The organism is Streptomyces sp. MGP-P1, from assembly GCF_057766565.1.
The window spans coordinates 169,393-282,094 of record NZ_JBYMEM010000006.1 but is presented as its reverse complement, the minus strand read 5'-3'; the positions used below and the strand labels follow the sequence as shown (position 1 = coordinate 282,094).

Sequence of the window (112,702 nt, the reverse complement as noted above, 5' to 3'; positions counted from 1 at the left end):
CTGCCGTCCTGCGTCTTCGACTCGTTCTCCAGGGCGGAGGCGAGCACCAGCGGCTTGAAGGTGGAGGCGGGCTGGTAGTCCTGGCGGGTGGCGTTGCTGATGTAGTGCTTGATGTAGTCCTCGCCGCCGTACAGGGCGACGACCTTGCCGGTCTTCGGGTCGACGGAGGTGGCGCCGGCCTGGACGGTGGCGTCGATCTTGCTGCCCTCGCGGTCGAGCTTGGACTCCAGCTGGTCGTCCACCGCCTTCTCCAGCGCCTCCTGGCGCTTCTTGTCGACGGTGAGGGTGAAGGTCCAGCCGCCGGCGTCGCGGTCCTCGGCGGAGACGCCCTGCTTCTCCAGCTCCTTGTTGGCGGCCTCGACGAGGTAGCCGGCCTGCCCTTCCATGCCCTGGGCGGGCTTCGGCTTCTGGGGTACGGGGAACTCCAGGCCGGCCCTCTCGGACTCGGTCAGCCACTTCATCTCGACCATGTTGCGCAGGGTGTAGGCCCAGCGCTCCTTGACCAGCTTCTTGCCGGTGTCGGTGGCGGAGTTCCAGTCGTACTGGCTGGGGGCCTGGAGGACGGAGGCGAGGTAGGCGCCCTGGGAGGCGTCCAGGTCCTTGGCGTCGACGCCGTAGTACGCCTGGGCGGCGGCCTGGATGCCGCTGGCACCGCGCCCGTAGTAAGCGGTGTTGATGTACCCGGCGAGGATCTCGTCCTTGGACTTCTCCTGGTCGATCTTGAGCGAGATCACCAGTTCCTTGAGCTTGCGGCTCACGGTGGGGTCCTGCGTCAGGTAGAAGTTCTTGACGTACTGCTGGGTGATGGTCGAGCCACCCTGCTTGCCCTTGCCGCTGACGGTGTTGAGGAGGGCGCGCGTGGTGCCCTTGAGATCGACGCCCTCGTCGTCGTAGAACGTCTTGTTCTCGGCGGCGACGAAGGCGTGCTGGACCTTCTTGGGCACCTCGTCCAGGTCGACGATCTGGCGGTTGACGCCCTTGCCGGTCCGGGCGAGGACCGTGCCGTCGCTGTACTGGTAGATGTTGCTCTGCCGCTCCGCCGTGGCGTTGGCGGCGGGGATGTCGACGTAGACGTAGAGCGCCCCGAAGGCTCCCATGCCCAGCAGGACGATCCCGAAGAACGCGCCCAGCAGCTTCTTCCACGTGAAGAGTCTGCGTATGCCGCCGCTCTTCGGGGCCCGGCGCGTCTCCCGCGCCTGGGCTCGTCGCGCATCCGCTCGACCCATTGGTGTGTTGCTCCCGCTTCTCTGCTCGACCGGCTCGCTCGGTTTCCTCAGTTCGCTCAGACCTGCCAGCTAACACCGCCGACGGGGACAAAAGACAAGCGATCTGGTCTTTTACGGACGTGAGAATCAGCACCCGTTCCCTAGGAACCGACTCCCCAGAGGTGGACAAGGTTGCGAGAACCATTAATGTGTAATCACATTGATAGCGCGGCACGAGACCGCGCCGAACGGGGGATCCCATGACCGCACAGCACGACGACCACCGTCCGGGCGCACCGGCCGACGATCTCGCGATCGACGCCCCCGACATGCCCGCGCCCCAGGTCAGGGAGGTCACCGCGCACTCCATTCCGGGTGGCGTCGGTCTGCTCCTGACCGTCGTCGGGGTGTTCGCGGGAGTCGGCCTCGCCATCGTCGGCGGGGTGATCGGGGCCGGCGGGAACAACGCGGTCGGCGTCCCGCTCTTCATCCTCGGGGTGCTCCTGGTGATCACCTCGTTCTTCTGCATGAGCGGTGTGAAGATGGTCGCTCCGGGCGAGGCCCGGGTGATCCAGCTCTTCGGCCGGTACGTCGGCACCATCCGCGCCGACGGGCTCCGCTGGATCAACCCGCTGACCTCCAGCCGCAAGATCTCCACCCGCGTCCGCAACCACGAGACCGCCGTCCTCAAGGTCAACGACGCCTACGGCAACCCGATCGAGCTGGCCGCGATCGTCGTGTGGAAGGTCGAGGACACCGCCCAGGCGCTCTTCGAGGTCGACGACTTCCTGGAGTTCGTCGCCACCCAGACCGAGGCGGCCGTGCGGCACATCGCCATCGAGTACCCGTACGACGCCCACGAGGAGGACGGCCTCTCGCTGCGGGGCAACGCGGAGGAGATCACCGAGAAGCTGGCCGTCGAGCTGACCGCCCGGGTGAAGGCCGCGGGCGTCCTGATCATTGAGTCGCGCTTCAGCCACCTCGCGTACGCCCCCGAGATCGCCTCCGCCATGCTCCAGCGCCAGCAGGCCGGCGCGGTCGTCGCGGCCCGCCAGCAGATCGTGGAGGGCGCGGTGGGCATGGTCGAGATGGCCCTGGCCCGGATCGCCGAGCAGGACATCGTGGAGCTGGACTCCGAGCGGAAGGCGGCCATGGTCAGCAATCTGATGGTGGTGCTGTGCGGTGACCGCGCGGCCCAGCCGGTCCTCAACACGGGCTCCCTCTACCAGTGACCGACCAGACGCCTCCCCGGCGGACACCGGCGTCCCGGTCGCGGCAGCGCAAGCAGATGCTGCTGCGGCTGGACCCCGCGGTGCACGACGCGCTCGCCCGCTGGGCCTCCGACGAACTGCGCAGCGCCAACGCGCAGATCGAGTTCCTGCTGCGGCGGGCGCTCGCGGAGGCGGGCCGACTGCCGGGGGCGGCGCGTCCGATCGCCCGCCGGGGGCGGCCGCCCAAACAGCCGCCGGAGGGGCCGGAAACCCCGCCGGAGCCCGGGGCGGGCACACCGTAGCCCGGGGCCGGCAGGCCACAGCCCCCGCCCGGAGCGACCGCCCCGCGCGTCCCGTAACACCGTGACCCCGGTCCACTCCAAGGGCCGGGGTCGCTTTTCGGACGCGTATACACCGTAGGTATACACACCATGTAGAGTTCCGCTCATGTCTATCGGTCACACCCTCCTCGGGCTCCTGGAGTCCGGCCCCCGACACGGCTACGACCTGAAGCGGACCTTCGACGAGAAGTTCGGCCAGGACCGCCCGCTCCACTACGGCCAGGTCTATTCGACGATGTCCCGGCTCCTGAAGAACGGACTCGTCGAGGTCGACGGCGTCGAGAGCGAAGGAGGCCCGGAGCGCAAGCGGTACGCCATCACCGACGCCGGGATCACCGATGTCTCGCACTGGCTGGCCCAGCCGGAGAAGCCGGAGCCCTACCTCCAGTCGACGCTCTACACCAAGGTCGTCCTGGCGCTCCTGACCGGCCGCAGCGCGGCCGATCTGCTGGACACCCAGCGCTCGGCGCACCTGCGGATGATGCGCGTCCTCACCGACCGCAAACGCAAGGGCGACCTCGCCGACCAGTTGATCTGCGACCACGCCCTGTTCCACCTGGAAGCCGATCTGCGCTGGCTGGAACTGACCTCTGCCCGTCTCGACCAGCTCGCCAAGGTGGTGGCTCCGTGATTCCCGAAGGCTCCCTGCTCGCCGCGCATGATCTGCGCAAGACCTACGGTTCGACGCCCGCCCTGGACGGGGCGTCGTTCTCCGTGCACCCCGGCGAGGTCGTCGCCGTGATGGGCCCCTCCGGCTCCGGCAAGTCGACCCTGCTGCACTGCCTGGCCGGGATCATCACGCCCGACTCCGGCACCATCACCTACGCGGGCCGCGAGCTGTCCGCGATGTCGGACGCCGAGCGCAGCGCCCTGCGGCGCAGCGACTTCGGCTTCGTCTTCCAGTTCGGCCAGCTCGTCCCGGAGCTGACATGTGTGGAGAACGTCGCCCTGCCGCTCCGGCTCAACGGCGTCAGGCGCAAGTCCGCCGAGCGCACCGCCCTGGAGTGGATGGAGCGCCTGGAGGTCGACGACCTCGGGGCCAAGCGCCCCGGCGAGGTCTCCGGCGGACAGGGCCAGCGGGTCGCCGTGGCCCGTGCGCTGGCCGCGTCACCGAAGGTGATCTTCGCCGACGAGCCGACCGGTGCGCTGGACTCCCTCAACGGTGAGCGGGTGATGGAGCTGCTCACGGAGGCCGCCCGCTCCGCCAACGTCGCCGTGGTCCTGGTGACCCACGAGGCCCGCGTCGCCGCCTACTCGGACCGTGACATCACCGTGCGCGACGGCCGGGCCCGCGACATGGAGCACGCCGTATGACGCTGCTCGAAGAAAGGCGGCCCGTCGCGCCACCGCGTCCGGCGGCACCCTCGCGGGGTGCGGTCACCCTCCGCGACCTCGGCCTCGGCATCCGGTTCGCCGCCGCCGGGGGCCGCGAGGGCTGGATCCGTACGCTGCTGACCGCCGTGGGCGTCGGCCTCGGCGTCGCCCTCCTGCTGCTCGCCTCCTCCGTACCGCATCTGCTCGACGAGCGGAACGCGCGCGAGCAGGCCCGCAGCGAGTCCCGGATCTCCGACTTCCCCGACGCGAACGCCCCGAAGTCGGACAGCTCGGTGCTGCGGATCAACACGACCACCGAGTACCACGACCGGACCGTCGAGGGCCATCTCATGCGCCCCGACGGCTCGAAGCCCGTCCTGCCGCCGGGGATCGACCGCCTCCCCGCGCCGGACACGATGGTCGTCTCCCCCGCCCTGCGGGAGCTGCTCGACGATCCCGGCAACGAGCTGCTGCGGGAGCGGCTCCCGTACGAGATCACCGGCACGATCGGGGACGCCGGGCTGCGCTCCCCCGGTGAACTCCTCTACTACGCGGGCAGCGACACCCTGACGCCGGCCAACGGCGGCCACCGGATCGCGGGGTACGGCGACGAGCGCCAGGGCGATGCCCTCCCGCCCCTGCTGATCGTGCTCGTCATCATGGTCTGCGTCGTGCTGCTGGCCCCGGTCGCGATCTTCATCGCCACCGCCGTGCGCTTCGGCGGCGACCGGCGCGACCGGCGGCTGGCGGCGCTGCGCCTGGTCGGCGCGGACATCCGGACGACCCGGCGGATCGCCGCCGGGGAGGCGCTGTTCGGCGCGCTGCTGGGGCTGCTGTTCGGCCTGGCGTTCTTCCTGGTGGGCCGGCAGTTCGTCGGCGCGGTGGAGATCTGGGACGTCAGCGCGTTCCCGGCCGACCTGGCGCCGGACCTCCGGCTGGCGTCGCTGATCGCGGTGGCCGTGCCGCTGACGGCCGTCCTCGTCACCCTGGTGGCGATGCGGTCCGTGGTGATCGAGCCGCTCGGCGTCGTGCGCCGGGGTCGCGACCGGGGACGCCGCCTGTGGTGGCGGTTGCCGGTGCCGCTGGCGGGTCTCGTGGTGCTCGCGCTCTGGGGCCGGGTCGAGGAGTACGCCCCGGTGAACCCGTTCCCGATCACCGCGGGCGCCGTGCTGGTGCTGTTCGGGCTGGCCCTGCTGCTGCCCTGGCTGGTCGAGGCCTGTGTGAACCGGCTGCGCGGCGGCCCGGTGCCCTGGCAGCTCGCCACCCGCAGGCTCCAGTTGAGCAGCGGGGCCGCGTCCCGCGCGGTCAGCGGGGTCACCGTGGCGGTGGCGGGTGCGATCGCCCTGCAGATGCTGTTCGCCTCGATGAACGCCGACTTCAACCGGATGACGGGCCAGGACCCGACGCGGGCCCAGTTCGCGGGGTACTCCGAGAACGTCACGGGCGAGGGGGCCACCTCGGCCATCGAGCAGTTCCGCGCGACCAAGGGCGTGGAGGTGGTCATCGGCTCGGTGGAGGCGTACGCGTCCAAGCCCGGCGACTACGCGGAGGACGACGTCCAGCCCACCACCTCGCTGACCGTCGGCACCTGCGAGACCCTGCGCGAGCTGGCCCGGATCGGCGCCTGCGAGGACGGCGACACCTTTGTCGTCCACCCGAAGGACGACAAGGACATGACCGCGTGGGTCGACGAGACCGCACGCAAGGGCGAGGTGGTCGAGATCGGCTCCGGGAAGAAGCCGATGCGGTGGACGCTGCCCGCCGACTCCCGGACCGTGACGGGCCGCACCGACCCGATGGGCGACCCCCACTGGGGGATCATGGCCACGATCGGCGCGATCGACGCCGGCAAACTGCCTCACGCCGTGATCACCACCCAGATCCGGGTCGACCGGAGCGTGCCGGACGTCGCCGAGCACGTACGCAACACGGCGGCCAGGATCGATCCCGGAATGCGCTTCGTCACGATCCAGTCGGTGGAGCGCGACCGCCAGTACGCCAGCATCCAGATCGGGCTCCAGGTGGGCGCGAGCGCGGTGCTGCTGCTGATCGCCCTGTCGATGCTGGTCTCCCAGCTGGAGCAGTTGCGTGAGCGCAGGCGGCTGCTGTCGGTGCTGGTGGCCTTCGGCACCCGGCGCTCCACCCTCGGCTGGTCGGTGCTGTGGCAGACCGCCGTGCCGGTGGTGCTCGGTCTGGCAGTCGCGGTCGCGGGCGGCCTGGGCCTCGGGGCGATGCTCGTCCACCTGATCGAGAAGGAGGTCTCCGACTGGTGGCTGTTCCTGCCGATGGCGGGGGTCGGGGGCGCGCTGATCCTGCTGGTCACCCTGTTGTCGCTGCCGCCGCTGTGGCGCATGATGCGCCCGGACGGACTGCGCACCGAGTGACACCCGTGTCCGGTGGATCAGGGCCGGACACGCCCTGATCGGCCTACGGCCGGGGCTCCTGGAGAGGGGCCCCGGCCGTCCGTGTGCTCTCCCGAGGCGTGCGCTCTCAGGCGTCTTCCGCCACCAGCCGCACCGGCAGGGGCTCCATCGCCTCGCGCAGGGCGGCGGCGAACTCCTCGAACTCGCCGCCGCGCGCCGACCCGGTCCGCATCGCCAGCGCCACCCGCCGGGTGGGCGCCGGGTCCGCGAAGTACCCGGTGGCCAGGGCCTCGTTGCGGCCGGTCTCCACCGTCACCGCGGTCCGGGGCAGCAGCGTCACCCCGAGCCCGCCGGCCACCAGCTGGACCAGGGTGGAGAGCCCGGCGGCGGTCGTGGTCACCGGCGCGCCCTCGGTGCGGCCCGCCTCACGGCAGATGTCCAGGGCCTGGTCGCGCAGGCAGTGCCCCTCGTCCAGGAGCAGCAGCGGCAGTTCGCGCAGCGCGTCGCGCGGGATGTCCGCCCGGCCGCCGAGCCGGTGGTCCTGCTCCATGACCAGCACGAAGTCCTCGTCGAACAGCGGGATCTCGGTGACTCCCGGCACGCCGAGCGGCACCGCGAGCAGCAGCAGGTCCAGCCGCCCGGCGGCGAGACCCTCCAGCAGCGAGGAGGTCTGTTCCTCGTGGACCTGGAGGTCGAGGTCCACGTAACGCTCGTGGACGAGGCGGAGCACGGTGGGCAGCAGATACGGGGCGACGGTCGGGATCACTCCGAGCCGGAGCACTCCGGTGAACGGGGCCCGGACCGCCTCCGCCTCCTCCATCAGCGCGGCGACGGCCTCCAGCACCGCTCCGGCCCGCACCGCGAGCCGCTCCCCCGCGGGCGAGAGCAGCACCTTGCGCGTCGTACGCTCGATGAGCTGGACACCCAGTGCCTCCTCCAGGGTGGACACCGCTCCGGAGAGTGCGGGCTGACTCATCCCGATTGCTGCCGCCGCGTCCCGGAAGTGCAGATGCTCCGCCACCGCCGTGAAGGCACGCAGCTGCGACAGGCTGGGCTGCTTGGCTGCCGACTTACCGGACTGCTTGGGGCGGATGCCCTGATTACCCTGGCCCACTGATAGGCACCTCCGATCATATCGACCGAGTGTAGCTATTTCCGCGATCAATGCACTCTGTGCCAAGGTGGAGTTCGTCCAACCCTCAGGAACGCCCCCAAAAGGGGAATTCCAGACGTTGCAAGGAGAGCGCGTGCTCACTGTCGGTGACAAGTTCCCCGAGTTCGACCTGACTGCTTGTGTTTCGCTGGAGAGCGGCAAGGAGTTCGAGCAGATCAACCACAAGACCTACGAGGGCAAGTGGAAGATCGTCTTCGCGTGGCCGAAGGACTTCACCTTCGTGTGCCCCACCGAGATCGCCGCCTTCGGCAAGCTGAACGACGAGTTCGCCGACCGCGACGCCCAGGTCCTCGGCTTCTCCGGTGACTCCGAGTTCGTGCACCACGCCTGGCGCAAGGACCACCCGGACCTGACCGACCTGCCCTTCCCGATGCTGGCCGACTCGAAGCACGAGCTCATGCGTGACCTCGGCATCGAGGGCGAGGACGGCTTCGCGCAGCGCGCCGTCTTCATCGTCGACCAGAACAACGAGATCCAGTTCACCATGGTGACCGCCGGTTCCGTGGGCCGTAACCCCAAGGAGGTCCTGCGGGTCCTCGACGCCCTGCAGACCGACGAGCTGTGCCCGTGCAACTGGACCAAGGGCGAGAACACCCTCGACCCGGTCGCGCTCCTCTCGGGCGAGTGAGCTGATACCGACATGGCTCTCGACGAACTGAAGTCCGCCATACCGGACTTCGCCAAGGACCTGAAGCTGAACCTCGGCTCGGTCATCGGCAACAGCGACCTCCCGCAGCAGCAGCTGTGGGGCACCGTGCTGGCCTGCGCGATCGCCTCGCGTTCGCCGAAGGTGCTGCGCGAGCTGGAGCCCGAGGCGAAGGCCAACCTCTCCGCCGAGGCGTACACCGCGGCGAAGTCGGCGGCCGCGATCATGGCGATGAACAACGTCTTCTACCGGACCCGGCACCTGCTGTCGGACCCCGAGTACGGCACGCTCCGCGCGGGCCTGCGGATGAACGTGATCGGCAACCCGGGCGTGGAGAAGGTCGACTTCGAGCTGTGGTCGCTCGCCGTCTCCGCGATCAACGGCTGCGGCCAGTGCCTGGACTCCCACGAGCAGGTGCTGCGCAAGGCCGGCGTGGACCGTGAGACCATTCAGGAAGCCGTCAAGGTCGCTTCGGTGATCCAGGCGGTCGGTGTGACCCTCGACGCCGAGGCCGTACTCGCCGAGTAGTGACACCGCACCACCCCTGATACGAGAAGGGCCCCGAGGACGACCGACCGTCCCCGGGGCTCTTCTTTGCGTCTCCCTACTCCTGCGGAGGCTTGTTCTCCCGAGCGGGTTCGCCCGGCGGTTCCTGCGGCCCCGGGGGCGCGGGCGCGGCGTGCGCCGGGCTCATCGACAGGGCGGTGGCCCCGTGGTGGCCGCCCCGCTCGCCCGGTTGCCCGTACGAACGCAGATAGCCGACCACCGTGTTGACCACGGCGACCAGCGGTACGGCGACCACCGCACCGCCGATGCCCGCGACCAGACCCCCGGTCGCCACCGCGAGGACCACCGCGAGCGGATGCACCCGGACGGCGCGGCCGAGGATGAACGGCTGCAGGATGTGGCCCTCGATCTGCTGCACGGCCAGGACCACCACCAGCGCCCACAGCGCGGTCCACACTCCCTCGGTGACCAGGGCGACGACCACCGCGAGTGCCCCGGAGACCACGGCGCCGACGAGCGGGATGAAGGCGAACAGGAAGATGAAGACGGCCAGGGGCACGGCGAGCGGCACGTTGAGGACGTAGAGGCCGAACCCGATGAAGATGGCGTCGATCAGGGCGACCAGTACCGTGCCGCGCACATACGCGGTCAGGGTGCGCCAGGCGCGCGGCCCGGCGCCGGCGACCCCGGGGCGGGCCGCGGCGGGCACCAGCTTGAGCGACCACTCCCAGATGCGCCGGCCGTCGTAGAGCAGGAACAGCGTGGAGAACATCGCCAGCAGCAGCCCGGTGAGGAACTCCACCATCACGGTGACGCCCTGGAGCCCGGCCGAGGTGATCTCCTCGGTGTTGGTGCCGATGGTGTCGTTGAGGTTCTTGGCGATGTCGTTGATCTGCGACTCGGTGACGTGGAAGGGGCTGTCGAGCAGCCAGCGCTTCAACTCGTCGATGCCGTCGCGGACCCGGTCGGAGAGCGTGTCGAGGTTCTCCATCACCTGCCACACCACGAACCAGCCGACCAGGCCGATGACGACGAACCCGAGCACGGCGGTCACGGCGGTGGCGAACCCGTGGGGAAGCCCGAACCGTTTGAGGCGGACCACGGTCGGCTGGAGCATCGCGGTGACGAGCAGCGCGGCGGCGAAGGCCAGCACCACGAGCTGTACCGCGCTGATCACCTGCATCAGCACCCAGAGGGTCCCCGCGAGGACGAGGAGGCGCCAGCCGGCCTCGGCGGCGACCCGCATCCCCCACGGGATCGCCGCCACCGGATCCGGCTTGGCGGCGACCGAGGGGGCGTACGAGGGCGGCGCGGGCACCTGCCCGGCGTCGTCGTCCTCCGGGACGCCGGAGGATCGCACCGCGAGGGGGTCGTCGTCCTCGGCGGCGGCGCGCGCCCGCCGCTCGTCCAGTCGCGCGCCCAGCTCCGTCAGTTCGGACCCGAAGCGGCCCAGCCAGCCCGGTAGTTTCGACATGCCTGCTTTCCTTCCCCCATCTTCGCCGCCCAGCGCTCCGCAGCGTGTCCTCACGCCCACCGGCCCGCCAGGATGCGACCGTACACGCGCGAGGCCCCCCACCGTCCGGACGGTGGGGGGCCTCGCGAGGTCGAGAGGGCGGGTCCGTGGACTTCGCCCGCTCCCCTCTAATACCAGTTGTTGGCCTGCCAGAAGGACCAGGCGCCGCACGGGCTGCCGTAACGGCCGTCCATGTAGCTGAGGCCCCACTTGATCTGGGTGGCCGGGTTGGTCTGCCAGTCGGCGCCGGCGGACGACATCTTGTGACCCGGGAGCGCCTGCATCAGACCGTACGCCCCGGAGGACGGGTTGCTCGCACGGTAGTTCCAGGTCGACTCGTGGTCCACGATGTTGCTGAAGCACTGGAACTGGTCCGCGGGGACCATCTGACGGGCCATCGCCTTGACGTCGGCCACGCTGTAGGAGCCCTGCGAGGAGAACGAGGCGGCGTCGCGGACGGAAGAACGGCTGGCGCGCTCGGCGTCTTCCTTCTCCTTCTCCTTCGCCTTCGCCTTCTTCTCCGCCTCGCGCTCGGCCTCGAGCCGGTCCTCGGCCGCCTGCTTCTTGGACTTGGCGTCCTTGGCGGCCTGGATGCGGGCCGATTCCTCGGCCGACTTCTTCGCGGCGGCGTCGGCGGCGGATGCCTGGGCATCGGCCTGCTGCGTCAGCGAAGCGGTCTGGACCTGGGCCTGCTGGCCCGCGGGGATGTCTGCGAGCAGCGTGGTGTCGGCTGCGGCCGCCTCGAAGTTGTTGTTGTCGTCGGCGGCAGGTGCGCCGCCCGCAGCAACGCCTACGACGGCGCCAACGGTGGTGACCGCGGTGGCGGATGCCACGGCGAACCCCCGGACCGAGATCCGGCTCACATGGTGTCCTTCCAGCATCGCCCGCTTAGGTGACCTCGCGGGCGCGTTCGTGCCCCTGACACTGGCCTCCCTACTGCGTGGGTCACGGGAGGCGCGGGCCCGATGGGCAACCCCGGTGAGGGGCTGCCGCGTGGTGCTCGCGGGCGGCATACGGACGTCTCGTGTTGAGTTGTGTGGTGCGTGGCGCCTCTGGAGGTGCCCAAGTGCCGTATGCGGGGCCTGACGGAAGCAAGACTCTGCCGGACGGGAGCGCCGGGAGGCAATTCTGTCTCGCGTGGGAAAGGTCACACCCCGTTTGGCCCCTCGGTTTTTCGGAAATGACGGCACAACACCATGCCGCCCGGCTAAGCTCCTTGGCTCGCCGGGCGGCATCGAAAAGGACATGCGTTTCAGATGTGGCCTTCCTCCAGCATTTCGGTCACCAGCGCGGCGATCTGCGAACGCTCCGACCGCGTGAGCGTGACGTGGGCGAACAGCGGATGGCCCTTCAGCTTCTCGACGACGGCGACGACTCCGTCGTACCGGCCGACCCGGAGGTTGTCCCGCTGGGCCACGTCGTGGGTGAGCACGACACGCGAATTCGCCCCGATGCGGGACAACACGGTCAGCAGGACGTTCCGTTCGAGCGACTGCGCCTCGTCGACGATCACGAACGCGTCGTGCAGGGACCGGCCGCGGATGTGGGTGAGCGGCAGGACCTCCAGCATCCCGCGCCCGAGCACCTCCTCGATGACCTCGCGCCCGGCGACCGCCGAGAGCGTGTCGAAGACCGCCTGCGCCCAGGGGCTCATCTTCTCGGCCTCGCTGCCGGGGAGATAGCCGAGCTCCTGCCCGCCCACCGCGTACAGCGGGCGGAAGACCATCACCTTCTTGTGCTGCTGGCGCTCCAGCACCGCCTCCAGGCCCGCGCAGAGGGCCAGCGCCGACTTGCCGGTGCCGGCCCGGCCGCCCAGCGACACGATGCCGACGTCGGCGTCGAGGAGGAGGTCGAGGGCGATCCGCTGCTCGGCGCTGCGCCCGTGGATGCCGAAGGCCTCCCGGTCGCCCCGCACGAGCCGTACGTTGCCCTCGGCCGTCACCCGGCCGAGCGCCTTGCCGCGCTCGGACTGGAGGACCAGACCGGTGTGCACGGGCAGTTCGGCGGCCTCCGGGACGTACAGCGTCTCCTCGCTGAACAGCAGGTCGATCTGTTCCCCGGCGAGGGACAGCTCGCTCATGCCGGTCCAGCCGGAGTCCGTGATGGCGAGCTCCGCGCGGTACTCCTCGGCGAGGAGGCCCACGGAGGAGGCCTTGATGCGGAGCGGCAGGTCCTTGGAGACGACCGTGACGTCGTACCCCTCGGCCTGGAGGTTGCGTGCGACCGCGAGGATCCGTGAGTCGTTGTCCCCCAACCGGTAGCCGGCGGGCAGGACGCCGGGATCGGAGTGGTTGAGCTCGACGCGGAGCGTCCCGCCCAGATCCCCGAGCGGGATCGGGGCGTCCAGACGGCCGTACCGGACCCGGAAGTCGTCCAGCAAGCGCAGGGCCTGCCGGGCGAAGTATCCGAGCTCGGGGTGATGCCGTTTGGCCTCCAGTTCCGTGACCACCACGATCGGGAGCACGACTTCGTGCTCGTCGAAGCGGGCCATGGCACCGGGATCGGCCAGCAGGACGCTGGTGTCGAGAACGTATGTGCGCCGGTCGGGCATGCGGCGCTTGCTGCTGGTCATCACGGAAGGACGTACCCCCTCGGACGAGGTCGGGGAGTGCGACGGACGGTCGCGGAGCTTCCCGAAGGGAGAGGACGGACCGGGATCGGGCCTCTGTGCGCGGGCCTGACCACGGCCACCGCGTCGGCCGCAGACTGTCTACGGTCCTTCGTGTGCAAAGGGCCTCCCGGGCGAGCGGTCTTGGCACCGCTCACTTGGACGCGACATCCGCCTGGTTGATGACCGGACGTCGACCTGACAGGGGTATTCCCTTTTCGCGGCGAAGCCATGCCGCCGCATATGACACGGTGTGGAGAAGTCCCGGTGGACGCGCGGTGACCCCCGTACGTACGCGATGGCTCCCCTATATAGGGGAGCCATCGACGCAGGCGCGGGCGCGAGGGTGTTTCAGGACACCTCAGGCGCCGTAGCGGCGGTGGCGGGCGGCGTAGTCGCGCAGCGCCCGGAGGAAGTCGACCTTGCGGAAGGCCGGCCAGAACACCTCGCAGAAGTAGTACTCCGAGTGGGCGCTCTGCCAGAGCATGAAGCCCGAGAGTCGCTGCTCGCCGCTCGTCCGGATCACCAGGTCGGGGTCGGGCTGGCCCCGGGTGTAGAGGTGCTCGGAGATCAGGTCGGTGGAGACGACCTCGGCCAGCTCCTCGAAGGTCGTGCCCTTCTCCGAGTGCTCCAGGAGCAGGGAGCGCACCGCGTCCGCGATCTCCTGTCGGCCGCCGTAGCCGACCGCGACATTGACGATTATTCCGTCGATGTCGGACGTAGCCTCCTGCGCCTCCTTGAGCACCGACTGCGTCTCCGGCGGAAGCAGGTCGAGGGTGCCGACATGGTGGACGCGCCAGCGCCCGTCCGCGGCGAGGTTGCGCACGGTGTTCTCGATGATGCCGAGCAGCGGCTTCAGCTCGTGCTCGGGGCGGTCGAAGTTGTCCGTGGACAGCATCCAGAGGGTGACGACCTCGACATCGGTCTCGCTGCACCAGCCGAGCAGCTCGGAGATCTTGTCCGCACCGGCCTGGTGGCCCTGCACGGCCGATCCACCGGACGCCTTGGCCCAGCGCCGGTTGCCGTCGAGGATGACCCCGATGTGCTTCGGCACCTGGTCGTGGTCCAGGCGGCCTCCCACCCGGCGCGCGTAGAGCCTGTACACCAGGTCGCGGAAGTTCACTGCGTTCACCCTCTCGGTTCCGTACGGGCCCGGGGCCCGCCCTCCCCGTCGCCGGGGGTCCGGGGGCCGTCCCCCCGCAGGGGTTCGCCGCGCGGTCTGCGCCGCCCGCACGATCCCTCGGCGGTCCGCGCCCCTGGCACTGGCACGGCCGCGCGGGCCTTCGCCGCGCCGCACATCGGCGTTCCCCGAAGCCGCCACATTACTGCGATCGGGTCACGGGGGCCCAACCCGGTCTGTCACAACTCCGTGATAAGGAATGAAACGTGACTGATTACCTCTCCCCCGACCTGCACTACCGGGCCGCCGGTTCGCGCTACGACTCCATGGAATACCGCCGGACCGGGCGCAGCGGCCTCAAGCTGCCCGCCCTCTCGCTCGGCCTGTGGCACAACTTCGGCGACGACCGGGCCCTGGACTCCCAGCGGGCGATCCTGCGCCGCGCCTTCGATCTCGGGGTCACCCATTTCGACCTGGCCAACAACTACGGCCCGCCGCCCGGCTCGGCCGAGCTGAACTTCGGCAAGCTCTTCGCCCAGGATTTCGCGCCGTACCGCGACGAACTGGTCATTTCCACCAAGGCCGGTTATCTGATGCACCCCGGCCCGTACGGCGAGTGGGGCTCCCGGAAGTATCTGTTGTCCTCGCTCGACGCCTCCCTGAAGCGAATGGGCCTCGACTACGTCGACGTCTTCTACTCGCACCGCTTCGACCCGCACACCCCGCTGGAGGAGACGATGGGCGCCCTGGCGTCCGCCGTACGGCAGGGCAAGGCGCTGTACGTGGGCGTCTCCTCGTACAACGCGGAGCAGACCGCCGAGGCGGCCGGGCTGCTCGGGGAGATGGGCGTGCCGGCCCTGATCCACCAGCCCTCCTACTCCATGATCAACCGCTGGATCGAGGACGACGGGCTGCTCGACACCCTGGAGGCGGCCGGGATGGGCTGCATCTCCTTCGTGCCGCTCGCCCAGGGCCTGCTCACGAACAAGTACCTGAAGGGCATTCCGGAGGGCTCGCGCGCCACCCAGGGCAAGTCCCTCGACCCGGGCCTGCTCTCCGACGAGGTGGTCCGCCGGCTCAACGGGCTCAACGACATCGCGCGCGGCCGCGGCCAGTCGCTCGCCCAGCTCGCCATCGCGTGGGTGCTCCGCGACAGCCGGATGACGTCGGCACTGATCGGCGCGTCGAGCGTGAAGCAGCTGGAGGAGAACGTGGCGGCCCTCGCGGGCCCGCCGCTGACCGCCGACGAGCTGAAGGAGATCGACGCCTTCGCCGTGGACACGGCGGGCACGAACATCTGGGCCGGTCGCAGCTGACGTCGGTTCGACGGGGCCTGCGCGCCGGAAGGAACGGGAGCGCCCCGGGGCCGCGCGGCGCCGCCGTCGGCCCGTAAAAAAACGGGCCGGTCCGTGGGGGGGGATACGGACCGGCCCGAGGGGGGGTTTCCACCATAACCCTTCGTAAGTACTGTCGCGTGCCGCGCCACTCCACCATTACTCTCCGGATTCACCGGACTGCGCTCCGGGCAGGGCGACGGACGCCTGTCGGGCCCCGGAGCCGCCCGGTACGACCCCGGTATCGGCCCCGGTACCCACCCCGGTAACGACCCCTGTATCGACCCCGGTATCGAGGGGTCGCGGTACGGCGTCGGCTTGACGCCGCCGGGGCCGTAGAGGACGGAACCTGACCTTTGAGGGCTCTAGGTTCGACGGCATGACGACACGATCCCGCGCGACATCGACAGCGACAGCGACCGTGAGCTGGGCCGGGGCGAACGCCCGGAGGCTGGCCCGCCAGCACCTCCACCCGGATGCCGCCGCCACCGCGTCGCCCAGCGCCGCCACCCCCGGCGCGGCGGTGGCCTCGATGCTCGGCGCGCACGCCCAGGTGCTGTCGGCTGCCGAGCTGTCCGTGGGGCTGCGCGGGGACGGGCTGACGCGCACGGACGTCCGTACGGCCCTGTGGACCGACCGGACCCTGGTCAAGACGTTCGGACCGCGCGGCACGGTCCACCTGCTGCCCGCGGCGGACCTGCCGCTGTGGACCGGGGCCCTGTCCGCCGTGCCGGCGGGCAAGAACCCCTTCTCCAAGGACGCCCGGATGACCCCGGACCAGGTGGAGGCGGTCGTCGCGGCCGTCGCGGAGGCGCTGACCGGGGCGGAGCTCACGATCGACGAGCTCTCCGACGAGGTCGTCGCGCGGACCGGGCCGTGGGCCGGGGACCTGGTGATGCCCGGCTTCCAGACGATGTGGCCGCGCTGGCGGCAGGTGCTGCACCTGGCCGGCCACCGCGGCGCCCTCGTCTACGCCCCGAACCGGGGGCGGAAGGCGACCTACACCAACCCCGGGTGCACCCCGCTGCCCGGCCCCGGGGCGCCGGCCGCCCTCATCGAGCGGTACCTGCGCGCGTACGGGCCGGCCACCTCCGCCCACTTCGCCCGCTGGCTCGCCGCGCCGAAGCCCTGGGCGGCCGGCCAGTTCGCCGCCCTGGCGGCGGCGGGGGCCATCGAGGAGGTCGCCTTCGCGGGCGAGGGTCCGGCGTGGGTGGTCGCGGGCGACACGGAGTTCCCGGTGTCACCGGTGCGCGGCGTGCGCCTGCTCCCGTACTTCGACGCGTTCACCATCGCCTCCCAGCCCCGTGAGCGGCTGTTCCCGGGGGCGGCGTACGAGCGGGCCCTCGCGGGCGGGCAGGCGGGGAACTTCCCGGTGCTGCTCGTGGACGGCACGGTGGCCGGCGTCTGGCACCTGCGCCGCTCGGGCCGCCGGATCACGGTGACGGTGGAGCCGCTGGAGCCCCTGCCGCCGGCCGGGCTGCGCGCGCTGGAGGAGCAGGTGGAGCGGGTCGCGGCGATCATGGAGGGGACGGCGGAACTGACGGTCGGGCCGGTGACGGTGGGGCCGCACGCGTAGGCGCCGGGGGCGGGGTTTCACTCGGGTGTACGGGGGTGGGTTTCACTCGGGGTGTACCGGGGGTGGGTTTCACTCGGGGTGTACGGGGGTGCGTGGCACGTGCGGGTCAGGGGTGGGGCTTCTGGGTCAGGGCAGGGCTCGCGGGTCAAGGGCGCGGCTCGCGGCTCGCGGCTCAGGGAGGACTCCTGGGTCAGGGCAGGGCTCGCGGGTCAGAGGTGGGGCTCGAAGCGGATGGCCATCGTGTCCCCGGCGACCACCACGAAGTCCCCTTCCTCGCACCGGATGACGGCTTGGAGCACCTCCCCGCCGGCGTCCCTCAGCTCCTGGGTGCCGACGACCGTCCACGCTCCCTCGTGGGGCACCGGCGGGAGGAGGGCGGGCGGGGTGTGCTGCCACCGGCTCGCCGGTACGCACCAGTCGGGCAGGCTCGGCCAGGCGCCCGGGGTGACGTGCAGCGTCCGGTCGGAGGCGCAGGTCAGCAGGACGGACTGGTCGTCCGAGAGGACGAACTCGACGGCCTCCGGCTCGCCCGCCCGGCCCTCGGGCCGGTAGTAGATCCCGAGGACCGCGGTGATCCTTGCCCCCGTGAGCCAGTCGGCGTTGCCGTGCCGCGCGCGCCCGGCAGGCGGCGCGCAGTCTTCCCTCTCCAGGGTCATGACCGCTCCCCCTCCTTCGCTGTGCCCTTCGCTGTGCGTGCGTCCCGTCGAGTAGGACGCCCGCCCGCACGATCCCGTTGCCTCCGGGGTAAGGCTGAACTGGCGTACGGGGTAGGCGGGTTGACCGGAGGGCAGGTCCCTGACACCGTCACCGGGGCTTGCGTGCCTCGATCAGGAAGCGGGCGGTGCGGGCGCGGAACGGCCCGTCCGCCTCGATCTTCCGGTGCAGTGCGGCCAGTTGGGGCCGGTACCGCTCGACGGTGAATCCGGGGACCATCCAGATCACCTTGCGCAGGAAGTAGACCACCGCGCCGATGTCGTGGAACTCGGTGCGCAGCGTCTCGGAACGCAGGTCGACCACGTCGAGTCCGGCCGCCGTCGCGGCGGCCCGCGCGTCCTCCGGGTGCCGGCCACGGCGGACCTCGGGCGGCTGGGGGCCGAGGAAGTACTCGACGAGTTCGAAGACGCTGGCCGGGCCGACCTGTTGCGAGAAGTACGTGCCGCCGGGGGCGAGGACCCGCGCGATCTCCTCCCACCACGTGGTGACCGGGTGGCGGCTGACCACGAGGTCGAAGGCGGCGTCCCCGAAGGGCAGCGGCGGCTCGTCCGCGTCGGCGACGACGACCGCCCCGAGCGGGTGCAGGAGGGCGGTGGCGCGGGCGACGTTGGGCGGCCAGGCCTCCGTGGCCACGGTGACCCGAGGGAGCTTCGGCGCGGCGGCCAGGACCTCGCCGCCCCCGGTCTGGAGGTCGAGCGCGGCGTGGGCCCGGCCGAGGCGGTCGGCCATCGCGCGGGCGTACCCCCAGGAGGGGCGCTCCTCGGTGGCCCGGCCCTCCAGCCAGGAGAAGTCCCAGCCGTCCACGGACACGGCGTCGGCCTCGGCGACGAGGGCCTCGAACCGGTCGCGGGAGGCCGCGGAGTCGAAGGGGAGGGGGACGGAACCGGGAGCGGGGGCAGGGCCGGGGACGGCTTCGGATGGTTCGGGCATACGGGAATCGTGTCAGGCGGACCCGGAGCGCGCGAACGGATTCCGCGCCCGTGCGGGCACCCGCGCGAGGGGCCCCGTACTCACCCGGCCAGAGCCCCCAGCAGCAGGCCGGTCAGCGCCCCGGCGATCATGAACGGGCCGAACGGGATGCCGGTCCTGCGCCCCGCCCGGCGCAGGAGCACCAGGGCGAGTCCGTACACCGCCCCGAACAGGAACCCGACGAACCCGCCCACGAACAGCACGGTCCAGCCGTACCAGCCCAGCGCCACGCCCAGGGCGAGGGCGAGCTTCACATCACCGAAGCCCATGCCGTTCGGGTTGATCAGGAAGAGCAGGAAGTAGAAGCCGCCGAGCGCCAGACCGCCCAGCAGGCCGGAGGTCCAGGACCCCGCGTGCCCGGGAAGCAGCGCGGCGCCGCCGAGCAGCAGGACGGCCGCGGCCGCCAGGGGCAGGGTGAGCGGGTCGGGCAGCCGGTGGACCCGCCGGTCGACGACGGCGAGGAGCACGGCGACGGGGGTCAGCGCCAGCCATCCGACGAGCTCGGGCCTGCCCCCGGTCGCGGCGGCGAGCGCGACGCAGGCGGCCACGGTGACCAAGGGGGCGAGGACACCGGGCGCGTACGCGGCGGACGGGGCGGGAGTGGGGGCTCCTGTGTCGTTGCTCGCTTCGGCGGAGGCGGGGGGCCCGGTGTCGCGGCTCGCCTCCGCCGCATCAGGGGATCCGGTGTCGCGCCCCGCCTCGGCGGGGGCGGGAGGTCCAGTGCCGCCGCGGCTCGCCCCTGCGGAGGCCGCGCCCGGTTCGGCGCCCGGTCGGCCGATGGCGGGCAGGCCGGTCTCGGCGCCCGTGCCGGTATGGGCCCCGGGCGCGGCCGGCGTTCCCGGGGCGGCGGCGGCGCAGGGCGCGCACCGGGCCGGTCCCAGCCAGCCGCGGACCGGGCCGGTGAGCGGATGCCCCGAGGGGCACGCCGTACGCCAGGGCTCCTCCGGCTCGACGGCGAACCGGTACGCGGCACGCGGGATCAGCAGTCCGGTGACGGCACCCCAGACCGCGGCGAGGGCGAGCAGCACAGCGTCCACGGAACGACCCTAATGGGCCGTGGGAGCAGGGGTCTTGGGTCCGGGGGCCCAAGCGCGGGCGTATCGGACCCGGGCGGGTCCGCCGGGGGCTACGGTCGGTGCCCATGAGGACATGGCGCGATGGCGACGGGACACTCACGGTCGGCACGGGCCCCGGGGCCCGGGAGGTGCCGCTGCGGATAGCGGCCTCGTACCGGGCCCGTACCAAGGGGCTGCTCGGGCGGGACGGGATCGAGGGGGCGATGATGCTCACCCCGTGCGGGAGTGTGCACACCTTCCGGATGCGGTTCCCCATCGATGTGGCGTACCTGGACCGGAAGTTCACGGTCCTGGCCGTCCGCACGATGAAGCCCGGCCGCCTCGGACTGCCCCGGCTCCGGGCCCGGCACGTGGTGGAGGCGGAGGCCGGGGCGATGGAGCGGTGGGGGGTGCGGCCGGGCGTACGGGTGGAGCTGGGAGCGACGGCCCACGCCTCCGGGGCACCCGGGGCGTCAGGGGCACCCGAGGGTTCCGGAGCCTGAGAACGCGGCGCGAGGCCGTTGGGACGGGGCTACGGCGGGCCCGCGCCCAGCAGGGTCCAGGCCCCGTAGGCGGCGGACGCGCAGGCCAGTACGGCGAGGACGACGGCCGTACGCCCGGTCGTGCGCAGCCGCAGCAGGGCGACGGCGGGCGGCAGCAGCAGGGGGAACGCCGGCATCATCAGGCGCGGCCGGGAGCCGAAGTACCCGGCGCCGATCAGCGAGATGACGACGATCGTGAGGGCGTAGACGAGCACCGGGAGCGGTTGCCGCTGCCGTACACACAGCACCACCAGCCACCCCAGCAGCCCGAGCGCCGCGCAGAGGCCGAGGGCGGCGGGCCACGGAAGGCCGGCGATGAAGGCGGCGAGCGCGCGACCGCCGTCGATGTTGTTGCCCCACTGCGCCTGGACGTCGAAGTAGGCGAACGGGCTGCCCTCGCGGACGGCCACGAACACCACGTACGCCAGCCAGCCCAGCGGTGCGAGCGCCACGCCCGCGATCATCCGTGCGTTGCGGCGGAGCACCGGGCCGGCGCGGCGCTCGTCGCGGTACTCCCGTACGAGGGTGACGGCCGCGGTGATCGCCAGGGCCGCGATGAGCGCCGCCGCCGTGGGCCGGGTGAGCCCCGCCAGGACGCAGAGCGCGCCCGCCACGATCCAGCGGCCCTGGAGGACGGCGTACAGCGCCCAGGCGGCGAGCGCGGTGAACAGGGTCTCGGTGTACGCCATCGACTGGACGAACGCCGTCGGGTAGACCCCCCAGAGGGCGGCCAGCACCACGCCCGTACGCCGTCCTCGCAGCTGGGCGCCGACGGCGTAGATGCCCCAGGCGGCCAGCAACCCGGCCGTCCAGGCGACCAGGAGTCCGGCGCCGCCGAGGGTGAGTGGGGTCACCTCGGATACGGCTCGCTCCAGGGCCGGGAGCAGAGGGAAGAACGCCAGGTCGGAGTGGACGGAGCCGTCCGGGAGGGTGACGGTGTAGCGGTAGCCGTTCTCGGCGATGCGCTGGTACCAGACGGAGTCCCAGCGTCCGCTGAGCGGCCCCAGGGGGTCTTTCCCGGCGGCGGACGCTGCTGCCCAGAAGGCCAGGAGCCCCAGGGCCCGGGCGGCGGCGTAGACCGCGAGCGCGGGCACGGCGGCCCGGAGCGCGGCGGCGGCCCGGGTCCCGGGGGTGCGGGGGGTGCGGGGGCCCGGGGCCGGACCGGCGGGCGGCCGGGCGCGGAGCTGGTGATCGGACATACGGCCGATTATGACGTCGACGGCGGGCGTCGCTCCGCAGCGGGGGCCGGGGCCCGGGGGGGTGTCCGGGGGTTCGCGGCGGCCCGGCTCAGACGCCGAGCACCTCGTTCCCGTACACCTTCCACGGCGACATCTCCACCCCGTCCATGACGGCCAGCTGCGGGTGGCGGGCGGCCGTCTCGTCCCGTACGGCGACGGCGTCCGGCCAGGAGTGGAGGTGCGCGTCACCCTCGATGACGACGCCGTCCCAGTCGGTGGCGGCCGTCGCCCCGCTCCGGTCGACGACGAAGCCGATGCAGAGCACGGAGGCCCGTCCGACGGTCCGCCGGATGGCGCTCACCGCGTGTTCCCGCTCCGGCTCGGGCAGCTCCCCCACGGAGAACTCCACGACGACGACGCCGGCCCGGGCCTGCCGGATGCGCACCAGGAGGTCGCGGCCCCCGTCGGTCCACAACCGGAACCCGACCTCGCGGAGCCGCTGGAGTCCGGCGATGGACAGCAACTGCTCGCGGGTGACGGGCGAACGGGCGCCCAGGGACGCGGAGTCGAGACTGACGAGCACGGTGCGGCCGGACACCGGGTGCGTCGGGCGGAGCCCTTCGGCCTCCAGGTCGCCCAGCAGGGTCCGGGCGTCCAGCCGGGTCCAGCCCAGGTGGTACGAGTAGAAGAATCCGGCATCCATCGACGCCCCACCCCCATCGCGCTTCTTCGCGGCGTCGTGGTCGGCGACCACCGGCACATCCGAGGGTACTGAGCCGCGGCCGGGGCGGCGTGGGCCCACGGGCCCACGGGCGGCCCAAAGCGGAACGGCGGGCGCGCCACGGCGCAACACAGCTCGCGCCCTGCGCACTTGGGCCCGGGTTTGGGGCCGGGGGCCCGAGCCGGGGCCGCTTCTCGGCCGTACGCTCCCAGCCGTCGGGCAACACGCGCGGGGTCGAGAAGAGGTGAACCGTGAGCGGTGACGGGGGCTGGGGCTGGGGAGATCGGGGCGCGGGCGGCGCACCGTCGGGGCGCCACGACATCACGGGGTACGACGCCCCACCCCACGTCCACCGGGACAGCCGCTTCTTCGCGTTGACCCGGAGCTGGGTGACCGGCGGCCTCGTCCATCTCGCCCTCGGGTTCGTCATGAGCCGGGTCCTGGTCGATCTGCTGGCCACCGAGGAGCGCCTGGAGTCCTTCGGCTGGCGGCTGGCCCTGCTCCATCTGCCCGCCCTCGTCGTGACGCTCCTGACGGTCCTGGCCTCGGCCCGGATCCTCCCCGAGGAGTACCGCGAGTCCTCCCGCGTCCTGTACCTGCTCTCCGTCCTCGCCGTACCGCTGGCCGGGCTGCTGTACGGCCTCGCCGTCGCCGGGGACGTCGTCGGCATCGAGGGCGTCCTCATGCCCGGCGTCTCGCTGGCGGCCGGTGCGGCGTCGGGGGTGGCCGTCGATCGGCTCCTGGAGGAGCGCGCCACCCGGACCCCGGAGCCGCCCCGGTACACGTACGACTGGCGGGACGGCGGTGCGACCGCGGTGGAGTACCTGATTCTCGTCGTCTTCGTCGCCCTCGTCACCCTCGTCACCCTGCTGATCGGCGCGATGGCCGGGGCCGGGGCCGGGGTCGCGGCCAAAGTCGGGGCCGGGGCCAAGGTCGGGGTCGGGGTCGGGGTCGGGGTCGGTGGCAAGATCGGGGAGCGCCTGCGGTGCGCGATCAGCTCGCCGGCCGGTGGCGGCGGCTCGTGCTTGACCGGCGGCCAGGACGACACCCCGAACGGGGGAACGCCCATGACCGGGGTCCTGGATGCGGGGGTGGACGCGAAGAGCGTTCCGTTCGCGGTGCGCCTGAACGCGGGGAAGGACGCGGTCGACGCGGAAGACCTGGACGCGGTCGTGGGGTCGATCACGATCAAGTAGGGGATGCGCTGGGGGGGTTGTGGTGTTGTTCGGACCACCGCCCACCTTGGAGGAGACCCTCACCATGGCAGAGCTGGAGATCGACGCCGTCGTGTTCGACGTACTCGGCACGCTCGTCGACGAACCCGCCGGACTCCGCACCGGCATCCGCGCACTCGTCGACGGACCCGCAGGACTCCGCGCCGGCGTCCGCGCGCTCGACCGGTCCTCCGACGCCCCAGGCACTCCCGATACCCCGGGCCCCCCGGACGCCTCGGACACCCCGGGCACCCCGGATACCGCCGGGACCGAGCGGCTCCTGCTGCTGTGGCAGCGGTACATCGAGCGCGAGCAGCGCCGCGTCCTCGACGGCGACCGGCCCTACCTGCCCAGCGATCTCCTCGACCGGGAGGCCGCCGGGCTCGTCGCGGAGGCCGCCGGGGTCGACGATCCGGCAGCGGTGGAGGCGCTCGCCCGGTCGGCCCGGTGCCTCCCGCCGTGGCTCGACACCGTGGCGGGGCTCGCCCGGATCGGCGGGCGCTTCCCGCTGATCGGCCTCTCCAACGCGAGCCGGACGGCACTGCTGGAGCTGAACGCGTACGCGGGACTGCGCTGGCACCAGGCGCTGTCCGCCGAGGACGCCCGCGCCTACAAGCCGGACCCGGCGGTCTACCGGCTGGCCGTCACCGGCTCCGGGTCGCCGCCGGAGCGCCTGCTGATGGTCGCCGCCCACGCCTGGGACCTGCGCGGGGCGCAGGCGCTGGGCCTGCGCACGGCCTATGTGGCCCGCCCGGTCGGCGACCCGCCCTCCTCCTCGGACCGGTTCGACCTGTACGCGGAGGATCTGGCGGAGCTGGCGGATCAGCTCGGGGTGTCCTAGGGAGTGGCCGAAGCGTGGGGCAGCTTCCGCTTCTGCCCCGCTTCTGCTTCCGCTTCTCAGGGCAGCAGCGGGCAGGTGAGGGGGAGGACGCGTTCGGTCAGCCGCCCGGTGAGGACGGTGTCGGTGAGGACGGGGTCGGTGTCGGTGAGGACGGGGTCGGTGTCGGAGTCGGTGTCGACCGCCCCCGTCAGCCAGTCCGCCGCGGTCAGCCGGTCCACCACCTCCCGAAGGTCGCCGGGAGCGATGGCGCACCAGGAGGAGAGGGCTTCCACGCCGAGGCCCTCGCCCTCGGGCCCCAGTCGTCCATCGGGGGTGACACCGGTGGCCAGGGCCAGGGCGAGCAGACGGGCGTCGGCCGTGGTCTTGGCCTTGCGTAGCTTCTTCTCGCCGACGACTCGCTGGGCCCAGCCGCTGAGCTTGGGGCGCATCTTCCTGCCGAAGGTGAACGGGCCCGGGTCGCTCTCGTCGGGCGTCAGGGACGGCACGTCGATGCGGGTGGGGTTCTCCGGGCGGGAGGCGATCAGTTCCTCGACCGTACCGGCGATTTTCAGCCAGCCGCACTCCAGCAGTTGCTCCACCAGGTGTTCGGGTTCCGCCAGGGGCAGCCCTTTGAGGTCCTGCCCGACGAGGTTGCCGGTACCGGACTGCGCGGTGCGCAGCGTCAGCATCACCACCAGCAGGCGGGCCTCCGGCCCCGGCAGGGGCGCGTTATCGGCCACGTGGGCGAGGACGGCCCGTGCGTGATCCCACTGGGCGGACGCGGTCAGCAGCCGCGCCACGGCGGGGCCTTCGCCCTCCGGGGCTTCACCGATGCGGTGCAGATGCTGGAGACGGGCGGTGGCGGCGGCCTGTTCGGCTCGCTGGGCGTCGAGGCGGAGTCCGGTGTCGGCGGTGACTTCGGCCCAGGCGCTGAAGGCCTTCGCCTTGCGGGCGTGGAGGTCGGCGAGCATCGCGAGGTCGGGTTCGGCGCGCTGCTGGTAGGCGCGGAAGAGCTCTCCCAGTTCGGTCAGTTCGTCCCGCAGCGCGACGGGCCGCAGGTCGTGCGGGACGAACCGCTGCGCGATCCTCCCCCGCCGGGCGCGCTGCCGTGCCGGCCTCGGGGGCCGTGGAGGCCTTGCGGACCGTGGAGCCGGCACCTCGTGCGGGGCGGCTGCCCCGGCAGCCCCGGAAGTGCTGTGCGAGAAGTGGGGCCCGACGGCCGACACCGTCGGCGCGGGGACCGTCGAGGGCCGGGAGGCGGCGGCAGGAGCCGTCCGGTCGGGAGCCGGGGCGGTCGCGGCGATCTTCGCGGTCGGATGCGCGGCAGCACAGCGCGAGCAGCACTCCATCACCTGCCACCAGCGCCCTTCCCGGTCCGTGACGACGGCCAGGACGACCGCGCCGCCGCACCGCCAGGGCGCGGGGCGCTCACGCGGTCCGGCGGGGCGGATGTGGGTGTGGCATTCCGCGGCCCGGCAGGCGCAGTACGCCGACGGGCTGGGGGCAGGGCCCGCGCGCAGGTGGGCCTTGAGGTGCGCGACCGCCGCCGTACGGCCGACGGCCGCGGAGGGCAGCACCTGCGCGGCGCAGGCCGGGCGGCTGCACGAGACGCGTACGTCCGCCCGGCCGCGGCCGACAGGATCCAGCCGCACCGTCCATGTGCGTCCCGTCACCCGCTCGTTCGTCGCGTGGGCCTCCACACCCATCACACCCTCCTCGACGCCTGTTCGTCCGTGCACCCCGGCACCCCCGCTGACCCACGTCTCCGTGGCGCACGGCGTGTCGCATCCCGCCGCACTGCCGCCGGCCCTGATTCCGGCCCGGCCGCACGAGGGGCCCACCGTGTTCTTGTCCGTAGGGGATGTGTTTGATCCACAACGCAAACGACGGTCCGCCGTTCGGGTGACGGGCTCGGAGAGAATGTGGCCGGTTTACGGCCCTGACGGACCTCCGTGCCGGGCCGTCCGCCGCAACGACGAACGGTCCGGCACGCGATGGTCGTCGCGCGCCGGACCGGGCCGTCTCCCGTGGGGTGCGGAGGAGGTCAGGACCCCGCGCCGCGCGGGAAGGAGACCTCCACGCGGCGGTTCTTCTTGCGGCCCTCTTCGTTGCTGTTGCTGGCGATCGGGTACTGCTCGCCGTAGCCCCGGATCTCGTAGGTGATCGTGGCGCCGAGCTCCTTCGACAGGACCCCGTGCACGGCGTCGGCGCGCTGCTTGGACAGGACGTCGCCGTGGGCCGAGGAGCCGAGGTTGTCGGTGAAGCCGAAGACGCGGACCTTGGTCGCGTTCTGCTTCTTGATCTCGGCTGCGATCGCGGCGATGCGGGCGTTGGCCGCCGAACCGAGCTTCGCGCTGTCCTTGCCGAAGAGGACTTCGGCCTGCAGCGCGAACTTGATGTCGGCGTTGCTGTCCTCGCGGCGTTCCTCGCCGCCGAGGTCCTCCACGACCTGGACGATGTCCAGGACCCGGCCGGGGGCGAGGGTGCCGCCCTCCGGCATCTTCAGGTCCGGGTCGTTCGGGTCGACGGGAACGGGCGGCTCCGACGTCGCCTCCGTCCCGGGCGGGACGCTCGGCCCGTCGTCGGCGTACGAGGGCGAGGCTCCGAGCAGCGTGGTGCCGGCGATCAGGACGGCGACCGCGACGGCTTGGCCCATGCTGTGGGCCGCCCGGGGGCGCTTGGTCATCTTCATGGCCGCACTCACCCAGAAATCTTCAGCGAGGTGGTGGCGAAGGTCGGGAGAGTGAAGTCGACCTCGGTCGTGCCCTGCGGCGGGGCGGGGAACTGCATGAATACCGAGGCGGTCTCACCCGGTGCCAACGGGGCGATCGCCGTCGTGCACAGGCACCGGGCGTCGGTGTCCCGTAGAACGTAGTAACGCTTCTTGCCGACTTTGTCGACCAAGGTCGCACCGGCTACCGAGTTGGGGTTCTTCCGGACAACCGATTGTTCCTGCCCACCCCAGCTGGCACTGTTACGAGTCCCGTCACCGCCGTTCTTGATCGACGCCTGCACAGTGACGAAGCCGCCCGCGTCACGCTTGACCTGGTTGACGACGAGTGTCAGCCCCTCCTCGCCCCGTGCCTCGGCCAATTTGGCATCCGGGTCCACGTTCTCGCCCGCAGCCGTGTCCTCCTGCTGCGTCTCGCCCTTGTCCTCCGCGGAGGGGCTGGCCGGGTCGGACGGCGCGCTGGAACCCTCGTTGCCGGGCTCCCCGCCTCCGTCGTCGCCACAGCCGGCGAGCGCGAGGGCGAGAGCAGCCGTCACCGAGACAGCCGCCATCGCCTTTCTGGTCGTCGTGGTCCGCCGCATGCTCATGGTCCGATTCCTCTACTCGTCGTTCGCTTCGCTGTCACTGGTCGACCAGCCGCACGTCAAAGAGGGTTCTGCTCACGCTCTCCCACAGGCCGGGCCGCCCGATCTCGGCCGTCGCGATCTTGATGACATCGCCGCTCAGGCACGTGAAGATGAAGAGGTCCGGGGAGCCGTTGTTGTCGGCGTCGATGGCCGCCGGGTTGGGGCAGCGGAACTCGATGAGCGCGGTGGCCTTGGCCTTGGCGACCTTGTCCTCCGAGCCGGGAAGCACGGGCGAGTCCACCGGATCACGGCCCTCGACCTCGACCTTGATCAGGTCCCGCAGATAGCCGGACGAGGGCGTGCAGGAGGTCGTGTCGGCTTCGTTGGCGTTGGCCAGCCGTTGCGCCTCGGCGCAGGGCGGGGCGAAGCCTGCGCCAAGGAAGGCGTCCAGCGCGTTTTTGGGCAGCGAGCCGAGGAATCCAGGCCCGAAGTTGGCACGCGCCTTCTGAGCCGCGGCCAGCGCGGCTGCGTCCGCCGCGCCCTGGGAATCATTACGCAAGGCCGAGGCCTTGCCGACAGCGAAGAAGGCCAACGCAAGGAAGAGCAGGCCCGCCACCATCATGATGTAGATGGGGAAGGCCTGCCCTCCGTCCGACCGTGGCTGCTGGATCACTTCGAGGTGATGGAGGTCACCAGTCCGTCGATGCGGCCGGAGATGTTCCCGCCGATCCCGGAGGCCGCGATCGCACCGATGATCGCCACCACTACCAGGATGATGCCCAGGTACTCGAACGCCGTCTGTCCCCGGTCCTTCGCCGCGTAGCGCTTCTGGATGCTGCTGACGGCGGTGTTGGCCCAGCCGTTGACGCGGACGGCGGTCTTCAGGGTGATGTTCGACATGGTGTTCCCCTCCGGGTTCGGCCGACCGGTTGCCGGCCGACTCGCACGTTCCTGTTGCGCCGTCCTCGGTACCGGCTTCCTCCCGGCCGGTGCCGTTGGCGACGTGAGAAACATAAGGGAGAACCGCCGCTGCCGCAGAGGGCCCGTGGGCCCATCCCCGGGCCCAAAAAGCTCCCCTGTTTGCGTCGTTGTGCCATCGCCCGGTCATGGCTGCCGCCCGGTGGTCCGGGGCGCGGTGCCGAGCCAGTGGGCGATCGCCTCGCTGCGGCTGGCGCTGTGGAGCTTCGTGAAGATGCGGTTGATGTGGTTCTTCACGGTCTTCTCGCTGATGAAGCAGGTTGCGGCGATCTGCTGATTACTCATTCCGGACGCAATCAGGTCCATGACCTCCACCTCCCGCGAACTCAGCTTGTACTGCTGCCTGTTGGGGGTGGGCACCGATCCCCCGGACAGAGAAGACTGTCCCACAGAAGGTTGCAGTTGCGAAAGACTTTCCGAAGTTTCGAGGGGGCGTGGCTCCGGGTGCGCGGGCAGGGGCGCCGCCGTCAGGACCGCCCCGAGCCCGTCCGGCAGGGGGCCCCGGGGTGGAGCCGATCCCAGCCGCATGTGGGCCAGCAGAGCGTCAGCAGCCGTGGCGGTGAAGTTCGCGCGGCCGTCCTTCGTGTCGCGCACCGCCCTGACCAGTTGGTCCGCCGTGAACTCGCCGTGCACCAGGTAGCCACCCGCGCCCAGGCGCAGCGCCTCGTGGACGATCTCGCTCTCGCGGCTGTACGTCAGCATCAGCACGGGCGCGAGGCCGACCAGGTGCGGCAGGGCCGAGATCCCGTCCACGCCGGGCATCCGGACGTCGAGCAGGACCACGTCGGGGCGGTGCTGGAGCGTCCTCTCGTAGGCCTCGCGGCCGTCCGCCGCCTCTGCCACGACCTGGATGTCCGCCCGGCCCGAGAGCAGGACGCCCAGCCCCGCCCGGACCACCGGGTTGTCGTCCGCGACCACCACCCGGAGCCGGGCCGGTTCGGGAACCGCGGGAGCCGATGGGAAGGGGGACGCGGTGGGCCCTTGGAACGCGGGGGGCGGCGTCGGCACGGCCGGGTGCTGGATCGCAGTGTGCTGGTGCCTGGGCTGTCCGGCGGAACCGGGGGCCTGGGCGAGCGGGGTGTGCGACGACGTGTGCTGGGGGGTGTGGTGGTGAGCCGACGCCCCATCGCGGTTCGGCAGGGGGGAGACATCGTCCGGCATGCTGCGACCTCCTCTCAGGGTCGGGGTCATGGGTGGGGGGTCGTGACGTTCTCGGGCGCGAGCGACGGCCGGAGCGGTGGTGAGGTCTGCGGCGGGGAGGACGACGGGGCGTTCTCCCCGCAGGCCGGGCCCGTCAGCGCCGCCAGGGGGAGCTCCACCCGCACCTCCGTGCCCTTCTCCGCACTCCCGCGGCCGATCCGGATGCGGGCCCCGATGCAGGCGGCCCGCTCCACCATGCCGACGAGGCCGAAGTGGCCGGCCCTGCGGAGGGTGTCGAGCGTCGTTCCGGCGGGGAGGCCGCGCCCGTCGTCGTACACGCTGATGCGGAGCATGTCGCCCTGCACGCCCGCGAGGACGATCAGGTAGGAAGGGCCCGCGTGGCGGTGGGCGTTCTCCAGGGCCTCGGAGGCGACGGTGAGGAGTTGCCGGGCGACCGCCTGCGGTACGGGCGGGACCGGGGACTCCTCGGCAAGACGGCGGAAGGTGGCCGTGACCGGGTGGCGGTCGGTGAACTCCCGCGCCTGAGCCGCGAGTTCCGCGACCAGGTCGACGCCGCCCTCCAGGCCCTGTTCACGGCGCAGGTCGGTGAGCAGTTCCCGGGATTCGGCGGCGGCCCGGCGGGCGGCGCGGGCGACCAGTTCCGCCTGGAGCTTCACGGCGGGCGGGTCCATGCGCCCGGCCGAGCCCGCCAGGCCGTCGGCGGCCAGCGCCAGACCGTGCAGGGTCTTGGCGACCGAGTCGTGCATCTCCCGGGCCAGGCGGGTGCGCTCGCCCTCCACCGCCTCGTTCACGGCCAGCCGCGCCCGGGTCTCGGTGAGCGCCTGGGTGGCTGTCCCGAAGCGCAGGAGGAGGTTGCGCAGGGTGACCCCGACCGCCCCGGCGATCACGCAGAAGCCGGGCAGGAGCAGGGCCGGCGCCCCGCCCGGCTCCAGTTTCGGGACGCTCGCGTACACGCCGAAGACGATGACCACCTGGAGCGCCGCGAAGACCGCCGCACCGCGCCAGCCCTGAACCAGGCCGGCCAGCAGCGGGGTGCAGACGGTGACGTACGCGAGGGTCGACTCGGGGGTCGCCGTGATCAGCAGCAGCGCGCCGAAGAACACGTCGACGGCCAGGAGCCAGGGGTGCCGCAGGAGCACCGGGCCGAACCGCTCCCAGTCCCGGAACAGCAGGTACGAGCCCATGAAGGTGACCAGGATCGCCGAGCCGATGAACCAGGTGGGCAGGCCGGGAGCGGTACGGTCGATCGCGTACGGAGTCGCTATCGCGATCATCGCCAGGCGGAAGCCGAAGACCTGGCGGCACATCGCCTGGAGGGCGTTGACCTGGATGGCGAAGGCCGGGCGGGTCGGGACGCCGGTGTGGGCGCGGGTCAGTTCCGCCGTCAGTCCGGGCTGGGCTCCGCTGAGCTGGAATGCCATGTGCCTGTCACCTCCGTCTCATCCCCGTAACGCTCGTGCTCCGCAAGGCCGGTCGACAGCTTCAGCGCACGCTCCGGACGTAGGAGTTCCGTCCCCATCCGGCCCGTCGTTCATGTCATCCCGCCGTCCTTCATGTCATCCACCCGTGAGGGACGTGAGGTCGACGTCGGCTCCGTACACGAATCCGACGGTGAGGAGGAGCAGTGTCCCCGGGAGGAGGAACGTGGTCACCGCGAACGTGGCCTTCGGGACCGCCCTGGCCGCCTTGCGGCGGGCGTTCTGGGCGTCGGTGCGGCGCATGTCGTTGGCGATCTGGATGAGCGTCTCGACGATCGGCGCGCCCAGCTCCTCGCCCTGCTGAAGTGTCGTGACGAACATGGCGACCTGTTCGGAGTCGTTGCGTCTGCGGAGGTCCTCGAAGGCCTGGCGGCGGCTGACGCCCATGTCCATCTGCCGGAGCGTGATGCGCAGCTCGTCCGACCAGGGGCCCTCGTACTTCTCCGCGACTCTGTCCAGCGCCTGCCGGAAGCCGAGTCCGGCCGAGACGACGACGGCCAGGACGTCGAGGAAGTCCGGCAGCGTCCGCTCGATGTGTTCGCGGCGCACCCGGATCGCCGACCAGATCCCGGCCTCCACCCAGAACAGGCCGAAGGCGACCATCAGGAGGGCCAGGAACAGCTGGCCGCGCAGGAGCATCGAGAAAGCGCCGAGGACGCCCAGCGCGCCGTAGACCGCGCGGCGAGCGGCGTAGCGGTCGAGGGTGAGGCCGCCGGGGTTGCCCGCCAGGTCGATCTGGCGGCGCTTCTTGTTGACGGCCTTGGGGCCCATCATCCGCAGCACCATGGGGGCCCAGCGGATGCCGAGGCGGTCGATTCCGGAGCCGACCGCGCTGGTGCGGGAGGCCCCGGACTCCAGGGCGACGGCCAGGTCGCTGGGGAGTTTGGCATCGGCCCGGTACATCCGGATGCCGTGGATCGCCCCGTAGACGGCGAGTCCGACGACCAGGGCTAGCAGCAGGTCCATGTCCGTCCCCTCTCTTCCTGGTTCCTGGTCTCAGACATCGGTTCGGACATCGGTTCAGACGCCGGTTCGGACATCGGTTCAGACATCGATTCGGGAGAAGCGGCGGATGACGACGAACCCGATGGCGTAGAGGACGATCGACACGACCACCGCCACCTGGCCGAAGAACGCCCCCGTCATCCGGTCCAGCGCGCCGGGCATGACCGCGTTCATCAGCAGCATCGCGCCGATTCCGAAGAGGGGTACCGCGTAGGCGGTCACGGTGACCTGGGAGAGCTGGGTCTTGACCTCGCGGCGGGTCTCCTTGCGCTCCTCCAGGGTCTCGGTGAGGTTGCGCAGCGAGCTGACGACCGTACCGCCGGCCCGGTTGGAGAGGACCAACGTGGTGACGAGGACGACGAGTTCGCGGGAGGGTAGGCGGTCGGTCAGCTCGCTGAGGGCGTCCTCCAGGGGCTCGCCGACGGCCAGCCGTCTGGCGACCCGGGCCAGCTCCTCGCCGGCCGGGTCCTCCAGTTCCTCGGCCGCCATCGACAGCGAGGTGCGCAGCGCCAGGCCCGCCTGGGTGGCGTTGGCGAGGATCCGGGAGAGCTCGGGGAGCTGGTTGATGAAGCGCTCGGTGCGCTTGACCCGCTGCCAGTTGAGGAACGCGTTGGTGCCCCAGAGGCCGATCAGGGCGGCGACCGGGCCGAAGAACGCGGCGAGCAGGGAGGAGGCGATCATCCACAGCCCCGCCATCGCGACGACCGCGTAGACGAAGAACTCGCCGGGCGTGATGTCCATGCCGGTCGCCGCGAGCTTCAGCTCCAGTCTCCGCCCGAGCGCGGTGGCGCGCAGTCTGCGGTCGAACCTTTTGAAGCGGCGGGGGCGGCCCGTCTCGGGGATCTGCCCGACGTGGGAGAGCCGGTCGACGAGGGCGTCGCGGTCGGCCTTGCCGCCGGAGTAGGAGTGCAGGCCGATCACGCCGAGCACGCAGGCCAGCAGCGTGACGCCGACGGTGACCAGGGGGAGGTTGACGTTGTCCATGGCTCGGTACCTAGTTGGCCTCTCGGGTGGCGAGCTGCTCGGCGGACTGGGCGACGCCGAACGCCTGCGGGATGGGCTGACTGGCCAGGTAGAGGCGCTCGGCGAGCTTCCGGGGCAGCGGGAGGTACTGGAATTCGCCGTAGATGCGGCCGTCGGGGGCCATCGGCTGTGCGTTGAACCGCGCGACCGTGACGATGCGGTACGGGTCGCGGCCGTGCGAGTCCAGGACGGCGATCTCGGTGATCTTCCTGGTGCCGTCGGCGTGCCGGGTGAGCTGGACGATCACGTCGACAGCGCTGTTGATCTGGTCGTGCAGCGCCTCGAAGGGGATCTCGACCTCCGACATCGAGGCGAGGGTCTGGAGACGCATCAGCGCGTCCTCGGCGCTGTTGGCGTGGACGGTGGCCAGCGAACCGTCGTGACCGGTGGACATCGCCTGGAGCATGTCGAGCGACTCACCGCCTCGGACCTCACCGACGACGATGCGGTCGGGGCGCATACGCAGCGAGTTGCGGACCAGGTCGCGGATGGTGATCTGACCCTTGCCCTCGACGTTCGCCGGTCGGGTCTCCAGCCGGATCACGTGGCTCTGCTGGAGCTGGAGTTCGGCGGAGTCCTCGATGGTGACGATGCGCTCGATGTTCGGGATCAGTCCGGACAGCGCGTTGAGGAGGGTCGTCTTGCCGGTGCCGGTGGCCCCGGAAACGATGATGTTGAGTTTGGCCTGCACCAGTCCGGCGAGCAGGACCAGCATCTGTTCGTCCAGCGAACCGAAGCCGATCATCTCCTGGAGCGTGAAGGAGCGGGGGAACCGTCGGATCGTGAGCGTCGCGCCGGTCAGCGAGAGCGGCGGGATGATCACGTTGACACGTTCTCCGCTGGGCAGGCGGGCGTCGACCATCGGGTTGGACTCGTCGACGCGGCGGTTGACGGTCGACACGATCCGCTCGATGGTCTGCATCAGCTGTTCGTGGGAGCCGAAGCGCATCGGGAGCTGTTCGACCCTGCCGTTGCGCTCGACGAAGATCTGGTCGGGGCCGTTGACCATGATCTCGGTGATGGACGCGTCCTCCAGGAGCGGTTCCAGGATGCCGAGTCCGAGCGCCTCGTCCACGACGCGGCGGATCAGCTGCGAGCGCTCGACGGTGGAGAGGACCGGGCCCTCGCGGCTGATGATGTGGCCGAGGACGCGCTCCAGCCGGGCCCGCCGGTCGGCGGCGGCCAGCGAGGACATCTCCGCGAGGTCGATCTCCTCCAGCAGCTTGGCCCGGTAGGTGGCCACCATGTGGCCGTCCTCCCGTGCCCCGCCCTGTTCCTCAGGAGCGGTCATACGTGCCCGCAGGCTCATCGGCGTAGCTCTCCTCGGTGTTCGCGGACGGTGCTGGTCCGGCAGGTGCGGTCCGGTCCGGCCCCGGTCAGGGCCGTAGGTGGCGGTGGGGGGTCAGAAACGGATCCGGGACTTCTCGTTGGGCATGGTCGTGCTCCGCTCGGCCCACCAGTCGTCCAGTCCCGGCACCACGGAGGGCACCTTGACCCGGACGGTGACCGTGATGTCCTGGCCGCCGCTCCTGCGGTAGCGGAATCCCCCCTCCTCCACCCAGTCGCTCACCGCGTCACGGGCGTTGGACCGACCACTGCCCCGGGCGTCCACGCTGGCTTCCGTACGGGCTCCGGCGCGCGCGGCCGTGCCCGCCTGGTTGGCGGCGTACGCGGCCAGGCCCAGCTGGATGGCCGCCATCGCGACGAGGAGCAGCAGGGGGAGGAAGCCGAGGTACTCCATGGCGACCTGGCCCCGGTCGCCCCTCGCGCGTGCGACACGGGTGGGCCCGCTGTACGGATGTGTCGTCATCGCTGATCCTCCCTCGGGGATCCGGCCTCGCCGGTGATCTCGGTGTCGAGGTCGAACAGGCCCGGCACCAGCACCGGGACCTTCAGCTTCACCGTGGCCTGGTACAGGCTGCCGCCGCCCCGGCAGGTGACGACGACGTTCTCCGCCCAGGCGTCGGGGAGGTCCTTCTTCGCCCCCTGCTGACACGCCGCCCTCGCCCCGTACTCCGCCCCGCTGCCCTTGCGCGCGCCCACGTCGGCCGCGTTACCCGCGAGGCTGAAGGTGTAGCCGATCAGGGCGCACTCCCAGAGCACGAGCATGATCAGGATGATGAAGGGGGTCATGCCCAGGAACTCGATCGCGGTCTGTCCGCGGTCCCGATCCAGCTTCCGGTCCCGGTCCCGGTCCCGGTCCAGCTTTCGGTTCCCGGTCCCCAACCAGCGGTTCCCGTTCCCGGTCCCGTACCGGCGGTCACGTAGGGCGGTGATCCGCCCCCGTATGCCGCTTCGTGCCGTCGTCGTGGTGGTCATCGCTCAACGTGTCCCCTCGGAGTCTCCAGTCCACGGCCGGAGCCGTCGCGCCGGCGGCGCGGGCGTCCGATCGAGCCCCGGTCGTTCTTCGGAGCGCCGCTGTTCCGCTTGACCAGGGCGCCGCCGCTCTTCTTCGCCGTCGCGCTCTCCTTGACGATGCCCAGCTCTCCGGCCAGGCCCCAGAGCGCCTGCTTGACCGTGCTCTTGGCGTCCAGTTCGTGCAGGCGACCGGAGTCGATGGACGCCTGGAGTTCCTTGAAGTTCGCGGGGATCGCCGCCGAGGCGACCCGGGTGCCGGTGATCTTCTGGATCAGCGGCGGCTGGATCTCCGTGTTGCGGGTGAAGCGGTTGACGAGGGTGATCGTCTCCTCGGCCTTGCGGATCTGGAGCCGTTCCCACATCCGTACGATGCGTTTCGCGCCGCGCACCGCGATCACGTCCGGGGTCGTGACCAGCAGGGCCACGTCCGCCATCTCGATCGCCGCGGCGTTGGCCCCGTTCATCTGGCCGCCGCAGTCGATGACGACGATCTCGTAGCGGGTACGGAGCGCGCTGACGATCTGGCGGGCCGAGCGGTCGCTGACCTCCTCGCCGCGTTCGCCCTCGCCGGGGGCGAGGAGCAGGGCGAGGCCCGTGGAGTGGGAGAACACCGCGTCCGACAGCACCCGGGGCGAAATGTCGGTGATCAGTGCGAGGTCGACCAGGGAGCGGCGGAACTGGACGTCGAGGAACGAGGCGATGTCCCCGGTCTGGAGATCCATGTCCACCAGCGCCACCGTGTTGCCGGACGCCTGCGCGGCCAGGGCGAGCTGGATGGCGGTGACGGTCGCGCCGACGCCACCCTTGGCTCCGGTGACCGTGACCACCGTGCCGCCGGGGCCGGTGAAGACGTCGTTCGCGGAGGTGAGGTGGCGTCGGACGCCGGAGGACCACTGGGCGGCCGCCTGGACCCGGTTGGCCAGTTCCTCGTAGCTCAGCGGGAGGGCGACGAGGCCGCGCGCCCCGGAGTCCATCGCGTCCGCGAAGAGACTCGGGCTGGCGTCCGCGGTGATCATGACGACGCCTACGGACGGGAAGCGCATCGACACCTCCCGGATCAGCTCCAGGGCCGGCACCGGGCCGATCCGCTCGTGGACCAGCACCACCTCGGGCAGTTCGTCGACGCCCTCGCCCGCGAGGCGGGCCAGGGTGTCGATGAGCTGCGTCGAGTCGCCGACCGGGGTCGCGGGTTCGGCGTCGGGCAGCTGGCTGAGCAGGGTGGTGACGGAGCGGGCCGCGTCGAGGTCACCGACGGCGGGGAGGATTCTGGTGGTCATCCCATCCTCACTTGTCCTTGTCGAGCGTGTAGGTGCGGTCCCCCGGACGGATGGTGCCGTCGCTGCCCGGGGCGACGAGCGCGAGACGCACGTGCTCCGCGAAGGACTCGGCGTAGGCGACGCGCTGGGTGTCCAGCGTGTTCAGGGCGAAGGTGATCGGCACGGCCTCGGTCGCCCGGGTCCCCCGGTCGTCCGCGCTCGGGTCCAGGGGGGTCAGCTCGCCGACGTCCAGCACCTTGGCGTTGGAGACGATGACCTTGGACTGGGCCGTGTCGCCCTGCTCCTCACCGGCGAACGTGGCGTAGATGTTGACCGTCGCACCCGGTGTGATCTTCCCCGCGACGCCGGTGGAAGCGTCGATCATGATGGCGATCTCCTGCTCACCCACCCGGAGTTCGGGCTTGCGGACCATCATGTCCGACTGAAGAAGGGAGCCTTCGCGGAGCTCGGTGACCGCGATCTTCGACTCGACCTCTCGCAGGTCGGTCACGGCGTTCTCCGAGAGCCAGCGTTTGGGCATCTTGATCTTCTCGAACTGGCCGCTGTTCAGGGCCGTGTACGGAGCCACGTTGGTCTTCAGCTGGTACGCCGTCACCTCGGGCCCGACCTTCGAGTTGACGTCGCTGATCACCGAGAGCACGCCGGCGAAGGCCGCGAAGGCACACAGGACCGACAGGAGCAGGAGTATCACGCCGCGGCGCTGGCGGGAGTTCATGGTCCGGACAACCTCGTTCGAATCGGATGCGTGGGACGGACTGCGGACGGAGAGAGCGGTGCGGTGCAGCGGTTACGCGCATACATCTGCCGTGAAGCCGTGGAGCGGGTGAAACGGTGGAGCCGTGGAGCGGTGAAGCGGTGAAGCGGTGAAGCGGTGGAAGTCGAGCGGTTACGCGCTTACATCTGCGGTGGCGTGCTGCTGCGGGCCCCCGGAGCGGGGACGGTCGCGTGCGGGGAGTGCGGGGAGTGCGGGGAGTACAGAAAAGCACGGGAAGTACGGGAAGTGCGGGCAGGAACCGGGAGGAGTGGGTCCCGCGGGGAGGAGCGGTCTCGCTAGGGGCCCTGTGATTCGCCGGCCCCGTGGTGGAGGACACCGGTGAGGAGCGCGCGGTTCTCCGAAGCCGCGAGAGGAGCGGAACAGAATGCGCAGCGGTCGCCGATGAGTTCCATGGCGCACCAGTGGCACTTCTCCCGGCGTACGGAGGAGACCAACTGGTAGAGCACGGAGAGGTCCGGGAGATGGGCGGCGAACTCCACCAGCTTTCCCGTGCCCCACCAGCGCGGTGAGTCGGACGGGACCCGGGCGTCGTGAATGGCCTGGACCTTCCAGGCGGGCGCGAGGGTCTCCTGTACCCAGTCCGACTGCAGATTCCCTTTGGCGACCAGAAGATGCGTGCCGAAATCCGGTCCCGTCGGCGGTTCGACGGTCGGCCCCACCTTCACCAACTGTGACTCGGGTCCGGCGAGCACGGCGAACTGGGAGCCGGGGACCCAGGACGTGGCGTGGCTCTTGAGGCTGACCGGGACCCGCTCGAGCCGGGCGACGGAGTTGAGGAGTGCACCCGCGTAGATGTAGTGCGAGAGCAGCCGGGCGGCGGAGGCGACCACCCCGGGGCTGAAGTCGCAGATGGACAACTGACGGAGCTGGCGCACCAGTACGGCGAGGCCGAGGGGCGGGAGGTCCACCTTGACCAGGGCGATCCGGTCGCTCTCCAGCACCGAGCGGATGGAGTGGAGGCGACGCTCGTGCTCGGGCCGGATGCCCGAGGGGTAGAGGGCGATCACATACCCGTGCTGTTCCAGCAGCAGGTGCATGTCGCCGATCGCCAACTCCAGCGTCTGGGCCTCGGGGGCCTGGAGCAGAGCGGCGGTCGGCGTCTGCTGGTCGGTGGGCGGCAGCACCAGGTCTGCGCTCGTCACTGCTATTGCGGTCGGCACGCTCTTCCCCGTTTCGGCTCCGGTCGACGTGGGGACGTCGGCCGCAATCGCTCCTGCTCCGTGCTCCTGACCCAGCACTTTAGCCACGTCTCACCAGGCAGAGAACAGTTATCGGAGACCAGTACGACATCATGCGAACACCGTTCCTACGGGACCCGGGTGCTAAACGGGACGAAAGCGATTCCCCCCAACTCGACTGTCATCGCGGAGCGTTACCGAAGCCTTCGTCCGGCTTTCAATCAGGTATCCATTCACGCACGTCAGACTGGATTCCGCGAGGCCGGCCGCCTTTTCGTAAGAGCGTTTCCGTGACCGTCGGACGATCGCCCGCAGGATCACCCGTGCGGGGGGCGATGTGCGGGCCCGAGGTGGTGCCGGGCGGAGAAATCCTCGGCCCCGCCCCCGCCCCGGGGCCCCGGACGCCCCGTCGCCGACCCGGTGGCACGACCTCGCCCTCCCGTTCGCTGAAGGCGTTTTACCGCCAGAGGTCTTGACAACTTGATTGGTCTGGACCAGTTTTATGCGCCAAGCGGTGGCCACCGCCCCCGGCCGGACACCCCGTGTTCAACGTCCCCGGTTCAGCACCCCCTGTACCACCGCCGTACGACATCCCCGCTCCCCGCCCGGCCCACCCCGTGCAGCCCCGGCCGCCCCTCGTCCGTCCGGCACTCCTGCACGACCCCCGCCAGGCCACCAACTCCCCACGGAGGAACCAGTGGAACGCTCCGCAGGCAGCAGTCGCAGAAGGCGTCGTCGCTCCCGTCCCGTCCTCGGCGGCACCATGGCCGTCGTCGCGGCCGCGGCCCTGACCGTCACTGGACTCGTCAGCACCGCCCAGGCCGCCGACGTCAACAACGCCAAGAACGCGGGCTTCGAGTCGGGCCTCGCCAACTGGACCTGCGCCGGGAACAGCGGGACCGTCGTCTCCTCCCCCGTGCACGGCGGTACGTCGGCGCTGAAGGCCACCCCGGCCGGCCAGGACAACGCCAAGTGTTCGCAGGCCGTCAAGGTGAAGCCCAACTCGACGTACGCACTCAGCTCCTGGGTGCAGGGCGGCTACGCCTACCTCGGCGTGAGCGGCACCGGAACCACCGACGTCTCCACCTGGACGCCGGGCTCCACCACCTGGACCAAGCTCTCCACCAGCTTCAAGACGGGCGCGAACACCACCTCGGTGACCGTCTACACCCACGGCTGGTACGGGCAGGCCGCCTACCTCGCCGACGACTTCGAGGTGACCGGCCCCGACGGCGGCGGCAGCGAGGAGCCCGGCCCGGTCATCCCGGCGGCTCCCGCGGGCCTCGCGGCGGGCTCCACGACCACGTCCTCCGTCGCCCTGTCCTGGAACGCGGTCTCCGGCGCGACGGGCTACAAGGTGTACCGGGACGGTGTGCAGGCCACCACCTCCACCGGGACCTCGGCGACCGTCACGGGCCTCACCGCGGACACCGCCTACCAGTTCTCGGTGAGCGCCACCAACGCGGCCGGCGAGTCGGTCAAGTCCGCCGCCGTCAGCGCCCGTACGGCCAAGCCCGGTTCCGGTGGCCCCGGCCCCTCCGTGCCCAAGCACGCCGTGACCGGCTACTGGCAGAACTTCAACAACGGCGCGGCCGTCCAGAAGCTCAGCGACGTCCCGGCCGACTACGACATCATCGCGGTCTCCTTCGCGGACGCCACGGCGACCCAGGGCGCGGTCACCTTCAACCTGGACACCGCCGGGCTGAACGGCTACACCGACGCCCAGTTCCGCTCGGACATCAAGGCCAAGCAGGCGGCCGGCAAGAACGTCATCATCTCGATCGGCGGCGAGCTGGGCACGGTCCGCGTCGACAGCGACGCCTCCGCCACCGCGTTCTCCAACTCGGTGTACGCGCTGATGCAGGACTACGGCTTCAACGGGGTCGACATCGACCTGGAGAACGGCCTCAACGCCACCTACATGACGAAGGCGCTGCGTCAGCTGTCGGCGAAGGCGGGCAGCGGACTGGTCATCACGATGGCCCCGCAGACCATCGACATGCAGTCGACGTCGGGCGAGTACTTCAAGACGGCGCTCAACGTCAAGGACATCCTGACCGTCGTCAACATGCAGTACTACAACAGCGGTTCGATGCTCGGCTGCGACGGCAAGGTCTACTCGCAGGGCTCGGTGGACTTCCTCACCGCGCTCGCCTGCATCCAGCTGGAGGGCGGCCTCGACCCGTCCCAGGTCGGCATCGGCGTCCCCGCCTCCACCCGCGGCGCGGGCAGCGGCTATGTCTCCCCGTCCATCGTGAACGCGGCGCTGGACTGCCTCGCCAAGGGCACCAACTGCGGCTCGTTCAAGCCGTCGAAGACCTACCCGTCGCTGCGCGGCGCGATGACCTGGTCGACGAACTGGGACGCGACGGCCGGGTTCGCCTGGTCGAAGGCGGTCGGCCCGCACGTCCGCAGCCTGCCGTAACGACACCGCACCACACCGCACCACCCGGATCCCGCAGCGCCGCCGCTCCCCCGGCGGCGCTGCGGCGTTACGTCGGCGACCACCCGGTCACCAGGGTGCCGGGTCACCCGGTCACCCGGTCACCCGGTCACCCGGTCACCCGGTCACCCGGTCACCCGGTCATTTGGTCGCCGCAGCACCTGCGCACAGCCGCACCGGGTCACCAGGGCAGTTCGCGCACCTGCTGGACGCACAGCACGACGAACAGCAGCCCGGACAGGGCGAGCATCCCGTTGCTGAGCCATCCGTTGCGCCACTCCCCGGGCGTACGGGAGGAGTTGAGCAGCCAGAGCAGGGTCAGGGCGAGGAACGGCATGAAGAACGCGCCGAGCACCCCGTAGGCGATGACCAGGCCGAAGGGCTCGTCCAGCCAGAGCAGCGTCATCGGCGGGAAGGTCAGCCACAGGAGGTACGCGCGGAACGGCAGCGACCGCTGCCGGCGCTCGGCGACGTCCGGCCCCTCGTGCCCCTCGGTCTTCGCCGCACCGGCCGCCGGGGCCCGGAACCGCTCGACGAAGTCGGCGAACATCAGGCTGACCCCGTGCCAGACGCCGATCAGCGACGAGAACGACGTGGCGAAGAAGCCCACCAGGAAGAGCTTGGCGGTGCCGGCGCCGAAGCGGTCCTCCAGCACCTTGCCCAGATCGATCAGGCCCCGGTCGCCGGAGGTGAGGGCGGTCTGGGAGGCGTGCAGCAGCTCGGCGCCGACGATGAGCATCGCCACGACGAAGACCCCGGTGGTGATGTAGGCGACCCGGTTGTCGAGCCGCATCACCTTCATCCAGGAGGAGTTGCTCCAGCCCTTGGCGTTGACCCAGTACCCGTACGCGGCCATGGTGATCGTGCCGCCGACGCCGCCGATCAGCCCGAGGGTGTAGAGGAGCGAGCCGTCCGGGAGCACGGGCAGCAGCCCGGCGAAGGAGGCCCCGACGTCCGGCACGACGCGGGCGGCCACGTACACGACCACCACGAACATGATGCCGACCAGGACCGTCATGACCTTCTCGAAGACGGCGTACCGGTTGAACCAGACGAAGACCAGCCCGATCAGCCCGGTGACGATCGCCCAGAACTTCAGCCCGGGGCCGTCGGGGAACAGCGCCACGATGGGCAGGGCGCTGGAGGACATGGCCGTCGCCCCGTAGAGGAAGCCCCAGAGCACGACGTAGACCGCGAAGTACACCGTGGTCCAGGGGCCCAGGCTGCGCCAGCCGTCGAAGAGCGTCCGGCCGGTCGCCAGATGCCAGCGGCCGGCCGCCTCGGCGAGCGAGATCTTGACGACGCAGCCGATCACCGCCGCCCACATCAGGGTGTATCCGAACTTGCTGCCCGCGATGAGCGTCGCGACCAGGTCACCGGCCCCGACCCCGGTCGCCGCGACGACGATGCCGGGACCGATGTACTTCCAGCTGGACTTACGTGGTCGGGAGGCCGGCTCCCCTGTCCCTGTGGTTGCGCTTGTCTCCGCCATGCCGATCAAGGAAGCGTAATCGGCCGGGCAGCACAAGGGGGCGGGCGGGGATTCGGGGCCCCTCGGCGCGGGACGTCCCGGTGTGTGCCGGTTCGCTAGATCACCAGGCTGAGCAGCGCCGCGACGACGAAGCCCGCGACCGAGAGCACCGTCTCCAGGACGGTCCAGGACTTCAGGGTGTCGCGCTCGCTGATGCCGAAGTACTTCGACACCATCCAGAAGCCGCCGTCGTTCACGTGCGAGGCGAAGATCGAGCCCGCCGAGATCGCCATGATGATCAGCGCCAGGTGGGCCTGGGACAGGTCCTGGCCCTCGACCAGCGGGACCACGATGCCGGCCGTCGTGACGATCGCGACGGTGGCCGAGCCCTGGGCGACGCGCAGGACGACCGAGATCAACCAGGCGAGCAGGATGATCGGCAGGCCGACGTCGTTGAAGGTGTCGGCCAGCGCGTCCGCGATGCCGCTGCCCTTGAGGACCGCGCCGAAGATGCCGCCCGCGCCGACCACCAGCAGGATGTTGCCGACGGGCTTGAGCGAGGACGTGGAGACGGATTCCAGGGACTTGCGGGACCAGCCGCGCCGGATGCCCAGCAGGTAGTACGCGAGGAACAGGGCGATCGTCAGGGCGACGAACGGGTTGCCGAAGAACTCGATCACCGAGCGGAGCGTGGAGGGGTCCAGGGCGATGGAGGAGAACGTCGCGGCGAGGATCAGGATCAGCGGGGTGCCGATGATCGCGAGGACCGTGCCGAGCGGGACCGGCTTCTCGTGCGGGGTGACCCCGGCGGAGCGCTGTTCGGCGGCGACGGCGGCCTTGGCCTCCTCGGCGGCCTCCACCATGTCCTGCGGGACGTCGACGAAGATGCGCTTGCCGATCCAGGCGGCGTACGCCCAGGCGGCGATGACCGACGGGATGCCGACGACGACGCCCATCAGGATGACCCAGCCGAGCGAGACGTTGAAGAGTCCGGCGGCGGCCACCGGTCCCGGGTGCGGCGGCAGGAACGCGTGGGTCATCGACAGCCCCGCCAGCAGCGGCATCGCGTAGAGCAGAATCGATTTTCCGGAGCGCTTGGCGGCGGCGTACACGATCGGCGCGAGGACGAAGATGCCGACGTCGAAGAAGACCGGGATGCCGAAGACGAGGCCCGTCATGCCCATGGCGAGCGGGGCGCGCTTCTCGCCGAAGGCGTTCAGCAGGCGCGCGCTCAGCACCTCCGCCCCGCCGGACACTTCGAGGATCGCGCCGAGCATGGTGCCGAGCCCGATGATGATCGCGACATGGCCGAGGATGCCGCCCATGCCGGACTCGATGACCGAGACGGCGGCGGATTTCTGCACGGTGCCGAAGAGTTCGGTGACCGAGAGCCCGGCACCGAGGCCGACGGCTATGGAGACCGCGAGCAGGGCGACGAACGGCTGGAGCCTGACCTTGATGATCAGGAAGAGCAGGAGGGCGATGCCGAGGGCGGCGACGGTCAGCAGACCGGCGGTTCCGTCGATCAGGAGGAGCAGGCCACCGGTGTGCGGTGGTGCCTCGACCGGCGGTGAGGTGGCGGCGAGCAGCATGGGGACTCCGGTGGTGCTGGAGGGCAGGGGGGAGCGCGGCACGGCGCCCCCGGGGAGCGGGGCGCCGTGCCGTACGGCGTGCTGGAGCGGTCCTGCGGGCGGGGTGAAGCGATCAGCGGGGGCCTGCGATCAGGGGGACGGGGGTCGGCGGGCCGGGGTGGTCGGCGGGCCGGGGTGGTCGGCGGGCCGGGTGGTGGGCCGACCGAGGGGGTCGGCCCACCGAGGGGGTCGGCCCACCGAGGGGGTCGGCCCACCGAGGGGGCGGCGTGGCCGGGGGGGGTGGCGAGGTGGCCGGGGTGGTCAACCGACCGACGTGGTCAGCCGAGCACCGCGAGGGCGTCGATCTCGATGAGCAGCCCCTTGGGCAGGCCGACGTAGACCGTCGTGCGGGCCGAGGGGGCCGCCTTGAGGTCCTGCTCCGCGAAGTACGTGTTGTAGATCTCGTTCATCTCCGCGAAGTGGTCCACGTCCGTGAGGTAGACGCGCATCATCATCACGTCGTCCCAGCTCGCGCCGCCCTCCTCCAGGATCGCCTTGACGTTGGCGAAGGTCTGGAGGGTCTGCTCGCGGAGCGTGGGGCCGGCGGGCGTCGGGGCCTGGCCCTCCACGGCGGGGAGGAAGCCGACCTGGCCGGCGACCTGGAGGATGTTCCCCTTCTTCACGCCGTGCGAGAACTTCGCGGGCGGCGCGGTGTGGGTGGAGGGGGTGAGGGCGGTCTTCTCGGTCATGGCTGATCAGGCTTTCTTGGGTCGGGTGGTGCCGGAGTACTCCCGGCTGATGGTCTCGGCGGTGCGCCGGACCAGCGGGAGCAGGGTGAGGAGTTCCTCGGCCGTGACGACCACGTTGGGTGCGGACACCGACATGGCCGCGACGACCCGCCCGTCCGCGCCGCGAATGGGGGCGCCGATGCAGTTGATGGACTCCTCGTGGCCACCGAGGTCGGTGGCCCATCCCTGTTCGCGGACGACGGCGAGCTCCTTGAGGAACGCGGCGGCGTTGGGCGTCGAACGGGACGTGTACATGGGGTAGTCGAGCTTCTCGGCGATGACGCGCCGCTCGGGCTCGGTGAGGTCGGCCAGCAGCAGCTTGGCCACGGCCGCGACGGTGATCGCGACGGGCTTGCCGATCCGTGAGTACATCCGGACCGGGTAGCGGCTCTCGACCTTGTCGATGTAGAGGACTTCCTGCTCCTCGTACACGGCGAGGTGGACGGTGTGCCCGCACCGGTCGTTCAGCGCGACCAGGTGGGAGTGGGCGATCTCGCGTACGTCGAGGTTCTCGACGGCCTCCTGGGCGAGCGCGAAGAGCCGGGCGCCGAGGCGGTAGCGCTGGTCCTCCTGGCGGTAGACGAGGCCGTGCTCGTGGAGCGTACGCAGCAGACGCAGCGCCGTGGACTTGTGGACGCCGAGCCGCTCGGCGACCTGGCCGAGGTCGGCGGGGCCCTGGGCGAGCAGCGGCAGGATGCTGAGTGCCCGGTCGACGGTCTGGCTCATGGTGCGCGTACCTCCTCGGGGGCCCGGTCGGCTGCGGTCCAGCCGGGGCCGAGACGAAGTCTCCCCCAGGCCTCGTCGTCGAGGGCCGCGAGGCGGTCCGCGTGGGCGCGGGCGGGCGGGTCGGTGAGGTCGCCGGGGACGGTGAGGACGGCGGCGGCCATGAGGTGCCCGTGCCGGACCCGGTCCCGCACGGGCAGCCCGCGCAGGGTGGCGGAGAGGAACCCGGCGGCGAACGCGTCTCCGGCCCCGACGGCGGCCACGACGTCGACGCGGAGGGCGGGGACGGGAGTGACGGTGTCTGCGGCGAGCTCGGCCCTTCCAGCACCCGTCGAGCCTGCCACGGCACCCGTCGAGCCTGCCCCGGCGGCGGCCTCAGCCTTTCCGGGGGCATTTTCAGCCCCGTCGGCGTTCGAGGAGCGGGGTCCGGCTGCATCCTCGTTCCCCCCGCCCTCCGTGGAGTGCGAGGCCTGGGCATTTTCAGCCCCTCCGGCGTTCGAGGAGCGGGGTCCGGGGCGGAGCCCCGAGGCGAACACCGTCGCGCCCGCGCTCCCCCGCTTCACGACCACCACGGCCGGCTCCGGCAGCGCCGCCCGGATCGCTTCAGCGCCGACGATCCCCCACGCCTCCTCCGCCTCGTCCTCGCCGACGAACACCAGGTCGCAGCGGCGGGCCAGCTCCAGCAGCACGGAAGCGTCCGCGTCGCCGCCCCGCCACAGATGCGGCCGGTGGTTCACGTCGAACGACACCAGCGGGCGGCCGGCACGGGGAGCCGTCAACTCCCGCAGCAGCGCCAGGCAGTCGCCGGACAGCGCCGCCGTGATCCCGGACAGGTGCAGGATCCGGCCCGCGAACAGTTCCTCGTACGGCACATTCGACGGGGACATCGCGGACGCCGCCGACCCGGCCCGGTAGTAGGCGACCTCGTGCGTGTCGGTCCCGCGGTCCGTGGCCGTACGGAAATAGATGCCGGTCGGGCGCACCGGATCCCGGCGGACGGCCGAGGTGTCGACCCCGTACGACGCGATCGTCTCGACGAGGTGGTCGCCGAAGCCGTCCGCGCCGACCCGGCCGACCCAGGCCGCCCGGTGCCCGGCGGCGGCGAGCGCACAGGCCACGTTGGACTCGGCGCCGCCGATCCCGCGCCCGAAGGAGGGCACGTCGGCGAGGCGGCCGGGCTGCGAGGGCAGGAACGTCACCATGGACTCACCGAGACAGACGACATCGGTGCTCGCGGCGGCGTCGGCCGTCCCTGCTGCGGGTCCGGACACTGGAGGGCTCCTCGCTGATCGGCGTGCGGGCCGGTGGTCACCATTGACCGGGCATCGGCTCGGATGTTAGACAGCGTTGAGCGATATACGCAATGGGTGTTGCATATGTTGCAACGAACTTCGAGGAGTCCCCCTTGGCAGCCGAACGCCCCACCGGCCACACCGCCGTTCCCGCGCCCTCCGCCCCCGGCGCCTCCCCCGCGTCCCTGGCGTCCGGCCTCGCCGACGAACGCGTCGACCACCGCTTCAAGGCCCTGCCGCCGGACGCGGAGGGCCTGACGGTCGGGGCGCTGGCCGCCGAACGACGCAACCTCTTCACCGGCGGGTTCACCACCCCCGTCCTGGCCCTCTCCGCCGAGTCGGTGGCGCACAACCTCGACCTCCTGGAGACGTACGCCGAGCGTCACGGCCTCGCGTTCGCCCCGCACGGCAAGACGTCCATGTCCCCGCAGCTCTTCGTGGACCAGCTGAAGCGCGGGGCGTGGGGCATCACGGCCGCCGTGCCGCACCAGGCCCGGGTCTACCGGGCGTACGGCATCGGGCGGATCTTCCTCGCCAACGAACTGGTCGACGCCGTCGCCCTGCGCTGGCTGGCCGGCGAGATGACCGCCGACCCGGAGTTCCGCTTCGTCTGTTACGTCGACTCCGTGCGCGGCGTCGAGCTGATGGAGACGGCCCTCGGCGCGGCGGGCGCCACCCGCCCGGTCGACGTGGTCGTGGAGCTGGGCGCGGGCGAGGGCGCGCGCACGGGGGCCCGCACGGAGGCCGACTGCGCGGCGGTGGCCGACGCGGTGGCGGCGGCCGGTTCGCTGCGGCTGGTGGGCGTCGCCGGGTACGAGGGCGAGGTGCCGGAAGCCGACCCGGGGCGGGTACGGGAGTGGCTGCGGCGGCTCGTCGGGCTCGCGGCCGACTTCGACGCGGCCGGCCGGTTCGCCGGCGTCGAGGAGATCGTCGTCAGCGCGGGCGGCAGCGCCTGGTTCGACGCGGTCGCGGACGTCTTCGAGGAGGTACCCGAACTGAGCGTCCCGGTGCTGAAGTTGCTCCGCTCGGGTGCGTACGTCTCGCACGACGACGGGCACTACAAGCACCTCACCCCGTTCAACCGCGTACCCGAGGAAGGTGCGCTGGAGCCCGCCTTCCGCCTCTGGGCGCAGGTCGTCTCCCGTCCCTCCGGCGAGCAGGCGTTCCTGAACGCGGGCAAGCGCGACGCGGCATACGACCTCGATCTGCCCGAGGCGCAGGTGGTCCGCTCCGGCCGGGACGGCTCGGTCAGGCCCGCCACCGGGGTCACCGTCACCGGCCTCTCCGACCAGCACACCTGGGTGCGCACGGAGGCGGGCACGGAGCTGGAGGTGGGCGACTGGGTCGGCATGGGTCTCTCGCACCCCTGCACCAGTTTCGACAAGTGGCAGCTGATCCCGCTCGTCACGGCGGACGGCACGGTCACCGACTACATCCGCACGTTCTTCTAGGGCGTTCCCGGCGGAACAGGACCGGACAAGCCGCGCCGCGAACCCGGACAGACCGCGCCGCGGACCCGGGCAGGATCCGCCGGACACACCCTGGAGCCGCAGGCCCCACCACCCCGATAGGCCCCACCACCCCGATCGGAAAGGCGACCCATGGACCTGGTCCTGCGTGACGCGCTCGTCGTCGACGGCACCGGCACGCCCTCCTACCGCGCCGACGTGGCCCTCGACGGCGGCCGCATAGCCGCGATCCATCCCGAGGGCTCCCCCGGCCCCCGCCCCACCGCCACCCGGGCCGTGGACGCGGACGGCCTCGCGCTCGCCCCCGGCTTCATCGACATGCACGCCCACAGCGACCTGGCGCTGCTGCGCGACCCCGACCACAGCGCGAAGGCCGCGCAGGGCGTCACCCTGGAGGTGCTGGGCCAGGACGGGCTGTCGTACGCCCCGGCCGACGACCGCACCCTCGCCGAGGTCCGGCGCTCCATCACCGGCTGGAACGGCAACGGGAACGACATCGACTTCGACTGGCGCACCGTCGGCGGCTATCTGGACCGCCTCGACCGGAACTTCGGCGGCCAGGGCATCGCGGTCAACGCCGCCTACCTCATCCCGCAGGGCACGGTCCGGATGTACGCGGTGGGCTGGGACGACCGGCCCGCCACCGACGCCGAACTGGCCCGGATGAAGGAGCTGGTGGACCAGGGCATGCGGGAGGGCGCGGTCGGCATGTCCTCGGGCCTCACCTACACGCCCGGGATGTACGCGGACGACGCCGAACTCACCGAGCTGTGCCGGGTGGTGGCCCGCCACGGCGGCTACTACTGCCCGCACCACCGCAGTTACGGGGCCGGAGCGCTCGAAGCGTACGAGGAGATGGTGCAGCTCACCCGGAACGCGGGCTGCGCCCTCCATCTCGCCCACGCCACCATGAACTTCGGTGTGAACAAGGGCCGGGCGCCGGATCTTCTCGCCCTGCTCGACGGGGCGCTCGCCGCCGGGGCCGACATCTCGCTCGACACCTACCCGTACACCCCGGGCTGCACCACGCTCGTGGCCATGCTGCCGAGTTGGGTGAGCGAGGGCGGGCCGGACGCGATCCTCGCGCGGCTCGCGGACGCGGAGAGCGCGGAGCGGATCCGGCACCACCTGGAGGTGCTGGGCTCGGACGGCTGCCATGGCGTGCCGATCGAGTGGGACACCATCGAGATCTCCGGCGTCGGCGCACCGCACCTGGCCGCGTACGTGGGGCGCACGGTGGCGGAGTCGGCGGCGCTGCGGGACGAGGAGCCCTGGGTGACCGCCCGGCGGCTGCTCACCGAGGACCGGCTCGGGACGACGATCCTCCAGCACGTGGGCCACGAGGAGAACGTCCAGCAGATCATGCGGCACCCGGTGCACACCGGGGGCAGCGACGGCATCCTCCAGGGCGACAAGCCGCACCCCCGGGCGTACGGTACGTTCCCGCAGTATCTCGGCCGGTACGTCCGGGAGTTGGGCATCCTCTCGCTGGAGGAGTGCGTCGCCCATCTGACCTCGCGCCCGGCCGCCCGGCTGCGGCTCGCCGACCGGGGCCTGGTGCGCGAGGGCTACCGCGCGGACCTCGTGCTGTTCGACCCGGAGACGGTGGCGGCGGGCTCCACGTTCGAGGAGCCGCGCGTACTCCCGGTCGGCATCCCGCATGTGCTGATCGACGGCCGTTTCGTCATCGAGGACGGCAGGCGGACCTCGGTGCTGGCGGGCCGGGCAGTCCGGGGGACGGGCGCCGGGGCGGGGTCCGCCTGAGGGCTCCTCGCGAGGTCCACGAAGCGTCCGCCGCGTGTTCCGCGTCTACGAAGCGTCCGCCGCGCGTTCCGCCGCGCGTTCCGCCGCCCAGGCGAGGTCCTCCTCGGTGGGGCCGTCGTCCTGGGTGAGCGCGCGCCGCCAGTAGCCGCTGAACTCGACGGCGGCCTTGGGCAGTCGGCGCTCCTCCACCAGATGGCGGCGGAGCGCCCGGACGGCGGAGGACTCGCCCGCCACCCAGGCCGCGTCCACCCCGTCGAGCTCCGGTCCCGCCTCCCGGACCGCCGCCGGCAGCGAGCCGCCCCGGTCCCGGTGCACCCACCGGACCTCGGACCCACCGGCGGCGGACGGCAGCTCCCGCTCCTCCCCCGCGTCCGCCACCTCGGCGACGACCACGGCCCCGGTCCCGGCGGGCAGCGCCTCCAGCACCGTGGCGATCGCCGGGAGCGCCGTCTCGTCCCCGGCGAGGAGCATCAGGCGGGCGGCGGGCAGCGGCCGGGCGTAGAGGGAGGACGGGCCGACCATGCCGAGGACGTCGCCGGTCCGGGCCGCCGCACCCCAGCGGGACGCGGGGCCGCCGTCGCCGTGGAGCACGAAGTCCACGGTCATCACGTTGCGTCTCCGGTCGTAGGCGCGGACGGTGAAGCTGCGCATCCAGGGCCGCTCCGCCTCCGGAATCGCGAGGAACGCCTCGTACCAGCGCATGCCGTACGGGTCGTCCGCGGCCGGCTCCGGCAGTCGGGGCACGGTCTGCCCGGCGCGCGGCAGGCAGAGCTTCAGCTGCTGGTCGGGGCGGTCTTGGAGCAGTCCGGGCAGTTCGTCGGCGGTGAAGCCGATCCTGGCCGTGGCGGGGGTGATCCGTGCGACGTCCGTGACCCGCACATAGGTGACCGGCAGTGCCTGGCTCATCGTGCCCGACCTCTCTTCCACTCTTCCACGCTGATAACTTACGGCGTAATGAATTACCCGCCGGACGTTACTTTACATCGTAAGGAGTCGCACGTGGTGGTCTTCGCCGGACAGGGCGACCCGCGCCGTTCCCTCTCCCTCCTGTGGCGCGCGGACACCCCGCCCCCCACGCGCGGCGGCCCGGGCCCCAAGCCCCGGCTGAGCGTCGACGCGATCGTGACGGCCGCCGTGGCGCTCGCGGACGAGGAGGGGATGGGGGCCCTGTCGATGCGCGCGGTCGGCGACCGGCTCGGGCGCACGGCGATGGCGCTCTACACCTACGTCCCCGGCAAGAGCGAGCTGCTGGACCTGATGTACGACGCCGTCCACGCCGAACTCCCCGCCGCCCAGCCGGAGCCGGCCCACTGGCGGGCGGCGCTCACCGCCTGGGCCGGGGAGATCCTGGAGTTCTACGTCCGGCACCCCTGGGTGCTCCAGGTCTCGCAGGCGCGTCCGGTGCTGGGGCCGCACGAGTACGCGGGCCTGGACACGCTGGTCGCCCTGTTGCGGACGACCGGTCTCGATGCGGGGTCGCTGCGGCGGCTGGTGGGGACCCTGTACCCGTATCTCCGGGGGTCGGCGCAGGTGGTGGCCGACGCACGGCTGGCCGCGGCGGCGACCGGGAGTTCCGACGAGGAGTGGTGGGCGGCGCGCTCGGCGGCCCTGATGGAGCTCGTCCCCGATTTCGCGGAGCGCTTCCCGGCCGTGAGCCGGCTGGAGGCGGACGGGCCGGTCGAGCCGTACCCGGTGGCCGGAGCGGGCACGGAGGCCATGCCGTATCCGGAGCGGGAGGCCCGGGAGGCGTTCCGGGTGGGGCTCGGGGTGCTGCTGGACGGAATCGAGGCGGCGCGCGCCCGGCGGCCCCGATAGAGGTCGGGGTCGCCCGGCGCGCGCCGGAATCACCGGGGGCGACTGCCGCCGCTCCGGTTACGGCTTGGGCAGCGCGCAGCCCTCACGGGTGAGGTCGATCGTGCTGCCGGCCCCGATGCACGGGACCATGTTGTACGTCTGCTGGGCGTAGTTGATGCCCTCGCGGACGGTCACCTCGCCGTTCTCGTCGACCTCGCACGGATTGTTGTCCGTGCACTCCTGGCCGCTCTCGTTACCGGTGTTGTTGACGGCGACCACCTTGCCGGTGGCGTCGTCGATCACCGGCGAGCCGGACGTACCGCCGATGGTCCGGCACTCGGGGGTGTAGCGGACCGAGTCCTTCCAGGTCCACCGACCCTCCTTGAGCTGGTGGACGAAGCCGTCGATGTCGCAGCTGTAGGTGCGCTTCCAGTAGCCGGAGGCGACCGTGATGGCGGCGCCCGCCGTCGGGTGGGCGGTCTCCAGCTCCAGCGCCCGGATGCCGTGCCGGTCCTCGATCTGCTGGTAGGTGCTGGTGAGTTCGTAGAGCGAGAGATCGGTGTCGGTCATGGTGCCGTACGCGATCTTGCTCGCCCTCAGCGTGCCGACACCGCTGCCCGAGGCGTTGAGCAGGGTGAACGTCCGGGAGGACGGCTGGTCGACCACGACCTCGCCGGGGCCCGGGAAACCGGACTCCATGCAGTGCCCGTTGGAGAGCACGAGGGCGGGGTCGGTGGGGGCGGCGTCGGGGGTACGGACGACGGAGCCCGAGCAGTTGCTGAGCGCGACGGTCCCGGCGAAGGTCACGGCCTTCGCGGCGGGGTCGGCCTTGGGCGCGGCTTCCTGTGTCCGCGGCGCGGGCGCGGCTGCGGCGACGGGCGCGACACCCGCCCCCAGGAGCAGGGCAGCGAGAAACGCACCGACGAGAGGCTTGTTCATGTGGGGGGTCCCCTCCAGTGATGCCAAGGGCCGGAGATCTTCCGGCTTTTGACATGCGCATGTTGGCGCAGATGTCGGGTCATCACAAGGGGCCCCCTCATCAGGGGCCGGTTCCGGCCGCGGCCACGGCGTTCGCTACCTCAGCCCCGCCACGGCCTCGGGAGCGGCCCCGGAACGGGCCCCGACGCCGACGCCGACTCCGACTCCGGCATCGACCGCGACACCGACCTCCGCACCGACCCCCGCACCGGCTCCGGCCTCCTCCGCACCACGGAAGCCGTCGGCCTCCGTCTCCTCCGTGCCGACCCTCGCACCGGCTCCGGCCTCCTCCGCACCACGCCAGCCGTCGGGCTCCGTCTCCTCAGTGCCGCGACCGATGTGGTCGCGCCCCCACTGCCCCAGCGGTTCCAGCGCGGCGTTCAGCGAGAGGCCCAGGGGGGTGAGCGAATACTCCACGCGCGGCGGCACTTCGGCATACACCTCGCGGTGCACGATGCCGTCGTCCTCCAGCTCCTTGAGATGGGAGCTGAGCACCTTCTCGGTCACCCCGGTCACGGCTCGGCGCAGCTCACCGAAGCGGCAGGTCCGCTCGTTCAACGCCCACAGGATGAGCACCTTCCACTTGCCGCCGATCACGTCCATCGCCGCGTCGATCCCGCAGACGAAAGCCCCCGGCCTCCGTACGATCCGCATCGTCCGCCCTCCCCAGCCTGGTCGCCGGCCGCGGGCCGACCACCCACTCCACGTGGGCACTTGTCGCCCCCGGCACCTTCGACCAGCCTAAGCGGCACGTCCGACAACCATGCCGCTTCCGCCCACCCCGCCTCAGGCTTCCGCCTCCACCGCCTCCGCCTCCTTGGCGTACGTCACCGCTTGGAGCAGCGTCAGTCCGGGTTCGGCCCGGCGCAGGATCTTGATGGCCTCCACGGAGCCCGCAGGCCCCTGGTGTCCGGCGGCGGCGAGCCGCTGCCGCACCCACCGGCCCCGCAGCTCCTCGTCCGGACGCGCGGCGGCCTCCTCGGCCACGGCGAGGGCGCGCTCCAGTCCGGGGCGCTCGGAGTCCGTGGCGGTCTCCAGCGCACGCCGGAGCCCGGCGACGACATCGGGGGCGTCGCGGAGGACGAGTACGGCGAGGGGCTGGGGCTTCCGGAACATGCTCATGTGATCACCGCTACCCGGCCCGGCCCGGTTCTCAACCGAGTCGAGCAGGATCTGAGCGAGCCGCACCTTCCGCCACCTGCGCGGACCCGGGTCTCGGCCCTGGGACCGAGGCCGTGCGATCGCGCACTTCGGTCCGCGGTCGGAGGCGCGCCCGCCCCCCGGCTGCGTACGGTCGGCGTATGACTCTCGACCTCGACGCGTACTTCGCCCGTATCGGCTGGACCGGAAACCCCCGCCCCACGCTGGAGGTTCTGCGGTCCCTGCACCGAGCCCATCTGACCGGCATCCCGTTCGAGAACCTGGAGGCCGTCCTCGGCTCCGCCCCGTCGCTGGCCATCGACGACCTGGAGGCGAAGCTCGTGCACGGCGGGCGCGGCGGGTACTGCTACGAGCACAACACCCTGTTCTCCGCCGCGCTGAGGCAGATCGGCTTCTCCGTGACGCCGCTGACGGCCCGCGTGGTGCTGGGCGCCGCGCCGGGCGACATCCGGCCCCGTACGCACATGCTGATGCGGGTGGATGTGGCGGGCGAGCCGCACCCGTATCTGGCGGACGTCGGCTTCGGGGCGACCGGCGCCCTGCTGGAGCCGATCGAGCTGGTGGAGAACGCCGAGCTGTTCGACGCCCCGCGCCACCACCGGCTCGTCCACGTCGCGCACGACGGCCCGCTGCCGATGTGGGAGCTCCAGGCGGAGAAGGGCGGCTCGTGGGAGCCGCAATACTCGTTCACCCTGGAGCCGTTCGAGGCGCCGGACTACGAGGTGATCAACTGGCACATCGCGACGCACCCGCGCTCGCCGTTCCGGCAGGCGGTGTACGCCCAGCGCACCCGGATCGGCTCCCACCTGCTGCTGGCCGGGCTCGACCTGGTGGAGACGGCCGACGACGGCACGATCACGGAGCGACAGCTGAAGGACGGCGACGAGGCGCTGCGCGTCCTGGCCGACGACTTCGGCATCCGGATCCCGGAGGGCACGCGGCTGCCGGAATGACGACCCCCGGCGGCCGGAACGGGCGCGCCGCTACGCGCCGGCCCCGCTGACGGCCGGGACGGCAGGCGCCGCCGGAACGCGCGGGCCCGGCTCGCGGCCCCGGTGCGGGCACCCGCGTGGCGCATCTCACCCGTTCCGGTAGCCCACGCCGCGTTTCCAAGCCGCGACGCCGCCCCGACCGGGCGATCCCACGGTCCGGGGCGGCGGCGGGCATGGCGATGGAAGACGGGGCGGGCGGGGAGGCGCCCGGAGGGAGTACGCCGGGAGCAATCCCCGCGCACCTCGCGAAACGCCGCCGTAAGCTCGCGGACATGCAGGTCATCCAGTCCACGAAGCTCTCCAACGTCTGTTACGAGATCCGGGGTCCCGTGCTGGAGGAGGCGATGCGGCTGGAAGCGGCCGGTCAGCGCATCCTCAAGCTGAACACGGGCAACCCCGCCGCGTTCGGGTTCGAGTGCCCGCCGGAGATCCTCGAGGACATCCTGCGCAACGTCGCGGGCGCGCACGGTTACGGCGACGCGAAGGGCCTGCTGTCCGCGCGCCGCGCGGTGACGCAGCACTACCAGACCAAGGGGATCGACCTCGACGTCGAGGACATCTACCTGGGCAACGGCGTCTCCGAGCTGATCCAGATGTCGATGCAGGCGCTGCTGGACGACGGCGACGAGGTGCTCGTACCGGCCCCCGACTATCCGCTGTGGACCGCGTCCGTCTCGCTGGCGGGCGGGACGGCCGTGCACTACCGGTGCGACGAGCAGGCCGACTGGATGCCGGACCTCGCGGATGTCGAGCGGAAGATCACCGACCGCACCAAGGCCCTGGTGATCATCAACCCGAACAACCCGACCGGTGCGGTGTACGACGACGAGATGCTGCGCGGTCTCACCGAGATCGCCCGGCGGCACAACCTGATCGTCTGTTCCGACGAGATCTACGACCGGATCCTCTACGACGGCGCGACGCACACCCCGACGGCGGCGCTGGCCCCGGACCTCATGGTGCTGACCTTCAACGGGCTCTCCAAGAACTACCGGGTGGCCGGTTACCGCTCCGGCTGGATGGCCGTCTGCGGGCCGAAGGCGCACGCCACGTCGTACATCGAGGGGCTGACGATCCTCGCCAACATGCGGCTCTGCGCCAACATGCCCTCGCAGCACGCGGTGGCCACGGCGCTCGGCGGCCGGCAGTCGATCAAGGACCTGGTGCTGCCGGGCGGCCGGATCCTGGAGCAGCGGGACGTGGCGTACGACCTGCTGACCTCGATCCCCGGGGTGACCTGTGTGAAGCCGAAGGGGGCGCTGTATCTCTTCCCCCGGCTCGACCCCAAGGTCTACAAGATCAAGGACGACCGGCAGATGGTGCTGGACCTGCTGCGGGCCGAGAAGATCATGGTCGTGCAGGGCACCGGCTTCAACTGGCCCGAGCCCGATCACTTCCGGATCGTCACGCTGCCGACGGTCGAGGACCTGACGGACGCGGTGACCCGGATCGGCACCTTCCTGGACGGCTACGGGCAGCCGTAGCCAGTCGCGGACAGCCGTAACCGGTTACGGACAGCCTTCGGGCCATCACCGATCCAGATCAGGCACAAGTTTAGACTCATTCCAATGTAGGATGGTTCCACGCACCATCGGGAGGCCATCCATGTACGAGCCGATTCGCAGCCCCTCGGCCCACACCCCGGCCGACGACGCGGACTTTCCGCACCGCAGCCGCGAGGAGGAGCTGGACATCCAGCTAGCCGGGCACCTGGCCGCCCTCCTCGCGGTCACCGACGAGCTGGGCCTGACCCCGGCGGGCGACCGGATCGCCGAGCAGGTGGCCCGGCTGCGCGGCGCCCCGCCCGCCCGGCACGCCGGCCTGACCGACGCCGCCCCCGCGGTCCTCCACCGCCGCGCCCACGCCCTCGCGGGTCGTGCCCTGCTGGTGGCGGCGTCCCGCGCCGACACGACCGCCGCCATCCTCTCCGCGATGCGGATGGACGCCCACACGGCGGCCCTCGCCGACCCCGCCCTTTCCGGGCAGCTGGTCGGCGCCCACTGACGGCCCCGGCCCGCGTGCCGTCGAGGCCGCGCGGGCCGGGAGCCATGGCCCATCCCCACCGGGGCCGTCGCGTTCTGGGATGACCTCTTCATCTTCCGTCCACCCGACTCGGCCCGGAATGTGGGTTTCCGCGAGCACGCTGCGCGGGTGAGACGCATCGTGGGAATCGTCCTGGCGGTCGTGCTGATCGCCGGTGTGGCGGCGGCCGTCGCCCTGGGCCGCGACAGCGGGGACAGCGGCACCGCCGCGAAGACCGTGCGCGGCGTGATCGGGTCGGAGAAGGCCGAGTTCTTCGCCGACCCCGACACCGTGAAGGCCCTCGCGGCCAAGGGGTTCACCGTTCGGACGGAGACCTCCGGGTCCTGGGCGATGGACCGACTGCCCCTGAAGGGACACGACTTCGCCTTCCCCGGCTCCAAGGCCCCGGCCGATGAGCTGCGTCGGGGAGCCGACGCCCAGGGCGGCCCGCTGCGGCCGTTCTACTCGCCGCTCGTCGTGGTGGCCCATCGCAACGCGGCCGAGGTCCTCGCGGACAACGGGCTGGCCCGGCTGCGGGCCGCCGACGGGTCGAAGTTCACCACGCAGGGGACCCTCCTCATGGGCCCCTACCTCGCGGCGGCCGAGGACGACCGGACCTGGCAGCAGCTCGAGGGAGCCTCGGGGCATGCCGAGTTGAGCGGCACGGTGTTCATCACGAGCACCGACCCCGTCGCCTCCAACTCCGGCGCGCTCTACCTCGCCGCCGCCTCGTACGTCGCCGACGGCGGCCGGGTCGCCGCGGACGCGAAGGCCGTGGAGCGCACCGCGCCCCTCATGCGCAAACTCGTCCAGGTGCAGGGCGCACAGCAGACGAGCAGCGACGCGCCGTTCCGCGACTTCATCAGCGGAGTGGGCAACCCCCTCGTACTGGTCTACGAGTCTCAGGTGGCCTCACTCCTGATGAGCAGTCAGCGTCAGGAGATCGGCGACCTCGTCGTCCTCTACCCGGACACCACGGTGTCCAGCGACCACACCCTCGTACCGCTGACGGACCACGGCCGCGAGCTGGGCGAGCTGCTGGCCACCGACCCCGGGCTGCGGAAGCTGGCGGTACGGCACGGCTTCCGGCCCCAGGGTGCGGCGGCCGAGTTCATCACCGCCACCGCGGACCACACCGCCTACATCGACCAGCGGCTGACCGGTGTGCGCCAGGCGCCCGTGCCCACCGCGGAGGTGCTGCGCTCGATGGCACGGCGGGCTCGCGGCTGACGACGCCCCGTGCCCGCACTCAGCCCTGTTCCCGCGGCCCCGGCAGCCGGGCCTGTTCCCGGCTCCGGACCCGCACTCGCAGCACAGGAGACCGCCACCATGCCCCAGGACGCCGGACCACCCCGAAGCGCCGCGCCCCAGGACCCTCGTCGGCCGTACGACCCGCCGACCACGCCTCTCGCCCCGCCCACGCCGCTCGTCCTCACCCCGCCGGCGCCCGTCGCCCCCGTCCGCGCCGAGCAGGCCGCAGGGCTCGTCCCGGTCGGGGAGGCCGTGCGCGCCGACCTGGTCCGGCGCGCCGAGGAGTACGTCGAGGGCCTCGCCGGGCTCGACGCCCGCTCCCCCGAATTCGGCGCCCGGGTCGGCGAGATCGCCGCGCTCGGGCAGGGCGACATCCGCGGTGCCGCCCAGCAGTCCAACCGGATGCTGGACCGCACCGTCCGCGCGCTCGCCTCCGGCGAGGGCGACGCCCCGTCCCGGGTGGGGGCCTCGCTGGTCGAGCTGCGCCGCACGGTGGAGGACCTCGATCCGCGCGACACCCCGGGGCGCGGGGCCCGCCGGCTGCTGTCCCGGCTGCCGGGCGGGCGCCGGCTGCGCGACCACGTCGCGAAGTACGCCTCCGCCAAGGGCACGCTCGACCGGATCGTCGGCTCGCTCCGCAGCGGCCAGGACGAACTGCGCCGCGACAACGCCGCGTTGCACACCGAGCGCAACCGTCTCTGGGAATCCATGGGCAAGCTCCAGGAGTACGCGGTGCTCACCGAGGCCCTCGACGGCGTCGTGGAGCGGCGTATCGCGGAGGCCGAGACGGCGGGCGATCCGGTACGGGCCGACGCGCTCCGGGCCGACGTGCTCTTCCCCGTGCGGCAGAAGCACCAGGACCTGCTGACCCAGATCGCGGTCTGCGCCCAGGGGTACCTGGCGATGGACGTCGTGCGGCGCAACAACGACGAGCTGATCAAGGGCGTCGACCGGGCGGCCACCACCACCGTGTCCGCGCTGCGGATCGCGGTGATGCTGTCCTCGGCGCTGGAGAACCAGCGGCGGGTCACCGAGCAGGTGCGGGTGCTCCGCTCGACGACCGAGGACCTCGTCCGGGGCAACGCGGAGATGCTCGCCACGCAGAGCGGGGAGATCCAGCGCATCGCGGCCGACCCCGCGGTCGGCGTCGAGACCCTGCGCACCGCGTTCGGGCAGATCTACGCCACGCTCGACGCCATCGACGCGTACAAGGCGCGGGCGACCGGGGCCATGGCGGCCACCGTGGAGTCGCTCACCGCCGAACTCCACGAAGCCGGGGCCCGGTTGGAACGCAGCCGCGCCACGGACGCAACGCTGGACGGGGGCCGCACATGAACGACCGCCCGACGGATCCGGACCTGGACGGGGCCGCTCATGAACAGCCGCGCGACGGATCCGGCCCTGGACGGGGGCCGCGCATGAACAGCCGCGCGAGAAGGAAGGTCTCCCCGGCCCGGCGCGCGCTCCTCCCGCTGCTGGCCGCGGCCCTGATCGTCCCGCTCGCCGCCTGCACGACGGACCGGGACGACGGGCGGGGAACCGGCCGGGGCGGTGACGACGGGCAGCCCCGCACGGGGACCGTACGCGTGCTGGCCTCCAGCGAACTCAGCGACATGGAACCCCTGCTGGAGAAGGCGCGCGAGGCTACCGGGATCACCGTGCGGCCCACCTGGGCGGGCACGCTGGACGCCGTGGAGCGCCTGGCGTCCGGGAAGGCGGACGGGGCGTTCGACGCGGTGTGGCTGTCGTCCAACGACTATCTGCGGCTCGATCCGGAGGCCGCCCGCCGGATCGCCTCCGAGACCCCGCTGATGGCCTCCCCGGTCGCGCTCGGGGTGCGGCCCGAGACGGTACGGCGGCTCGGCTGGGATGCCGGGGCGGTCAGCTGGGCGCAGGTCCACCGGGCGGTCGCGGCCGGGGACCTCACGTACGGGATGACCGACCCGAGCCGCTCCAACTCCGGTTTCGCCGCGCTGGTCTCGGTGGCGTCCGGGCTCTCCGGCGCGCAGGCGGCGCTCACCGACGCCGACGTCCGCGAGGCCGGGCCGAAGCTGAAGGAGTTCTTCGCCGGACAGCGGCTGACCTCCGGCTCCTCGGGGTGGCTGGCCTCCGCGTACGCCCGGCGCTCCACGGTGGACGCGCTGATCAACTACGAGTCGGTGCTGCTGTCCCTGAACCGGGACAGCGGCGCCGGACTGACGGTGATCCGCCCCCGCGACGGGGTGGTGACCGCCGACTACCCGCTGAGCGCCCTCACCGGGGCCACGCCCGACGCCCGGGACGCCGTGCGGACCCTGACCGAGCACTTCCGGTCCACCACCGTGCAGCGGGAGATCACCGCGCTGACGCTGCGCCGACCGGTCGTCGCCGGCGCGCGCCCCGCCGACCCGCTCTCCCCCGAGCAGCGCCACGAACTGCCCTTCCCCGGTACGCGGTCGGTCGCGGACGGGCTGCTGTCCTCGTACGAGCACCGGCTGCGGCGGCCGTCGCGGACCGTGTACGTGCTGGACACCTCCGGGTCGATGGAGGGCGCGCGGCTGGCCCGGCTGAAGTCCGCGCTCAACGGGCTGACCGCCGACTTCCGTGAGCGCGAACAGGTCACGCTGCTGCCGTTCGGGTCCTCCGTCAAACAGATCCGCACGCACACCGTCGACCCGGCGGACCCGAAGGCGGGCCCGGCGGCGATCCGGGCGGACTCCGCGGCGCTGACCGCCGAGGGGGACACCGCGATCTACTCGTCGCTCGCCGCCGCCTACGACCACCTCGGCCCGGACACCGAGTCCGCGTTCACCTCCATCGTGCTGATGACGGACGGCGAGAACACGGCGGGCAGGTCGGCGGCGGAGTTCGCGGCGTTCTACCGGGCGCTGCCCGCCGCCCGCCAGGTCACCCCGGTGTTCCCGATCGTGTTCGGCGACTCCGACCGCTCGGCCCTGGAGTCGATCGCCTCACTGACCGGCGGCCGGCTCTTCGACGGGACGAAGGAGGAGGGTCCCGGTTCGCTGGACGGGGCGTTCGAGGAGATCCGTGGCTACCAGTAGGAGCCGCGGCGACGGCCGATCCGCGGCCGCCAGCAGGAGTCGGGGCGGCGGGAGATCCGTGGCGGCCCGGGTCGTCGGCTATCTGGAGTCGGCCCGGAATCTGGCCGGCGGCGCCGCGGCCCTCGTCGGTCTCGCCCTCACCTTCGCCGGGTCCGCCTAGGCGTACTGGCCGGTGGTGGTCGGCGGGCTGTACGGGGCGGGCGCGCTGCTCGCCCCGCCGCCCCGGCCGCCCGCCCCCGCGTTCGAGGAACCCTCGTCCCGGCTGGACGAACTGCGGGCCGACCTGGTGACCCTGCGGGCGTATCTGGACCGGGTGGACCTGCCGGCCGCCGCGGCGGAACGGCTCACCGCGCTGACCGGCCTGCTGGACGGGCTGCTGGCCCCCGGCTGGGCCGCGGAGTCGCTGGCGGAGGATCCGGAGGGCGTGCACGTGGTGGCGCGGGCGGTGCGCCGGGACGTTCCGGAGTCCGTGGACGCGTATCTGCGGACCCGGTGGTGGACGCGGCTCGCGCCGGGCGCGCGGGCTCCGGAGGAGGAGCTGGAGCGGCAGGTGGCGCTGCTGCACGGGGAGGCGCAGGGGCTGGTGGACGGGGCGCGGGAGGCGGAGGAGCTGCGCCAGCGGTCCCACACCAGGTACCTGGAGGACCGGGGCGGGGGCGGTCTGCCGGGCACGCCTCCCGCGGGAACGGGGCGGCCCCCGGAACCGTGAGGGGGTTCCGGGGGCCGGGAGGGTGTCCTTGGTCGGGGACAGGCCCTCCGGGGCTGTCGGCGAGGACAGGCCCCGTACCGCGGCGGATCGTTCGGCCCCACTGGTCAGGGCGGACGTCCGGCGGACCCGGCCGCGGGGTTCGGCGGGAGCGCGGGGCTCAGCCCAGGCGCTTCACCAGCGCGTGGTACTCGTCCCACAGCTCCTTGGGCGTGTGGTCGCCGAAGGTGTTGAGGTGCTCGGGGACCAGGGCGGCCTCCTCGCGCCAGACCTCCTTGTCGACCGTGAGGAGGAAGTCGAGGTCGGCCTCGGAGAGGTCCAGGCCCTCGGTGTCGAGCGCGCCCTTGGCCGGCAGGATGCCGATCGGGGACTCGACGCCCTCGCCCTTGCCCTCCAGGCGCTCCACGATCCACTTCAGGACGCGGCTGTTCTCGCCGAAGCCGGGCCAGACGAACTTGCCCGCGTCGTTCTTGCGGAACCAGTTGACGTAGTAGATCTTCGGGAGCTTCGACTGGTCGGCCTTGTCGGCGCCCACCTGGACCCAGTGGTTCATGTAGTCGCCCATGTTGTAGCCGCAGAACGGCAGCATGGCGAACGGGTCGCGGCGCAGCTCGCCGACCTTGCCCTCGGCGGCGGCGGTCTTCTCGGAGGCGACGTTGGCTCCGAGGAAGACGCCGTGCTGCCAGTCGAAGGACTCGGTGACCAGCGGAACGGCGGAGGCGCGGCGACCGCCGAAGAGGATCGCCGAGATCGGCACGCCCTTGGGGTCCTCCCACTCGGGCGCGATGATCGGGCACTGTCCGGCGGGGACGGTGAAGCGGGCGTTGGGGTGGGCGGCGGGCGTGGAGGACTCGGGGGTCCAGTCGTTGCCCTTCCAGTCCGTGAGGTGCGCGGGCGCCCCCTCGGTCATGCCCTCCCACCAGACGTCGCCGTCGTCGGTGAGCGCCACGTTGGTGAAGACGGAGTTGCCCCACATGGTCTTCATGGCGTTGGCGTTGGTGTGCTCGCCGGTGCCGGGCGCGACGCCGAAGAAGCCGGCCTCGGGGTTGATCGCGTAGAGGCGGCCGTCCTCGCCGAACCGCATCCAGGCGATGTCGTCGCCGATGGTCTCCACGGTCCAGCCGGGGATCGTGGGCTCCAGCATGGCGAGGTTGGTCTTGCCGCAGGCCGAGGGGAACGCGGCCGCGACGTACTTGGAGTCACCGCGCGGCGGGGTGAGCTTCAGGATGAGCATGTGCTCGGCGAGCCAGCCCTCGTCGCGGGCCATGACGGAGGCGATGCGCAGGGCGTAGCACTTCTTGCCGAGCAGGGCGTTGCCGCCGTAGCCGGAGCCGTACGACCAGATCTCGCGGTCCTCGGGGAAGTGCGAGATGTACTTGGTGGTGTTGCAGGGCCACGGGACGTCCTCCTGGCCCTCCTCCAGGGGAGCGCCCAGGGTGTGGACGGCCTTCACGAAGAAGCCGTCGGTGCCCAGCTCGTCCAGGACGGCCCGGCCCATGCGGGTCATGGTGCGCATGGAGACGGCGACGTACGCGGAGTCGGTGATCTCGACGCCGATCGCGGAGAGCGGCGAGCCGACGGGCCCCATGCAGAAGGGCACGACGTACATGGTGCGACCGCGCATGGACCCGCGGAAGACACCGTCGGCACCGGTGAAGACCTCCCGCATCTCGGCGGGGTCCTTCCAGTGGTTGGTCGGACCCGCGTCCTTCTCCTCCTTGGAGCAGATGAACGTACGGTCCTCGACGCGGGCGACGTCGTTCGGGTCGGACGCGGCGTAGTACGAGTTCGGCCGCTTGATCTCGTCCAGCTTGGTGAACGTGCCCTTGGCCACGAGCTCCCCGCACAGGCGCTCGTACTCGGCCTCGGAGCCGTCGCACCAGACCACCCGGTCCGGCTGGGTGATCGCTGCGATCTCGTCGACCCAGGAGACCAGCTCCTGGTGGTGGGTGGGGACAGTGAGGGGAGCCGCGATGTCGCGCGCCACGATCGCTCCTAGTTGAGGGTGTCAGTTGTCGAGGGGCCCCGTGGGGGCTGCGACCCGGATGCTTCGTACCCTTCGAATTCCCCTGGCGCTCATCCGGTGCCGACTGCACTCATTTGATCATCCGACCGTTCCGCCCATATGTCCAGGGGGGCTCACACGTGAGCATCGCCACTCATTTGCGCCCCAAATCCACTACTTACGGTGGCGTAGGTAGCATGCGGATATGACTGACGCCGCCGCTAGCGCGCAGACCCCGGGCCCCGTCGTACTCGATCCCGTCCCCGTCAAACCGCGCATGCGCGGCTGGCTGCACGCGGGAATGTTCCCGGCGGTGGTGATCGCCGGAATCACCCTGATCGCCCTGACCGACAGCACGATGGGCCGGATCGCCTGCGGCGTCTACATCCTCAGCGCCTGTCTGCTGTTCGGTGTCAGCGCGGTCTACCACCGGGGCACCTGGGGGCCGCGGGGCGAGGCGGTCCTCCGCCGCCTGGACCACGCGAACATCTTCCTGATCATCGCGGGCACCTACACCCCGCTGACGCTGCTCCTGCTCCCCGAGTCCACCGCCCGGCCCCTGCTGTGGGCGGTTTGGGCGGCGGCGGCGGCGGGCATCGCCTTCCGGGTGCTCTGGGTCGGCGCGCCGCGCTGGCTCTACACCCCGTGCTACATCGCGATGGGCTGGGCGGCGGTCTTCTTCCTGCCCGACTTCATGCGGACCGGCGGCATCGCGGTCCTGGTCCTCGTCGTGGTCGGCGGGCTGCTGTACAGCGCGGGCGGCGTGATCTACGGAATCAAGAAGCCGAACCCGTCGCCGCGCTGGTTCGGCTTCCACGAGGTCTTCCACTCACTGACGCTGGCGGCGTTCATCGCGCACTACGTGGGCATCTCGCTGGTGGCGTACCAGCACGGATAGGCGTCACGCGTACGCCCGAGGGGCCGGCCGCACGGGCGACCGGCCCCTCAGCGCATCCCACGGCAGCGCTCAGCCGCCCAGCTTCACCGCCAGCTCACCGGCATCGGTCGTCGGCGCGTCGCACACGAAGTGCCGGCAGACGTACGCGGTCGGCTCCCCGCCCAGCGGCGGCCGGTTCACCAGCAGCGGGAACTCCGCCCCCGCCCCCGGCCCCTCGCCCACGGCGACCACCGCGCCCGGGGCCCGCCCCAGCAGCGCCGTACGGTGCAGCTCCCCGCCGACCGGCCCGGCGACGGCGACCTCGCGGGGCCCGTCCAGCAGCGCCTCGGCCACCGCGAGGCCCCAGCCGACGAACCGGGGCACGCGCGGCCCCAGCGCCTTCACCACGCCGAGCGCACCCTCGGCAGCCGTCCGGTGGGCCTCGGACCCGGTGTACGCGGCGTAGGAGAGCAGCGCGCCGGCGGCTGCCGTCCACCCGGACGGGGTGGCGCTGTCGGTGGGGTCCTGGGGCCGGCGGATGAGCTGCTCGGCGTCGTGCGCGGTGTCGTAGAGCTGCCCGCCCTCGCCGGTGAACTGCTCCAGCACGATGTCGAGCAGGAACCCGGCGAACTCCAGCCAGGCGCCCTCCCCGGACACCGCCGCCAGCGCGAGGAAGCCCTCGGCGACATCCCCGTAGTCCTCCAGCACCCCGGCGTTGCCGCCGGCGCGCCCGTCCTTGGACGTGCGGGTCAGCCGGGCCACCTCGCCCAGGTGCACCCGGACCAGCAGATCGGCGGCCTCGGTGGCCCGCTCCACCAGGTCCGGCCGGTCGAAGTAGGCGCCGGTCTCGGCGAGCGCCGCGATGGCGAGCCCGTTCCAGGCGGCGACCACCTTGTCGTCCCGCCCCGGTCGCGGCCGCTCCGCGCGGGCCGCCAGCAGCCGGGCCCTTACGTCCGCGACCCGGGCGGCGTCCGCGGGCCCCGTGTCGCCCGGCAGCCGGAGCACGGAGGCCCCTTCCTCGAACGTCCCCTCCTCCGTCACCCCGAAGTACGCGGCGGCGAAGGCGGCGTCGTCCTCGCCCAGCACCTCACGGAGCTGGGCGGGCGTCCACACGTAGAAGGCGCCCTCGACGTGCTTGCCGTCGGCGTCCTCGCTGTCCGCGTCCAGCGCGGAGGCGAAGCCGCCCTCGGCGGTCCGCAGCTCAGCCACCATGAAGTCGGCGGTCTCCAGGGCGACCCGCCGGGCCTCGTCCGACCCGGTGGTACGCCACAGATGGGCGTACACGCGGCAGAGCAGCGCGTTGTCGTAGAGCATCTTCTCGAAGTGCGGCACCACCCACGCCCGGTCCACGGAGTAGCGCGCGAAGCCCCCGCCGAGCTGGTCGTAGATCCCGCCCCGGGCCATCGCCGAACAGGTGTCGGCGGCCATCTGGAGCGCCCCCTCGGACCCCGTACGGGCGTAGTGCCGCAGCAGGAACTCCACCGCCATGGACGGCGGGAACTTGGGCGCGCCCCCGAACCCGCCGTGCTGTTCGTCGTACTCCCGGGTCAGCCCTAGCAGCGCCTGCGCGGTCTCCTGCTCCCCCGGCACCCCGTCGCCACCGTGCACCAGCGAACGCCCCGCCAGATCCGCGACGATCCGCCCGGCGACCTCGGCGACCTCCTCGCGCCGGTCGGTCCAGGCGGCCACCACGCCTTCCAGGACCTGCTGGAAGGAGGGCGAGCCGTGCCGGGCCTCGGGCGGGAAGTAGGTGCCGAAGTAGAAGGGTTCGGCGTCCGGCGTGAGGAAGACGGTCATCGGCCACCCGCCGTGCCCGGTCGCGGCCTGGACGGCCTCCATGTAGACGGCGTCGACGTCCGGCCGCTCCTCCCGGTCGACCTTCACGGGCACGAAGTGCGCGTTGAGGTAGGCGGCGACGGTCTCGTCCTCGAAGGACTCGTGGGCCATCACGTGGCACCAGTGAATCAGCAGAAGCTATAAGTGGCAGGACGCATAGCCCACACTCAAAAGGATGGGCACGTCCCGCCGCTCAGCTTCTTCCATCGCCTCCTCTCCCCATGGCCACCAATCCACCGGATTGGAGGCGTGCTGGAGTAGGTAGGGCGACTGCGCATCGGCAAGTCGGTTCATACCGCCATCGTTGCACGGACCGACCCGTGGCGGGCAGCGATACGCGCTGCGGGCTCGGCATCGCCCGCCTGCGCAACCTCAGCACGCCCTAGTTGGGTCCGACCGCCAGCCTGACGGCGAGGCCGGTGAAAACTACGCCGCTGAAGACATTGAGTCCACGCACCACGCGGCGACTACTCCGCAACAGCGACGAGAGCTTGCCGGAGAGCAGACCGATCGAGGCGTCGACGGCCAACCCGACGAGTACCAGCGTGAGCCCCAGGATCAGGAGTTGCCACACCGCGTTCCCAAGGCTCGGGCTCACGAACTGCGGCAGGAAAGCGACGTTGAAAAGGATCACCTTCGGGTTGAGCAGATTGGTGACAGCGCCCTGCCGGAACGCACGGAGTCGCCCTGGAGCAGCGCTGCCGGTGTCCGCAGTCTCGTTGCTGTCGAGCCCGGAGTGGTCACGGAACGCCTTGACCGCCAGGTAGAGAAGGTATGCCGCCCCGACCCAGCGCAAGGCATGGTAGAGGCTCGGCAGAGAAGTGAAGAGAGCCGAAAGGCCCATCGCGGCACCGACAGCATGCACCAGGGCGCCGAAGGCCACGCCCAGAGCTGCCATCATGCCTGTAGTCGGCCCTCCGCGCCCACCCATGACCACGACAAACATCATGTCGGGGCCTGGAGTGAGGCACAGGGCGAATGCGGCGGCCAAGAAGGCCACGTACAGAGAAGCGTCCACCATAACCAACATATTGATCACTGCACGGTCACACGGCTACTCAATCCCACGGATTGAGATGCAGATTGCATCTGCTACTCGACGTTGCCGAGAAGCGTCGGGCGGACGAATTCGCCGCGCGTCCTACCGAGACCTGTGCCACTGACGCACCAACGTGATCACGGACGTGGTTCCACGTCGGCTGCCGCGAACGACGGAAGGGCTCTGCCCGGCAACCACCCCGTCCGGCGCGTCGGGGGTCGCCGCCGGCCCGAGCGGCTGCGACCGGGGCGACTCCCACACCGAGCTCCGCCGCAAGCCGGTCACCTGGGTGCGTCAGCTCCCGCGAAAGCGCGCACAACGTGGGTTTTCCATTCACCCCACGGGACGCGGCTTTCAGTCGGAGACTCATTCATCTCATGATCCGATTTCCTGAAGCGCGGATACCACATCGTCTCCTCTCGCGACGAAGCCGAAGCAGTGGCGGACGTTGTAAAGGGCGGCCTGCAAGCAGAAATCCGGGGAAGTGGTGGAGACGCCGTCCTCCAGGAGAACCGCGTCGTAGCCGAGGCAGGCGGCGTCCGACAGGGTCGCGAGCACGCATTGGTCCGCGTTGACTCCGGTGAACAGCAGCGTGTCCACACGGAGGTTGCGCAGGATGGAGTCCAGCGCGGTGTCGAAGAAGCCGCTCATCCGGTGTTTCGTCACGTGGACGTCGCCGTCCGCCGGCCGCAGGCCGTCCACCACAGCCGCTCCCCAACTGCCCTCCTCCAGGACAGGACTGCCGCCGCCGGGCAGGAAGGAGCCGATGCCGCCTCCAGTACCGGCCAGGTCGTACGCGTGCAGGACGTTCGGCGGGATGTTCACCCGGTCCGGCCGGCTCCCCCAGTTGAGCCAGATCACCGGCACGCCCGCGGCGCGTAGCGGGGGCAGCATGTCGGCGATCGCCGAAGCGAGTGCGTCCGCTCCGGACACGTCGAGTCCGATGGACGCCAGCCAGCCGTCCGGGGCGCAGAAGTCGTTCTGCATGTCGACGACGATGACTGCGGTGCGTGCGAGATCCAGAGTGAGGCTCTGCGGTTCGGCCGGAACTCTCAGTGGACGGGCGGGGCGCGTGGGCCGGCAGAGGTCGACCTCGCTGCCCGAGGCCCGCCAGCTGTTTCGCGGGGTGGGCCCGAGCGTTCTCATGGGGGTGGCCGTCACGGCGCGGAGCCCGTCCCCTCGTGGGAGTGCGATCGGTCGTGGGCCGGCGCGTGGTTGTGGGTGTGCGGCTCGTCGGCCACGAAGGCGTTGTCCGGAGCGTCGACGACGGCGCAGAGCAGCCTGACCTCGCCCAGCTGCCAGATGGTGCCGACCTCCGCAAAGCCTGCCTGCTCCAGAGCATCGAGGTGGATGGCGAACGCCGCGGACAGATCGCTGTGGTTCTCCCCGTCGCACCCGCGTCTGGCCCGTTCGGCGACGGCGGCCGCGAACGCGGGCTCCGCCTGCACCTTTTCCCACCATCCGTGCCAGCTGTCCACTTCGTGCTGGGGCAGGCTCCGGCTCTTCCTGCGCCGGAGCAGCGCGCGATCGAGGCTGGACAGCACTGGCGAAGCCTTGCGGTCGCGCTCCAGCTCGTCGCAGTTGACCAGGATTCCGCCCGGCCGCAACAGCGTGGCGAGGCCGCTGTAGAGGCTTGACAGCGTCGCGGGATCGAGCCAGTGCAGGGCGGTGGTGCTCAGCACGGCGTCGGGCTGCCGCTCCAGCCGCAGGCGTGCCGCCCAGTCGGTACTGCGCAGGTCGACGTCCGCGAACCGCAGCCCGGGGACGTCCGCGTACGCCGCCCGGCCCAGCTCGATCAGGAGCGGGTCCGCGTCGACGGACACGACGGTCGCGCCTGGGATGCGTTCGAGGAGACGGACCCCGATGGAGCCGGGCCCGCACCCGAGGTCGAGGACCAGCGGGTCGGGGCGCCCGCTGGTCTCCTCGACCACATCGATGAGGGCGGTGAACTGCTCCTCGCGCTGCGGCAGGAAGGCCTCCTGCTGGCGGTCCCATCGGGTCACCCACGTGCGGGCGGTCTCGGCGTAGGTGGAGGTCGGGGTAGGGCTCGGGGTTGGCATCGACTGATCCTTATGCGTCAGGGGGCGTTACGCGCCGGAAGCGGTTCGGGGCTGGCGGGGGACTCAGGCGGGGGTCACGTCGTAGAAGGAGGGGCCGTCCAGGTACCGGATCGTGTTGGCGTCTCGCAGCACCGTCTCCTCGGACTCGTGCATCAGGATCACTGCGGCCGCATAGGTGAGGTCGTCCACCGTGCGCGCGATGGGCCCGCCCGGCTGGGCGTACGCCTTCATCTCGACGAAGCTCTCCAACTCCCGCAGCTCCTGAAGTCCGTTGTATTTGTTGAGCGTTCCGGCCACGGGGGAGACCAGCCCGACGAACGCGCAGAACTTTCCCGCAGGCGTCTCGTCCCGGTGGTGGGCGAGGAAGTGCTCGGGGCGCAGATACGCGTCGGCGGCCCAGTCGAGCTGTGAGGAGCCGTGGGCCGTCTGCGCGTAATAGGGCAGGTTGGCGCCGCACACGCGGGCCCCCATCTCGACGAGCATCGGCCCCGCGGCAGTCAGCTTGATCTCGACGTGGGCGGGGCCGTGCAGGATGCCGAGAGCGTCGAGCACCTGCCCCGCGTACTCCGTCAACTGGTCCTGCACCGGGCCGCTACGGGCCATGAGGTAGACAGTGTCCGAGAGGTCCGCGACGCCATTGGCGGTGATGCGCGTGGTGCGCCAGATCTCGCAGACTCGGTGCACTCCGTCCCGACTCACGGTGTTGACCATGTATTCGGTGCCCCGGAGGTACTCCTGCGCCACGGCGCCGTCATTGCGCTGGGAGAAGACGTTCTCCTGCCCGGATATCCGGGCGAAGGCCGCTGCGGACTCCTCGGGGGTGTCGCAGAAGAACACGCCGTTGCCCGCCGCGCTGCGCAGCGGTTTGAGGACGATCCGGCCCCCGAACTCCTTGTGCCACCGCATCAGTTCCGTCTCGTCGTGGACGAGCAGTTGACGGGCGCCCGGCACGCCGGCCTGCTTGATCGTCTCGATCATGATGTGCTTGTCGCGCCGGGCGGCACTCAACACGGTCCCGTTCGTGGGCAGGCCGAGTCGTTCGCTCAAGGCGTCGGCGAGCTCGACTCCGATCTCACCGCCCGCGACAACGGCCACCGGCCGGTGTGCCGCGACGGCCCGCGCGGTCTCGTCCAGATCGCCGCGGTGGACGATGTTGTCGGCGTACTCCGACAGATCGAAGGCTCCTTGGTAGGCCGCCGGCACGTCGGGTGTGCTCTGGACCCGTACCATCACGGCCCCCCGCTTCTGGAACTCGTCCGAGAGGATTTTCGACAGTCCGTACGAGTCGACGATGACGACGATGGGAGATGACGACATGATCAGCCTTCCTGAGCGGCGTTGGAGCGGACTTCGGTCGTGTGCGGCTCTGGCTGCGCATCGGCCTGGGCCCGGGCGTCTCCGACCGCGGCCATAGGCCGGCGCCACTGCGCAGGCAGACTGGCGAGAGCCACGGCGGCCGCGGCCGCTCCGACGATCAGGAAGCCGGCCGACGCGTGACCCGCCCAGCCGCTGCCCAGACCGGCGAGGGGCGCCCCCACCGCGTTGCCCCCGGCCAGCGCGGAGCCGTAGAAGCCCATCGTCCGGCCGCGGGTCTCCTGCGAAGCGGCCTGGCTGACGGCCGTCGCGGTCGCCGCGAAGGAAGCGGCCGACAGCATGGCCGCGGGCATCATGGCGATCAGGAGGACCCGCCAGTCCGATACGAGCGTGAGCGGCCCGGTGGCCAGGCCGAGCAGCAGCACCGGGGCCCAGGGCGGTACGGGGAAGGAGAGCGCGCCGAACAGGAACGCGCCGACCACGGCGTACACGCCGCACACCGCGATCAGCAGCCCGACCCACGCCACGTCGCCCTCGGCTCGCAGTACCCCCAGGAGCGAGATCTCGAATCCCGAGGACACCGTGCCGGCGGCGAAGGCGCAGGCCAGCACGGGGAGAAGACCGCCGGTCAGACCGCTCGCGCGGTCGCCGCCGGGCTGCTGACCCGCTCCCGTGGCCGACCGCGGCACATACAGCGCGAGGGCGGTCGTCGCGAGGACCAGCAGACAGCCGAGCAGCCGGGTGGCGAGTGCCGGCGACAGCTGGGTCGCCAGAACCGCTCCGACGCCGGGACCCACCAGATACGACAGTTGGCTGGTCATCGAGTCGAGGGCGAAGCCCGTCTGCCGGTGCTCCGCCGGTACCTGGGAGGAGATCACCAGGCGGACCACGGTGGAGCCCGGTACGAGCAGCAGGCCCGACAGCAGCGCGGCGGCGACCAGCGCCGGATGGGGCAGCAGCGCCGCCACTGCCCAGAAGGCCCCCTGGGCCACAGCGCTGAGGAGCAGTACGGGCCGCAGCCCGTGCCGGTCCATGGCTCGGCCGAGGAACGGCGATCCGGTCATCGCGCCGAGCATCCAGGCTCCGATCACCAGCCCGGCAGGGCCCAGCCCGAGGCCGAGCCCCACGGACACCTGGAGGGCCAGGACGATCGGTATCGCGATCATGGGCAGTTTGACGAGCCACCCCAGGGTGACCACCTGCCACACTCCCGGTACCGCCAGCACCTGTGCGTATCGCTTCATCCCGCCTCCTACGCGAAGACGGAGAGGCGGTCGAGTACGCGGGCTGGGGCGCGGCGCTCCGCCGACGGGCCGCCGGCATCGACGGCGCCGACGTCGAGGGCACCCGACGGGCGCTCCGCCGAGCCGGGTTCGAGCCGCTCACTCCGTGGATGCGGAGTGCACAGGCGCCCGATGCGCCATCTGCTCCTGTCGCCCCTGGAGTGCGGCAGGAGCGTCAGGCTCTGCTCTTCGTGGTCCTCGGCGTGAGCGCGGAGTGCGCAGGCACTCCGGCGCGTCGGCACCGCTGTCATGACGTCCAAGGGACGCACCTTGCCCTTCGTGATCTGTGTGCGCGGTCGGCCGCTAGGCCCTGTCGTCGAACTCCCGTCGTCGCCCGGAGGGCGGCCCTGGGGGGTCAGGTGCGTGCTCTCGGCGTGCCGGGCTCACGTCCTCGTACTGGACGTACTCGGGCGTGGGCCCGGTGCGGCGAGAGTGCGTGCATGGCGCCGCGGGGCAGACGGGAGTTTGACGACAGGGCCTAGTCGGCGAGCATGTCCCGGTATAGATCGGTCTCGATCTCGCGCAGGGCGGTGTAGTCCTCTTCGATCCGCTCCCGGCTGGTCGAGACGAGGTAGAGGTTTCCCGGGCAGGTGGCCAGGTTGACGGTCCGGTCCACAACCGCCACGGAGTCCAAGGTGGTGTCCATCCCGTAGAAGGTGGGGAGGGCGCGGATCCGCTCCAGCGCGGGAGGACGGACGACCTTGCCCTCGACCGGGCTGAGCAGATACGCGTGGCGCGCGTACAGCGCCGGACTCGGCCGGGGGGCGGAAATGGCGTGTGCGAAGGCTTGCGGGTCGAGGTAGCTGGCGGGGAGCAGCGAATTCTGGCTCCTGCCGCACAGTGCCAGGGTGGCGCCGGGGTCGCAGGCGCCCTCGATGCGTGCGCCGGTCTCGATCAGCACAGGGCCGCCGGGGGTCAGCATGATCTCGCTGTGCGCGGTGCCGTTGTCGATGCCGAGAGCCGAAAGTACGTCCTGGAGGTAGTCGGCGAGCACCCCGTACTCCTCCTCGTCCGGATGGACCAGCTCCGAGTAGACGCACACGGCGGTCGCGTCGACCATGCGTCGGTGCATCCGCCATACGTCCGTCACGTGGTGGAGACCACGCGAGCTCACGGAGTTGACGGTGAACTCCACGCCGCCGCCCTGGGAGACGTCGGGCTGCACCAGCAGTTCGCCGTTCGTCCTGCCGAACAGGGACGTCGTGCCGATGAGGTTGGTGAACGCCGCCCGCACCTCTTTCTCGGAGGCGCAGAAGTGCACGCCTTCGGCGGAGGTACCGGCGAGCGGCTTGACCACCACACGTCCCTCGCCGCGGCTTCGATACCAGTCGACGGCAGTCGCCACGTCGCCGGTGCGGCAGTGGGCGATGGCCGGGATCCCGCGCGCCCTCAGCAGCTCGGCCATGTGGTATTTGTCGCGCCGGCCGTGGGACATCGCGGGGTCGAGCGCCGGGATGCCGGGGAGACACGGGGTCAGCCTGTCGGCCAGGTCGACGCCGGACTCGCCGCCGGGGACGAGGCAGGACACCTCGTGGCTGCGCAGAGCGTCCACCAGGGCGGCGAAGCCGTCCGCTTCGTGAAGGGTGAGGAGGAAGTCCTGCGGGCGGAAAGACGCACGCCAGAACTCCGAGTCGCTTTCCTCGCTCAGCACGGCCACGCACCGGTAGCCGAGCCCGTTGAACAACTGGGCGAGCTTGATTCCGGCGCGAACAGGGTCGACGATCACCACGACTGTGCGGGGAACAGCGGTCATTGCTTCGCACTTCCTTGTCCTGGGTCTGGTGGGAAGGGCCTGGGCGGAGGCCCTTCCCAGGGGCCGGTGTGCGGCCGTTCGTCAGGCCGCGGAGCCCGGGGCGGAGGCGACGGCCAGTTCCTGCCAGAAGTCGGCGAGCAGGTTCAGGTAGCTGGTGAACCCGTACTCCAGCGCCTGAAGGTCCTCCTCCGTCTTGCACAGGGCGGCCGAGCTGGAGACGGCGTGCAGCTTGTGTTCCTTCTCCGCCGCACCGATGTGCAGGTAGAAGAACTCGCAGTGCTCGTGGAACTCTTCGAGCGCGAAGTACTGCATGTAGTTGCGCGACCCCTCGTACAGGTAGACGAGCTGGGCATAGGCGTGCCATTCCTGGGCCAGCAGCGCTCCGCAGCCAACCTTGACGTTCTCGTGGCCAAAGAGCTTTGCGCCCTCGTCGACCACGCGCTGCGTGGCGGGCAGGACCGTCGGGTCGATGTCGTCGAACGCGACCTCGCGGCCCTGGACACGGGAGAGCAGGACCGAGAAGAAGTTCTTCAGGAGCACGGTGTGGACCTTCTTGGGGTCACCGTTGCCCATCTCGTCGTTGAGGTTCTCGACTGTCTCGGAGCGCGCCAGCAGGTCGTCCGGGGACATGCGCAGGAAGACCAGGGCGAGCCGGTTGACGGTCGGGGCGACCTGGGAGAAGAAGTTCCGCGCGACGATCTCCACCTTCCCCGCGGGGAGCTCGGTGCTGCGCCACATGTCGAAGAAGGCGTTGTTGAGAGCCGGATGGCGGTACACGGATTCGGCGAGGTTGAGCACCCGCTTCTCGTGGGAGGCGGTCTGGATCTCGGTGGTCGTGGCAGACATGCCTGTTTCCTCTGGTTGGTGGTGTGATCGATGGGTTCAGTGGGGAGGCCGGTTGGCGCGGGGCGTCGTCACCACCGGCGGGCCTCGCCGAAGAAGCCGGGCACCTCCAGGAGACGCCCTGTGTCCCGGGCCCGCAGGTACAGCCGGTGTCCCACGGCGAGGTCGAGCACGCCCAGGCCGAACGGCGAGAAGATGACCGCCCGTTCGGGGTCGAGCGTGATCCGACCCCTGAGCACGTCTGCCAGGGTTCCGTCGATGAAGGACCGGTTACCCAGGGACTGCTCGGCCAGGTGCGGCGACGTGTCGGCCTTGAGGCAGTGATCCACGTCATCCACCACGTTCTGCGCGGTGAGCAGCAGTTCGGGCGTGATGTCGCGCAAAGAGATATTGAGCACCACCTGGCCTGCGTGCAGGGTGTGTTCGGTGCCGATGTACGGAGTCGGGGCCGTGGTCGCGAGGACCACGAGGTCGGCTCCGAGGGCAGCGTCGAGCGACCCGATCCGGCTTCCCGCACCGTGCTGCCGCTCCAGATGGGCGGCGAGTGCGCCCGCCGAGTCGCCGTCGACGTCGTGGACGACCACGTCGGTGAGCAGGATCCCGGCGGCCGCCAGGTACCGCGCAATCGTTCGCGCGATGACGCCGGCTCCGACGATGCCCACCGTACGGGCGTGCGCACCGCCGAGAGCGGTGGCGGCCAGTGCGGCCGACGCGGCGGTGCGTGCCGCGCTGATGCCGGCCGACTCCAGGAGCGCGAAGGGGTATCCGGTGCTGTAGTCGTTCAGCACGAGAACCGCTGAGGCGCGGGGCAGACCGGATGCCGTGTTGGTGGGGAAGCTGCTGATCCACTTGATACCGGCTACGTCGTCCTCGCCGCCGAGGAATGCCGGCAGCGCGATGATGCGGGCATCGGGCTTCTCGGGGAAGCGCAGGAAGTAGCTGTCGGGGTTGACGGTGCGGCCTGCGTCGTGGGCCAGGTAGGCGGCCTCGACCCAGTCGGCGACCTCGCTTTCGTGCCCGTCGAGGAGCTCTGCGATGTGCTTACCGGCCAGTACGGTGAATTCATGCATGTGTGAAGTCGCAATCTCAGATGTGTCGTACGCCAGGCAGATCCGTCAAGGTGTCGGCGCCGAGGGTGCGGGCCACCCAGTTGTCGTCGTACAACGTGCTGAGGTAGCGCTCACCGAGGTCCGGCGCGATCACCAGCACCCTGCTCCCCGACGGAATACGCTCGTCGAGTGCTGCCACGGCGGACAGCGTGGTTCCCGTGGAGGCTCCCGGCAGCAGCCCGTACGTGCGTGCCACCTGCCGACATGTCCGCACCGTCTGCCGCTCGGTGACTCGTACCTTCGTGAACGAGCCGTCGTCCTGGAAGAGTTCTGGCCGTCGGCTGGCTCCCAGGCCCGGCAGGTGCCGTGGGGTGCCCGCGTCGTTGCCGAAGGTGACCGACCCCACCGCGTCGACGGCCACCAGCCTGGTCGGCAGCCGTTGTTCCCGGATGGCCTGGGCGCACCCCATGAAGGTCCCGCTGCTGCCGACGCCGACGAACAGCCAGTCGGGCACTCCGAAGCCGTTCAGGATCTCCGCCATGGTGTGACGGCGATGCGCCCGGGCATTGGCGGGGTTGCGGTACTGGTTGAGCCAGACCAGCCCGGGTGTGGTCTGTAGCTGTTCCTCGATCAGGGCGATGCGGGTCTGGAGGTAGCCGCCGTTGGGGTCCCGGTCCCGTACGACGACGACCTCTGCTCCCAGTGCCCGCATGTGCCGGATGCTCTGGTCGGGGGTGTTGGGGTCCGTGACCAGGGTGAGCCGATATCCCTCGGCTGCGGAGATTATCGCGAGGGCGATGCCGAGATTGCCCGACGTGGACTCGATCAGGGCGGTGCCGGGCCGGACCAGACCCTCGTCCGCCGCGGCCGTCAGCATCTCGCGGGCGGTCTTCAACTTGATCGAGCCGGCCGCGTTGAGCGCCTCCAGCTTCAACGTGGTCTGGAATCGGGGGCGGAAGCCGGGCAGGGTGAGGAAGGCCTGTGTCGCGGCCACGTCGTAGAGCCGGTCCCGGACCGCGCCGGACCTCTCAGTACTGCGTGGACCGTATGCCGGCGGCTGCTGGGTCGCGTTTCTCATCGTGTGCTTCCCGCTAGGTACTTGGCGCCCACGACCCCCGTGAGCGACCGCCCGTGGAAGAAGCCCCGGAGGGCGGGCTCGGCGGCGTCTGGTGCGCGCGATCGCAAGGCGGAGGGTCGCCCCGATACCGGATGTGTCGGGGTGATCCCGACAACGCGGCGAGCGATGGGGTCTCCCCCGCTCGAGCGAAGCCGAGAGCTTGGGGAAGTGCCAGGCGTCGCCGAGCGGGCGGGACTTTCGAAACACGCCCTAGGACGCGGACGATTCCTGGACGTGGGAGAGGGCCTGGTCGAGGTCCTTGATGACAGCTCCGACATCGTTGCTGTAGCCGAGCGCGAGACGCACCGTGCCGCGGGGGACCCCGATGTTCTTCAACTCCTCCTCCGAGTACTCGAAGTAGGTGAAGAACGTGCTTTGCTCGACCAGCGTGTGCGGGGCGCCGAAGTTGGACGCCATGAAGGGCACACGCAGGCGGTCGACGACCGCGGCGGTCTGCTCCTCGGTCATGTTCAGCTCGAAGGTGATGACGCCGCCGAAGCCGTTGAGGTACCGCTTCGCCAGCTCGGAGTGCGGGTGGCTCTCGAGGCCGTTGTAGTAGACGCGGTCCACGCTGGGCTGCGCTTCCAGATAGCGGGCGACCTCAAGACCCATGGAGTTCACCCTCTCCATGCGGAGCTGGAGTGTGTACAGGCTGCGACGCAGCAGGAAGGCCGTGTTCCCGTCCGTGATCGGCCCGGTGGTGTCGCGGTACCACCGGAGCTTCTCGATGAGCTCCTCCCGTCCCGAGGCCACGCCGGCCACGATGTCGCCGTGCCCGCTGAGGTACTTGGTGGCACTGAACAGCACCAGGTCGACACCCCACTTCAGGGCGTAGAAGTTCGGCGGCGGGGAGAAGGAGCTGTCCAGGGTGATGATCACGTCCGGCGCCACGGCCGCGCGGACGCGCTCCACGTCGATCAGATACATATGCGGGGAGGACGGCATCTCGAGGTGGACGAGCTTGATCCGCCCGCGTAGCGCCGCGACGTTCTCGATGAACTTCTCGGGGTCCCGGATCGAGAACTCATGCACCTTCACGCCGAACTTCGGCAGGATGTGGTGGAAGACGTTGCGGACCTGCCGGTACGACTCGGACGGCAGCACCACCTCGTCGCCCGCTTCCAGCAGCGCCAGGAAGGCGGTGACGTGCGCTGCCATGCCGGAAGAGAACACGAGCGAGCTCTCGGCGCCGCTCAGCTCGCTGAGCTGGTTCTCCACGGCTATCCAGGTGGGGTTGGAGTAGCGGCCATAGCGTCCCGCGGGCTCGGACCGGTCGTGCAGCCCCGCTTTGACGTGCTCGGCGTTGTTGAAGTAGTAGGAGGCGCTCTGGTAGGTCGGCGCCTCGATGCTGTTGCTGTACGCGTCGGCGCTGCGGTGTTTGGTCATGGTGGCTCCTTGGGTGGGTTCCGGCGATCGGACGGCTAAGGGACGAGCGTCATCCGACGTCGAGCCGCATCAGGTCCTGGACGGTCTCCCGGCGCACGATCTCGCGGGCCTGCCCCTCGGCGACCGCGATGACCGGCGGCCGCGGAATCTGGTTGTAGTTGTGCGCGAGGCTGCGGCAGTAGGCGCCGGTGCCCGGCACGGCGATGAGGTCGCCGGCGCGGACATCCGCGGGCAGGTAGTCGTCGCGTACGACTACGTCTCCGGCGTCGCAGTGCTTGCCCACGACGCGAACGAGCGTGGGGGCGGCCTCCGAGATGCGCCCGGCGAGCTGAACGGTGTACGTGGCTTCGTACAGCGCGGTGCGCACGTTGTCGCTCATGCCGCCGTCGACCGCGACGAACGTGCGGATGCCCTCGCGGCGCTTGACCGTACCGACACGGTAGAGAGTCACGCCGGAGGGGCCGGCTATGGCGCGGCCGGGCTCGATGGCGAGCCGGGGCGCGGACACACCCAGTGCTTCGCATTCCTTCGCCACTGCGGTGCGCAGGATGTCGGCCATCACCTTGGCGGGTGTGGGTTCGTCCTCGGCGGTGTAGGCGATGCCGAAGCCGCCACCTAGGTTGAGTTCGGGCAGGTCGATGCCGTCTTTCGCGAGCGTGGCACACAGCCCGACGAGGCGCTTCGCGGCGGCCTCGAAGCCCGAGGTGGTGAGAATCTGGGAGCCGATGTGGCTGTGCAGGCCGCGCAGTTCGAGCAGGCCGCCGCCGACCACCCGGCGTACGGCTTCCTCGGCCTCTCCGCTGACCAAGGAGAACCCGAACTTCTGGTCCTCGTGAGCGGTGGCGATGTGCGCGTGGGTGTCCGCCCGCACGCCCACGGTGACGCGCAGCAGCACCGCCGGCTTGCTGCCGGGGAACCGCGGGACCAGGGACTCCAGCCGGTCGAGCTCTTCACGGGAGTCGACGACGATGCGCCCGACGCCGTACTCGAGCGCCAAGGCCAGTTCGGCCTCGGACTTGTTGTTCCCATGCATGAGGACGCGTTCGGGGGGGAAGCCGACGGCCTTGGCGTAGGCGAGTTCGCCCTCGGTGCAGACGTCCAGGCTGAGACCGGTCTCCTTGGCGATCCGGGCACTCGTACGTGTCAGGAACGCCTTGCTGGCGTAGTAGACGTCGAAGTCATGGAAGGCTTCCCGGAACGTGGTGCAGCGCATCCGGAAGTCAGCCTCGTCGAATAGGTAGGCGGGAGTCCCGAAACGCTCGGCGACCTCCGATACCGGCACGCCGCCGATGTTCAGGACGCCCCCCTCGCCTTGCACGGCTGTTTTGGGCCAGATACCGGGGCGCAAAGAGCTGACATCAGCGGGGAGTGAGGGCTGGGTTTCTGTAGCAGACACGGAGTTCCCTTGACGAAGAAAGCGGTATGGATTCTTTTCAAGCGTCCGGAATCGAATCCGGTTTCCTGCATCAGCGCAGAGCGCAGCACCCGTTCATCCTGGTGAACAGGAGGATCGCATGACGTTCGATGCGACGCTCAGATATCGAGGAGGAGTACTGCGGCGAGGATGAACATGACGATCCCGCACGAGACGTTCACACGTCGGGTGAACGTCTTGCTCTTGGCGAAACGCTCACTGAGCGCTCCACTGGCCAGGCCCACGATGGCGTCGGCGGTAAAGCCGATGGCGACGAACACGATGCCGAGAGTGAGCATCTGCAGCGGGATGGGCCATCCGGCGTTCGCCGTGAACTGAGGCAGGAACGCGACGTAAAAGACGATCACCTTGGGGTTCGTCAGATTTACGATCATGGACTTGTACGCAATCCGCGCGTACGAACTCTTCGATCTGCCCGCATCCACGGAAAGATCGGACTTGTCCCTGATGATGGAAATCCCGAGATAGGTCAGGTAGCAGATCCCGACACCCTTGAATATCACCATGAGCCACGGATACTGCGATACGAGGATGGCCACCCCAAGAGAACTGAGGACGGCGTGTACGAACATTCCCCCGGCCACGCCGGCGGCTGCGGCGACTCCGCCGGCCCGCCCCTGTGACACCCCGAATGACATCACGTAGAGCATGTCGGGCCCAGGAGTGACACAGACGATGGTAGCGGCCAGCAGGAACGACAAGAATACCGCACTTTGCATGTCCATAATAATTACGAGGCCATGCCCAGTGTCGTCTGAACTACTGCTTTCGCCACTGCTTTCGCCATTGCTTCCGCTATTGCTGGAGACATCACGCAACCCCCCTCAAAGGTTGCCTCTATCGTGACACCGCACCCCGGCTCGCTTGCCTCAATCCATGCGTGCTTATATGCAGTGACACCATCAGGAGGAGTGAATGAATTGGACATACGGGACATGATGGGGCTAGACCTCCTCTCGCCACTCTCCTCCGTTGAGCTCGCCGTGTATTCCCATGCTGTGGAACGGGCGGGCGTCCGGGAAGACGAGCCGGCGCTGGAGGGCATTTCTCGGGAGGAAGTGGAAAGGGCAGTCCAGGGCTTGCTGGAGCGTCGGCTGCTTGTGGCGGTGGGGGCCGCCGGCGGGCAGTTCATGGCGGTCTCGCCCGAGGCCGCCTCCGACGAATTGGCCGAGCCGATCGCGCGACAGGCCCGGCTCCTGCGCTCCGCCGCCGACCGGCTGCGCGACGAACTCACCCCGGTCTACGAGAGTGGCCTCGCCCGGCGGTCGCGGAGGCCCGCCGTGGAGGAGTTGCACAGCGTCGACGCAGTACGGGATCAGCTGACGAAACTCGCAGCTCAGTCGCAGTTCGAGGTGCTCACCTCGCAGCCTGGCGGCGCGCGGGACGAGGATGTGCTTCAGGAGTCGATGAGGCGGACCGAGGAGCTGCTCCAGCGTGGGGTACACATGCGGACGCTTTATCAGCATACTGCGCAATTCAGCTCCAGTACGTCCGCATATGTTGAAATCGTCACCGGGCTGGGAGCAGAAGTCCGCACCCTCGGGGACGGATTCATGCGCATGATTGCTTTTGACCGCAAGGTCGTTGTGATCGAGTTGCGCAACAACCCCCAAGGCGCGCTGATCATCCGGGAACCGAGTATCGCCGGATTCCTGATCGACACCTTCGAATACATCTGGGTGCAGGCCGAAGAATTTCCGTCGGATCGCGGCAGGGACCAGGCGATCTTCGCTTCGGACAAGACCAAGGAAGATATTGTCCGGCTGCTCGTCCTGGGAGAACAGGACAAGGTCATTGCCCGGCGGATGGGGATGACCGTGCGTACCTGTCAGCGTCACATCGCCAAAATCATGGAGCGCATCGGGGCCAAGAGCCGCATTCACGCCGGGTACTTGCTGCGTGGATATGACGGGGACCTGTCCTCGGCGTTGGTGAACCCCGACGACGGCACCACCGGACGGACCCCCTGAGCCTGGCGGGCGAGTTCTAGGCCCTGTCGTCAAACTCCCGTCTGCCCCGCGGCGCCATGCACGCACTCTCGCCGCACCGGGCCCACGCCCGAGTACGTCCAGTACGAGGACGTGAGCCCGGCACGCCGAGAGCACGCACCTGACCCCGCAGGGCCGCCCTCCGGGCGACGACGGGAGTTCGACGACAGGGCCTAGGGCGACGACGGCTCGGTCAGCGGCAGTGATCCGGGTGGTGCTACAGCGGAGCTTCCGCAGGAGCCGTCAGGACTTGCGGATCGCCACGGCGCGTACCGGGTACGCCTCTTCCGGACAGTCGTCCCGGCTTCTTCCCGCGTGGGCATGACGGCGGCCAGGAGTTCGGCGGCCTCGCGTAGGTAGCGGTAGGCCGCGGCCATCCCGGTGCGGAAGCTTGCGGCGAGACGGGCACAAGTGTCGCCGCGGGGCAGGTCCGCCAAGACCAGCAGGGAGCACGCGAAAGCTCCTGGCGGACTGGTGATGTCGGTCGTGAATCCGTCTACCACGAGCTTTCTTCATATCCGCTGCCGTGATGCCGGTCCAACCACCCGTCAGGTTGGACCGGCTCACCGCCTCAGTGCCGGAGATCCATGGGCAGGGCGTGGAAGTAGGCCACGAACTCCTCCGGTTCGAACCCTTCGGCTTCATACAGGGCTCGGGCGTCGCTGTTGTCGTGGGCGGTCTCCAGTTGAACGCCGACCGCCCCCGCGGCGCGTGCGAGGTTCAGACAGGAGCGCACCAGTGCCCGGCCCGCTCCGCAGCGACGCGCGGCGGCCTCGACGTACAGGTCGTTCAGCGTCCACACCCTGCCCATCGACAGGGAGGAGAACGTCGGGTAGACCTGGGCGAACCCCACCGCGCCCAGGCTGGTCTCGGCCAACAGGATCACCGACTCGTGGTTCTCCATCCTGGCCCGGAGGAACTCCGCCGGGCGGTCTTCACCCGGGACGGGAACCTGATAGAAGGCCAGGTACTGCTCGAAGAGTGCGCTCACTACCGGAAGATCGGCCGGCGTGGCGGTGCGTACGGAAACGGCGTCGGTCATCAGGATTCCTCGTCATTCGTAGCTCGTCTCAAGGCGACAAGCCTGTTCTGCCGGCAAGAGCGGCCAGCACCGTCCCCGAGACGGACTCCGCGGCGGCCGGCGCGGTCTTGAACCCTCCCCCGGACCAGCAGGCGGCCACCGCGGTCCAGGGCTCACCGGGCACAACGCCCAGCAGCGGACCGCCGTCACGGTACAGGTCGGTGCCGTACTGCCCACCCAGGTATCCGGCGTTCTGGAGCCAGGGCCACACGGTCGCGGCACCTTCTCGGATGTGTGCTATTTGCTCCCGTGTCAGTCGGGATCCGGCGGCTGGTAGGTGGCCCCATTCCTCTACCGGACAGCCCGCGAGCAGAGCGCCTGCACCCGACACCTCGGGCGCCGGGCGTCCCCAGACTCCTGTGATCAGATCGACGAGGGCGGGTAGGTCGCGTCCGCCCCGGTCGAAGTATCCGAACCGGATCAGCCTGGTCAGCGGTTCCGCCGTGCCGGCTCCGGCCGGGAGCCTCCCAGCGAGTAGCGCGGGCGTGCCGCTGCCCGCCGCGATGACGACGGTCCGGGCCGTGACGCAGTCGCTGTCCATCGTGAGCAGGGCGCCGACGGGGTGCGAGGTCAGACCGTGCACGCGGACGTCGTCGAGGACCGACGCTCCGTCGCCCAAGGCCTGGAGTCGGTACTCGTCCGCCGCACGCTGAGGCTCGGCGTAGCCTCCGCCCGGCTCCCAGACCCCTCCTGCCGTATGCCGGGCGTCCAAGTCGGGCCAGCGGGCCGTGATCTCCTCGACGGTGAGCAGCTCCACCCCGATGCCGCCCGCCTTGAGTTCGAGGACGCCCCGCACTGCCTCCGGCAGATCACTGAGCCCCAACAACACCAGGGAGCCGGTACGCCGGAAGCCGTATGCCTCCGTGTACGGGGAGGGGCGGCCCCACAGGAGCTGATGGCTGCGGATCGCCAGCGCCCGGATCCCCGGGTCCGGATCGTAGGCGCGCACGATGCCTCCCGACCAGCGGGTGGCGGAAGGCATCGCCGGACCGGCGTCGACCAAGAGGGTTCTGGCACCGGTTGCGGCGGTGGCAGCGGCTACCGCCGCGCCGACCACTCCTGCGCCGACGACAGCCACCTCGAAGGGCTCGTCGTCGGCGGCCCCGGAGGTACGCGGCTGTGCGCGGCCGGGGCCGATCCGGACCGGCTTGATCTCCCAGCCGTTCCCGTCCCGGGTGCCCTGGGTGACGTCGAGTTCGCCGTGTTCGTCGAAGGCGACGCCGGCCACTTCACGGACGCCGGACAGCAACCGCTCCCCCCTGGCGAGCGGATCACGCGTCAAGGCCTGAGCCAGTGACTGGAAAGCCTGTTCGACGAGGCGCTCGGCACCTCCTGCCAGCCGTGCCACGGATACGTCCTGGCCTGCTGGGCCGACGAGTTCGGCGAATTCCCGTACGGAGCAGTCGTCGGTGACGAAGAGACTGCCGCCGTAGCCGGCACGGCGTAGCCCACGCACCGCCCTGGCCACACCGAAGTGGGTCCCGCAGAGCACCACGGCCTGTCGCTCGGCTCCCTCACCACCGTGCGACGGCGCGTTCCACGGGGAGGGCATGACCGTCACGGGTAGCGGGGACGCGGGCAGCGCCACGAACAGCTCAGCGAGGCGTCGGCCGTAGTCGCTGTCGTCATGGCCGACGACCAGCCTGCGACAGCCGCGCTCCGTCGCGGCCGCAGCGATGGCGTGCAGTTGACCGCTGTCGTCCGGACACCACCGAAGCGCTCCGCCCGCAGACCCTTTCAGCAGCTTGGGGCGGGTGGCGACGGGGAGGATGACCGGCACACCCGCCCGCCGGTACAAGGGCAGGGAGCCCTCGGCGCCGGCGCTGTTGAAGTGGCCGATCACCGCCGCGTATCCGCCGTCGTTCGTGATGTCTCTCGCTCGCCTGACGCCCCATTCGGCGTCACCCCGGTCGTCGTGCATTTCCCAGGACAGGCCCGGGGCCGTGTGCCGGTCCGCCGATCGACGCAGCAGTTCACCCCAGACTGCCCGGGGGCCGCTGAACGGGCCGACCACGCCGATCCGGACCAGTTCAGACACCGAAGATCGGCTCCTCGCAGGCGGCGATACGCCCCGTGGTGCGGGGGACGGCCAGTGACTCCGCGGTCACCGGGCGGTCGGGCGCCAGACCCAGGACGCCCGCGAGCCTGGCCGCGCCCTCCGGTAGCGCGGGCGCGGCCCACGCCGCGAGAGCGGCCGCGACGGCGAGCTGCCCGGCCAGGGCGGCCCGGTAGGACGCGCGCCCGGCGGGTCGATGCCGCTCGTGCGCCTGGACATGGGCGAAGTCCGTGGCGCAGAGGATCATCTCGTCGAGGAGGGCGACGGCCCTTCTCGGGTCGAAGCCGGCTGGGGCGTAAGCCTCGCGGAGCTCCGCCACGATACGAAGCAGGCGTCCGTGCAGCAGTTCCCAGCCCTCGCCGGACGGCTCCTCCTTTGGAACGAGCCCTTGGCACTCTTCCCGTACAGCGGTGAACAGGCGGTTCAGCCAGCCGTTCCACAGAGTGTCCAGCCGCCGACGGCTCTCCGCGAGCGCGGGGAGGTCGAAGCTCGTCTCGCGGCCCTGGGGGCGGCCGACGCAGACGTGATAGCGCAGTACGTCGCTCCCGGACAGTTCAAGTGCTTCGTCGGCCCAGACGGCGTGGCGGCGGCTGGTGGAGAACTTCCGGCCCTCCAACTGGTAGAACTCGTTGACTTCGAAGTCGGCCGGCAGTCGCTCGGCGAACCCGTTGGCGAGAAACAGTGCCGGGAAGAGCACCGCGTGGAAGTAGCCGTTGTCAAAGCCGAAGAACTGCACGAGGCGGCCGGCCCCGGCGGAGCCGTCGGAGTCCGGCGCCTGGAAGAGGTAACCCGGCGCCATCTCGAACCAGACGTAGATGCGCTGATTCTCGAAACCGGCCACGGGCACGGGGACGCCCCAGTCGGCCGGATGGGACACCGCGATGTCCGGAAGGCTGTCGGCCAGCATCCTCTCGCACAGACTCCGCAGGTGCGGGGGCATCTTGACGGTTTTCCAGAAGTCGACGAGCTGTTGTTCGTAGGGCGCAAGCGGGAAGTAGAGCCGTTCGCAGGGCCGCAGCTCCGCCGGGGTGTCGCAGACGACGCAGAGCGGGTCGACGAGGTCGGCGCAATCATTGGGCCGACCGCAGGGCTCGCAGGCGTTGCCGTTGGACGTGGCGCCGCAGTGCGGGCAGCCGCCGACGACGTACGCCTCGTAGAGCCAGCGCGAACAGGGCCGGCAGTACGGCAGGTCCGTCACCTTGGCTTCGATGTGCCCGCCGTCGTACAGCCGACGGAAGAAGTCCTGAACGGCCTGCTCGTACCCGAGGTCCCAGCGCGGCCGGACGATCCGGTCGAAGGAGATGGACGCCGCCTGCCACGTCTGGACAACCGAGTCGCCGTAGCCGTCGGCAACGTCTTCGGCTGCCTTGCCACCGTCCTTGAGCCCTCTGAGCTGGACGTAGCTCTGGTGGTCGTCGAGGCCGGTGGTGTAGAGCACGTTCATGGCCTCGGAGCGCAGGAACCTGCTGAGCACGTCTCCGGCCACGTAAGGGCCGGCGAGGTGACCGACGTGCAGATCGCCGTTGGGGGTCGGCGGCGTGGCGGTGATCCACATCGGGCTGCTCATACGGCTGCCTCCGCTTCGGGCTCGTGCAGCGGCCAGTAGACGGACACCCAGGCCAGGGTGGCGGCATCCGCCGGCCCCGGGTGGTGGACGATGTGTTCCTGGTGGCGCGGCAGCACCACGAGATCCCCCGGACCGACGGGCGTGGTCTCCCCGGCCAGCTCCAGGGTGCCTTCTCCGTCCAGGACGATCATCACCTCGTCCTGGGCGTGGCAGTCGGGCGCCGAACTCGTGCCGGGCGGCAGGAAGCACGCCATGGCTCCGATCGGAGGCTGCTCGACACTCGTGGGCCAGGGAATGAGCCGTTGGCAGCGCATACCGAACTCGGCCGCCGCGGCGGACTGGTCGATCCGGAATTTGGTGATCACTTGACCTCATCAGAAGAGAGGAGCATGGCTCGCTTGCGGCGCCGGCCCAGAACTCCGGTGGCGAGGAACGCCCCCAGAACCAGGAGGACGGCGACGGGCAGGGCCGTGCCCGTGAACGGCAGGAAGAGCAAGGCGATCGCGCCGGTCGCCCAGGCGCTCCAGCGCATCGCCCGGGTCGGCCGGTCACGCAGCGCGGCAATCGCCGCTGCGACGTAGAGGAGGAGGAAGACCGCGCTGGTGAGCACAACGATGCGGTCCTCGCTGATGTCCAGCAGACCCATGGTTGCCAATACCGTCGCATAGCCGACGGCGAGGGCGAGGAGTGTCCGTACGGGTGCCCCGGTCCGCGGGTCGATCCGTGCCAGTGCGGAGGGCAGCAGACCCTGGCGCGCCGCAGCGAGGGACATGCGGGAGGCGCCCAGGACCCAGGCGTTGGTCGCCACCATCACGATCATCAGCGCGAGCAGGTCACCGAGGGTGCCGGACAGCCGGCCGCTGTCCGAGCCGAGCAGGGCGGAGAGCACGACCGTGCCGCCGCGGTGGTCGACCGCCAGGTAGGCGGCGGCTACCACCACGTAGATCAGTCCCACGACCGGTACCGCGAACCGGATGGCGCGTCGGAAGGAGTGTGCGGGGTCCCGAACCTCCTCAGCCACGGACGAGACGTTCTCCCACCCGAGGAAGGAGAAGAAGGCGACGACCGACGCGGTGCCCACCGCGGTCCACCCGTGGGGGGCGAACGGCTGGTAGCGGTCGACCGACATCGAGGGCACGGCGAGCAGGACCGCGCCCCCCAGGCATGCCAGCAGCACGATGAGGGCGGCATTCTGGATCCGGGCGCCCAAGGCGATGCCCAGCCGGTTGAAGGCGACCGAGATCAGCATGAACCCGATGGCCAGGTACATCACCCAGTCTTCGTTCATGCCGGTCAGATGGCAGAAGTACCGGGCCGAGATGATGCCCATCACGGGATTGCCGAACGTGTAGACCATCACCAGAAGCATGTTGGCCGTGTCGGCGGCCCGATCGCCCAGCCCGCTGCGGACGAGTGCGCTGATCCCCGACGCGTCGGTATGGCGGGCGGACATCTCCGCGAACATGACGGCGATCGGATACGAGGCCAGGGCCAGCACAGCCCAGGACAGCAGCGACGCAGGCCCTGCGATCGAGGCGGTGACACTGGGTACGCCCAGCACGCCGGCGCCGATGAGGCTGGTGATGTAGAAGACGATCAGCCCGCGGGTTCCGATCCCGGGGGGCGGGGGAGCCGCCCGCCGGGCCTCCGCCGATGCGTCCACCGGGTCCGGACGGATGTCACTCACCCGGCGGCCGTGTCGTGACGCGAGGCGAGCCGCGAGGCGACCATGGAGCTCGTGATCTCTCCTGCCCGCACGGCCGACAGGGAGAGGAGGGAGCTGGTGATGCCGTGGGTGTGCTCCGTGCCGCCCTGGAGGTAGAGCCCGCCGCCGCCGACCCGCTGCGCATGGCGCATCCGGTAGTCCCGGTCGAGGAGCGGTCGGCCATCCGCGTCCCACTCGTACTCCTCGGCCAGGCCGGCGAGTAGCCCCCGCAGGTCCGAGGAGCGGTACCCGGTCGCGTATACCACCGCGTCGGCCGCGAGCATCTCGGTTCCGCCGGAGGACAGGTGCTCGATGGTCACCGTCACCCGGTCACCGAGGTCGGCGGCATCGACCACACGCGATACGTTCAGGATGCGCAGCCGCTCGTCGCCCCGAACCTTCTCCCGGTACGCCCGGCGGTAGAGCTCCTCGATCAGGCCCAGATCGGCCACGGCGTAGTTGGTGTTGCGGTGGTAATCCATCAAACGCCGCTTCAAGGCCTCGTCGGCCTCGTAGTAGACGTCGACGGCCTCCGGGTCGAAAATCCGGTTGGCGTACGGGCTGTCGTCCGCGGGGCTGTAGCCGAACCGGCTGAACACCGCGCACAGCTCGGCCTCCGGAAAGCTCCGGTGGAGGTACTCCGCGATCTCCGCGGCGCTCTGCCCCGCCCCCACCACCACGAAGCGATGGGCCCGGGCCGGTGTGTGGAGGCCCAGTTCGTACAGCAGGTTGCCGCTGTGCCATATGCGCTTCGACTCGGTGACGCCGTCCGGCAGGTACGGGGTCAGGCCGACGGCGACGACCACGTTGCGGGCCAGGCGGACCGTGGTCGAAGCGGGGTCGGACACGTCCTGGGAGACGACCTCGAACAACTTGGCGCCGTCCTGGTCCGTCGTCGTGGAGACCTGGACGACCTCCTCCCCGTACGCCACCTGCCCGGAGAAGCCGGCGGCCGCCCAGGCCAGGTAGTCGTGGAACTCCTCCCGCGTCGGGAAGAACTCCTTGTGGTTGATGAAGTCGATCAGCCGGCCCTTGTCCTGCAGGTACGAGAGGAACCCGTAGCGGCTGACCGGATTGCGCATGGTGGCCAGGTCCTTGAGGAACGAGACCTGCATGGTCGCGCCGTCGATCAGCATGCCCCGGTGCCAGCCGAAGGTCTGCTGCCGCTCCACGAAGACCGAGGTGAGGTGCTCGTCCGGCGGCGCGGCCTCGTTGTGCTCCCGCACAGCGATGGCGAGCGCCAGGTTGGACGGGCCGAAGCCGATGCCCAGGATGTCGTGCGCGTCTGCTTCGTGGACAGGTGCCAACGGCAGACTCACCGTCCGATGTCTTCCAGCGACGTGCCGTTGACCGCGTCCGGCACGGGCTTGCCGGCGAACGCCAGGCGAACCGACTCGGCCACCGAGACGCCTGCCTTCTCCTGGGCCTCGTCCGTGGACGCGCCGAGGTGCGGGGTGACCACCACCGAGTCGAAGCCGAAGAGAGGCGACGCCGTGGTCGGCTCGAATTCGAAGACGTCGATGCCGGCGCCGGCGACCCGGCCTTCCTTGAGGGCGAGTGCCAGGGCCGTCTCGTCGACGATGCCCCCGCGGGCCGCGTTGATGATCCGGACGCTCGGCTTCACCTTGCGCAGCGCGTCCTCGCCGATGAGTCCGACGGTGTCGGTGGTCCTGGGCAGGTGCACCGTGATGAAGTCCGAGGTCTCCAGCAGGGTGTCGAGCGGCACGAGCGCGACTCCTAGCTCCGCGGCCCGGTCGGGCTTCGCGTAGGGGTCGTATGCCACCAGGTTCACGCCGAACCCCGCGAGTCGCTGGGCGACCAGCGCGCCGATCCGTCCCAGGCCCACGATGCCGACGGTCTTGCCCGCGAGTTCGATGCCGCCGTACTGGGAGCGAGCCCACTTTCCGCCCTTGAGCGCGGAGTTCGCCGACGCGATGTTCCTGGCCGTCGAGAGGAGGAGCCCGACCGCCAGTTCGGCGGCGCTCACGATGTTGGACGTGGGCGCGTTGACCACGAGGACACCGGCCGACGTGGCGGCGGGCACGTCGACGTTGTCGAGTCCGACTCCTGCACGCGCGACGATCTTCAGCAAGGGCGCGGCTGCCAGCACATCGGCGTCGACCTTGGTGGCGGAGCGCACCAGCAGGGCGTCGACGTCGACGACTGACCTGAGGAGCTGGTCGCGGTCGGCGCCGTCACAGGACCGCACGATGAAACCAGGGCCGAGGGCGCTGATCGTGGCCTCGCTCAGCTGCTCGGCTATGAGAACTACAGGAAGGCGCTTTTCAGGCATCTCGGAATCTTTCTCTCTCTTCGGTCCTGCTCATGACAAACAACGCTCACCATGCCCGGCTGTTCAGCGACCCCCCTCGAGATGCCGGCACATCAGCCCCACCCCAAGTCCCGCTTGTCCGAGTCCGTAGCGCCACTGGCCGTCGCGACGGAGGGCTCCGGTACAGCGTTCGCGACCCCGATAAACGGGGAAGAGAGGAGGAGAGTAGACACAAAAGCTAGAAGCGCTTTCTTCATTTCATGTCCCGTTCGATAAAGCGATGACGAGGCGTCTTCACGACTCCTCCATGTTCCGGCGCGGCACCCCGAGGGGGAAGAGGAGGCATGTGTCGCAACGCGAAAGAGCAAATTGCGATGCCTGGATAAAACGAGACAATGCAGTCAGAGAGAAGGGAAGGTTGCCATGGCCACCGGGTTCTTCTCGACTGCGTATGCCTGGGCTGCATGCGACAGATTCTTCAGTCTGTACTCGCTGAGACGGAAGTTCCGGCGGCAGTCCCCGCGAGAGATCGGAAGATTTGATCGCTCGTCCGCCCTGAGACGCGAAAAGGGTGGGTGTGCCCCGGCTGCAAGCCGGGGCACACCCACCCTCACACGTCTGCTGCCGCAGGACGGCTACGTGAGCAGGTCGATGACGTAGTCGATGCAGGCGGTCAACGCTTCGACGTCGGACGGCTCCACTGCCGGGAACATCGCGATGCGCAGTTGGTTGCGGCCAAGGCCCCGATAGGAGTCGGTGTCCACGATCCCATTGCGTCGCAGCACCTGGGCGATCGTGGCGGCTTCGATGCCCTCGGCGACGTCGATGGTTCCGATGACCTGCGAGCGCTGGGCGGGATCCACGACGAAGGGCGTGACGTGTTCGCTGCGCTCGGCCCAGTCGTACAGACGCGCGGCGGAGTCGGCGGTCCGCTTGACGGCCCAGTCGAGACCGCCCTGACCGTTGATCCACTCGAGCTGCTCGCCCAGCAGGAAGAGGGTGGAGAGAGCCGGGGTGTTGTACGTCTGGTTCTTGAGGGAGTTGTCGATCGCCGTGGGTAGGTCGAAGAACGCCGGGATGTGCCGACCGGAAGCGCCGATGGAGCGCGCCCGGTCCAACGCCGCAGGTGAGAAGGGTGCAAGCCACAGACCGCCGTCGGCGGCGAAGGACTTCTGGGGGGCGAAGTAATAGACGTCGGCCTCGGTGATGTCCACCGGCAGGCCGCCGGCGCCCGAAGTCGCGTCTACCAGCGTCAAGGCGCCCGCATCCGCTCCCGGCACCCGGCGCACCGGTGCGGCGACTCCGGTCGAGGTCTCATTGTGGGTGAGTGCGTAGACGTCCACACCGGCCTCCGCGACAGGCTCCGGGTGCCCGCCGGGCTCGCACGCGATGACCGAGGGGGCATCCAGCCAGGGCGCCTTGCGCGCTGCCTTGGCGAACTTGGAGGAGAACTCTCCGAACGACAAGTGCTGCGATCTGCGTTCGATGAGCCCATGTGTGGCGATGTCCCAGAAGGCGGTGGAGCCACCATTGCCGAGAATCACCTCGTAGCCGTCGGGGAGCGAGAGCAGCTCGCCAACGCCTTCCCTGACCCGCCGTACGAGTTCTTTCACAGGGGCTTGACGATGGGAGGTACCGAGGAGAGTGGTGCCGGTGCTCGCCAGAGCGGTCAGTGCTTCGATTCGCACTTTGGAGGGACCTGCGCCAAAACGGCCATCAGACGGTTTGAGAACCGAGGGAATCTGAATCTCGTTGATCATCGCGTGATCGTAATGGGGCGGGAACACGAGATTCCATGTGGTGTCCAAATACTGGACGCCGGATCATTTTTTACCAAAACTTTCTCACGCACATCACCAGGCTCCGTGTCGCAGTTCTCCAGGGGCCGCTGATCCGACGTGCCCTCGGGCGCCGTCCTCCTCGTGGAAATCCCGTGATGCCGGTCCACCCGGCTCATTCTGCGTCCTCCGCACTCCGCGCCTCCCTGGCCATCAGCAGCACATCGGATCAGGTCCGTGCGCATCTGGTCGGCGATGACCCGGGCGACGGCCTTCCGGCTGAAGCAGTCCAGCACTGAGCGTTCCGAGCTTCGCCACAGGAGTGGGAGGCCCGGCTCGTCCTGGGGGTGCCGGTGGAGGACGAGGAGGAGTACGGCGGGGAGCGGCGGGGGCGAGTCGCCCGCCCACGACTTGACCCTCCCCTTGCCCTGCGCCCCTCGCGCCGGGGCGCGCCACGCAGGACACTTGACCCCGACGCTCGGTAACTGACGCTTGGTATCCGACGCTCCGGAGCCCGAGGTCCGGAGCGCGGCACTCGGAGGGGGACGCATATGCGGGACAGCCATCGGGCGGAAGCCGAGAGGCTGTTGGTGCGCGCCGTGGAGGAGGAGGCGCGGCGCACCGACGGACGGACCGACGTCGGTGCGCTGATGTCGCGGGCGCGGGCCGCGCTCGACACCATGGCCGCCGGCGCGGGCGAGGAGTACGCCGCGTACACGCGGGCGCTGGACTCGGTGGCGGCGGGAGCGCGCCCCGTCTCGGAGCGTTTCAGCAGAGCGACGCTCGGAACGCCCCTGCTGGTGACGGGAGTTGCCGCCGCTGCCGCGTTCGGCGCGGATCTGGCGCTCGGCGCGGGCACCGGCCTGGCGCTCGGCGCGGGCGCGGCCGTCGCGGTGGCCGGCACGGCGACGACCGTGGCGAAGGCGACCGTCTCGCACTGGCCGGCCGCCCACCGCCGCGCCGGAGCGGCCGGACAGCCGGGCGGGGCCGAGCAGTTGCGGCTCCAGTGGCTGACGGCCCTGGAGGTACGGGGCATCCGCCCGTATCTGGACCAGCAGCGCATGCTGGCCAACGCCGCGCGCGCCCCGAAGAAGCAGACCGCCTCGGCGGGGCGGCCGTTGCGCGGCGGGGACCGGAGCGCGGCGGCCCGCACCCGGGTGGTTCTGGAGCAGTCCTTCGGGCATCTCCCCAAGGCGGAGGGGCCGTTCACCGGGCGGCGGGCCGAGCTGGCGCAGATCGGCCAGTGGGTGCACGCGGCCCGCGCGTCGACGCGGACCCGGCCGACGGTCGTCGTGCTGCACGGTGCGCCGGGGGCGGGGCGTACGGCGCTCGCGGTGCGGGCCGCCCACGCGCTCAAGGACCAGTTCCGGGGCGCGTGCGTGGTCGATCTGCGCGGCCAGGTCGCCGGGGAGAGCCCGCTGCCGACCCGGGACGCCCTGCTGCACCTGCTGAACCGGCTGGGCGCGCCGCGCGAGCAACTGCTCTTCCGGGAAGGCGCTTCGGCCGAGCAGCAGGTGCGGCGGCTCGGCGAGCTGTACCACCAGCACCTCACGGGGACGCCGGTCACGATCGTGCTCGACGACGCCACGGACGCCAGGCAGGTCCGCACCCTGATCCCGGAGCGCTCGGACAGTCTGGTGATCGTCACCGCCCGGGAGCCGCTGGAGCTGCCCGAGGACCTGCCGGCCTGGGTGCACCACCTGCCGGTCGGCCCGCTGGACGCGGCGGGTGCGGAGGAGCTGTTGCGCGAGGTAGCCGAGGAGGAGGAGACCGGGCCGTACGACTACCCGTCCACGGACGCCGTCGTGGAGCTGTGCGGCGGGCTGCCGCTGGCGCTGCGGGTGGCCGGTTCCGCGCTCGGGGCCCGTAGCCGCCACACGCTGGCGGAGGATCTCGCCGCCTACGGTCAGGTGGACCCGGTGGAGCGGGCGCTGTGGCTGCGCTACACCGACCAGGGCGAGCACGCCCGGCGGCTGCTGCGGCGGCTCGCGCTGGCGGGCCGGGCGAGCCTGGGGGCGGCAGCGGCGGCGGCGCTGCTCGGGGCGGACGAGCAGGAGGCGGAGCGGCTGCTCACCGTGCTGGCCCGGGCGGGGCTGCTCACTCGCGTACGGGGGTCGCGCTACCGGCTGCACGATCTGGTGCGGGCGTTCGCGCTGGCCCGGCTGGTGGACGAGGAGGAGCCGGCCGAGCGGGCGGCGGCGCAGGAGCGGCTGCTGACGAACTACGCGGAGCTGGCCGACGCGGTGATCCGGATGGTCGACGGGAAGATGTCGACCCGCGCCGGACGGTTCGGCTCGCACGGTTTCGGTTCGCTGGACTCGGCGCTGCGCTGGCTGGACGACGAGTCGAGCTTCATCACGGCGGCGCTGCGGCACGCGGAGGGCGTCGACCAGGCCACGTTGCAGCATCTGCTGGGCGCCCTGTGCGACTACTGCCTGCTCCGCGGCGACCTGTACCGGCTGGGCGAGATCCGCGAGCTGACGCAGGCCGTGGGCCAGGGGCTGCTGGAGCGGTCGGTGCAGTGGCGTACGGGTATCGCGGCCCGGCAGCTCGGCGAGCTGGACAAGGCCCGCACCACGCTGTCCTCGGTCGTCGGGCTGTACCACGAGGCGCGGAACGACGCGGGCGAGGCGCTGGCGCTGTGCTCGTTGGGCATCACCCTGCACCACCAGGGCAATCTGACGGAGGCGGCGGCCCGGCTCGGCGAGGCGCTGGCGCTCCAGTCGTCCGGCGCGCAGGCCGAGGACCGCGCCTGGACCCTGCACGCCCTGGCGGCGGTGGAGCGCGACCGGGGTGATCTGGCGCGGGCGCTGACACTGCTGGCGGACGCGCTGCGGCTGCACCGGGAGGGCGAGTCGCTGCACGGTGAGGCGTGGACGCAGTTCCAGCTGGGGCAGGTGCGGCTGCGGACGGGCGAGGTCGGCCCGGCCGAGGAGGCGCTGAACACCGCCCTGGGGCTGTACGGGCGCACCCGCGACGGACGCGGCGAGGCGTGGGCGCTCACCCAGCTGGCCCGGGCCCGGCTGCTGGACGGCGATCCGGGGGCCGCCCTCACGCAGTTGCGCGAGGCGCTGGACCGGCACCGGGACAACGAGGACGCGCGGGGCGAGGCCTGGACCCTGTACTACCTGGGGCAGGCGCTGGAGGAGGAGGGGGACACCGATCAGGCGGTGCGTGAGCTGGAGCGGTCCCGCACGATGTTCTCGCGGATGCGGGACGTGTACGGGCTGGCGTGCGCCCGTCACCACTCGGGCCGGGTGACCCGGGACCAGCGGGCGGCGCAGACGGGCAACCTGCGCAACTCGGGGTTCGCCCGGCAGTTGCTGATGGACGCGCGGGCCGACTTCCGGCGGATCAAGGTGCCGTACGGGGAGGCGTGGGCGTGCGTGGAGCTGGCGTTGATCGACGCGGGCAACGGGCGTGCGCCGCAGGCGCTGGAGCTGTGCGGTGAGGCGGCGGAGCTGTTCGCCTCGTACGGGGACGCGCGGGGCGGCGACTGGGCCCGGTTCCTGCGCTGCACTCTGCTGCCGTACGCCTCGCCCGGGGGCATCGAGGTGGGCACGGTGGTGGCGCAGCAGGAGCTGGCCGAGCTGATCGAGGGCGGGCACCCGGCGCGGGACGGCAAGCTGGAGCAGTCGGCGGCGGCGTTCGCGGTGGCGCTGGAGCGGGGCGTGGACCTGGAGGACGGCTGGCAGGCGTGGCGGCTCGGGCTGACCCCGACCCGCGCCGCCGGCCAGATCATGGGCGTCACGTTGGAGCCGGCCCGGCCTTGACGGCACACCCGTGACAACACGGCCGTCACGACACGGGCCGTCACGACATGGCCGTGGCCCGCGCGGACCTGTGCGGGCGGACCTGCGCGGGCAGGCGTCGGAGACCGGCGCCCGTTCGTCACGGGTCGGCGCCCGCTCGGTCACGGGCCGCCGGGCGTCCGGCACCGGGGCCGGACGCCCTTCCCGTACGCGCGGCGCCGGCGCGGGTTACTTCCGGGTCGCGGCCGCCCCGTCGGCGGCGGGCTCGGCGGCCACCGCGTCCGGGTCGGGGGCCTCCTCGAAGTTGACCTTGCCCATGTGGCGGTTCATCGACTTCATCAGGGCCCACACGCCGACGGCCAGCGCCGCGAAGACGAGGAAGCCGAGGACGCCGGGGGTGACCTTGTTCTTGTCGAGCTCTTCGGCGGCGAGCGGGACGAGGTGCGTCAGTGCCTGGGTCGCGTACATATCAGGCATTGTCGCGGATGCCCGCGAAGAGGTCGCTCTCGGGGAGGGAGGTATCGACCCGGGACTTCGCCAGCTCGTACTCCTCGGTGGGCCACACCTCGCGCTGGATGTCCATCGGGACCCGGAACCAGCCGCCCTCGGGGTCGATCTGCGTGGCGTGCGCGATGAGCGCCTTGTCGCGGATCTCGTAGAACTCGTCGCAGGGAACGTGCGTGGTCAGCGTGCGTTCCACGCGCTCGAACTCCTCCCAGCGCTCCAGCCACTCGCCGTACGGGGACTCCAGCCCCCGGGCGAGGAGCGCCTCGTGCAGGGCGACGGTGCGCGGCCGGTTGAAGCCCTGGTTGTAGTAGAGCTTCATCGGCTCCCAGACGGGGCCGAACTCGTCCTCCGGGAACCGCTCCGCGTCGGCCGCACCGTCGAACGCGATCATCGAGATCGTGTGCGTCATGATGTGGTCGGGGTGCGGGTAGCCGCCGTTCTCGTCGTACGTGGTGATGACCTGCGGCCGGAACGCGCGGATCTTCGCCACCAGGCGCCCCGCGGCGGCCTCGGGGTCCTCCAGGGCGAAGCAGCCCTCGGGCAGCGGCGGCAGCGGGTCGCCCTCGGGCAGCCCCGAGTCGACGAAACCGAGCCACTCCTGCTGGACGCCCAGGATCTCCCGGGCCTCGTCCATCTCCTTCTTGCGCACCTCGTGGATGTTCTTCTCGATGTACGCGTCACCCTGGAGCTTCGGGTTGAGGATGGAGCCGCGCTCGCCTCCCGTGCAGGTCACGACCAGCACGTCCACCCCCTCGGACACGTACTTGGCCATGGTGGCCGCGCCCTTGCTCGACTCGTCGTCGGGGTGGGCGTGAACGGCCATCAGCCGCAGCTGCTCAGTCAAAGCTCGATCCTCAGTCATTGGTCGCTCTGGTCGATCATGGTTCGGTCAGGTCGATCCGGGTCGCTGTCGGAGCCGGTCCGGGTCTCTGTCTCACGAGGTGCCGCGCCCGCGCGGCATCGGTGCGGGGCGCGGTCGGACGCCGGGTGGGCGGCTTCTATAGTGACTGAACGAGGGGCCGGAAAATTCCTCGATGCCCGGTCCGGAGGGAACGATCATGACGACGGTTCGTGAGGCTCTGCCCGAGGGGCGGTACGGCCGGACCGAGGATCAGCGTGCGGACCGCAAGCTGAAGATCGTCGGATCGGTCCTGGGCGTCGCCCTGCTCGGCGTGATCGGGTGGATCGGCTTCGACTACGTCGGTGGCCAGGGCATCAGCGCCGAGATGATCAAGTTCAAGGTCGTCTCCGACGCCCGGGCCGATGTCCACCTGGAGGTCCGCAAGGACCGCGAGGGCCACGGCTACTGCCTGGTGCGGGCGCTCAGCGAGGACGGCTCCGAGGTGGGCCGCAAGGAGGTCCGCTTCGACCGGGCCGAGGACCGGATCGACGAGGTCGTGACCGTGGTGACCCGGTCCAGGGCGACCGCCGTCGAGCCGATGGGCTGCACCGCCGACGACGGCCCGACCGGCTGACCTCTGTTCCACCCCTGTGACCTGCGACGATACGGGTCGCATCGGCCGACTGAGGGGTGTGACGGTTTACCTTCTCCCCCTTTTCCTGCGGAATTGTTAGGCTCGTGGTTTCGCCCACCCGGAGAAGCACATGCTTCTGGGTAGGGCGATGCTTTGTATTCCCAGCACCGACGAGGAGCACCTGTGACCCAGACCAGCGAAAACGTCACCTGGCTCACGCAGGAGGCGTACAACCAGCTCAAGGCCGAGCTGGAGTACCTGTCTGGTCCCGCGCGCACGGAGATCTCCGTCAAGATCGCGGCGGCCCGCGAGGAGGGTGACCTCCGGGAGAACGGCGGGTACCACGCGGCCAAGGAGGAGCAGGGCAAGATGGAGCTGCGGGTGCGCCAGCTGACCCAGCTCCTGGAACACGCGAAGGTCGGCGAGGCGCCGGCCGACGACGGCGTGGTCGAGCCCGGCATGGTCGTCACGATCGCCTTCGACGGCGACGAGAGCGACACGCTGACCTTCCTGCTCGCCTCCCGTGAGTACGCCAGCACGGAGATCGAGACGTACTCCCCGCAGTCCCCGCTCGGCCTCGGCGTGAACGGCAAGCGGACCGGCGACGACGCGGACTACGAGCTGCCGAACGGCAGGACGGCCTCGGTGAAGATCCTGGCGGCGAAGCCCTACAGCGGCTGATCCGGCCGCACCACGACGGAACGACACGGGAGCCCCGGCCACGGACGGCCGGGGCTCCCGTACGTCGTGTACGTCGTCGAGCCGGCGCTCCCGTGCGCCGTAACGGCCGGGCCCCTGTGCGCCGTAACGGCCGGGCTCCCGTGCGTCGTGCACGTCGTAAGGCCAGGGCCCCCGTGCGTCAGCGTCCACACCCGGGCCGCACCCGGGCACCCGGGCCGCACCCGGGCCGTTCCCGCGGGCCGTTCCCGCGGGACCGGTCAGGAGCAGTCGCCGGTGCGGCCGAGCGTCTCCTCGGGCGTCACGCCGGGGCGGGTCCACTGCGGGGTGGGGCGGCTGGCCGGGCCCCAGCTCGCGGTCCCGTCCGCCTCGGTGCGCCAGTACCAGCAGGCCTGGCCGCCCTCGCCCGGATACCCCTCGCGGACGCTGCCGATCGTCGGCCGGCCCTCGGGCCGGTCCTCCCACGCCTCGCCGCGGCCGTAGGGCGTCAGATCGAGCAGGCCGAAGGAGCCGTTGGCCGTCTCGATGCCCCGGCCCGTCGTGGAGTAGGTGAGGAACACGCGCCCGCCGTCGCGCAGGAAGCAGGCGAGGTGCCCCATCTCGCCGCCGATCGGCGCGTCCAGGCCCCGCACCGAGTACCAGGGCTGGGTGTAGCCCATGAACGCGGTGAAGGCGGCCACCTCGTCCCAGGAGCCCGTGGTCACGACGGCGAACGAGACGCCCCGGGCGTTGAGGTAGACGGCGTCCCTCAGGTGCCAGACCGCGTCGGTGCAGCCCTCGCACTGGCCCTGGTGCGGTGCGCCGTCGTACCACATGTGCTGGTAGACGACGAGCTCCCGGCGGCCCTCGAAGAGGTCCAGGAACGGGACCGGGCCCTCGGGTCCGACGACCTCGGCCGTCCCGTCGACCTCCACCATCGGCAGCCGGCGGCGGGCCGCGGCGAGCGCGTCGCCCTGGCGGGTGTGGGCCTTCTCCCGGACCAGGAGCTCGTCCCGGGCGGCCTGCCAGGTGGCGTGGTCGACGACGGGCGGGGCGCCGGGCAGACCGGTGGCCGGTTCGTCCGGTGTGCTGGACATGGTTGCCTCCGTGGTGTCGGCGTGGCGGGCGTCAGACGGCGGCCGAGCGGTACTTGCGGACCGCGAGGGTACGGAAGACCACGATGATCAGCACGGACCAGAGGACCGAGGCGAGGATCGGGTGCTCCATCGGCCAGGCCCCGGTGACGGACTTCGGCACGCCCGGCATCGTGTTCCCGAAGAGCTCGCGGGCCCCGGCCACCGTGGCGCTGAAGGGGTTCCACTCGGCGACGTGCTGGAGGAACGTCGGCATGCCGGTGACCGGCACGAAGGCGTTCGAGATGAACGTCAGCGGGAACAGCCAGATCAGACCGCCGGAGGTCGCCGCCTCCGGGGTGCGCACGGACAGGCCGATCAGCGCTCCGATCCAGGAGAACGCGTAGCCGAGCAGGAGCAGCAGCAGGAAGCCGCAGATCACCTTGCCGAGGTTCTCGTGGGTGCGCCAGCCGACGATCAGGGCGACCCCGGCGAGCACGACGAGGGTGAGCGTGGTCTGTACGAGGTCGGCGAGCGTCCGTCCGGTGAGGACCGCGCCCCGGGCCATGGGCAGCGACCGGAAGCGGTCGATGAGCCCCTTGTGCATGTCGTCGGCGATGCCGGCGCCGGCGCCCGCGGTGGCGAAGGTGACGGTCTGGGCGAAGATGCCCGCCATCAGGAACTCCTTGTACAGCTGTGGGTCGGTCGAGCCGCCGATGCTGATGGAGCCGCCGAAGACATAGGTGAAGAGCACCACGAACATGATCGGCTGGATCAGTCCGAAGATCACCATCTCGGGGATCCGGGTCATCCGGATCAGATTCCGCTTGGCGACGACGAGGGAGTCCTTCACGGACTGTGTGAAGCCCCCGGCGGGGCTGGGGACCAACGAGGGGGCGTCCTTGGCGATCGCGCTCACCGGGTGTCCTCCTTGCTCCGGGAGTCGCGGGAGCGTTCCGCTACGGCTCCGTCGGGCTCCTCGTCCCCGTTCTCGCGCACCTCGGCCGCGTGGCCGGTGAGGGAGAGGAAGACGTCGTCCAGGGTGGGCCTGCGCAGGGCGATGTCGTCGATCTCCACGCCCTGGGCGTCCAGGTCGCGGATGATCTCGGCCAGCAGCTTGGCCCCGCCGCTGACCGGGGCGGTCAGCTTGCGGGAGAGCCGGGCGACGGTGACCTCTCCCTTGCCGAGGGCGGTCAGCACGGCCCGGGCGCGCTCGATCTCGTCCGGGCGGTGCACGACGACCTCGACGCGCTCGCCGCCGGTGCGGGCCTTGAGCTGGTCGGAGGTGCCGCGGGCGATGACCTTGCCGTGGTCGATGACGCAGATGTCGTGGGCGAGGCGGTCGGCCTCCTCCAGATACTGCGTGGTCAGCAGCAGCGTCGTGCCGCCCGCCACCAGGTCCTCGATCACGTCCCAGAGCTGCTGCCGGTTGCGCGGGTCGAGCCCGGTCGTCGGCTCGTCCATGAACATCACGGGCGGCGACACGACGAGCGCCGCCGCGAGGTCGAGGCGCCGGCGCATACCGCCGGAGTACGTCTTGGCGGTGCGGTCGGCGGCCTCGCCGAGGTTGAACCGGTCCAGCAGGACGCCCGCCCGGGCCTTCGCGTCCCGGGCGCTCAGGTGGTAGAGCTGCCCGACCATCTGGAGGTTCTCCCGGCCGGTCAGATACTCGTCGACCGCGGCGAACTGTCCGGAGAGCCCGATCGAACGGCGTACCTCGTTGGGCTTCTTCAGTACGTCGATCCCGGCCACGAACGCCGTGCCGCTGTCCGGGCGCAACAGTGTGGTCAGCACGCGTACGGCGGTGGTCTTGCCGGCGCCGTTGGGGCCGAGCAGTCCGAGGACCGTGCCTTCGGGGACGTCGAGGTCGACGCCGTCGAGGGCTCGTACGTCGCCGAAGGTCTTCACCAGACCTTCGGCGTGGATCGCACCTGGCATGGAGGGGCTCCCCCGTCACTCGCGGATGGTGATGGTGTCGCCGGTGGCGGCCTTCCGGTCCGATCCTAGGATCGGTGGGCAGCCACCGCTCGGCGAACGCGCGTATCCCCGGCTCCCGGCGCGCGACGAGCCCGCCCGTGCGCCCTCCTCAGCCCATCACCCGGAAGCCCGCCGCCCGCAGCGCCGCCTCGACCTCCGCGCAGTGCTGCGGCCCCTTGGTCTCCAGGTGCAGGTCGACCTCCGCCTCGGTCAGGCCGAGGCGCGGGTCGGTGCGCACATGGCTGATGTCGAGGACGTTGGCGTCGGCCACGGTCAGCGCGGCCAGCAGCGCGGCCAGCGCCCCCGGGCGGTCGGTGAGGCGCAGCCGCAGGCTCAGGTAGCGGCCCGCGGCGGACATTCCGTGCCGCAGGATGCGCTGCATCAGCAGCGGGTCGACGTTGCCGCCGGACAGCACGGCCACCACCGGCCCCCGGAAGGACTTCGGGTCGCTGAGCAGCGCCGCCACCGGGCTGGCCCCGGCCGGTTCGACGACCAGCTTGGCCCGCTCCAGGCAGAGCAGCAGCGCACTGGACAGCTCGTCCTCGGTGACCGTGCGGACCTCGTCGACCAGCTCCTCGATCAGCCGGTACGGTACGTCGCCGGGCCGCCCCACCTTGATGCCGTCGGCCATCGTGGCCGGGGCGTCGAGCGAGACGGGGTGCCCGGCGGCCAGGGACGGCGGGTAACAGGCGGCGCCCTCGGCCTGGACGCCGATGATCCGGACATCGGGGCGCAGGGCCTTCACCGCGACGGCGACGCCCGCGGCGAACCCGCCGCCGCCGATGCCGAGGACGATCGTGCGGACCTCGGGGCACTGCTCCAGGATCTCCAGCCCGACGGTGCCCTGGCCCGCGATGATGTCGGGGTGGTCGAAGGGGTGGATGAAGACCGCGCCGGTCTCCTCCGCGTACCGCTGGGCGGCGGCGAGGGTCTCGTCGACGACCTGGCCGTGCAGCCGTACCTCGGCCCCGTACTCCCTGGTCGCGGCGACCTTGGGCAGGGGCGCCCCGACGGGCATGAAGACCGTGGAGCGTACGCCGAGGAGCGACGAGGCCAGCGCGACGCCCTGGGCGTGGTTCCCGGCGCTGGCGGCGACCACCCCGGCCGCCCGTTCCACCGGGGTGAGGCCGGAGATCCGGACGTAGGCGCCGCGCAGTTTGAAGGAGCCGGTGCGCTGGAGGTTCTCGCACTTGAGGTGCACCGGGGAGCCGACCAGCTCGGTCAGATGGCGGCTGCCCTCCAGGGCGGTCACCCGCGCCACCCCGGACAGCATCTTCTGCGCGCCCCGGACGTCGTCGAGGATCAGGGCCGGGTGGCGGGCGGTCGTGCGGAAGCTCATGTCCACAAGTCTTGCAGCTCCGACCGGGCGCGGCAGACTTGTCTCATGGCGGCCTGCGGTGGTGTCCGCGGGTTTGTGCGGCACTGGTACTCGTTGCCCCGGGGCCGCGTACTCTGTCCCCCACCCATCCGACACCGCACGAAGAGAGCCCCCGGCCATGCCCCCTCAGGACATGACGACTGCTGCGTCTCCTTCCGGGCGCCGCCCCCGAACACCCGGGCCCCGACCGCCTGCTGGACTCGCTCCAGCACGAGGTGGCGGTCTTCGCCCGCCGTGCCGAGCAGACCCGCCTCGGCGGTGTCGGCCAGGTCCGCAACTCGATGGACCGGGCGGCGTACCTGCTGCTGAACCGGCTGGACCGGGAAGGCCCGATGGGCGTCAAGGCGCTGGCGGCCGGGATGGGCATCGACTCCTCGACGGTGACGCGGCAGGTCGCGCCGCTCGTCGACACCGGTCTGGTGAAGCGCACGTCGCATCCGGAGGACGGCCGGGCCGTGGTGCTCCAGCTCTCGCCGCGCGGTCAGGCCCGGCTGGAAGAGGTCCGGGCCTCGCGGCGCGAGCTGATGTCCCAGGTGACGGACGGCTGGTCGCGGGAGGAGCGGGACACGTTCTGCGCCCTGCTCACCCGTTTCAACGGGTCGTTGGCCGCCCGGCAGGCCGCGTACCAGCCGCCGCAGTCCGACTGACGGGGGCGCGGGCGGCGGTCGGCCCCGGGGCGCAGCCCCGGGGTTACGCCGGCCAGGTGCCCGTCACGCGCCTGGTCACCTGGGCGCCGGAGCGCTCGACGGCGGCCTTGACCACGGAGAAGATCGCCCCCTGTACGGCGGCGGCGAGGAGGATCTGCGGCCACGAGCGGCCCTCGTCGAGGGCGTCGGGCGCGTCGCCCTCGCCCTCGATGAGCTTCCACGTCTGCTTGAAGGCGGCACCCGCGATCATCCCGCTGACAGCACCCAGGACCAGGCCGACCGGCTTGTAGGCGATCTTGGCCCCCTTCATCGGGTGCGTCCGCGGCTGCGGCGTACCAGCAGGAAGGCGACCAGCAGGGCACCGCCCGTGAGGAGCGGGGCGCGGTGGGCGCGGACAGCTGTCGCGGCTCGCTCCGCCCCTTCCCTCAACGGATCGGGTGCCTTCACCGCCGCGTACCGGCCGGCGCGCGCCGTACGCTCGCGCAGCTGCGCGGTGACCCGCGCGGTCTCTTCCAGCACGGCGTCGGGTGTCCTGTCCTTCACCCGCTGCGCGGCCTGCTCCGTCAGGTGGCGCACCCGGCCGGATGCCGTCCCGGCCTTCCCGGCGGCCCGCTCCTTCACCGTGGCGATCTTGTCCCTGGCCTGCCCCGTGAGGTCGGCCTTCGCCGCGAGCGCCTCGACGGTCTGCCCGAGCTTGTCGCGCGTTCGCTCCACCTGTTCGCGCAGTTCCTCGGGGGTGGGCGTGCCCGTGTCGTTTTGCGATGCGTCGTTCATCGGTGTGCCTTCTCCATCGGTGTGCCTTCTCCTTGGGGCCGGGGCCGAAGCCGGGGCCCGGGCCGAAGCCGGGGCCCGGGCGCCTGTGGGTGGCTCAGCGCTTGCGCGAGCCGCCGATCCGGCTTCCTGCGCCGACGCCCGCGACGTGCAGGGCGAGGAGCACGAGGCCGAGCAGCATCACATTGCCCGACGCGAACACTTCGTTGGTGGAAATGTCGGCGGCGTTGATGAGGAAGGCGACGAAGAACAGAACTGCGGCTGCTATACCCAGCATGGGAGTTACTCCTTCGAATCGTGTCGTCCGTGTGCCCGGCATCGGGAAAACCAAGCCTCGGTGCGGAACAGCACTCGGCGTCAGAGTCCATCGACGAGCACCGTGAACCGACCTGGCCCGTGAAGCGACGTGGCGCAGGTTGCCCGGCTTCCCTGAAATCGGGCCGGAAAACAACCGATTCCGTGGGCGTATGCCGGATGGTCCGGGGCAAGAGGCTGATCAACGGTTGCTGAGGCAAAGGGCGGATCGCCAGGACGGGGCGAGAGAGCGAACCCGTGTCGGCGCTGCCCCGACGGCCGCCCTGAATACGTTTCATTCCTATCCATACGAACGAAGGAATTACCATGAGCGAGAACCTGTGGGGCTACCAGCCGAATGTCGGCCACACCGCCGGTACCGACCTGATCGGCTACAAGGTCGAGGCGACGGACGGCAGTATCGGCAAGGTCGACAAGCACTCCGACGATGTCACGTCCTCGTACGTGGTGGTCGACACCGGCGTATGGATTTTCGGCAAGCACGTTCTGCTCCCGGCGGGCACGGTGAGCCGGATCGACAGCGCCGAGAAGAAGGTCTACATCGACCTCACCAAGGACCAGATCAAGGACTCTCCGGAATTCGACAAGGACAAGCACATCGGTGACACGGAATTCCACCGCACGACCGGTGAGTACTACGGCCGCCACCGCCGCGTCTGACACGACGCCCAGCGGAACAGCGGGCGGGGCGGGAAGGCATCATGCCTTCCCGCCCCGCCCGCTGTTCCGCTGGTACGCCACCGCACGGAAGTCCTCCGTGCGGTGCCCTGTGAGTCCGCGGACCCGGCCCCTCTCGGGCGCGCTTCCCCGCACCGGCCGCGTCCGGGCTCTTGACCGGGACGGTGCGCCGGGGCTCGTATGTGGTCCATGGCAGAGCGGACGACCCACCGGGACCGGCTCCGCGCCCTGGAGTTCGAGGCCTTCGTGGCGGGCGCGGGCGGTCGTCTGCTGCACACGGCGACGCTGCTCACCGGCGAACCGTCGCACCCGCCGGGCGCGTACGCACGGGCCGAGCGGCTGCTGAACGCGGCGCTCGCCCGTACGTACGCCGACTGGGACGGGCTGCGGGGCGGTGACCCCTACGATCTGGCCCGCCGGGAACTGGCGCTCCGGTTCGCCCGGGAGGCCCGGCGCCATCAGCGGCCGCGCGGCGGTCCGCTGGACCGGCTGACCCCCGTCGAACGGCTCGTTCTCGTTCTGCGGGTGTACGAGGAGGTCGGCGAGGAGCAGACGGCGGCGCTGCTCGGGCTGCCGGGCGACCGGGTCCGCGCCGTGTGCGCCCGGGCGGTGGCGGCGCTGCGCGCGCCGCGGGGTGCCGCGGGTTCCGGGCGGGCGCCCGCGCGGGGTACGGCCGGGCCGCGGCCGGCCCCGGGCGCCCGGGCGGCGCCGTGAGCGCCGACCGCAGGGACCCCCGGGAGGAGCAGGTCCGCCGGATGCTGGACGGCCCGCACCCGGCCCTGCCGCCCGGCCTGGCGGCGCGGGCGGTGCTGCGTGGCGGGCGCCGGTTGCGGCTGCGCCGGGCGGCGCGGCGGACGGCGCTCTGCCTGCTGGCCGCGGCGTTCGCGGCGTTCCTCGTCTGGGCCGGGGTCGAGCAGCCGTGGGAGACGGAGCCCGCGCAGGTCACTCCCCCGTTGGAGGGCTGGTGAGCCGTTGGGGTCCGGGGGGCGACGCGCCTACGCTGGAGGGGTCGAGCGAGCCGAGGAGGCCGTGATGACCAGGAAGGTCGCGGATTGCCGCGAGTATCCGAGCGAGACGAACTGCACGCTCACCATCTCCGGTGAGGAGGACGAGGTCGTCCGGGCCGCGAGTGAGCACGCCGCGTCGGTCCACGGGCACGAGGACGGTCCCGCGCTCCGCGAGCAGGTCAGGGGCATGCTGGCGGACGAGAAGGTGGGCGCCTGACACGGGAAAGGGGCTCCCGCCGACGGGCGTCCGACACGTGAGGGGCGCCCGCCGGTTCCGGTGGGCGCCCCTCTCACTTCTGCCGGGTCGGCTTCACCTCCGCCGGGTCAGCCCAGCGCCTGGGTGAGGTCGGCGATCAGGTCGTCGCCGTTCTCGATGCCGACGGAGAGCCGCACCAGGTCGGCCGGGACCTCCAGCGGGGAGCCGGCGGCGGAGGCGTGCGTCATCCGGCCCGGGTGCTCCAGGAGGGACTCCACCCCGCCGAGGGACTCGCCGAGCGTGAAGAGCTTCGCCCGGTTGCAGACCTCGACCGCCGCCTCCTCGCCGCCCGCGACGCGGAAGGACACCATGCCGCCGAAGGCCTTCATCTGCTTGGCCGCGACCTCGTGGCCGGGGTGCTCGGGCAGACCCGGGTAGAGGACCTGGGAGACCTTGGGGTGCCGGGTCAGCAGGTCGGCGACCTTCGTGGCGTTCTCCGTGTGCCGGTCCATGCGGACGGCGAGGGTCTTGATGCCGCGCAGCACGAGCCAGGCGTCGAAGGGCCCGGCGACCGCGCCCATGGCGTTCTGGTGGTAGGCCAGCTCCTCGGCGAGTTCCGGGTCGCTGACGACGAGCGCGCCGCCGACGACGTCGGAGTGGCCGCCCATGTACTTGGTGGTGGAGTGCACGACGACGTCCGCGCCGAGCGCGAGGGGCTGCTGGAGGTAGGGGGAGGCGAAGGTGTTGTCGACGACGAGGCGGGCCCCGGCCTGCCGGGCGACCTGCGCCACGGCGGCGATGTCGGTGATCCCGAGCAGCGGGTTGGACGGGGTCTCCACCCAGATTGCCTTGGTGCGCGGGGTGAGCGCGTCCCGTACGGCGGCCACGTCCGAGGTGTCGGCCACCGAGAACTCCACGCCCCACCGCGAGGCGACCTTCGCGAACAGCCGGAACGTGCCGCCGTAGGCGTCGTTCGGGATGACCACGTGGTCGCCGGGGGTCAGCAGCGTACGCAGGAGGCAGTCCTCGGCGGCGAGGCCGGAGGCGAACGCGAGGCCGCGGCGGCCGCCTTCGAGGGCCGCGAGGTTCTCCTCCAGGGCCGTGCGGGTCGGGTTGGCGCTGCGGCTGTACTCGTAGCCGCCGCGCAGTCCGCCCACGCCGTCCTGCTTGTACGTGGAGACCTGGTAGATCGGCGGAACCACCGCGCCGGTGAGGGGGTCGGCGGTGTTCCCCGCGTGGATGGCGAGGGTTTCGAAGCTGTGCTGGTCGCTCATGAAGCCCGAGCGTAGTTCGTGGAGAGGGCCCTTACCGGCCACTCGCCGGTCCGGGGACAATGGGGTCATGGAGATTCTGTTGTTCCTGCTCGCGATGTGCATGTTCGCGGCGGTCATCGGCCCCTGGGTCATGCGCCGCCGGGGCGGTATCCGCCAGGTCGCCCCCGGTTCGCCGGACGCCGCCGACCCGGACACGTACGGCTTCGCCCGCCAGGAGGCGCTGGACGTCCGGATGCCCGGACCCGACCAGGACCTCCTGGACGTGCTCGACGTCGTCCAGGGCACCCAGGACTGGCGGGCGGCCTCCCAGCTGCTCGCCGGGACGCCGAAGGAGGGCGAGGTGCGCTGGCAGCGGATCCAGGCCTTCGCGGGCGCGGCCTCGCTGGAGCTGGCGCGGCGGCCCGGGGAGGGCGGCGCGTGGCTGCGGAACTGGCGCGCGGAGTCCCCGAAGGACGCGGGCGGTGCGGCGGTGCACGCGGAGTTCCTGGTGCAGCAGGCGTGGCGGTCCTCGGCGGCGGGGAGCGACGACTTCCGGATCATCCTGGAGGAGGCCCGTACGGTCTGCGGCGAGGCGGCCCTCCTCGCGCCGGGCGACCCCGTCCCGTACATCGTGGAACTGGCGGTGGCCCGGGGCCTGGGCTACACCCCCGAGCAGTTCGACCAGCTCTGGGTGAAGATCATCGACCGGGCTCCGGCCCACATGGGCGCGCACATCGCGGCGCTGCACTTCCACTCCGAGAGGTGGCACGGCTCGCGCAAGGACGCCGAGGCCTTCGCCACGGCCGCCGCCGCCCGTGCCCCGCGGGGTTCGCTGCTCGCGGCGCTGCCGCTGTTCGCGGTGTACGAGCACCTGCCGGAGGTCAACCTCGTGCAGGGCTTCTACCGGGGCCAGGTGGTCACCAAGGCGGTCGAGGGTGCGATGTTCGCGGTGCACGCGGCCCGCCCGGACGACCCGATGCTGGCCCATGTGCGCCACCTGCTGGTGCTGTTCCTGGTCCACATGGAGCGCTGGTCGGAGGCGATGCACCAGCTGATCCGGATCGACGGCCACGTGGGCGCGCTGCCGTGGACGGCGGACGCGGACCCGGCCGCGCAGTACACGGTCTACCGGGCGCTGGCGGTCGCCGGCTACGAGGCGAACGGCGGCAGCCCGGCGACACTGCCGCACTGATCTCCCGCTGTTCCGCTCTCCCGCTCTTCCGCTCTCCTGCTGTCCTGCTCTCCTGCTTCCCGGGCGACTGATCTCCTGGTCTTCGGGCGGTGGTCCCGTTACGCGGATCCGTACAGGATCACGGCCCGGTGGGCGCGGGTGCGGGGGCCCGGCCGACTGCCGTGGTCACCAGCGCACCGGCGACGAGCGCCGCGCCGGTCCCCATGACCGCCGTGACGCCGATGCCGTCCGCGACCAGCCCGCCGGCCAGCGCCCCGAGCGCGATGGCGCCGTTGAACACCGCGACGAAGAGCGAGGATGCCGCCTCGCGGGCGTCGGGGGCGGCGAGCAGCACCCAGGTCTGCGTGGCCACCGAGACACCGCCGTAGCCGAGGCCCCAGACCGCCATCAGCACGGCCGCGAGGGCCGGGGAGCCGCCCAGCCACGGCAGAGCGGCCAGGGTGAGCGCCAGGACCGTGCCGATCACCAGCAGCGCCGTGCGGGGTGCGCGGGCGGCTCCGGCCCCGGCGAGGAAGTTCCCGGCCACGCCCGCGGTCCCGTACACCAGGAGCAGGGCGCCGACCGTGCCCGCGCCGACGCCGGTGACGTCCTCCAGAACCGGCCTGACGTAGGTGTACGCGGCGAAGTGCCCGGTGACCAGGAAGCCTACGACGAGGAGGCCGGTGCGCAGCCGGGGGTCGCGGGTCAGCCGCAGCACCCCGCCGAGCGGAACGGTGCGCTCGGCGGGCAGCCGGGGCAGCAGAAGCGCCGCCGCGACCAGCACGACGGCCCCGAGCGCGGCGGCCGCCAGGAACGCGGCGCGCCAGCCTGCGAGGGCGCCGAGGTACGTTCCGGCCGGGACGCCCAGGACGGAGGCCACGGCGATACCGCTGAAGACCAGGGAGGTGGCGGCGCCGGCGGACTTCGCGGGGACCAGGCGCACCGCGAGCCCGGCCGCGACGGCCCAGACGCCGCCCATGCCGATGCCGACCAGCACGCGGGCGACGACCATGGTCCCGAAGTCCGGCGCCCAGGCCGCACCGAGGTTGCCGACGACCAGCACCGCGACCAGCACGCACAGGGCCGTACGCCGGTCGGCGCGGCCGAGCAGCGGGACGAGGGCCGGGGCCGAGAGCGCCGCGACGAGGCCGGTGACGGTGAGCGTCAGACCGGCCACGCCCTCCGGGACGCCGAGCGAGCGGCCCATCGGCGTGAGTAGCCCGACGGGCAGCATCTCGGAGGTGACCACCGTGAACGTGCCGAGCGCGAGGGCCACCACACCCGGCCAGCCGTGCCGGGAAGGCGCCGCGCGAACGGGCGGGGCGGGCGGGGCGGGCGGGGGTTCGTGAGCCTGTGTCATGGCTCCAGCCAACCGGGGGCGGTGAACGGGAACAACGGCCGAACTCTCATCCTTCTATGAGCTGTACTCATCGACCCGGACGGGATCCGGACCAGTGTCGGGATCCGGACCAGGGTCCGGTCCCAGGGTCCGGACTCATCGATCCGGACCGGATGCGGACCAGGGAGGCGGGGGACACATGAGCAACCCGGAGGTCCGGGAGCTGGAGGCGTTCCTCGCCCTGGCCGAGGAGTTGCACTTCGGCCGGGCCGGAGAGCGCCTCTACCTCTCGCAGAGCCGGATCAGCCAGCTGCTGCGGGCCCTGGAGAGCCGGATCGGCGGCCGACTGGTCGACCGCACGAGCCGCCGGGTCCGGCTCACCCCGCTCGGCGAACAGCTCCACACCGGTCTGCGACCCGCCTTCGACGCGATCGTCACGACGATCGACGAGGTGCGGGAGGTGGCGCGGGGTCTGGGGGGCGTGTTCCGGGTCGGCTTCCAGGGCACGGCGAACGACCCGTTCCTGCGGGCGGTCACGGCCTTCCGGGACGGGCATCCCGACTGCGCCGCCGAGATCGTGGAGATCCCGCTCTCCGACCCGTTCGGCGCGGTGCACCGGGGCGAGGTGGACGCGGCGGTGGTGCTGACGCCGGTCCTGGACGGCGCGTTGGCGCTCGGCCCGGTCTTCTCCACCCGGCCGCTGACCCTCGCCGTCTCCGACCGGCACCCGTACGCGCGCCGCCCCGGCATCGGCGCCGAGGACCTGGCGGGCTGCCCGCTCATCGGCGTCACCGGGGCGGCCCCGGAATACTGGCGGCTGGCCCAGGCCCCGGCCGTCACACCCGGCGGCCGCTCGATTCCGTCCGGGCCCTCGGTCAGCAGTCTGCAGGAGGGGTTGGCCCTGGTGCGGGCGGACCGGGGCGCCATGCTGCTCTGCGACCCGACGGCGGACTACTACGGCAGCCACGCGGTGGCCTTCGTCCCGGTGACCGGTCTTCCGGACTCATCCCTCGCGCTGGTGTGGCACCGGAACAACGAGACGGCCCGGACACGGGGTTTCGCCCGGGCGCTGGCGGACGTCGTCGAGGACGCCGGTGCCGCCGGGTGAACGGCCGGGCGCACGACCGGGCGAACGGCCGGGGCGGTTCTGACGCCCCGAGCCCCGCCCTGCCCCGCCCCGCCCCGCGCCCCGCCGCGCCGGAGCATCGGCCCCGGAGCCCCGGTCCGGTGCCCCGGCCCCGGCCCCGCCCCGGAATCCCGGCGGCCGCTCCCGTGTTGTACGTACCGAACACCGACCCCCGGAGGAGCCCCCGCATGTTCCTGAACCACCGCACCCCCGAGCTCCCCACCCCGGAGCAGGCCCTGCGCGGCCGCCCCGTCCCCGAATTCACCGTCCCCTCCCGCCACACGGTCCTCGGCAACCCGCTGGTGGGCCCGTATCCCGAAGGCCTGGAGGTGGCGGACTTCGCGCTGGGCTGTTTCTGGGGTGCTGAGCGGAAGTTCTGGCAGACCGAAGGCGTCTGGACGACGCTCGTCGGCTACCAGGGCGGCTACACGGAGAACCCCTCGTACGAGGAGGCCTGCTCGGGCCTGACCGGGCACACGGAGGCGGTACGCGTGGTCTTCGACCCGGCCGTCGTCCCGTACACGGAGCTGCTGAAGCTCTTCTGGGAGTCGCACAACCCGACCCAGGGCTTCCGCCAGGGCAACGACGTGGGCACCCAGTACCGCTCCGCGATCTACACCCACTCCCCCGCCCAGGCCGCCGCCGCCGACGCCTCCCGTGAGGCGTACCAGAAGGTCCTGACGGCGTCGGGCCACAAGGAGATCACCACGGAGATCCTCCCGGCCGATGGCCGCCCGTTCTGGCCGGCGGAGGCGTACCACCAGCAGTACCTGGACAAGAACCCGGGCGGCTACTGCGGCATCGGCGGCACGGGC

101 protein-coding genes and 4 pseudogenes (2 of these 105 running past the window's edge) are annotated in these 112,702 nt (G+C 71.1%); 37 read left to right on the top strand and 68 right to left on the bottom strand.

Annotation, left to right across the window (positions count from 1 at the left end; all coding sequences use genetic code 11):
- A protein-coding gene (locus AC3CH1_RS17025) for a transglycosylase domain-containing protein (protein ID WP_488463728.1) crosses the window boundary here: on the bottom strand, positions 1 to 1,226 show its 5' portion. Its footprint begins 1,012 nt before the window's first position; only the first 1,226 of its 2,238 coding nucleotides appear in the window; it begins with the start codon at positions 1,224 to 1,226; its stop codon lies beyond the left edge, outside the window.
- Positions 1,227 to 1,465: 239 nt separating this feature from the next.
- Between AC3CH1_RS17025 and AC3CH1_RS17020 the strand changes: the two genes are divergently transcribed.
- The 5 genes from AC3CH1_RS17020 to AC3CH1_RS17000 all read left to right on the top strand — a co-directional run bounded on the left by AC3CH1_RS17020 (position 1,466) and on the right by AC3CH1_RS17000 (position 6,455).
- Positions 1,466 to 2,437 carry an SPFH domain-containing protein gene (locus tag AC3CH1_RS17020; protein ID WP_488463727.1) on the top strand — a complete coding sequence of 324 codons (972 nt, stop codon included), beginning with the start codon at positions 1,466 to 1,468 and terminating at the stop codon, positions 2,435 to 2,437.
- Positions 2,434 to 2,718, top strand: coding sequence for a type II toxin-antitoxin system antitoxin (locus AC3CH1_RS17015; protein ID WP_488463726.1), 285 nt, complete (start codon positions 2,434 to 2,436; stop codon positions 2,716 to 2,718). Before AC3CH1_RS17020 ends, AC3CH1_RS17015 begins: the two co-directional genes overlap by 4 nt.
- A gap of 145 nt (positions 2,719 to 2,863) precedes the next feature.
- The gene (locus AC3CH1_RS17010; RefSeq protein WP_018956160.1) at positions 2,864 to 3,388 is read left to right on the top strand and encodes a PadR family transcriptional regulator; all 525 of its coding nucleotides are present in this window, start codon (positions 2,864 to 2,866) and stop codon (positions 3,386 to 3,388) included.
- Entirely contained in the window at positions 3,385 to 4,071 is a 687-nt protein-coding gene (locus AC3CH1_RS17005; protein WP_488463725.1) for an ABC transporter ATP-binding protein, read from the top strand. Before AC3CH1_RS17010 ends, AC3CH1_RS17005 begins: the two co-directional genes overlap by 4 nt.
- A complete protein-coding gene (locus AC3CH1_RS17000) occupies positions 4,068 to 6,455 on the top strand; it encodes an ABC transporter permease (protein WP_488463724.1) in 2,388 nt (795 codons plus the stop codon). Before AC3CH1_RS17005 ends, AC3CH1_RS17000 begins: the two co-directional genes overlap by 4 nt.
- Positions 6,456 to 6,561: 106 nt before the next feature.
- Here the strand turns inward: AC3CH1_RS17000 and AC3CH1_RS16995 are convergent, their stop codons facing one another.
- Positions 6,562 to 7,548 carry a hydrogen peroxide-inducible genes activator gene (locus AC3CH1_RS16995; protein WP_488463723.1) on the bottom strand — a complete coding sequence of 329 codons (987 nt, stop codon included), beginning with the start codon at positions 7,546 to 7,548 and terminating at the stop codon, positions 6,562 to 6,564.
- Positions 7,549 to 7,681: 133 nt separating this feature from the next.
- Here AC3CH1_RS16995 and AC3CH1_RS16990 point away from each other — a divergent pair, with 133 nt between their 5' ends.
- Complete coding sequence (locus AC3CH1_RS16990) at positions 7,682 to 8,236, top strand: peroxiredoxin (protein WP_329159042.1); 555 nt, start codon at positions 7,682 to 7,684, stop codon at positions 8,234 to 8,236.
- 12 nt (positions 8,237 to 8,248) lie between these two features.
- The gene (locus AC3CH1_RS16985; RefSeq protein WP_003966620.1) at positions 8,249 to 8,782 is read left to right on the top strand and encodes an alkyl hydroperoxide reductase; all 534 of its coding nucleotides are present in this window, start codon (positions 8,249 to 8,251) and stop codon (positions 8,780 to 8,782) included.
- 76 nt (positions 8,783 to 8,858) lie between these two features.
- Here the strand turns inward: AC3CH1_RS16985 and AC3CH1_RS16980 are convergent, their stop codons facing one another.
- The 4 genes from AC3CH1_RS16980 to AC3CH1_RS16965 all read right to left on the bottom strand — a co-directional run bounded on the left by AC3CH1_RS16980 (position 8,859) and on the right by AC3CH1_RS16965 (position 14,005).
- Entirely contained in the window at positions 8,859 to 10,235 is a 1,377-nt protein-coding gene (locus tag AC3CH1_RS16980) for an AI-2E family transporter (RefSeq protein ID WP_488463722.1), read from the bottom strand.
- Positions 10,236 to 10,402: 167 nt separating this feature from the next.
- Positions 10,403 to 11,137 (bottom strand): aggregation-promoting factor C-terminal-like domain-containing protein, encoded by a 735-nt coding sequence (locus AC3CH1_RS16975; protein WP_488463721.1) that lies wholly within the window; start codon positions 11,135 to 11,137, stop codon positions 10,403 to 10,405.
- Positions 11,138 to 11,526: 389 nt separating this feature from the next.
- On the bottom strand, positions 11,527 to 12,849 hold the full coding sequence (gene phoH2, locus AC3CH1_RS16970) for an RNA 5'-3' helicase PhoH2 (protein WP_488463720.1): 1,323 nt from the start codon (positions 12,847 to 12,849) through the stop codon (positions 11,527 to 11,529).
- A gap of 394 nt (positions 12,850 to 13,243) precedes the next feature.
- Positions 13,244 to 14,005: an isoprenyl transferase gene (locus AC3CH1_RS16965; RefSeq protein WP_073741104.1), complete on the bottom strand. Its 762-nt coding sequence runs from the start codon at positions 14,003 to 14,005 to the stop codon at positions 13,244 to 13,246.
- 263 nt (positions 14,006 to 14,268) lie between these two features.
- Here AC3CH1_RS16965 and mgrA point away from each other — a divergent pair, with 263 nt between their 5' ends.
- The gene (mgrA, locus tag AC3CH1_RS16960; protein ID WP_488463719.1) at positions 14,269 to 15,318 is read left to right on the top strand and encodes an L-glyceraldehyde 3-phosphate reductase; all 1,050 of its coding nucleotides are present in this window, start codon (positions 14,269 to 14,271) and stop codon (positions 15,316 to 15,318) included.
- Positions 15,319 to 15,715: 397 nt separating this feature from the next.
- Complete coding sequence (locus AC3CH1_RS16955) at positions 15,716 to 16,912, top strand: winged helix DNA-binding domain-containing protein (RefSeq protein ID WP_488463718.1); 1,197 nt, start codon at positions 15,716 to 15,718, stop codon at positions 16,910 to 16,912.
- A gap of 209 nt (positions 16,913 to 17,121) precedes the next feature.
- Here the strand turns inward: AC3CH1_RS16955 and AC3CH1_RS16950 are convergent, their stop codons facing one another.
- From AC3CH1_RS16950 to AC3CH1_RS16940, 3 genes are all read right to left on the bottom strand, one after another.
- Positions 17,122 to 17,568: a hypothetical protein gene (locus AC3CH1_RS16950; protein WP_488463717.1), complete on the bottom strand. Its 447-nt coding sequence runs from the start codon at positions 17,566 to 17,568 to the stop codon at positions 17,122 to 17,124.
- Between the two features lie 148 nt (positions 17,569 to 17,716).
- Positions 17,717 to 18,556, bottom strand: a complete 840-nt coding sequence (locus AC3CH1_RS16945) for a class I SAM-dependent methyltransferase (protein ID WP_488463716.1) — start codon at positions 18,554 to 18,556, stop codon at positions 17,717 to 17,719.
- A gap of 80 nt (positions 18,557 to 18,636) precedes the next feature.
- Positions 18,637 to 19,632, bottom strand: a complete 996-nt coding sequence (locus tag AC3CH1_RS16940) for a prepilin peptidase (protein ID WP_488463715.1) — start codon at positions 19,630 to 19,632, stop codon at positions 18,637 to 18,639.
- Between the two features lie 104 nt (positions 19,633 to 19,736).
- Between AC3CH1_RS16940 and AC3CH1_RS16935 the strand changes: the two genes are divergently transcribed.
- Positions 19,737 to 20,153, top strand: a complete 417-nt coding sequence (locus AC3CH1_RS16935) for a DUF192 domain-containing protein (RefSeq protein WP_488463714.1) — start codon at positions 19,737 to 19,739, stop codon at positions 20,151 to 20,153.
- A gap of 29 nt (positions 20,154 to 20,182) precedes the next feature.
- Here the strand turns inward: AC3CH1_RS16935 and AC3CH1_RS16930 are convergent, their stop codons facing one another.
- Complete coding sequence (locus AC3CH1_RS16930; protein WP_488463713.1) at positions 20,183 to 21,391, bottom strand: hypothetical protein; 1,209 nt, start codon at positions 21,389 to 21,391, stop codon at positions 20,183 to 20,185.
- Positions 21,392 to 21,479: 88 nt separating this feature from the next.
- Positions 21,480 to 22,073, bottom strand: a complete 594-nt coding sequence (locus AC3CH1_RS16925; protein WP_488464420.1) for a hypothetical protein — start codon at positions 22,071 to 22,073, stop codon at positions 21,480 to 21,482.
- Between the two features lie 269 nt (positions 22,074 to 22,342).
- On the opposite strand from AC3CH1_RS16925, the pseudogene AC3CH1_RS16920 reads away from it, so the two are divergent.
- Positions 22,343 to 23,134, top strand: a pseudogene (locus tag AC3CH1_RS16920) (hypothetical protein); the annotation flags it as partial.
- Between the two features lie 217 nt (positions 23,135 to 23,351).
- Entirely contained in the window at positions 23,352 to 24,146 is a 795-nt protein-coding gene (locus AC3CH1_RS16915; RefSeq protein ID WP_488463712.1) for a haloacid dehalogenase type II, read from the top strand.
- Between the two features lie 56 nt (positions 24,147 to 24,202).
- On the opposite strand, the gene AC3CH1_RS16910 is transcribed toward AC3CH1_RS16915, so the two are convergent.
- The 15 genes from AC3CH1_RS16910 to AC3CH1_RS16840 form a co-directional block, all read right to left on the bottom strand.
- Positions 24,203 to 25,831: a hypothetical protein gene (locus AC3CH1_RS16910; RefSeq protein ID WP_488463711.1), complete on the bottom strand. Its 1,629-nt coding sequence runs from the start codon at positions 25,829 to 25,831 to the stop codon at positions 24,203 to 24,205.
- A 338-nt stretch (positions 25,832 to 26,169) separates the two neighbouring features.
- Positions 26,170 to 26,817: an OmpA family protein gene (locus AC3CH1_RS16905; RefSeq protein WP_488464419.1), complete on the bottom strand. Its 648-nt coding sequence runs from the start codon at positions 26,815 to 26,817 to the stop codon at positions 26,170 to 26,172.
- Positions 26,818 to 26,825: 8 nt separating this feature from the next.
- Positions 26,826 to 27,443: a hypothetical protein gene (locus tag AC3CH1_RS16900; protein ID WP_488463710.1), complete on the bottom strand. Its 618-nt coding sequence runs from the start codon at positions 27,441 to 27,443 to the stop codon at positions 26,826 to 26,828.
- Between the two features lie 34 nt (positions 27,444 to 27,477).
- Positions 27,478 to 28,095, bottom strand: coding sequence for a pilus assembly protein TadG-related protein (locus AC3CH1_RS16895; protein WP_488463709.1), 618 nt, complete (start codon positions 28,093 to 28,095; stop codon positions 27,478 to 27,480).
- A complete protein-coding gene (locus AC3CH1_RS16890) occupies positions 28,092 to 28,322 on the bottom strand; it encodes a Flp family type IVb pilin (protein ID WP_469634034.1) in 231 nt (76 codons plus the stop codon). Before AC3CH1_RS16890 ends, AC3CH1_RS16895 begins: the two co-directional genes overlap by 4 nt.
- 204 nt (positions 28,323 to 28,526) lie before the next feature.
- Entirely contained in the window at positions 28,527 to 29,561 is a 1,035-nt protein-coding gene (locus tag AC3CH1_RS16885) for a response regulator (protein WP_488463708.1), read from the bottom strand.
- A gap of 26 nt (positions 29,562 to 29,587) precedes the next feature.
- Positions 29,588 to 30,982 (bottom strand): histidine kinase, encoded by a 1,395-nt coding sequence (locus AC3CH1_RS16880; protein ID WP_488463707.1) that lies wholly within the window; start codon positions 30,980 to 30,982, stop codon positions 29,588 to 29,590.
- A gap of 135 nt (positions 30,983 to 31,117) precedes the next feature.
- Complete coding sequence (locus AC3CH1_RS16875) at positions 31,118 to 32,005, bottom strand: DUF5936 domain-containing protein (RefSeq protein ID WP_488463706.1); 888 nt, start codon at positions 32,003 to 32,005, stop codon at positions 31,118 to 31,120.
- Between the two features lie 78 nt (positions 32,006 to 32,083).
- Complete coding sequence (locus AC3CH1_RS16870; RefSeq protein ID WP_488463705.1) at positions 32,084 to 33,028, bottom strand: type II secretion system F family protein; 945 nt, start codon at positions 33,026 to 33,028, stop codon at positions 32,084 to 32,086.
- 10 nt (positions 33,029 to 33,038) lie between these two features.
- A complete protein-coding gene (locus AC3CH1_RS16865) occupies positions 33,039 to 34,376 on the bottom strand; it encodes a TadA family conjugal transfer-associated ATPase (RefSeq protein WP_488463704.1) in 1,338 nt (445 codons plus the stop codon).
- A 93-nt stretch (positions 34,377 to 34,469) separates the two neighbouring features.
- A complete protein-coding gene (locus AC3CH1_RS16860) occupies positions 34,470 to 34,877 on the bottom strand; it encodes a TadE/TadG family type IV pilus assembly protein (RefSeq protein WP_488463703.1) in 408 nt (135 codons plus the stop codon).
- The gene (locus AC3CH1_RS16855; protein ID WP_488463702.1) at positions 34,874 to 35,386 is read right to left on the bottom strand and encodes a TadE family protein; all 513 of its coding nucleotides are present in this window, start codon (positions 35,384 to 35,386) and stop codon (positions 34,874 to 34,876) included. Before AC3CH1_RS16855 ends, AC3CH1_RS16860 begins: the two co-directional genes overlap by 4 nt.
- Positions 35,383 to 36,702, bottom strand: a complete 1,320-nt coding sequence (locus AC3CH1_RS16850; RefSeq protein WP_488463701.1) for a CpaE/TadZ family protein — start codon at positions 36,700 to 36,702, stop codon at positions 35,383 to 35,385. Before AC3CH1_RS16850 ends, AC3CH1_RS16855 begins: the two co-directional genes overlap by 4 nt.
- 7 nt (positions 36,703 to 36,709) lie before the next feature.
- Positions 36,710 to 37,417 (bottom strand): Flp pilus assembly protein CpaB, encoded by a 708-nt coding sequence (gene cpaB, locus AC3CH1_RS16845; protein ID WP_488463700.1) that lies wholly within the window; start codon positions 37,415 to 37,417, stop codon positions 36,710 to 36,712.
- 335 nt (positions 37,418 to 37,752) lie between these two features.
- A complete protein-coding gene (locus AC3CH1_RS16840; protein ID WP_488463699.1) occupies positions 37,753 to 38,619 on the bottom strand; it encodes a hypothetical protein in 867 nt (288 codons plus the stop codon).
- A 733-nt stretch (positions 38,620 to 39,352) separates the two neighbouring features.
- On the opposite strand from AC3CH1_RS16840, the gene AC3CH1_RS16835 reads away from it, so the two are divergent.
- The gene (locus tag AC3CH1_RS16835) at positions 39,353 to 41,080 is read left to right on the top strand and encodes a chitinase (RefSeq protein ID WP_488463698.1); all 1,728 of its coding nucleotides are present in this window, start codon (positions 39,353 to 39,355) and stop codon (positions 41,078 to 41,080) included.
- Positions 41,081 to 41,279: 199 nt separating this feature from the next.
- On the opposite strand, the gene AC3CH1_RS16830 is transcribed toward AC3CH1_RS16835, so the two are convergent.
- The 5 genes from AC3CH1_RS16830 to AC3CH1_RS16810 all read right to left on the bottom strand — a co-directional run bounded on the left by AC3CH1_RS16830 (position 41,280) and on the right by AC3CH1_RS16810 (position 46,922).
- A complete protein-coding gene (locus tag AC3CH1_RS16830) occupies positions 41,280 to 42,590 on the bottom strand; it encodes an Nramp family divalent metal transporter (RefSeq protein WP_488463697.1) in 1,311 nt (436 codons plus the stop codon).
- A 95-nt stretch (positions 42,591 to 42,685) separates the two neighbouring features.
- Positions 42,686 to 44,161, bottom strand: coding sequence for a GntP family permease (locus tag AC3CH1_RS16825; RefSeq protein WP_488464418.1), 1,476 nt, complete (start codon positions 44,159 to 44,161; stop codon positions 42,686 to 42,688).
- A gap of 317 nt (positions 44,162 to 44,478) precedes the next feature.
- On the bottom strand, positions 44,479 to 44,889 hold the full coding sequence (locus AC3CH1_RS16820) for a RidA family protein (protein ID WP_488463696.1): 411 nt from the start codon (positions 44,887 to 44,889) through the stop codon (positions 44,479 to 44,481).
- A gap of 6 nt (positions 44,890 to 44,895) precedes the next feature.
- Positions 44,896 to 45,654 carry an IclR family transcriptional regulator gene (locus AC3CH1_RS16815; protein ID WP_007460289.1) on the bottom strand — a complete coding sequence of 253 codons (759 nt, stop codon included), beginning with the start codon at positions 45,652 to 45,654 and terminating at the stop codon, positions 44,896 to 44,898.
- A complete protein-coding gene (locus AC3CH1_RS16810) occupies positions 45,651 to 46,922 on the bottom strand; it encodes a sugar kinase (protein ID WP_488463695.1) in 1,272 nt (423 codons plus the stop codon). Before AC3CH1_RS16810 ends, AC3CH1_RS16815 begins: the two co-directional genes overlap by 4 nt.
- A gap of 134 nt (positions 46,923 to 47,056) precedes the next feature.
- On the opposite strand from AC3CH1_RS16810, the gene AC3CH1_RS16805 reads away from it, so the two are divergent.
- Both AC3CH1_RS16805 and AC3CH1_RS16800 read left to right on the top strand, forming a co-directional pair.
- On the top strand, positions 47,057 to 48,394 hold the full coding sequence (locus AC3CH1_RS16805; RefSeq protein WP_488463694.1) for an alanine racemase: 1,338 nt from the start codon (positions 47,057 to 47,059) through the stop codon (positions 48,392 to 48,394).
- 150 nt (positions 48,395 to 48,544) lie between these two features.
- Positions 48,545 to 50,176 carry an N-acyl-D-amino-acid deacylase family protein gene (locus tag AC3CH1_RS16800; protein ID WP_488463693.1) on the top strand — a complete coding sequence of 544 codons (1,632 nt, stop codon included), beginning with the start codon at positions 48,545 to 48,547 and terminating at the stop codon, positions 50,174 to 50,176.
- Between the two features lie 45 nt (positions 50,177 to 50,221).
- Here the strand turns inward: AC3CH1_RS16800 and AC3CH1_RS16795 are convergent, their stop codons facing one another.
- Positions 50,222 to 51,082 (bottom strand): siderophore-interacting protein, encoded by an 861-nt coding sequence (locus AC3CH1_RS16795; RefSeq protein WP_488463692.1) that lies wholly within the window; start codon positions 51,080 to 51,082, stop codon positions 50,222 to 50,224.
- A gap of 93 nt (positions 51,083 to 51,175) precedes the next feature.
- Here AC3CH1_RS16795 and AC3CH1_RS16790 point away from each other — a divergent pair, with 93 nt between their 5' ends.
- Positions 51,176 to 51,991 (top strand): TetR/AcrR family transcriptional regulator, encoded by an 816-nt coding sequence (locus tag AC3CH1_RS16790; protein ID WP_488463691.1) that lies wholly within the window; start codon positions 51,176 to 51,178, stop codon positions 51,989 to 51,991.
- 57 nt (positions 51,992 to 52,048) lie between these two features.
- Here AC3CH1_RS16790 and AC3CH1_RS16785 read toward each other — a convergent pair whose 3' ends face one another.
- From AC3CH1_RS16785 to AC3CH1_RS16775, 3 genes are all read right to left on the bottom strand, one after another.
- Entirely contained in the window at positions 52,049 to 52,909 is an 861-nt protein-coding gene (locus tag AC3CH1_RS16785) for a S1 family peptidase (protein ID WP_488463690.1), read from the bottom strand.
- A 135-nt stretch (positions 52,910 to 53,044) separates the two neighbouring features.
- Positions 53,045 to 53,602 carry a winged helix-turn-helix transcriptional regulator gene (locus AC3CH1_RS16780; protein ID WP_488463689.1) on the bottom strand — a complete coding sequence of 186 codons (558 nt, stop codon included), beginning with the start codon at positions 53,600 to 53,602 and terminating at the stop codon, positions 53,045 to 53,047.
- A gap of 132 nt (positions 53,603 to 53,734) precedes the next feature.
- Positions 53,735 to 54,070, bottom strand: a complete 336-nt coding sequence (locus AC3CH1_RS16775) for a hypothetical protein (RefSeq protein ID WP_488463688.1) — start codon at positions 54,068 to 54,070, stop codon at positions 53,735 to 53,737.
- Positions 54,071 to 54,249: 179 nt separating this feature from the next.
- On the opposite strand from AC3CH1_RS16775, the gene AC3CH1_RS16770 reads away from it, so the two are divergent.
- The 8 genes from AC3CH1_RS16770 (at position 54,250) to AC3CH1_RS16735 (ending at position 62,124) form a co-directional block, all read left to right on the top strand.
- Positions 54,250 to 55,062 carry an arylamine N-acetyltransferase family protein gene (locus AC3CH1_RS16770; protein WP_488463687.1) on the top strand — a complete coding sequence of 271 codons (813 nt, stop codon included), beginning with the start codon at positions 54,250 to 54,252 and terminating at the stop codon, positions 55,060 to 55,062.
- Positions 55,063 to 55,373: 311 nt separating this feature from the next.
- A complete protein-coding gene (locus AC3CH1_RS16765; protein WP_488463686.1) occupies positions 55,374 to 56,585 on the top strand; it encodes a pyridoxal phosphate-dependent aminotransferase in 1,212 nt (403 codons plus the stop codon).
- A gap of 121 nt (positions 56,586 to 56,706) precedes the next feature.
- Positions 56,707 to 57,105, top strand: coding sequence for an SCO4983 family protein (locus AC3CH1_RS16760; protein ID WP_488463685.1), 399 nt, complete (start codon positions 56,707 to 56,709; stop codon positions 57,103 to 57,105).
- A 120-nt stretch (positions 57,106 to 57,225) separates the two neighbouring features.
- Positions 57,226 to 58,353, top strand: coding sequence for a hypothetical protein (locus tag AC3CH1_RS16755; protein WP_488463684.1), 1,128 nt, complete (start codon positions 57,226 to 57,228; stop codon positions 58,351 to 58,353).
- A 99-nt stretch (positions 58,354 to 58,452) separates the two neighbouring features.
- Positions 58,453 to 59,709 carry a toxic anion resistance protein gene (locus tag AC3CH1_RS16750; RefSeq protein ID WP_488463683.1) on the top strand — a complete coding sequence of 419 codons (1,257 nt, stop codon included), beginning with the start codon at positions 58,453 to 58,455 and terminating at the stop codon, positions 59,707 to 59,709.
- Positions 59,710 to 59,792: 83 nt separating this feature from the next.
- Positions 59,793 to 61,415, top strand: coding sequence for a substrate-binding domain-containing protein (locus tag AC3CH1_RS16745; RefSeq protein ID WP_488463682.1), 1,623 nt, complete (start codon positions 59,793 to 59,795; stop codon positions 61,413 to 61,415).
- Entirely contained in the window at positions 61,402 to 61,575 is a 174-nt protein-coding gene (locus AC3CH1_RS16740; protein ID WP_488463681.1) for a hypothetical protein, read from the top strand. Before AC3CH1_RS16745 ends, AC3CH1_RS16740 begins: the two co-directional genes overlap by 14 nt.
- A gap of 12 nt (positions 61,576 to 61,587) precedes the next feature.
- Complete coding sequence (locus tag AC3CH1_RS16735) at positions 61,588 to 62,124, top strand: hypothetical protein (RefSeq protein WP_488463680.1); 537 nt, start codon at positions 61,588 to 61,590, stop codon at positions 62,122 to 62,124.
- A gap of 157 nt (positions 62,125 to 62,281) precedes the next feature.
- On the opposite strand, the gene AC3CH1_RS16730 is transcribed toward AC3CH1_RS16735, so the two are convergent.
- A complete protein-coding gene (locus tag AC3CH1_RS16730) occupies positions 62,282 to 64,108 on the bottom strand; it encodes a phosphoenolpyruvate carboxykinase (GTP) (RefSeq protein ID WP_488463679.1) in 1,827 nt (608 codons plus the stop codon).
- A gap of 223 nt (positions 64,109 to 64,331) precedes the next feature.
- Here AC3CH1_RS16730 and trhA point away from each other — a divergent pair, with 223 nt between their 5' ends.
- Positions 64,332 to 65,024 (top strand): PAQR family membrane homeostasis protein TrhA, encoded by a 693-nt coding sequence (gene trhA / locus AC3CH1_RS16725; protein ID WP_488463678.1) that lies wholly within the window; start codon positions 64,332 to 64,334, stop codon positions 65,022 to 65,024.
- 69 nt (positions 65,025 to 65,093) lie between these two features.
- On the opposite strand, the pseudogene AC3CH1_RS16720 reads toward trhA, so the two are convergent.
- From AC3CH1_RS16720 to AC3CH1_RS16660, 13 genes and pseudogenes are all read right to left on the bottom strand, one after another.
- A pseudogene (locus AC3CH1_RS16720) lies at positions 65,094 to 67,133 on the bottom strand (thioredoxin domain-containing protein).
- Positions 67,134 to 67,221: 88 nt separating this feature from the next.
- A complete protein-coding gene (locus AC3CH1_RS16715; RefSeq protein ID WP_488463677.1) occupies positions 67,222 to 67,860 on the bottom strand; it encodes a LysE family translocator in 639 nt (212 codons plus the stop codon).
- Between the two features lie 393 nt (positions 67,861 to 68,253).
- Complete coding sequence (locus AC3CH1_RS16710) at positions 68,254 to 69,024, bottom strand: cysteine hydrolase family protein (RefSeq protein ID WP_488463676.1); 771 nt, start codon at positions 69,022 to 69,024, stop codon at positions 68,254 to 68,256.
- Positions 69,025 to 69,035: 11 nt separating this feature from the next.
- On the bottom strand, positions 69,036 to 69,938 hold the full coding sequence (locus AC3CH1_RS16705; RefSeq protein ID WP_488463675.1) for a class I SAM-dependent methyltransferase: 903 nt from the start codon (positions 69,936 to 69,938) through the stop codon (positions 69,036 to 69,038).
- A 63-nt stretch (positions 69,939 to 70,001) separates the two neighbouring features.
- Positions 70,002 to 71,255 carry an ATP-grasp domain-containing protein gene (locus AC3CH1_RS16700; protein WP_488463674.1) on the bottom strand — a complete coding sequence of 418 codons (1,254 nt, stop codon included), beginning with the start codon at positions 71,253 to 71,255 and terminating at the stop codon, positions 70,002 to 70,004.
- A gap of 2 nt (positions 71,256 to 71,257) precedes the next feature.
- Positions 71,258 to 72,496, bottom strand: coding sequence for an MFS transporter (locus AC3CH1_RS16695; RefSeq protein ID WP_488463673.1), 1,239 nt, complete (start codon positions 72,494 to 72,496; stop codon positions 71,258 to 71,260).
- Between the two features lie 517 nt (positions 72,497 to 73,013).
- On the bottom strand, positions 73,014 to 74,288 hold the full coding sequence (locus AC3CH1_RS16690; protein WP_488463672.1) for an ATP-grasp domain-containing protein: 1,275 nt from the start codon (positions 74,286 to 74,288) through the stop codon (positions 73,014 to 73,016).
- 81 nt (positions 74,289 to 74,369) lie between these two features.
- On the bottom strand, positions 74,370 to 75,134 hold the full coding sequence (locus AC3CH1_RS16685; protein WP_488463671.1) for an iron-containing redox enzyme family protein: 765 nt from the start codon (positions 75,132 to 75,134) through the stop codon (positions 74,370 to 74,372).
- A gap of 68 nt (positions 75,135 to 75,202) precedes the next feature.
- Positions 75,203 to 76,201: a 2,3-diaminopropionate biosynthesis protein SbnB gene (sbnB, locus tag AC3CH1_RS16680; protein WP_488463670.1), complete on the bottom strand. Its 999-nt coding sequence runs from the start codon at positions 76,199 to 76,201 to the stop codon at positions 75,203 to 75,205.
- A 16-nt stretch (positions 76,202 to 76,217) separates the two neighbouring features.
- Positions 76,218 to 77,174, bottom strand: a complete 957-nt coding sequence (gene sbnA / locus AC3CH1_RS16675; RefSeq protein ID WP_488463669.1) for a 2,3-diaminopropionate biosynthesis protein SbnA — start codon at positions 77,172 to 77,174, stop codon at positions 76,218 to 76,220.
- A gap of 333 nt (positions 77,175 to 77,507) precedes the next feature.
- Positions 77,508 to 78,683: an aminotransferase class I/II-fold pyridoxal phosphate-dependent enzyme gene (locus tag AC3CH1_RS16670; RefSeq protein ID WP_488463668.1), complete on the bottom strand. Its 1,176-nt coding sequence runs from the start codon at positions 78,681 to 78,683 to the stop codon at positions 77,508 to 77,510.
- A gap of 49 nt (positions 78,684 to 78,732) precedes the next feature.
- Positions 78,733 to 80,079, bottom strand: coding sequence for a diaminopimelate decarboxylase (gene lysA / locus AC3CH1_RS16665; RefSeq protein WP_488463667.1), 1,347 nt, complete (start codon positions 80,077 to 80,079; stop codon positions 78,733 to 78,735).
- A 137-nt stretch (positions 80,080 to 80,216) separates the two neighbouring features.
- Positions 80,217 to 80,837, bottom strand: coding sequence for a LysE family translocator (locus AC3CH1_RS16660; protein ID WP_488463666.1), 621 nt, complete (start codon positions 80,835 to 80,837; stop codon positions 80,217 to 80,219).
- Positions 80,838 to 81,038: 201 nt separating this feature from the next.
- On the opposite strand from AC3CH1_RS16660, the gene AC3CH1_RS16655 reads away from it, so the two are divergent.
- A complete protein-coding gene (locus tag AC3CH1_RS16655) occupies positions 81,039 to 82,088 on the top strand; it encodes a LuxR C-terminal-related transcriptional regulator (RefSeq protein ID WP_488463665.1) in 1,050 nt (349 codons plus the stop codon).
- Between the two features lie 589 nt (positions 82,089 to 82,677).
- Here AC3CH1_RS16655 and AC3CH1_RS16650 read toward each other — a convergent pair.
- The 8 genes and pseudogenes from AC3CH1_RS16650 to serC form a co-directional block, all read right to left on the bottom strand.
- Positions 82,678 to 83,148, bottom strand: a complete 471-nt coding sequence (locus AC3CH1_RS16650; protein WP_488463664.1) for a GNAT family N-acetyltransferase — start codon at positions 83,146 to 83,148, stop codon at positions 82,678 to 82,680.
- A 28-nt stretch (positions 83,149 to 83,176) separates the two neighbouring features.
- Positions 83,177 to 85,225, bottom strand: coding sequence for an FAD-dependent oxidoreductase (locus AC3CH1_RS16645; protein ID WP_488463663.1), 2,049 nt, complete (start codon positions 85,223 to 85,225; stop codon positions 83,177 to 83,179).
- The gene (locus tag AC3CH1_RS16640; protein WP_488463662.1) at positions 85,218 to 86,810 is read right to left on the bottom strand and encodes a methionine--tRNA ligase; all 1,593 of its coding nucleotides are present in this window, start codon (positions 86,808 to 86,810) and stop codon (positions 85,218 to 85,220) included. The genes AC3CH1_RS16645 and AC3CH1_RS16640 overlap by 8 nt, the downstream gene beginning before the upstream one ends.
- Positions 86,807 to 87,175, bottom strand: a complete 369-nt coding sequence (locus AC3CH1_RS16635) for a cupin domain-containing protein (RefSeq protein WP_488463661.1) — start codon at positions 87,173 to 87,175, stop codon at positions 86,807 to 86,809. The genes AC3CH1_RS16640 and AC3CH1_RS16635 overlap by 4 nt, the downstream gene beginning before the upstream one ends.
- Complete coding sequence (locus AC3CH1_RS16630) at positions 87,172 to 88,497, bottom strand: APC family permease (protein WP_488463660.1); 1,326 nt, start codon at positions 88,495 to 88,497, stop codon at positions 87,172 to 87,174. The genes AC3CH1_RS16635 and AC3CH1_RS16630 overlap by 4 nt, the downstream gene beginning before the upstream one ends.
- On the bottom strand, positions 88,494 to 89,822 hold the full coding sequence (locus tag AC3CH1_RS16625; protein ID WP_488463659.1) for a lysine N(6)-hydroxylase/L-ornithine N(5)-oxygenase family protein: 1,329 nt from the start codon (positions 89,820 to 89,822) through the stop codon (positions 88,494 to 88,496). Before AC3CH1_RS16625 ends, AC3CH1_RS16630 begins: the two co-directional genes overlap by 4 nt.
- A 17-nt stretch (positions 89,823 to 89,839) precedes the next feature.
- Positions 89,840 to 90,808 (bottom strand): annotated as a pseudogene (locus AC3CH1_RS16620) (hydroxyacid dehydrogenase); the annotation flags it as partial.
- A gap of 614 nt (positions 90,809 to 91,422) precedes the next feature.
- Positions 91,423 to 92,544 (bottom strand): phosphoserine transaminase, encoded by a 1,122-nt coding sequence (serC, locus tag AC3CH1_RS16615; RefSeq protein WP_488464417.1) that lies wholly within the window; start codon positions 92,542 to 92,544, stop codon positions 91,423 to 91,425.
- Between the two features lie 572 nt (positions 92,545 to 93,116).
- On the opposite strand from serC, the gene AC3CH1_RS16610 reads away from it, so the two are divergent.
- Positions 93,117 to 96,338, top strand: coding sequence for a tetratricopeptide repeat protein (locus AC3CH1_RS16610; RefSeq protein WP_488463658.1), 3,222 nt, complete (start codon positions 93,117 to 93,119; stop codon positions 96,336 to 96,338).
- Between the two features lie 207 nt (positions 96,339 to 96,545).
- Here AC3CH1_RS16610 and AC3CH1_RS16605 read toward each other — a convergent pair whose 3' ends face one another.
- A complete protein-coding gene (locus AC3CH1_RS16605; protein ID WP_488463657.1) occupies positions 96,546 to 96,785 on the bottom strand; it encodes a hypothetical protein in 240 nt (79 codons plus the stop codon).
- Position 96,786: 1 nt separating this feature from the next.
- Positions 96,787 to 97,668 (bottom strand): mycothiol conjugate amidase Mca, encoded by an 882-nt coding sequence (gene mca, locus AC3CH1_RS16600; protein WP_488463656.1) that lies wholly within the window; start codon positions 97,666 to 97,668, stop codon positions 96,787 to 96,789.
- 214 nt (positions 97,669 to 97,882) lie between these two features.
- Here mca and AC3CH1_RS16595 point away from each other — a divergent pair, with 214 nt between their 5' ends.
- The gene (locus AC3CH1_RS16595) at positions 97,883 to 98,299 is read left to right on the top strand and encodes a DUF4307 domain-containing protein (protein WP_274032728.1); all 417 of its coding nucleotides are present in this window, start codon (positions 97,883 to 97,885) and stop codon (positions 98,297 to 98,299) included.
- 183 nt (positions 98,300 to 98,482) lie between these two features.
- Positions 98,483 to 98,980 carry a transcription elongation factor GreA gene (gene greA, locus AC3CH1_RS16590; RefSeq protein ID WP_488463655.1) on the top strand — a complete coding sequence of 166 codons (498 nt, stop codon included), beginning with the start codon at positions 98,483 to 98,485 and terminating at the stop codon, positions 98,978 to 98,980.
- Between the two features lie 257 nt (positions 98,981 to 99,237).
- Here the strand turns inward: greA and AC3CH1_RS16585 are convergent, their stop codons facing one another.
- The 4 genes from AC3CH1_RS16585 to ilvA form a co-directional block, all read right to left on the bottom strand.
- The gene (locus AC3CH1_RS16585; RefSeq protein WP_488463654.1) at positions 99,238 to 100,053 is read right to left on the bottom strand and encodes a DUF899 domain-containing protein; all 816 of its coding nucleotides are present in this window, start codon (positions 100,051 to 100,053) and stop codon (positions 99,238 to 99,240) included.
- 31 nt (positions 100,054 to 100,084) lie between these two features.
- Positions 100,085 to 100,948, bottom strand: coding sequence for an ABC transporter permease (locus AC3CH1_RS16580; protein ID WP_488463653.1), 864 nt, complete (start codon positions 100,946 to 100,948; stop codon positions 100,085 to 100,087).
- Entirely contained in the window at positions 100,945 to 101,967 is a 1,023-nt protein-coding gene (locus AC3CH1_RS16575) for an ATP-binding cassette domain-containing protein (RefSeq protein ID WP_488463652.1), read from the bottom strand. Before AC3CH1_RS16575 ends, AC3CH1_RS16580 begins: the two co-directional genes overlap by 4 nt.
- A 148-nt stretch (positions 101,968 to 102,115) precedes the next feature.
- On the bottom strand, positions 102,116 to 103,345 hold the full coding sequence (gene ilvA / locus AC3CH1_RS16570) for a threonine ammonia-lyase (RefSeq protein WP_488463651.1): 1,230 nt from the start codon (positions 103,343 to 103,345) through the stop codon (positions 102,116 to 102,118).
- 157 nt (positions 103,346 to 103,502) lie between these two features.
- On the opposite strand from ilvA, the pseudogene AC3CH1_RS16565 reads away from it, so the two are divergent.
- A pseudogene (locus tag AC3CH1_RS16565) lies at positions 103,503 to 104,031 on the top strand (MarR family winged helix-turn-helix transcriptional regulator).
- A 43-nt stretch (positions 104,032 to 104,074) separates the two neighbouring features.
- Here the strand turns inward: AC3CH1_RS16565 and AC3CH1_RS16560 are convergent.
- From AC3CH1_RS16560 to AC3CH1_RS16550, 3 genes are all read right to left on the bottom strand, one after another.
- Positions 104,075 to 104,341, bottom strand: a complete 267-nt coding sequence (locus tag AC3CH1_RS16560) for a DUF4235 domain-containing protein (RefSeq protein ID WP_488463650.1) — start codon at positions 104,339 to 104,341, stop codon at positions 104,075 to 104,077.
- Positions 104,338 to 104,805 (bottom strand): DUF3618 domain-containing protein, encoded by a 468-nt coding sequence (locus AC3CH1_RS16555; protein ID WP_488463649.1) that lies wholly within the window; start codon positions 104,803 to 104,805, stop codon positions 104,338 to 104,340. Before AC3CH1_RS16555 ends, AC3CH1_RS16560 begins: the two co-directional genes overlap by 4 nt.
- A 94-nt stretch (positions 104,806 to 104,899) precedes the next feature.
- Complete coding sequence (locus AC3CH1_RS16550) at positions 104,900 to 105,079, bottom strand: hypothetical protein (protein ID WP_488463648.1); 180 nt, start codon at positions 105,077 to 105,079, stop codon at positions 104,900 to 104,902.
- 344 nt (positions 105,080 to 105,423) lie between these two features.
- On the opposite strand from AC3CH1_RS16550, the gene AC3CH1_RS16545 reads away from it, so the two are divergent.
- The 4 genes from AC3CH1_RS16545 to AC3CH1_RS16530 all read left to right on the top strand — a co-directional run bounded on the left by AC3CH1_RS16545 (position 105,424) and on the right by AC3CH1_RS16530 (position 107,019).
- Positions 105,424 to 105,777: a PRC-barrel domain-containing protein gene (locus AC3CH1_RS16545; RefSeq protein WP_488463647.1), complete on the top strand. Its 354-nt coding sequence runs from the start codon at positions 105,424 to 105,426 to the stop codon at positions 105,775 to 105,777.
- Between the two features lie 207 nt (positions 105,778 to 105,984).
- Positions 105,985 to 106,509: a sigma factor-like helix-turn-helix DNA-binding protein gene (locus AC3CH1_RS16540; protein ID WP_488463646.1), complete on the top strand. Its 525-nt coding sequence runs from the start codon at positions 105,985 to 105,987 to the stop codon at positions 106,507 to 106,509.
- Positions 106,506 to 106,763 (top strand): hypothetical protein, encoded by a 258-nt coding sequence (locus AC3CH1_RS16535; protein ID WP_488463645.1) that lies wholly within the window; start codon positions 106,506 to 106,508, stop codon positions 106,761 to 106,763. The genes AC3CH1_RS16540 and AC3CH1_RS16535 overlap by 4 nt, the downstream gene beginning before the upstream one ends.
- Before the next feature lie 64 nt (positions 106,764 to 106,827).
- Positions 106,828 to 107,019, top strand: coding sequence for a DUF1059 domain-containing protein (locus AC3CH1_RS16530; RefSeq protein ID WP_488463644.1), 192 nt, complete (start codon positions 106,828 to 106,830; stop codon positions 107,017 to 107,019).
- Between the two features lie 107 nt (positions 107,020 to 107,126).
- Here AC3CH1_RS16530 and AC3CH1_RS16525 read toward each other — a convergent pair whose 3' ends face one another.
- Positions 107,127 to 108,272 (bottom strand): cystathionine gamma-synthase, encoded by a 1,146-nt coding sequence (locus tag AC3CH1_RS16525; protein WP_215107482.1) that lies wholly within the window; start codon positions 108,270 to 108,272, stop codon positions 107,127 to 107,129.
- 67 nt (positions 108,273 to 108,339) lie between these two features.
- Between AC3CH1_RS16525 and AC3CH1_RS16520 the strand changes: the two genes are divergently transcribed.
- Entirely contained in the window at positions 108,340 to 109,443 is a 1,104-nt protein-coding gene (locus AC3CH1_RS16520) for a hypothetical protein (RefSeq protein ID WP_488463643.1), read from the top strand.
- A 118-nt stretch (positions 109,444 to 109,561) separates the two neighbouring features.
- On the opposite strand, the gene AC3CH1_RS16515 is transcribed toward AC3CH1_RS16520, so the two are convergent.
- Entirely contained in the window at positions 109,562 to 110,782 is a 1,221-nt protein-coding gene (locus AC3CH1_RS16515) for an MFS transporter (protein ID WP_488463642.1), read from the bottom strand.
- 178 nt (positions 110,783 to 110,960) lie between these two features.
- Between AC3CH1_RS16515 and AC3CH1_RS16510 the strand changes: the two genes are divergently transcribed.
- Positions 110,961 to 111,869 carry a LysR family transcriptional regulator gene (locus tag AC3CH1_RS16510; RefSeq protein ID WP_488463641.1) on the top strand — a complete coding sequence of 303 codons (909 nt, stop codon included), beginning with the start codon at positions 110,961 to 110,963 and terminating at the stop codon, positions 111,867 to 111,869.
- A gap of 206 nt (positions 111,870 to 112,075) precedes the next feature.
- Positions 112,076 to 112,702: the 5' portion of a peptide-methionine (S)-S-oxide reductase MsrA gene (gene msrA / locus AC3CH1_RS16505; protein WP_018956078.1), read on the top strand. Its footprint extends 39 nt past the window's final position; 627 of the gene's 666 nt are visible here — the first part of the coding sequence; the start codon lies at positions 112,076 to 112,078; its stop codon lies beyond the right edge, outside the window.

Bases quoted from the DNA above. Each gene is read 5' to 3' on its own strand.
- cpaB (WP_488463700.1), bottom strand. From the start codon at position 37,417: ATGAACTCCCGCCAGCGCCGCGGCGTGATACTCCTGCTCCTGTCGGTC.
- AC3CH1_RS16915 (WP_488463712.1), top strand. From the start codon at position 23,352: ATGGCAGAGCTGGAGATCGACGCCGTCGTGTTCGACGTACTCGGCACG.
- AC3CH1_RS16660 (WP_488463666.1), bottom strand. From the start codon at position 80,837: ATGCAAAGTGCGGTATTCTTGTCGTTCCTGCTGGCCGCTACCATCGTC.
- AC3CH1_RS17010 (WP_018956160.1), top strand. From the start codon at position 2,864: ATGTCTATCGGTCACACCCTCCTCGGGCTCCTGGAGTCCGGCCCCCGA.
- AC3CH1_RS16550 (WP_488463648.1), bottom strand. From the start codon at position 105,079: ATGCTGGGTATAGCAGCCGCAGTTCTGTTCTTCGTCGCCTTCCTCATC.
- AC3CH1_RS16610 (WP_488463658.1), top strand. From the start codon at position 93,117: ATGCGGGACAGCCATCGGGCGGAAGCCGAGAGGCTGTTGGTGCGCGCC.
- AC3CH1_RS16905 (WP_488464419.1), bottom strand. From the start codon at position 26,817: ATGAAGATGACCAAGCGCCCCCGGGCGGCCCACAGCATGGGCCAAGCC.
- AC3CH1_RS16825 (WP_488464418.1), bottom strand. From the start codon at position 44,161: ATGCTGCTCGCCGCCACCTCACCGCCGGTCGAGGCACCACCGCACACC.
- AC3CH1_RS16595 (WP_274032728.1), top strand. From the start codon at position 97,883: ATGACGACGGTTCGTGAGGCTCTGCCCGAGGGGCGGTACGGCCGGACC.
- AC3CH1_RS16750 (WP_488463683.1), top strand. From the start codon at position 58,453: ATGCCCCAGGACGCCGGACCACCCCGAAGCGCCGCGCCCCAGGACCCT.
- AC3CH1_RS16705 (WP_488463675.1), bottom strand. From the start codon at position 69,938: ATGCCAACCCCGAGCCCTACCCCGACCTCCACCTACGCCGAGACCGCC.
- AC3CH1_RS16890 (WP_469634034.1), bottom strand. From the start codon at position 28,322: ATGTCGAACATCACCCTGAAGACCGCCGTCCGCGTCAACGGCTGGGCC.
- AC3CH1_RS16900 (WP_488463710.1), bottom strand. From the start codon at position 27,443: ATGAGCATGCGGCGGACCACGACGACCAGAAAGGCGATGGCGGCTGTC.
- AC3CH1_RS16510 (WP_488463641.1), top strand. From the start codon at position 110,961: ATGAGCAACCCGGAGGTCCGGGAGCTGGAGGCGTTCCTCGCCCTGGCC.
- AC3CH1_RS16520 (WP_488463643.1), top strand. From the start codon at position 108,340: ATGGAGATTCTGTTGTTCCTGCTCGCGATGTGCATGTTCGCGGCGGTC.
- AC3CH1_RS16700 (WP_488463674.1), bottom strand. From the start codon at position 71,255: ATGTCGTCATCTCCCATCGTCGTCATCGTCGACTCGTACGGACTGTCG.
- AC3CH1_RS16650 (WP_488463664.1), bottom strand. From the start codon at position 83,148: ATGACCGACGCCGTTTCCGTACGCACCGCCACGCCGGCCGATCTTCCG.
- ilvA (WP_488463651.1), bottom strand. From the start codon at position 103,345: ATGAGCTTCCGCACGACCGCCCGCCACCCGGCCCTGATCCTCGACGAC.
- AC3CH1_RS16560 (WP_488463650.1), bottom strand. From the start codon at position 104,341: ATGAAGGGGGCCAAGATCGCCTACAAGCCGGTCGGCCTGGTCCTGGGT.
- AC3CH1_RS16765 (WP_488463686.1), top strand. From the start codon at position 55,374: ATGCAGGTCATCCAGTCCACGAAGCTCTCCAACGTCTGTTACGAGATC.
- AC3CH1_RS16930 (WP_488463713.1), bottom strand. From the start codon at position 21,391: ATGTCCGATCACCAGCTCCGCGCCCGGCCGCCCGCCGGTCCGGCCCCG.
- AC3CH1_RS16875 (WP_488463706.1), bottom strand. From the start codon at position 32,005: ATGGACCTGCTGCTAGCCCTGGTCGTCGGACTCGCCGTCTACGGGGCG.
- AC3CH1_RS16855 (WP_488463702.1), bottom strand. From the start codon at position 35,386: ATGACCACCACGACGACGGCACGAAGCGGCATACGGGGGCGGATCACC.
- trhA (WP_488463678.1), top strand. From the start codon at position 64,332: ATGACTGACGCCGCCGCTAGCGCGCAGACCCCGGGCCCCGTCGTACTC.
- AC3CH1_RS17020 (WP_488463727.1), top strand. From the start codon at position 1,466: ATGACCGCACAGCACGACGACCACCGTCCGGGCGCACCGGCCGACGAT.
- AC3CH1_RS16690 (WP_488463672.1), bottom strand. From the start codon at position 74,288: ATGACCGCTGTTCCCCGCACAGTCGTGGTGATCGTCGACCCTGTTCGC.
- AC3CH1_RS16950 (WP_488463717.1), bottom strand. From the start codon at position 17,568: ATGACCCTGGAGAGGGAAGACTGCGCGCCGCCTGCCGGGCGCGCGCGG.
- AC3CH1_RS16945 (WP_488463716.1), bottom strand. From the start codon at position 18,556: ATGCCCGAACCATCCGAAGCCGTCCCCGGCCCTGCCCCCGCTCCCGGT.
- AC3CH1_RS16935 (WP_488463714.1), top strand. From the start codon at position 19,737: ATGAGGACATGGCGCGATGGCGACGGGACACTCACGGTCGGCACGGGC.
- sbnB (WP_488463670.1), bottom strand. From the start codon at position 76,201: ATGCATGAATTCACCGTACTGGCCGGTAAGCACATCGCAGAGCTCCTC.
- AC3CH1_RS16885 (WP_488463708.1), bottom strand. From the start codon at position 29,561: ATGCCGGACGATGTCTCCCCCCTGCCGAACCGCGATGGGGCGTCGGCT.
- AC3CH1_RS16815 (WP_007460289.1), bottom strand. From the start codon at position 45,654: ATGAGCCAGACCGTCGACCGGGCACTCAGCATCCTGCCGCTGCTCGCC.
- AC3CH1_RS16530 (WP_488463644.1), top strand. From the start codon at position 106,828: ATGACCAGGAAGGTCGCGGATTGCCGCGAGTATCCGAGCGAGACGAAC.
- AC3CH1_RS16715 (WP_488463677.1), bottom strand. From the start codon at position 67,860: ATGGTGGACGCTTCTCTGTACGTGGCCTTCTTGGCCGCCGCATTCGCC.
- AC3CH1_RS16880 (WP_488463707.1), bottom strand. From the start codon at position 30,982: ATGGCATTCCAGCTCAGCGGAGCCCAGCCCGGACTGACGGCGGAACTG.
- AC3CH1_RS16540 (WP_488463646.1), top strand. From the start codon at position 105,985: ATGGCAGAGCGGACGACCCACCGGGACCGGCTCCGCGCCCTGGAGTTC.
- AC3CH1_RS16955 (WP_488463718.1), top strand. From the start codon at position 15,716: ATGACGACACGATCCCGCGCGACATCGACAGCGACAGCGACCGTGAGC.
- AC3CH1_RS16770 (WP_488463687.1), top strand. From the start codon at position 54,250: ATGACTCTCGACCTCGACGCGTACTTCGCCCGTATCGGCTGGACCGGA.
- AC3CH1_RS16800 (WP_488463693.1), top strand. From the start codon at position 48,545: ATGGACCTGGTCCTGCGTGACGCGCTCGTCGTCGACGGCACCGGCACG.
- AC3CH1_RS16980 (WP_488463722.1), bottom strand. From the start codon at position 10,235: ATGTCGAAACTACCGGGCTGGCTGGGCCGCTTCGGGTCCGAACTGACG.
- AC3CH1_RS16870 (WP_488463705.1), bottom strand. From the start codon at position 33,028: ATGGACAACGTCAACCTCCCCCTGGTCACCGTCGGCGTCACGCTGCTG.
- AC3CH1_RS16860 (WP_488463703.1), bottom strand. From the start codon at position 34,877: ATGACGACACATCCGTACAGCGGGCCCACCCGTGTCGCACGCGCGAGG.
- AC3CH1_RS16695 (WP_488463673.1), bottom strand. From the start codon at position 72,496: ATGAAGCGATACGCACAGGTGCTGGCGGTACCGGGAGTGTGGCAGGTG.
- AC3CH1_RS16555 (WP_488463649.1), bottom strand. From the start codon at position 104,805: ATGAACGACGCATCGCAAAACGACACGGGCACGCCCACCCCCGAGGAA.
- AC3CH1_RS16775 (WP_488463688.1), bottom strand. From the start codon at position 54,070: ATGAGCATGTTCCGGAAGCCCCAGCCCCTCGCCGTACTCGTCCTCCGC.
- AC3CH1_RS16745 (WP_488463682.1), top strand. From the start codon at position 59,793: ATGAACAGCCGCGCGAGAAGGAAGGTCTCCCCGGCCCGGCGCGCGCTC.
- AC3CH1_RS16985 (WP_003966620.1), top strand. From the start codon at position 8,249: ATGGCTCTCGACGAACTGAAGTCCGCCATACCGGACTTCGCCAAGGAC.
- AC3CH1_RS17000 (WP_488463724.1), top strand. From the start codon at position 4,068: ATGACGCTGCTCGAAGAAAGGCGGCCCGTCGCGCCACCGCGTCCGGCG.
- AC3CH1_RS16710 (WP_488463676.1), bottom strand. From the start codon at position 69,024: ATGAGAACGCTCGGGCCCACCCCGCGAAACAGCTGGCGGGCCTCGGGC.
- AC3CH1_RS16785 (WP_488463690.1), bottom strand. From the start codon at position 52,909: ATGAACAAGCCTCTCGTCGGTGCGTTTCTCGCTGCCCTGCTCCTGGGG.
- AC3CH1_RS16925 (WP_488464420.1), bottom strand. From the start codon at position 22,073: ATGGATGCCGGATTCTTCTACTCGTACCACCTGGGCTGGACCCGGCTG.
- AC3CH1_RS16575 (WP_488463652.1), bottom strand. From the start codon at position 101,967: ATGCCAGGTGCGATCCACGCCGAAGGTCTGGTGAAGACCTTCGGCGAC.
- AC3CH1_RS16685 (WP_488463671.1), bottom strand. From the start codon at position 75,134: ATGTCTGCCACGACCACCGAGATCCAGACCGCCTCCCACGAGAAGCGG.
- AC3CH1_RS16865 (WP_488463704.1), bottom strand. From the start codon at position 34,376: ATGAGCCTGCGGGCACGTATGACCGCTCCTGAGGAACAGGGCGGGGCA.
- AC3CH1_RS16780 (WP_488463689.1), bottom strand. From the start codon at position 53,602: ATGCGGATCGTACGGAGGCCGGGGGCTTTCGTCTGCGGGATCGACGCG.
- AC3CH1_RS16670 (WP_488463668.1), bottom strand. From the start codon at position 78,683: ATGACCAAACACCGCAGCGCCGACGCGTACAGCAACAGCATCGAGGCG.
- AC3CH1_RS16515 (WP_488463642.1), bottom strand. From the start codon at position 110,782: ATGACACAGGCTCACGAACCCCCGCCCGCCCCGCCCGCCCCGCCCGTT.
- AC3CH1_RS16545 (WP_488463647.1), top strand. From the start codon at position 105,424: ATGAGCGAGAACCTGTGGGGCTACCAGCCGAATGTCGGCCACACCGCC.
- AC3CH1_RS16910 (WP_488463711.1), bottom strand. From the start codon at position 25,831: ATGGGTGTGGAGGCCCACGCGACGAACGAGCGGGTGACGGGACGCACA.
- AC3CH1_RS16605 (WP_488463657.1), bottom strand. From the start codon at position 96,785: ATGTACGCGACCCAGGCACTGACGCACCTCGTCCCGCTCGCCGCCGAA.
- AC3CH1_RS16830 (WP_488463697.1), bottom strand. From the start codon at position 42,590: ATGGCGGAGACAAGCGCAACCACAGGGACAGGGGAGCCGGCCTCCCGA.
- AC3CH1_RS16760 (WP_488463685.1), top strand. From the start codon at position 56,707: ATGTACGAGCCGATTCGCAGCCCCTCGGCCCACACCCCGGCCGACGAC.
- AC3CH1_RS16795 (WP_488463692.1), bottom strand. From the start codon at position 51,082: ATGAGCCAGGCACTGCCGGTCACCTATGTGCGGGTCACGGACGTCGCA.
- AC3CH1_RS16820 (WP_488463696.1), bottom strand. From the start codon at position 44,889: ATGACCGAGAAGACCGCCCTCACCCCCTCCACCCACACCGCGCCGCCC.
- AC3CH1_RS16640 (WP_488463662.1), bottom strand. From the start codon at position 86,810: ATGAGCAGCCCGATGTGGATCACCGCCACGCCGCCGACCCCCAACGGC.
- AC3CH1_RS16525 (WP_215107482.1), bottom strand. From the start codon at position 108,272: ATGAGCGACCAGCACAGCTTCGAAACCCTCGCCATCCACGCGGGGAAC.
- AC3CH1_RS16585 (WP_488463654.1), bottom strand. From the start codon at position 100,053: ATGTCCAGCACACCGGACGAACCGGCCACCGGTCTGCCCGGCGCCCCG.
- AC3CH1_RS16850 (WP_488463701.1), bottom strand. From the start codon at position 36,702: ATGACCACCAGAATCCTCCCCGCCGTCGGTGACCTCGACGCGGCCCGC.